This is a genomic window from Mycobacterium sp. Aquia_213 (assembly GCF_026625985.1).
Lineage (GTDB): Bacteria > Actinomycetota > Actinomycetes > Mycobacteriales > Mycobacteriaceae > Mycobacterium.
Window position 1 is genome coordinate 5,661,099 of record NZ_CP113116.1, and the last position, 113,819, is coordinate 5,774,917.

The window sequence follows — 113,819 nt, forward strand, 5'->3', positions numbered from 1 at the left end:
CTGCCGCCGCTGCCGCTCAAGGTCGGCGACACCTGGGAGGAGGCGGGCCCCGACGGTGATCGGATTTTCAGTTGGCAGCTGGCCGTCGCGGTGCGACCCCTCCAGTTCGTGTTCACCTCGATCGGGCGCCTGGGCCACGACCGCGGCGGCAAGGGTGGGCTGGAGGGCCGCATCACGGTGTCCTACCGGTTCTCCACGCCCGGCCAGGGCATCACGCTGTTTTCCCGCACCATGACTATTGAGGCGCCTAAGCACGCCCCGCTGCCCGATCGGCTGTTCGAGCAGGCCAATCCGGCCCGGATCGACGCCTACCACGAGGCCGTCGCGCGCGAGCTCGCCCTGGCAGCAGATTGACACCGGCGGCGCCATTGCATGACACTTTTGCGGTGTTTTGTAAAGGCGTGAGCCCATGATCCCCGAGCCGCTGGCCAACGGGTTCTGCTTCGGTGAAGGACCCCGGTGGTTCGAGGGTCTGTTGTGGTTCTCCGACATGCTGGGCGAAGCGGTCCACACCTCGACCCTGAGCGGGGCGCTGACCACGTTGCCGCTGCCCGGGCACTCGCCGTCGGGCCTGGGTTTCCGTCCCGACGGGTCGCTGCTGATCGCCTCGGCCGAAGACCGGCGGGTGCTGCGCTACGACGGCGAGACCGTCGTGGAGATCGCCGACCTCACCGACCTGGTACCGGCCAACCTCGGCGACATGGTCATCGACGACACCGGGCGCGCCTACATCGGATCCCAGGCCCCCCAAGCTCTCGGGGGCGGCGTCATCGTGCGCCTCGATCCCGACGACAGCACCACCGTCGTCGCCGAGGACCTGGACTTTCCCAACGGCATGGTCATCACGCCGGATCGGAAGACGTTGATCGTCGCCGAATCGATCGGCCGCCGGCTCACCGCGTTCACCATCGACGACGACGGCGCGCTGGGCGGCCGTCGGGTCTTCGCCGAAGGCCTGGACGGACCGCCCGACGGCATCACCCTGGACGCCGAGGGCGGCGTGTGGACGTCGATGACGCTGGCTCACCAATTCGAGCGGATCGTCGAGGGCGGCGCCGTGACCGACCGCATCGACATGGGCGAACGAGTCGCCATCGCCTGCACCCTCGGCGGCCCCGAACGCCGCATCCTGTTTCTGCTGTCGAGTACCGACGCCTATCCTCAGCGCCTGGTGGGCACTCGGCTCTCCCGGCTCGACGCCGTGCAGGTTGCCACGCCCGGCGCCGGGCTGCCCTGAGACACCCGAGGGGGAGACACGTGACCGACTGCTACTACGAGCTGATCGACGACGCCGGTGCGTTGGGCGAGAAGTTCCGCGCGACCGACCTGGCGCGCGGCACCTGGTCGGCAGCGATCCAGCACGGCGGCCCGGTATCCGCGCTGCTGGTCCGGGCGCTGGAACGCTGCGAGCGGCGCGACGACAACCGCCTGTCCCGGGTCGTGATCGACCTGCTGGGCGGGGTGCCGGCCGACGGCGACATCTGGGTTCACTCACAGGTGCAGCGCGGCGGCAGGCAGATCGAGCTGGTCACCGCCGAGATGCTGGCCCCGGGCCCCGACGGCCAGCCCCGCCCCGTGGCGCGCGCCAGCGGTTGGCGGCTGCAGCAGCAGGACACCCAGGCCGTCGCCCACGCAGCGGCCGAGCTGCCCCGACCGCGCGCCGAAGCCCGCAACCGCAACCTCAAGGCCAAGGAGTGGGACCGCAATTACGTGCACAGCCTGGAGTGGCTCTGGCTGACCGAGCCGCTGACGCCCGGCCCCGGCGAATCGTGGATCAAGCCGGACGTCGACCTGGTGCAGGGCGAGGCGATGACGCAGCTGGAGCGGCTGTTCGCGGTCGCCGACTGCGCCAACGGCATCGGCAGCAAGCTCGACATCACCAAGTGGACCTTCTTGAACACCGATCTGGCGGTGCACGTGTTTCGTGTTCCGGACGGGGACTGGGTCGGTATTCGGGCCGAGACCAGCTACGGGCCGGACGGTATCGGGACCACGATCGGCACGTTGTTCGACGAGCAGGGCGCGGTCGGCGCCATCCAGCAGTCCGTGCTGGTGCGCCGGCGCCCGGACAAAACCTGACGGCGGACGGAATAGATGTGGCTAGTTCGGCAATACTTCGTAAAGTTTCAGATATGACCCAGCCGGCCGCCGCACCGACCATGACCGAGGCTGACACCTCGACGCGTCAGCGGATCCTGTTGGCGACCGCCGAGGTGCTTGGGCGCAACGGCAAAACCAAACTCAGCCTGTCGGAGGTCGCCACCCAGGCCGGAGTCTCGCGGCCCACGCTCTACCGCTGGTTCGCGTCCAAAGAGGAGCTGTTGTCGGCGTTCTCGCAGTACGAGCGCCAGCTTTTCGAAAGCGGCCTGGTGCGAGCCACCGCGGGGCTCAAAGGCTACGAAAAGCTGGATGCCGTGCTGCGATTCATTGTCGAGTACCAGCATTCGTACTCGGGTGTGCGCATGGTCGATGTCGAACCCGAGCACACCATCGCCGAGTTCGCCCACGTCATCCCGCAGATGCGCGACGGTCTGCAACGACATCTGCCTGGCCCCAATGCCGCGGTGAAGGCGGCGACCGTGATCCGGATTGCGATCTCGCACTACATCGTTCGCAGCGACGACGCCGAGCAGTTCCTGGCCCAGCTGCGCCACGCCGTCGGGATCAAACCCGCAGCCGATTAGTCAAATAGCACCGCCGCGTTGAGGTATCCAGTCGGGTCCAGCGCGGCCTTGACCGACCGCATCGCAGCGATATCGGCTGCATCCCTTGACATTTCGAGATAATCGCGCTTGCGGCTGCCGACGCCGTGCTCGGAGCTGACGTTGCCGCCGCACCGCGCGATCAAGTCCATCATCGGCCCGTACAACGCCTTCTCCGCCTCCAGCGGCACGCGCAGCACGTTGAGGTGCAGGTTGCCCTCGCCGACATGGCCGAACAACAGGGGCACGGCGTCACTGACCCGCTCGTGAATCAGCGCGACCGCCTCCGCGGCGAACCCGGCGATCGCCGCCAGCGGCAGCGACACGTCGAACTTCAGCGGCGGCCCGTACACGCCGAGCACCTCGGCCAGTGCTTCGCGGACACGCCAGAGTCGTTGCTGTGCGGCAATATCCACACCCACCGCGGGCTCGGCGCACATCGGTGCGTCGGCGAGCAGGTCGGCCAGCCGCTCGGTCTGATCGTGATCGGCGGCCAGCTCCACTAACAGCAGCCAGTCCGCCTCGACCGGTGCACCGATCCCGAGGTGCTCGGCGGTCAGCGCGCCGGCGCGGCCGTCGATCAACTCGAGTGCGGCGATGCCGTCCACATCCCGGAACGTCCGGCCGGTGTCGATCAGCGCCTCGAGATCGTCGAAGCCGCACACCGCGGTCACCCGATGCGACGGGGTGGGGTGCAGCCGCAGATCCAGCGCCGTGATGACACCGAGCGTGCCCTCGGCGCCGACGAACAGTGCCGGGAGGTCGTATCCGGTGTTGTCGCTGCGCACCAGGCTGTGCCGGCGCAGCAGGGACCCGTCGGGCAGCGCCACGTCCAGGCCGACGACTTGCTCGCCCATGTTGCCGTAGCGGACCGTGCGCAGCCCGCCCGCATTGGTCGAGGCCATGCCGCCGACCGTCGCGGTGTCGCGCGCGGCGAGGTCCACGCCGAACAGCAGTCCCGCCGTCGTCGCGGCGTGTTGCACCGCGGCCAGCGTGGCCCCGGCACCGACCGCGATACGACGCTCTACGGTGTCGACATCGCCTAGCGCACAGAGCCTTTCAGTGGACAGCAGCACGTCGTCGTGTTCGGGAACCGTACCGGCCACCAGCGAGGTGCGACCGCCCTGGACGGTGACATGAGCCCCGGCATCACGGCACAGCCGCAACACCTCGGCGACCTCCTCGGCCGACCCCGGACGGACCAGCGCACTGGCGCGGCCCCGGTAGCGGCCGGTGTGGTCGACGCTGCGCCCGGACAGCACGTCGGGGTCGGTCACGACGTGCTTGGAGCCGACCGCGTCGTGCAAACTGCGCAGCATGTTCGCGGTTATAGCACCCGCCCACACCCGACGATCACACCGGCTTGGAAGACTGCGGGAATCACCCGACGCTGGGAGCACGGATGTACGACCTCGAAGACATGATCAGGCAACGCCGTTCGATCAGGATGTTCCTGCCGGATCGGCCGGTGCCCCGGGAATTGCTCCACGACGCGCTCGACCTGGCGATTCGCGCACCGTCGAACTCGAACGTGCAACCGTGGCACCTTTACTTCGCGTCGGGCGCGGCCAGGGGCCGCCTGGTGGCCGCGCTGCTCGAGGCCGCCGAAGCGGGACCGCCGAAAGTACCGCCGCTGCCGGATGCGTTCGCCCACTATCGAAGCGACACCGGGAAAGTGGTCTATGGGTCGATGGGCATCGCGCGCGACGACCAGGCAGGCCGGCGCACCGCGGTGTTGCGCAACTGGGAGTTCTTTCGCGCGCCGGTGGCCGGCGTCGTGTGCATGCATCACGAGCTGGGCCTGACCGACGCCCTCGGCGTCGGGATGTTCCTGCAGAACCTGATACTGGCGCTCACCGCACGCGGGCTGGGAACCTGCGTTCAGGTGGCGATCGCGGGCTATCCCGAAGTGCTCCGCGCGCAGCTCGACATCCCGGCCGAGTTGACCATCCTGTGTGGCCTGTCCGTCGGCTACCCGGACCCGGACTTTCCCGCCAACCACATCCGCCTCGGCCGTGACCCGGTCGATCAGAAGGTGGTGTTCGTCGACGACTAGTGGTTGTCGCTGTGCGCGTCCAGCACCCGGGCAGCACACAAAGTGCCCACCTCTGAGCGACAACCCGATCGCGCCCAACGAATTCCGCGGCGCTCCCGCGACATTGTCGCTCGGAGGCGGGCAAAAGCAGACTCGCCCCGGCGGCAAGACCGCCCCTAGAAGTCCTTGTGGTTCACGTCGGTGATCAGCCCGCCGTCCATGATGAACTCGCTGCCGGTGGAATAAGACGACTCGTCGCTGGCCAGGAACAGCACAAACGTCGCGACCTCGCGCACTTCGCCGGGCCGGCCCAGCGGGATGGTGACCATGTCCTCGGGCAGGTGCTTGGTCATCGGGGTGCGAATGAAGCCTGGGTGCACGGAGTTGACCCGGATGTTGTGCGGCGCCAGCTCCAGGGCGGCCGACTTGGCCAGGCCGCGCACGCCCCACTTGGACGCGACATACGGGTGCACCATAGGCGCTCCGCGCAGGCCTTCGATCGACGAAACGTTGATGATCGAGCCGCCGCCGGCCTCGATCATCGGGTCGACGGCGACCCGCATGCCCAGGAACGTCCCGGTCAGGTTGACGTCGATCACCTTCTGCCACTTCGCCAGGTCGAAGCTCCGCAGCGGGCCGAGCGCGACGGTGCCGGCGTTGTTGACCAGCACGTTGAGCTTCCCGAATTCGCCGATCGCGGTCGCGACCGCGGCTTCCCACTGGTCGAGCTGGGTGACGTCGAGGTGTACATAGCGCGCGGAGTCGCCGATCTCCTCGGCCAGCGCCTTGCCCTGGTCGTCCAGGATGTCGCCGATCACGACCTTGGCGCCCTCCTCGACGAGCAGGCGCGCGTCTTCGGCGCCCATGCCGCCGGCGGCGCCACTGATGAGTGCAACTTTGCCGTCTACTCGACCCACGTGCGGGTCTCCTTTCGATTTAAGTGGTCACCAAAGTGCTTGGTGCGTAAAGGCCTTTGCCGGTTACCAGCGGCAAATCGAGGGTGGTCCGGATGCCCGGCGGTGCCGCAATCACGGCCGGAATCGCGTTAACGACACGGCCCGCCGCGCCGGCAATTGCGGCGTGGTTGTGGTCACCCTTGCGGCTGCTCGGGATGATGTCGACGGCGTACGACGGCTCACCGGTGATCTCGACGCGATACGAGCCGTCGCCGGACGCGGGCTGGGGCAAGTCGGGGCGCAGGTCGGGCCGCAGTCGGGTGACGTGCTCGATCACGATGGCGGGGTGGCCCTTGACCATGCCGCGAATCTCGAACTGCAGCACCGCCACGGTGCCCTTGGCCACGTGGCCGATCGCGATGTCGAAATCCTCCGGCGCCGGCTCGCGCTGGTAGGACTCTTTGATCTCGTCGACCTCGATGCCGAGACCGGCCGCCAGCTGACGGATCGCGGTACCCCACGCGATGCTGAGGATGCCCGGTTGCAGCAGCATCGGGATTTCGTCCATCGGCCGGGCGAACCCCATGTAGGTCATGACTTCTTCACCGTCGTAGCTGGCGTAGTCGTGGATCTCCATGCAGCGCACCTGCTCGATGCGCTGACAGGTCCCGGCAAGCGCGAACGGGATCAGGTCGTTGGCGAACCCCGGGTCGACGCCGCTGATAAAGATGCTCGAATTACCTTGCCGGGCAGCATCTTCCACGCGAGCGATGTACTTGTCGGGCATCACGCCCCACGGGAACTGCAGCAGCCCGGGCGACGACCCGACGACGTTGATGCCGGCCGCCAGGATGCGCATGACGTCGGCCATCGCGTCGGGTAGCCGGGTATCGCCCATCGCGCAGTAGACGACGCACTCGGGCTTGGCGGCGATGATGGCGTCCAGGTCATTGACGGCTTTGATGCCGGTGACGGTCGGGGTATCCAGGCCGACGCCGCACAGTTCGCCGGCGTCGCGGCCCACCTTCTCCGGGGTGGACACGTTGACGCCGGTCAGTTCGAACTGCGGATTGGTGATCAGTTCGGCCAGGGCCAGGCCTCCGACATTTCCGGTACCGACGTGCCCGACGCGGATCGCCATGACAGTCTCCGTCCCTTGAAGCCTGGAAAGCTTTTCTAGACACTAGTCCATAACTTCCGGGGCGCCGACGGGGCCGGACTTAACCGCGGCCAGGCAGAATGGAATGGCGATGGCTCAGCGTGAAGACGTCCAATTCACCTCCGGTGCCGACCGGATCAGCGCGTGGCTCTATCGACCGTCCGACGTGGGCGATGCGCCGCTGTTGGTGATGGCGCACGGCCTGGGTGCGGTGCGCACCATGCGCCTCGATGCCTACGCCGAGCGGTTCAGCGCGGCCGGCTACGCCTGCCTGGTCTTCGACTACCGCAACTTCGGCGACAGCGAGGGTCAGCCGCGCCAGGTTCTCGACATCGACATGCAGCTCGCCGACTGGGCCGCCGCGGTGGCCTATGCCCGCACCCTCGACGGCGTCGATCACGATCGAATCGCGTTGTGGGGCACATCTTTTGCGGGCGGACATGTGATCAGCACGGCAGCCCGGCTACCGGGCATCGCCGCGGTCATCGCACAGTGTCCGTTCACCGACGGCATCGCATCGGCGCGCACGATCTCCTATCCGCTGGCCACCGCGCGCATCACCGCGCGGGCGATCCGCGACGTCATCGCCGCCCGCCGCGGCCGGCCCCCGGTGATGGTCGCGGCGGCGGGCAAACCGGGCGACGTCGCGCTGATGAACACCCCCGACTCCTACTCGGGGTACCTGCGGCTGGTTCCCGAGGGCGCCGAGCTGCGCAACGAGATCGCGGCACGCATCACGATGAAGATCTTCACCTACCGGCCCGGCCTGCTCACCCCGAAGATCGCCTGCCCCATCCTGTTCTGCGTCTGCGAGCACGATTCGCTGGCCCCCGCCGACGCGACCCTGCGCCATGCCGCCAATGCCCCCCGCGGCGAGGTGCGGACCTATCCCGAGGAGCATTTCGCGATCTACGTCGACGACGCTTTCGAGCGAGTGATCGCCGATCAGCTCGCCTTCCTCGACAAGCATCTGAAATCTGAGTAGTCCTACCCTGTCCGGCGATGCGGGTCCTTTCGCATGCTGGAGCACATGGAAATTCCCAATGGCACGTCGAAGAACACCGCCGCCTTTTTCATTCAGGCCGCCGTCGCGTTCGGGGTTAGCTTCGTCGCCGCACTCGGCGGGATCTTCTACCTCCCGCTTGATTCATGGCAGCGGCTGTTCCTCGGCATCACCGTGTTGTTCCTCGTCTCCAGCGCATTCACCTTGGCAAAGGTGATCCGCGATCAGCAGGAAGCCGCGACCATCCGGGTGCGTCTGGACGAAGCGCGCATGGAGAAGCTGTTCGCCGAACACAATCCATTCACCACCGCGACCTGATCCTCGGCGGGCCCGCGCCGGGCCGTCGCCGACTTATGCTGAGCGCGATGACGCGCCCCAATCCCGATCCGACGGCGCCGCTGTGGCGCGCGGCGCAGGTATTCCGGCTGCTGAGTTGCCTTTACGCGACGGGCTTCCAGATCGCCATCAACCCGGATCTGCGCCGGCCGATGCTGGGTTGGGTGCTGTTCGCGGTGCTGATCGGCTGGAGCGCGGCCTGCGCGATCGCCTACCTGCGCGGGTTCGGCCGAACGACGGTGTGGGTGATCGCCGAGATCGTGATCGTCGTCGCGCTGATGTGGTCCAACCGGGTGATCACGTTCGAGCACTGGGCGTCGGAAAACCAGACCTGGCCGACGACGTTGTGGGCCAGCAATCCCACGATCTCGGCCGCGATCCAGTTCGGCCCGGTCCGCGGGATGTTGACCGGTCTGGCGGTGATGGCCACCAATTTCGCCGTCAAGAACTACTTCGACCTCAACATGGGGCACAACGCCACGATCATCATCGAGCTGGCGATCGGCATGGCGATCGGCCTGGCCGCCCAAACCGCGCGACGCGCCCACGCCGACCTGCAACGCGCCGCCCAACTGTCCGCCGCGGTTCAAGAACGGGAGCGGCTATCGCGCGAGGTGCACGACGGCGCCATCCAGGTACTGGCGCTTGTGGCCAAGCGCGGCCACGAAATCGGCGGTGCCACAGCCGAATTGGCTGACCTTGCCAGCGAGCAGGAGCGCGCGCTGCGACGATGGGTCACGTCGGCCGGCGTCGACGAGCACGGGGACCGCACCACGCTCGATCTCGGCACGCTGCTGCGCCGCCGGGAGTCCGACCTGGTGTCGGTGAGCTTGCCGGGGACGCCGGTGGCCCTGCCGCGCCGGGTGGCCGCCGAGCTCGATGCCGCGGTGGGCAATGCCCTGGACAACGTGCGGGCGCACGCGGGTGCCGGCGCCCACGCGTTCGTGCTGCTGGAAGACCTGGGTGATTCGGTCACGGTCAGCGTGCGCGACGACGGCGTGGGCATCGCCGACGGCCGGCTCGAGGAAGCCGCCGGGCAGGGACGCCTGGGGATCTCGAAGTCGATCGTGGGACGGCTGGTGTCGCTGGGCGGCAGCGCGCAGCTGCACGGCGAACCGGGTGAAGGTGTCGAGTGGGAACTGTGCGTGCCGCGCGACGGGGGACGAGATGACTGACGACACCGCGACGACGGTGATGGTGGTGGACGACCATCCGATCTGGCGCGACGCAGTGGCCCGCGACCTCGCCGAGGACGGGTTCAACGTGGTCGCCACGGCCGACAGCGTGGCCGCCGCCCGGCGCCGGGCGGCCGTGGTCAAGCCCGACGTGGTGGTGATGGACATGCGCCTGTCCGACGGCGACGGCGCGCAGGCGACGGCCGAGGTGCTCGCGGTCTCACCCGAGACTCGGGTGCTGGTGCTGTCGGCCTCGGACGAACGCGACGACGTCCTGGAGGCCGTCAAGGCCGGGGCCACCGGCTACCTGGTCAAGAGCGCGTCGAAAGCCGAACTGGCCGAGGCCGTGCAGGCCACCGCGGCCGGGCGGGCCGTGTTCACCCCCAGCCTGGCCGGCCTGGTGCTGGGCGAATACCGCCGCATCGCCCAGAGTAAGGACTCGGGACCGGCCGGGCCCAGCCTGACCGAGCGCGAGACCGAGGTGTTGCGCCATGTGGCAAAGGGGCTGTCGGCCAAGCAAATTGCCGAACGGCTGTCGTTGAGCCACCGCACCGTCGAAAATCACATCCAAGCGACATTCCGAAAGCTGCAAGTCGCCAATCGCGTGGAGTTGACTCGCTACGCCATCGAGCACGGTCTGGACGGCGAACCCTAAGCCGGATACGGCTGCCGCGCCGGACGCGAAACCGCGAGCGCCACAGTCGATATCGTCGCGACGAGGGTGTAAGCGAAGATGGTCCACGCCACCGGCTGGCTGGGCAAGTGCGACCGCAATGGGGGCGGTGGACTGCTGCAGGGATTTCACAACCGCTCCCGACCGGCCGCGGCGAGCGCCCGAGCGCCCACCAGGGCGGTCACCATCGTCGCGACACAGATCAGCCCGTCGTCCTTGAGGCCGTATTTGATCGACGCCAGGGTCGCCACCCCCGCGACGCACAGCAGCAGCCCGGCGGCCACGCCCCGGCCGGTCGAGGTGATGGCCGGAGCGCCGTCCCAGCCGGCCAGCGGGTTGTTCTCCAGCGGCCGCAGCACCAGGAACAGCACCGCCACCGTGGCGACCATCAGGAGCAGCTGCAGGACGCTGATCGCGAGGTAATCCGGTTGGCCTGGGTAGCGAGCGTGACCGGTCAGGTCGAAGAGCAGGTGCATGCCGAGCAGTGCGGGCATGTGCCACAGGTACAGCGTCATCGCGCCGGAGTTGCCGAGCGCGGTCCACCACCACACGCGCGGTCGCTGCGCCCACCGGGTGATCGCGGGCATTGCCGCGATGGCCAGCGCGCTCAGGACGATCGCGTGCCCGGCCTGCAGCAGCGACGGCGGGCTGGTGTTGGACAGGTGGTGGTCCCCGGTGCCGACCAGGCTGATTTCATACGGCCCCCAGCACACCAGGGCGATGTTGACGGCGAATACGCCCGCCGCCGTGACCAGCGCGGCACGCCCGGTGAGCAGCTCACGACGGTACGCGACGCCGAACATCGCGGGGATCAGCCAGACCGCGAGGTTGAGATAACCCAGCCCCGACGCGGCGGGCCAGTGCAGCCGGGTGGCGTCGATGACAGCGATGGTCCCGTAGACGGCACCCACCCCCGCGACGAAACGGGTTCGGGTGGTAATTCGAGCCAAGGCCGGCATCGCGGCCAACACCAGCACGTAGGCGCCCAGGAACCACAGCAGCTGGATGCTGACGCCGGCGATGGGTTCGTAGATGTGTTGGGGCAGAACGGGATACAGCAAGGTGAGCGCAACCGCCCAGAATCCGAGGTAATAGAACACCGGCCGGAACAGCCGGGTGCAGCGTTTCATCAGCCAGCCGCCCCAGTTGGTGCCGGGCCGCCAGGACGACAGGCTCGCCGCGGCGCCGGCGAAGAAGAACAGCGGCATGATCTGGAGAATCCAGGTGAGGGCCTGAAACACCACCGAGGTGGTCAGCAGGTTGTCCCAGATGAGCACGTGGTTGCGGATGACGCTGATTGCCATCACGGTGTGACCGGCCACGACGCCGATCAGGGACACGATGCGGATGACGTCGAGGGCGCGGTCGCGATCGGCCGGCGTCTGGGCGGCCAGCTCGGCCGGGGTGGGAAGTGTTTGCACCCGAAAAGCATCGCCGAGCAGCAAACCCCAAGTCCCGCGCAGTTCTACCCGTCAAGCCTGAGTAGTTCTACTCAAACGACTACGGCCCGAGCGGAGCCTCGGTGCGGATCGCCTCGTCGCGGATCAGGCCCCGCAGCAGCGCGGTGCTGAACTCGGCGGCGATTTCCTTGGCGCTGCGCCGGCCACTGGGCCGCAGCCACCGGTAGCTGCCCAGCGTCATCCCGATGTAGCCCAGCGCCAGCACGTGAGAGTCGCACTGGTAGAACTCGCCGCTGGCGATGCCGCGGTCGATCAGGCCGTGTACGTGGTGGTAGACCTGGGCTTCCTTCTCGCGGACCTCGGCGACCTGTTCCTCGGTGAACCATTCGGTGATGTAGGGCTGCTCCTGGAAGTACACCGCGGCCCGCTCGGGATCGCTCGCGATCCCGGTGAGCAGCCGAATCGTGTATTGATAGAGCGCCTCGCGTGCCGTCCAGGAGGGATCGTCGTGGACGGCGGCCAGCGTGCCCTCGGCGGCCTGGCGGTAGATGTCGAACAGGATGAGCGACTTGCTGGCGTAGTAGTGGTAGACCGTCGCCTTGTTCAGGCCGATGACGTCGGCGACGTCGTCCATCCGGGTGCCGTGGTAACCGCGGGCCGCGAACAGCTTGGTGGCAACCGCCAGCAACTCCTCGCGGCGCGTTAACCCGTTGCGGGTGATGCTGTCGGATGACATCTTTACTCACTATCGTCGCTGCCAACGGGGCGGCATGGGCTTAGTGCCGGGCCCGGTTAAGGCAAAGTACCAATCAACTGGTTGGACAGTTTAGAGGTATCGGCGCCTGTCGCACCGGCACGGATGTGACTAGACTCCATTATTTGAACTAGTCGCGAGTACAGAGGTGGGGCGATGGATCCTAGTCCGGATTACGACGGCAGCGACGAAATCGAATTCTTCATGAAGTATTTCACCTGGGGCTTGCGCGGGGTTCAGGACGGAAACGGTTACCCGCCGCCCGCGTACCCGCCCGTCTAGACAGACTTTTTCGCGTCCCGAACAAATCGCGACTCGGCCCGCTCAGCGGCCGCTTAGTGTCACACATTCACGTTGAGCCGCAGGACAATTCAGCCCTAAGCCCGTTGTCCCGGCGGCGGTGGACGTCCGGCGGCCGCGGACATCTCCGGGACGCCGGTGGGCTTCGCCGAAACTAACGTGGGCCAAGTGGACCCGAGCCCGGACTATGACGCGAGTGACGAAATCGAGTTCTTCATGGGCTACCTGAGTTGGGGCTTGCGCGGGGTCGAGAGCGGCCAGGGATACCCGCCGCCGGCGTATCCGCCCGTCTAAAGCGCCTTCGCGAGGGCCAGTCCCACCAGTCACTGTTCCGCGGGCAGCATGCAAATTGCCCGCCTCTGAGCGACAAATCCAAGGCTCGCGCGATGCGCCAGGCGTTGTCGCTCAGAGGCGGGCAAAAAGCGTATTCCCGCTCCCAGAGGGAGCAGTGGCGGAAGTGACTCGGCGCCGGTCAGCCGCGGTAGGCGACGTCGAGGCGTTTGACGCCGTTGATCCAGCCCGATCGCAGTCGTTGCGGTTCCGCCAGCTTGGCGATGTCGGGTAATTGCTCGGCGAGCTCGTCGAAAATCAATTTGATCTCCATGCGGGCCAAGTTCGCACCGATGCAGTAGTGCGCCCCATTGCCACCGAAACTCAGGTGCGGGTTGGGGTTGCGCAGGATGTCGAATTGAAATGGGTTTTCGAAGACTTCTTCGTCGAAGTTGGCCGAGCTGTAGAACAGGCCCACCCGCTGACCTTCCCGGACGGTGACACCGCCCACTTCGACGTCGGCAAGGGCGGTGCGCTGGAAGCAATGCACGGGGCTGGCCCACCGGATGATCTCGTCGACCGCGGTGGCCGGCCGCTCCCGCTTGAACAGCTCCCATTGTTCGGGGTTGTCCAGGAACGCGTTCATCCCGTGCGTCATGGCGTTGCGCGTGGTCTCGTTGCCGGCCACGGCCAGCAGGATGACAAAGAACGCGAATTCGACGTCGCCCAGCGCATCGCCATCGATGTCGGCCTGGATCAGTCGCGTGACGATGTCGTCGGCCGGGCAGCGGCGCCGCTCGTCGGCCATGTTGTAGGCGTATGCCATCAGCTCGGCATTGGCAGTGGTGGGATCGCTGTCGAAGTCGGGATCGTCGGTGTTCATGATCGCGTTGGTCCAGTCGAACAATTTCGCGCGATCCGTCTCCGGCACGCCGATCAGGTCGGCGATCGCCAGCAGGGGCAGGTTCATCGCGATGTCGCCGACGAAGTCGCCGTCCGGCTTGAGCGCGGCGGTGCGCACGATTTCGGCCGCCGCCCCGGCCAGCTTCTCTTCGAGCCCGCCGATCGCACGCGGGGTGAAGAGCCGCGACACCAGCTTGCGCAGCCGGGTGTGTTCGGGCGCGTCGTGGTTGATCAGCAAGGCCTTGGTCAGCTCGAGCTGATCAGCGGTGACCCCTTCGGGCATCCGCATGACCGCGCCCTTGCGGTTGGTCGACCAGAGTTCGTTGTTGCGCGAGATGGCTCCGACGTCCTCGTGGCGGCTGATCACCCAATAGCCACCGTCGTCGAAGATCGACTCGGGCTGCGCGTTCCACCAGACCGGGGCCGTACGGCGCAGCTCGGCGAATTGGGTGACCGGAAGTCCGGCCAGCAATACGTCGGGGTCGGTGAAATCGAAGTTCTCTCCGAACGGACACGTTGTTGCAGTCATCTCGTCTCCTTTGACCCCACCGATCATACAGATGATTGCAAGACGTATGACCTGCTGGGTCGCGGGCGCGTCCGCTATCGTCGCGATGTGCGGACCCGTGGATGGGGCGGCAGCGTTCCGGCCAGCGATGAGGAGGCGGTAACCCGCATCCTGGCGGCCGCCCGCCACACCATCGACGAGCGCGGCGACCAGATCTCGTTGGCCGATGTCGCGCGCACCCTGAACGTGACGCGCCAGACGATCTATCACTACTTCGCATCGACCGACGAGCTGCTCCAGGCGACGGCCCTGGACGCGACCGCCGATTTCATGGACCACCTGGCGACGGCGCTGCACGGGATGACCGACCCGGCGGCGGCGCTGATCGAGGGCATTTGCCTGACCCTGGAGCGATTGCCGAAAGATCCCTACATCGGCCTGTTGCTGCGGACGTCGCGCACCGCGGCGTTCGCCGAACAGGTCACCGTCACCAACGACACCGCCCGCGTGCTGGGCCGCTCGATTTTGGACCGCCTCGACGTCGACTGGTCGGCGTTCGAACCCGCCGCGGTGGAAGACATCCTGCAGATCGTGCTGCGCACGCTGCAGTCGTTCATCATGTCCCCGCCGGCCGGCGGGGGACCCGACCTACGCCGGCTGCTCGGCGTGTGGGTCGGTCCCGTCGTCGCGGCGCTTCAGGCGGCCGGCCCGCCTACAGGGCCTTGAGCTCCTCGGCGACCGCGGTCACCGACTTCTTCGCGTCGCCGAACAGCATGCTGGTGCCCTCGCCGTAGAACAGCGGGTTGTCGATGCCGGCGAACCCGGAGTTCATCGACCGCTTGAGCACGATCACCGACCTGGCCTTGTCCACGTTGAGGATCGGCATGCCGTAGATCGGGCTGGAGGCATCGTTGCGGGCGGCCGGGTTGGTGACGTCGTTGGCGCCGATGACGATCGCGACGTCGGTGCGCGCGAACTCGTCGTTGATGTCGTCCATGTCCTTCATGGCGTCGTAGTCGACCTCGGCCTCGGCCAGCAACACGTTCATGTGGCCGGGCATGCGGCCGGCCACCGGGTGGATCGCGTACTTCACCGTCACACCCTTGTTCTCCAGCAGGGCCGCCATGTCCTTGACCGCGTGCTGGGCTTGCGCGACGGCCAGGCCGTAACCCGGCACCACGATCACCTGGTTGGCGTAGGCCATCTGAATCGCGGCGTCGGCGGCCGACGTGGACTTGACGGTCTTGTCGCCGCCGCCGTCGCCGCTGGGCGCCACGCCCCCGCCACCGAAACCGCCCGCGACGATCGCCGGGATGGAGCGGTTCATCGCCTTGGCCATCAGGTTGGTCAGGATCGAACCGGACGCGCCGACGATCATGCCCGCCACGATCATCGCGGTGTTGTTCAGCGCCAAACCGGCTGCGGCGGCTGACAGTCCGGTCATCGCGTTGAGCAGTGAGATGACCACCGGCATGTCGGCGCCGCCGATGGGCAGCACCACCATCAGTCCCAGCACCCCGGCGGCGGCCAGCAGGCCGATCATCCACCACAGCGGCGCTCCACCGCTGCCGGGATGGGCGTGCAGGCCGATGACCACGGCGGCGGCCACGGCCGCGATCAGCAGCAGCAAGTTGACCGGTTGCTGCAGCCTGCCGAAGCCGATCGGCGATCCGGAGATGATCTCCTGCAGCTTGCCGAACGCGATGATCGATCCCCAGAACGAGATCGAGCCGATGATCGCGGCGAACAACGACGCCACCACGATGTGCACGGTCGGGGATTCGCCGTGCTGGAAGGCCGAGAAGCCCTTGGTGTCAATGAATTCCGCGAGCGCGATCAGCGCGACCGTGCCACCGCCCACGCCGTTGAAGAACGCCACCAGCTGCGGCATGGCGGTCATCTTGGTCATGCGGGCCGGGGGAACACCCAGCGCAACGCCCACGACCAGACCGGCGATGATCAGCACCCACGACTCGGTGTGCCGGATCTTGACCAGCGTCGCCCCGACCGCCAGGGCCATGCCCACCGCGGCGATCAGGTTGCCGCGCACCGCGGTCTTGGGCCCGGTCAGGCCCATCAAGCCGTAGATGAAGAGCGCGAACGAGATGATGTAGAGGGTCGTGACCAGGTAGTTCATTTGGCCGCGGGCTCCTCGGTCTTAGCTTGCGGGGCAGCCCTTTTGCCCTTGAACATGCCCAACATCCGGTCGGTGACGATGAAGCCGCCGATCACGTTCAGCGTTCCGAACACCACCGCGACGAACAGGATGATCTGCACCGCCAGCGACGGGTGCTCGACCTCCCCGAACACCACCAGCGCGCCCAGCACCACGATGCCGTGGATCGCGTTGGTGCCCGACATCAGCGGCGTGTGCAGCGTGTTGGGCACCTTGGAGATCACCGCGAACCCGACGAATCCGGACAGCACCAGAATCGCGAGATTCTCTAATAACTCGTCGTACATCTAGGAGTCCTCTCGGTCGCGGGTCACACATGAGTCCGCGATAACTTCATCGTCGAAGTCGGGGGCCAGCTTGCCGTCGGTGATCAACAGCTCCAGGAGCGCGGTGATGTTCTTGCTGTAGAGCTCGCTGGCGTGCTCGGGCATTGTCGCCGGCAGGTTCAGCGGCGAGGCGATGGTGACATCGTGCTTCACGACCGTCTGCCCGGGCTCGGTGAGCTCGCAGTTGCCGCCGGTCTCCCCGGCCAGGTCGACCACCACGCTGCCGGGCTTCATCGCCTCCACCGCGACGGCGGTGACCAGGCGCGGCGCGGGCCGGCCCGGGACCAGCGCCGTGGTGATCACGACGTCGAATCCGCTGATCGCCTTTTCCAAGGCCTGCTGCTGCTGTTCGCGCTCCTCGTCGGTGAGCTCGCGGGCGTAGCCGCCCTCACCGGCCGCGTCGATGCCGACGTCGAGCCACTGCGCTCCGACCGAACGCACCTGGTCGGCCACCTCCGGGCGGACGTCGTAGCCGGTGGTGCGCCCACCGAGCCGCTTGGCCGTGGCCAGCGCCTGCAGCCCGGCCACGCCCACCCCGAGCACCAGCACCGTGGCCGGCTTCACCGTGCCCGCCGCCGTGGTCAGCATCGGGAAAAACCGCGTCGACTCCGACGCGGCCAGCAGCACGGCCTTATAACCGGAGACGTTGCCCTGCGACGACAACGCATCCATCGCCTGCGCGCGCGAGATCCGCGGAATGGCTTCCAGCGCGAACGCCTGCACACCGGCCGCCTTGAGGGCACCGATCGAGTTCTCGGCATTGCGGGGCGCCAGGAAGCCGATCAGCGTCTGGCCGCTGCGCAGTTTGCCCACCTCGTCGGCGGTCGGCGGCGCGACCTTGACCACGATGTCGGCGGACCACGCGTCCCCGATCGTGGCGCCGGCTTCGGTGTAGAGCTCGTCGGGCAACAATGCCCGCGCACCCGCGCCGGACTCGACCACGACCGCCACACCGGTGCTCACCAGGGATGCGACCGCCTTCGGGACCAGTGCAACACGGCGCTCATCGGTCCCGGATTCAGCAACGACCCCGACCTTGACGAGCTCTGACTGCGCATCTGTCATGGCGCGTACATCTACTTTCCTTAGCTCAGCTGCGTTGTTGCGAACCTCGTTGAGTTGAACACCCTAGCGGCCGCTACCAAAGCGGGATGTCTTGGCCGTGTTCCGATACGGGCCGGGGCCCGAAGTGGCGGCGCTGCGATTCGTCGATCCGGATGTCGTTGATGCTGGCCTCGCGGCGCGCCATCAATCCGGACGGCGAGAATTCCCACAATTCGTTGCCGTAGCTGCGATACCACTGGCCGGTGTCGTCGTGGCACTCGTACTGAAACCGCACGGCGATCCGGTTGTCGTGGAAGTCCCACAGCACCTTGCGCAACGAATAGTCGAGTTCGCGCTGCCACTTGCGGGTCAGGAACGCCACGATCTCGGCCCGGCCGACGACGTGTTCGCCACGGTTTCGCCATTGCGAGTCGGGCGTGTAGGCCAGGCTGACTTTTTCGGGGTCGCGGGTGTTCCAGGCGTCCTCGGCGGCCTGGACCTTCTGCAGCGCTGTTTCGAGGGTGAACGGGGGAAACGGGGGACGGGATTCGGCGGCGTCACTCATGAGTCCATCGTGCTCGATCGTGACCGCGAAAGATAAGCGGGGACCGGGTGACTCGGCGGGTATTCACCGAGGTTTTCCGGTCGCGCCGGCGACCTGAAACTGGACGCCGCGGGGCGTGTCCTATCGTGACGGTCATGGACTTCGCGATGTCGGCTAAGGCCACCGACTACCACAAGCGGTTGTCCGACTTCATGACTGAGTATGTCTTTCCGGCTGAGGCCGCCTACGACAACTACCGCCACGAGGCCGGCCAAGACGACCACACCGTTCCACCAGTCATCGAGGAACTCAAAACCAAGGCCAAAGAGCGCGGCCTGTGGAACCTGTTCCTGCCGGCCGAGTCCGGCTTGACCAACCTGGAATACGCCCCGCTGGCCGAGCTGACCGGCTGGAGCCTGGAGCTCGCACCCGAGGCGGTCAACTGCGCGGCGCCCGACACCGGGAACATGGAAACCCTGCACCTGTTCGCCACCGAGGAGCAGCGCAAGCAGTGGCTGGAACCGCTGCTGGCCGGCGAGATCCGCAGCGCCTTCTCGATGACCGAGCCGGCGGTCGCCAGCAGCGACGCCCGCAACATCCAAACGTCCATCGAGCGCGACGGCGGCGACTACGTCATCAACGGCCGCAAGTGGTGGACCTCGGGCGCGTCGGACCCGCGCTGCAAGATCCTGATCGTGATGGGCCGCACCAATCCCGACGCGGCCAGCCACCAGCAGCAGTCGATGGTGCTCGTCCCGATGGACACCCCGGGCGTGCAGGTGCTGCGCTCGACGCCCGTCTTCGGCTGGCAGGACCAGCACGGGCACTGCGAGATCGTCTACGACAACGTCCGTGTTCCGGCCACCAACCTGCTCGGCGAGGAGGGCGGCGGCTTCGCGATCGCCCAGGCCCGGCTCGGCCCGGGCCGCATCCACCACTGCATGCGCGCGCTCGGCGGGGCCGAACGCGCCCTGGCCCTGATGGTGCACCGCGCGAACAACCGGATTGCGTTCGGCCGTCCACTGGCCGACCAGGGTCTCGTCCAGCAAGCAATTGCCAAGTCCCGCAACGAAATCGACCAGGCCAGGCTGCTCTGCGAGAAGGCGGCATGGACGATCGACCAGCACGGCAACAAGGCCGCCCACCTGCTGGTGTCGCAGATCAAAGCGGTGGCACCGCAAATCGCCTGCGACGTCATCGACCGCGCGATCCAGGTGCATGGGGCCGCCGGCATCAGCGACGACACCGTGCTCGCCCGGCTCTACGGCTGGCATCGCGCCATGCGGATCTTCGACGGACCCGACGAGGTGCACATGCGGACGATCGCGCGTTCCGAAATCGGCCGGGAACAATCCACCTTCGCCGCGGCAGTGACCACCAATGACTGAGGCCTTGCGAGAACTGTCCGGCGCGTGGAACTTTCGTGACGTCGCCGACGGCACGCCCGCGCTGCGGCCGGGACGGCTCTTCCGGTCCGGCGAGCTGAGCAGGCTCGACGACAACGGCCGAGAGACGCTGCGCGAGTTGGGGATTACCGACGTCGCCGACCTGCGCGCGGCGCGCGAGGTGGCCCGGCGCGGGCCGGGACTGGTTCCCGACGGCATCGACATCCACCTGCTGCCGTTTCCCGACCTCGGTGACGAAGAGCCGACCGACGACGACGCGCCGCACGAAACCGCGTTTCGGCGGCTGTTCGAGGGCGAGGCCGACCAGTCCGACGAAGAAGTCAACGAGGCCGCCGTCCGTCACATGACCGACGAATACCGGCAATTCCCCACCCGCAACGGCGCGCAACGCGCTGTGCAGCATGTCTTTTCGTTGCTCGCAGCGGGGCGCCCGGTGCTCACGCACTGTTTTGCGGGCAAGGACCGCACCGGTTTCGTGATCGCCACCGTGCTGGAAACGATCGGTATCGATCGCGACACCATCGTCGCCGACTACCTGCGCAGCAACGCCGCAGTACCTCAACTGCGCGACCACATCTACGAAATGATCCAGCAGCGCTCCGACGTCGAACTGACCCCGGAGGTCGTCACGTTCACCAAGGCGCGGCTGGCCGACGGAGTCCTCGGCGTGCGCCCGGAGTACCTGGACGCCGCCCGCCAAACGGTCGACAGGGAGTTTGGCTCGCTGGACGCCTACCTGCGCGACGCGGGCGTCACGCAGGCGGATGTGGACCGGCTGCGCAACGAGCTGCTCGCCTAACCCGCTGGCGCCAAGACCACTACTTGTGCAAAGTGAATTGGTTGAGGTCGATGTAGCCCTTGCGGAAGAGATCGGCGCAGCCGGTGAGGTACTTCATGTACCGCTCGTATACCTCTTCGGACTGAATCGCGATGGCCTCGCTTTTGTGTGCCTCGAGGCCCGCCGCCCATACGTCGAGGGTCTTGGCGTAATGCCGCTGCAGCGACTGGCGACGCTTCAGTTTGAAGCCGGCCTTCGCCGAGAACTGCTTCACCATATGGATGGTCGGCAGGGCGCCACCGGGGAAGATTTCGGTCTGCATGAAGTCGCCGAATTCGACGATCTTCAACGTCAGCGGCAGGCCGGACTCGATGATCTCCTTTTCCGAGAGTTTCGTGATCGTGTGCAGCAGGAACGTGCCACCGGCCGGCAACAGCTCATATGCCCTCTCGAAGAAAGCGGCGTAGCGGTCGTAGCCGACGTGCTCGAGCGGGCCGATCGCCACGATTCGGTCCACCGGCTCGTAAAAGCGCTCCCAGCCCTCGAGCAGCACCCGCTTGGAACGCGGGCTATCCAGCTCGTCGAGCGTCTTTTGAGCGTGGATGGCTTGGTTCTTGGACAGCGTCAAGCCGACGACGTTGACGTCGTATTTCTCGATGGCTCGCAGCATCGCGGCGCCCCAGCCACAGCCGAGGTCCAGCAGTGTCATGCCCGGCTTCAGGTCCAGCTTGCCGAGCGAGAGGTCGATCTTGGCGATCTGCGCCTGTTCCAGTGTCATGTCCTCGCCGCCAAGCCAGTAGGCACAGGTGTACATCTGGGTGCGGTCGAGGAACAGGCGGAAGAAGTCGTCGGAGAGATCGTAGTGCGCCTGCACATCCTCGAAGTGCGGCGTCAGCTCCTCAGCCATGACTGTGTTGCCTTTCCCTGGACCCCGTCGGGCGATATGTGCCAGGTAGGCCGGTCAGGTGGTCCAGTCGCTATGCGGCTCGGGCTCCACTGTAAGGCGAATTCGGTTGGAGCGCCTCGCCGAAGCCCAGTGGGCTACTGGCGTTGTTAGTCGCGGCGCCCTCAGCCCAGTTTGAAGTTGGCCTGCTTGGCCGCGGACAGGTCGGTGATCTCGTCCCAGTGCTCGGCGACGTCGTCGACCGTCGGCGGCTTGTCGAAGGTGATGCCGTCGTTCTGGAACAGCGCGACGCGTTGCACTTTGCCGCCACCGACGACGAAAACCGAAGCGCTGTTGGGGTTTTCCTCGGTGCACAGGTAGGACACCACCGGCGCGACGTACTCCGGGGTGAGCTTCTCGAGCACTTCCTTGGGAAGGATGTCCTCGGTCATCCGGGTGGCCGCGATCGGGGCGACGGCGTTGGCGTGGATGTTGTACTTCGCGCCCTCCAGCGCCAGGCTGTTGATCAGGCCGACCAGGCCGAGCTTGGCGGCCCCGTAGTTGGTCTGGCCGAAGTTGCCGAACAGGCCACTGGTGGAGGTGGCGACGACCACCCGACCGTAGCTCTGCTCACGGAAGTGCGGCCACGCCGCGCGAATGACGTTGTATCCGCCGTACAGGTGCACCTTGAGCACGGAGTCCCAGTTCTCGAACGTCATCTTGTGGAAGGTGCCGTCGCGCAGGATGCCGGCGTTGCTCACTACACCGTGGATCGCGCCGAACTCGTCGAGCGCGGTCTTGACGATGTTCTCGGCGCCCTCGGGCTCGGCGACGCTGTCATAGCTGGCGGCCGCCCGGCCACCGGCGTCCTTGATCTCCTTGACCACCTCGTCGGCCATGTTGTGGCCGGCGCCGGTGCCGTCGCGGGCTCCACCGAGGTCATTGACGATGACGCTGGCGCCCTCTTTGGCGAGGGTAAGCGCATATTCGCGCCCCAGTCCTCCGCCGGCTCCGGTGACGACGATGACGCGATCCTGCACTCCGGGCATCAGTTTCCTCTCTGCAATTAACCAACGGTCGTGGGCGATCCCCGAGCTAGTGTGTCAAAACAGCTTGCGGGCCATCTTCAGGGCCCGGTCCGTATACGGCGGGTAGATAAAGCTGGACAGGTCGGGACGGGTCGGTTTGGTCATCACCGACTTGCGATGGCTGAACTCCTCGAAGCCCCACTTGCCGTGGTAGGCACCCATTCCCGAAGCGCCGACGCCGCCGAACGGCAGCTTGGCCGTCGACACCTGGAAGGCGAGATGGTTGACCACCATGCCGCCGGCCGGAACTTCCTGGATCACCTTCTCGCGCACCTCGCGCGACTTGGTGAACAGGTACGCGGACAGCGGCTTGGGCCGCGAGTTGACGAAACGTATTGCGTCGTCCAGGGATTGGACGGTGATCACCGGCAGCAGCGGCCCGAAGATCTCGTTTGCCATCAGCGGGCCGTCCACGTCGGGGTCGACAACGACGGTCGGCTCGATGCGCAGGGTCGACGGGTCACTGCCGCCACCGACCGTGACCTTGCCGCCCGCACTCTTGAGGTAACCGCTGAGCCGGTCGAACTGACGCTGATTGGCCATCCGCATTCCGCTCGGCCCCTGGGATCGGTACTTGGTAATGGCCGCGCCGATTTTGCTCACGAGTTCGTCGCGGATCTTCGCGTCGGCCAGCACGTAGTCGGGCGCGACGCACGTCTGTCCGCCGTTGAGCAGTTTGATCCAGGCGATCCGCTTGGCCGCGACGTCCACGTCGGCGTCGGCCGCGACGATCACCGGGCTCTTACCCCCGAGTTCGAGCGTGCACGGGGTCAGGTGCGGCGCCGCGCCTTCATAGACCTTGCGGCCGATCTCGGTGCCACCGGTGAACACCACGCGGTCCAAGCCCTGCGCAATCAGCTCCTGGCTCACCGCGCCGTCGCCTTCGATGACCGCGATCGCGTCGTTGTCGAGATAGCGCGGCACCAGCTCGGCCATCAGGTGCGACGAAGCGGCCGCGATTTCCGAGGGCTTGAGCACCACGGTGTTTCCGGCGGCGATCGCGCCGACCGCCGGGCCCAAGGTCAGGTAGAACGGGTAGTTCCAGGCGCCGATGACCAGCACGGTGCCGTAGGGCTCGTACTGGATCCAGCCCCGCCCGGGCAGCTGCGCCGCCTCGAGGAGCGCGTACTTGCGTCGCGTCCACTTGCGCACCTTCTTGGCGGCGTACTTCGCTTCGCCGATGGTGCCGGCGGTGTCGCCGATGAACGCCTCGAACGGGTGGCGGTCCAGGTCCTCGGCCAGCGCGGCGTTGATCGCGGCGTCGTTCTCTTCCACCATTCGCGCCAGCTGCAGCAGCTGGCGCTTGCGCCACTCCACGTCGCGGGTGCGCCCGGTGGCGAAAGTCTGGCGCAGCCGGGCCACCGTCGCCGGGATATCTGCGGGTCGAGCCGACTCCGACGCCGACGAAGCCCCGTTGGTGGACTCGGATGTCTTGGCTGCAACCGATTCGGTAGTCATCGCTGTCTTCCCCTTTCGCACCTTCCCGAAGGTGCCCACGACTGTGTGCGCGGACACAACGGGCGATAACCGCGATCCTAACCATCCGGTTGGGTGGGAAGTAAAGGAAGCTCGGGCAGGCGCCGCCGATCGACGGGGTGACAACCAGTCGTATCACCCTCTACTCGACGAACCGCCTGGTCAAGCTTTGGTTGCCGTCACAAAGCTGTTCGCGAACGGCCGGTCTTCGTTTTGCGGCTCGCGACCCAGGCGGGTCGCCTCCTCGCGGGCATTGACCGTTCGGACGGTCCAGCCGTGGGTGGCGAACCAGTCACCGCAGTCGGGCCGGCCCTCGTCTTCGAACCAGAGGTCGAACGGGTTGAAGGAGGTGTCTTGGCCGCGCGCCTCGCGCTTGGCCTTCAGCTCGGCCCACCGTTGTTCGGCTTCCCGGCGCTTGTCGGCGTCGACGCCGAAATTCTCGACCATCACCGCGGTCGCCCCGACGCTGGTGGCGATGTCCCAGGAGTCGTCCGCGGTGCGTGGCATCTACAAACGCTCCGCGATCACGAAGTCGGAGAACGCGTCCCTGTCGTCGTCCAGCTCGACGCTGGCAATCCTGCGGCCGACGCGATCCATCTCGTCGAGCGAGTTTTGCGCCGTGGCGCGCCAGCCGTTGTGGTTCAACCACTCCGCGACGTCCGCCCGATTGTCGTCGCGATACATCAGCTCGCCGACGTCGACACTTTGCTCGATGCCGATCTCGTCGGCCACCTTCTTGAACCGTTCCCGCATCTGCTCACGCCGCTCGTCGGAGTGCGTGGGGGCGGTTTCGGCCGAGACGCGGCTGCCTGCCGGGCTCAGCTCGCCGATCTGGGTGAACAACTTGTCCTGTGCCTCGGCCGGCAGGTACATCAGCAATCCCTCGGCCAGCCAGGCGGTGCGCTGAGTCGGGTCGAAGCCGGCGGCACGCAGCGCGGCGGGCCAGTCCTCACGCAGGTCGATGGCCACCTCGCGACGGTCGGCGGACGGGGTGGCGCCGCTTTCGGCCAGCGTGGTGGATTTGTACTCCAGCACCTGGGGCTGGTCGATTTCGTAGACGGTGGTGCCGGCCGGCCAGTCCAGCCGATAGGCCCGCGAGTCCAGTCCCGACGCGAGGATCACGATCTGGCGGACCCCGGCGGCGACCGCGTCGGCGAAGTACGCGTCGAAGAAATGCGTCCGCACCGCCTGGTAGCCACGCATGTGGTGGATGCGGGCGGCGGATTCTTCGTCGATGGCTTCGATCTTGGCCACGACGTCCGGGTCGAGCATGGCTTCCCAGATGATCTCGGCCCCGGCGTTGTCCACCAGCAGCCTGGCGTAGGGGTCGCGGATCAGCGCGTCGGGCTGGTCGGTTTCAATGGCGCGGGCGGCGGCCACCATGACCGCGGTGCTGCCGACACTCGTCTTGATGTCCCAGGTGTCGTCGTGCGTGCGCAGTGAGCTCATGTGTGCTGTCCGTCTGTTGTTGGGTCAGTGCGATGGTCCGGCGAAACGCGCGCGCAGCAGGGTGCTGCGGACGGCATCGTCGGCCAGGTCTTCGGGGACCGCGCGGCCCAGGCGGGCCATCTCCTCGCGGTTGTTCACGACTTTCACCTGCCAGCCGTGGTCGGTCAGCCACTCGGCGGCATCGGACCGGTCGGGCTCGTGGAAGGTCAGCGCCTGGACGTTGACGTCCAGGCCGAGCCGATCCCGCATCCGCTGCCAGCGGTTGGTGTTGCTGCTCGCGTTGACGCCGAACACCTCGATGGCGACCTGGCTGCCGGGCACGCTGAGCGACGTGAACATCTCGAAAAGCCGGTCCTGGGCATCGCTGGGCAGATACGGCAACAGCCCCTCGGCCAGCCACGCCGTCGGCTGGGTGCGGTCGAATCCGGCCGCGGTCAGCGCCGCCGGCCAATCGTCGCGCAGATCCACCGCGACCGTGCGCCGGCTGGCGGTGGGCGGGTGCGATTCCAGAATCTTGGCTTTGTACTCCAGCACCTGGGGCTGGTCGATCTCGTAGACCGCGGTCTCGGCCGGCCAATCCAGTCGGTAGGCCCGCGAGTCCAAGCCGGCGGCCAGGATCACCACCTGCCGGATTCCGTCGCCGGTGGCACCTGCGAAGTACTCGTCGAAGAAGTGCGTGCGGACGGCCTGATAGTCGATGCCGAGGCGATGCCCGCGCTGTCCCGGCTCGTCGCCGTCCAGCCAAGCCAGCTCGGGGTCGGTCAGCCGCGCCCACGCCGGTCCGGCGGCCGACACCAGTTTCCCGGCGAAATCGTCGCGAATCAGCGGGTTGGATCCGGCCGTCTCCGCGGCGCGCGCGGCCGCGACGCCCAAGGCGGTGGCGCCGACGAGTTCGGTGATGGCCCACGAATCCCCCGCGGTTCGTAGCGAGGGTGGTAACGGGGGCTGCAACGAGGAGTCGTCGAGATCAGTCATTTCGGGCTCATGTTACCCGAATAAGTTAGTTAGCCTATACGCTTTGTGCGCGATCTCACTCGGCCTCAGCGCGACCCTTTGAACAGCGCGCCCTCGAGTAGCCGGCCCAGCATGCCGGTGACGGCCTGCATCTCCTGGTAGCTCTGCACATAGCCGGCATAGAACCCGGCGCCGCACATCACCACCAGAAGAGTCTCGATCAGCGCCTTGGCATCAACTGCTGCAGCGAACTCCCCCCGCTCGATCGCCTCGTTGACGACACGGGTCAAGAATTCCCGACAAATCAGCACTGCGTCGTTTTCAGATCCGCTTAATTCGGGGTGGCGCTGGGATTCCAAAATCGAGCTGATCAGAAACGCCGACGCCGACGGATGCTCGGAATTCACCGCCACCGCCGCCGAGATGAACCCGGTCAGCCTCGCCATCAAGGTCGTCTCGCGGTCCGCCTGGGCGATGCCGGCACCGAATAGGAGTTCGGAGGTTTGGCTCAGCACTTCCCGATAGAGCACTCGCTTGCTGGAAAAGTAGTGGTTGATGGCCGGCCGGGTGAGGTCGGCGCGCACCGCGATGGCCTGGAAAGTGGCTCCCTCGTAGCCGCGTTCGCTGAACACCATGCGGCCGGCGCGCAAGATTCTCTTGCGCGTCTCATCAGCCTTCGCGGCGGGCGGACGGCCCGGCCGGCGCCTCGCCGTTGACGGCACCGTTAGAGTGTGCCACCCACGTGATGCGGCATTAAAGCATTTGGCGGAATGTTGCCGAACTTTCCCGCTTGGTAGTCCTCGAGTGCTTGCATCAATTCCGCTCGCGAGTTCATCACAAAAGGCCCGTAGTGAAAAACCGGCTCGCGAATCGGTTGTCCGCCCAGGAGAAGTACATCAATTCCTGGGGCCGATGACGATTGATTTGAGTCAGCAGCCACGGTGATCCGATCGCCGGGCCCGAGCACAACCAATTGGCCCTGGTGAATCGGATGACCGACCGGCCCGACAGACCCACTGCCGGACAACACATAAACCAGCGCGTTGAAATCGCGCCGCCACGGAATGTTGAGCCTCGCCCCATTTTGAATTGTGGCGTGCGCCAGCGTGATTGGCGTATGTGTGACGCCGGGGCCACCGTGACCGTCGATCTCACCGGCGATGATGCGGACCAATGCCCCGCCGTCGTCGGAGGCGAGCAGCCTGGCGTCGTTGCCCTCGATGGCCTGGTACCTCGGCGTTGCGAACTTGTCTTTCTTCGGCAGATTCACCCAGAGCTGGATGCCGTGGAAGAGACCGCCGCTTTCGACCAATTCGGCCGGTGGGGTCTCGATATGCAGGATGCCCGAGCCGGCCGTCATCCATTGCGTTGCACCGTCGGTGATCAGGCCCCCACCGCCGTGGGAATCCTGATGCGCGAACTTGCCGTCGAGCAGGTAGGTGACGGTTTCGAAGCCACGGTGCGGGTGCCAATCCGTACCCCGGGGCTCGCCCGGCTGGTAGTCCACCTCGCCCATCTGGTCCATGTGCACAAACGGATCCAGGGCGGCGGCGCTGACGCCGGCGAATGCCCGGACCACCGGGAACCCCTCACCCTCGTAGCCGCGCGGCCCGGTGGTGATCGACCGGACCGGGCGTTCGGTCTCCTGCGGGGTGGCCGCGCCGATCCGGGGCAATGTCAATGTGTCTGCGGTAATGGCAGGCATATCAACCTCCTTCATTGAGAACTACTCATATAACCGGACCAGAGTCCGTTTATTCCTGCTGTCATAGGATGGCTCGGTGGAGCCGACCGAGGATGAGCCCCAGCCCGCGATCGCTCCGCCCGCCGCCGCCGGGGGGCGATTCGGGGCATCGATCAGAAACGCCGGCTACCTACGCAAGTGGTTTTTACTGGGCATCACGATCGGGGTGATCTCGGGCCTGGGCGCGGTGGTCTTCTATCTGACGCTGAAGTACACCGGCGACTTCCTGCTCGGCTACCTGGCGGACTACCGCATCCCGACGCCGGTGGGCGAGGGCGGCAGCCACGGGTCGGCCGGCTTCACGCGCCCGTGGGCGATTCCGTTGGTGACGACGGGCGGGGCGTTGCTGTCGGCATTCCTGGTGGCCAAGCTCGCGCCCGAAGCCACCGGGCACGGCACCGACGAAGCCATCGAGGCGGTGCACACCGATCCCCGCGCGATCCGCTTCCGGGCCGTGCTGGTGAAGATGGTCGCCAGCGCATTGACGATCGGCTCGGGCGGTTCGGGTGGCCGCGAGGGCCCGACGGCGCAGATCTCGGCCGGCTTCTGCTCACTGCTGACGCGACGCCTCGGCCTGTCCGACGAGGACGGCCGGATCGCGGTCGCGCTGGGCATCGGCGCGGGGATCGGCGCGATCTTCGCCGCGCCGCTGGGCGGGGCCGTGCTGGCGGCATCGATCACCTATCGCGACGATTTCGACTATCGCTGCCTGCTGCCCGGGTTCATCACGTCGGGAACGGCGTACGCGGTGCTCGGCGCGTTCTTGGGCTTCGACCCGCTGTTCGGCTACATCGACGCCGAGTACCGCTTCGAGAAGGCCTGGCCGCTGCTGTGGTTCGTGGTGATCGGTCTGGTCGCGGCGGCCGTCGGCTACCTGTACGCCCGGACCTTTCACGCCGCGGTCCGGCTCACCCGGCGGCTGCCGGGCGGGCCGGTGCTGAAGCCCGCGATGGGCGGGCTGGTGGTCGGGCTGGTGGGTCTGCTGATCCCCGAAATCCTCAGCAGCGGCTACGGCTGGGCCCAGCTGGCGGCCGATCGCGGATCGCTGATGCAGATACCGCTGTGGATCGTCCTGCTGCTACCGCTGGCCAAGATCATCGCGACATCGCTGTCGATCGGGACCGGGGGCTCCGGCGGGTTGTTCGGGCCCGGCATCGTGATCGGCGGCTTCCTCGGGGCCGCCATCTGGCGACTGGGCGAGCTGTCCGGATTGCCCGGCATACCCGACGGGCCGGGCGTCTTCGTCGTGGTCGGCATGATGGCGTGTTTTGGCAGCGTCGCCCGCGCCCCGCTGGCCATCATGATCATGGTCGCGGAGATGACCGGCTCGTTCTCGGTGGTGCCCGGCGCGATCATCGCGGTGGGGATCGCGTCGTTGCTGATGTCGCGCACCAACGTCACGATCTACGAAGCACAACGGCTCAATCGGGAGACCGCCGAAGCCGAACGCGCGGGTCGCGCCGCCCCCTAGTAGCTACTTGGACTTGCCGCGCGCGGTTTTTGCGGCACCCTTTTCGGTCGTCGAGCCTCCATGGCTCAACTTGCCGCCCGTGCTCTCGAGATGCGCGCGCACAAACCATTGGAACTTCTCCAGCGGCCCGGCCTGACCGATCAACAGGTCCTGCGTCACCGGGTCGAGTTCGTCTGTCTCGTCGATGGCCGCGCGCAGGTCTTCGATCACGCCGTTGTAGACCAAGTCCAGCGCGGCGAGGTGCGCCGGCACGGTGTCGCGGCCGACGGAGTAGTCATCCCAGGATCGGTCCCTGATGATCGCACCGGGTGTGCCCTCGGGCGAAGCGCCAAGCGCCGCAATACGTTCGGCGATGTCGTCGGCGAACGCGCGCACCACCTCGACCTGAGGGTCGATCATCTCGTGCACGCCAATGAAGCTGGGCCCCACCACATTCCAGTGAATGTGCTTGAGCGTCAGGTGTAGATCGTTGTAAGTGCTCAATTGCTTTTGCAGCAGCTCGGCCAGCCGCGCACCCTGCTTATCGGTCAATCCGGGAATGGTGAATTGAGTCATGTCGCGTCGGGTACCCGAAGGCCCGGGTCGAAAACACGGGCTGGTCAGAGCGGGTGGATTTGCTGAACTGGCAGTCGCGCGCCCCGGCGCGGCTCGTACGCCAGTCCGCTGGCATAGAGCACGCAGACCACCCGGTGGCGGTGCGGTCGCATCGGTGCCAACAGTTCGAGCATCGTCTCGTCATCGACCGGGTGGCCCACCAGCGTCCAGCCGATCATCTTCGGGATGTGGTAGTCGCCGATTGAAATGGCGTCGGCATCGCCGAATGCCCGTTGCGCGGTCTCGGCGGCCGTCCACTCCCCAACTCCCGGCAGCGACGTCAGCGCCTCACGCACCTGCGCGGCCGGGCGTGACGCCAGCCGTTCCAGCGCGGCGGCCCGGCGCGCACACGTCACCACGGTCTGGGCCCGGCGCGGATCGACATTGGCGCGATGGAATTCCCACGACGGGATGTTTCGCCAGGCCTCGGCCGACGGCAGCACGCGCATGCCGGCGGGCGCCGGCCCGGGCGCCGGGGTGCCGTACTTGGACACCAGCACCCGCCACGACGAGAACGCGTCGGCGCCCGACACCCGCTGCTCGATGACGGCCGGGATCAGGGCTTCGAGCACCAGTCCGGTGCGGCCCAGCCGCAGATGCGGGACGCGCGCATGCGCCGCGACCACCGTCGGGTGTGTCGGGACGAATGCCGAGGCGTCGTCGTCGGCGCCCAGCAATGCGGGCAGTCGCTCCAGCAACTCCTCGGCGCCGCTGCCCCAGGCCTCGCAGTGCGCCGCATCGGCGGCCGCGCGGCTGATGCGAGCCGTGACGGGCCCGCTGGGCAGCAGGCTGGTTCGCCAGATGGTGCCGTCACCCGGGGTGCGAAAGCAGGGGTCGCGGGGTCCGCGGCGTAGCGGCGCCAGGGTGTGCCCGAAGCTGACTGCCCCGGGGAACGTCACCGTGCGCGTGCTCGTCACCAACGACTCCGGATTCCCACTTTGATTGACCGCCCACTACCTGCCAAGACACTATTGCGATGTGATGACGCCGTTCGACGCTCCCAATGCCGAGCTGGCCTGGATGTTCCTCCAGAGTCTGAGCGAAGGCGGCGACGTCGACGAGGGTTTCGAATTGCTCAGCGACGACTTCAGCTATTGGAGCCTGTTCACCCGCGAGTCCTACGACAAAGAAGCCCTGCGCCGCGCGACCGACCGCCGCAAACAGTCCGTCGAGCTCACCATCGATTTGCTGCGCTGCATCAACGAGGGCGACACGGTGGTCGTGGAGGCACACGCCACCGGCACCAACTCCAATGGTGAGCAGTACGACACCCCGTTCGTGTGCATCTTCGAGACCAGCGAGGGGCTGATCGTCTCGATGCGCGAGTACAGCGACACCAAGGCCTACAGCAAATTGCTGGGCGGGTGACCTAGTCGGCGGTGACGCTGATGTCGGCCTTGTCGGGGTAAAACGCGACGTGCCCGGCGATCTCGGCGACCGCGGGGTATGGCTGCTCGTAGGTCCAGATCACATCCTCGACGGTGTCACCGGCCGAGGTGGTCACGGCGTAGTAGCTGGCGTCGCCCTTGAACGGGCAGTAGCTGACGGTTTCGGTGCGGGTCAACCGGTCCTGCGCCACGTCTGCCAGCGGAATGTATTGCACCCCAGGGATAGTGGCTTCCCGCAATTCGAGTGCCGCAGTGGTGTCGGCGACCAGCTCGCCGTTGACGCGAACCTGGACACGTCCCTTCGTCGGGGCGATGGTGATCGGGTGCCCGGCGTTGGGCTCCAAGATTTCCTTGTGGGCCATGGTTGTTCCTCCTCAGACGTAGGAATGCAACACCGTCGGGCGCTCAAGACTTCCCGGTATCGACCGGCCCGAATGCGTAGCGATGGTATTGCGACATTGTCCGCAACGCCGGCACCGCCGCCATCACCCTGCCTACCCAGCGCGCAAACGGTGAAACCAGGTCGAACGTATCGCTGTCGAAGACCGATTCCCACACCAGCACGCGCACCCCGGGAACGGCGTCGACGATGTCGCTCGGCCAGTCGATGCCCCAGTGCAGCTTCGAGCCGGAGCGCCGGACCACGGCATTGACCACCTGCGTGCGAATGCCGAACGTGTTGAACGCGTCGAACTGCAGCTCGCCCGATCCGAACCGATCGACGACGCGACGCAGCAGCCCCAGCCCGTCGTCTTCGGTCAGGTACATGGTCAGGCCCTCGCCGAGGAACAGCACCGGACGATCGGTGAGTATCTCGTCCAGCCACGACGGATCTGTTACCGAGGCCGACAACATCCGGTAGTTGGCCCGCAGCGGGTAGACCCGTTCGCGCAGGCCGATCACGTCGGGGTAGTCGACGTCGTACCAGCGCACGGCCGGACCCGGATCCAGGCGGTACACCCGGGCGTCCAGGCCGCAGCCCACGTGCAGCACGACGGCTTCGTCGTGCACGGCCAGAAACTGGCGAGCCCAGTTATCGAAGTGGGCGCTGCGAATGGCGACCGACGGAGCGCGCCGCGCATCGATAGTCGTTGCCGCCCAATCGTATTCGATGCGGGACACGGCGGATTTGGCGTAGTGGTCGCTCAGGATCGAGTTGGGAGCGTCGGCGTCCAGCGCTTTGGCGTATAGCGTCGCCAGCATCGTCTGCGGCGGTCCGCTCAGATCGACGCGTATCCGGTCCATGGACCGAGCCTATTCGGGTTGTGCGGCCGTTCGGGGAGTGCGCATCGCAGCCCAGAACCGGGCGGCCTCGCGGATCGATTCCTCGATCGGGCGCGGCTCCCAGCCCAGCTCCCGCTTCGCCTTGCTGCAGTCCACCGGTGCTTCGGCGCGCATCATCCGCACCGACGCGAGACTGAGTTGAGCGTCCGTGCCGGTGAGCTTGGCTTTCAAGGTGCCCGCCGCGGCCATGGCGTAAAGCGTCGGCACCGAGATCGCGCGTTGCGGTGGCGGGACGCCCGCCTCGTCGGCCGCGATCCGGATCGAATCGTTGAGCGCCATCATCTTTTCGGAGATGAGGTACCGCTCACCGATGCGGCCGTGCTCGGCCGCCAGCATCATGGCCCGCGCGGCATCGTCGACGCCGACGACTTCCAGCGCAATGCCGTTCATCAGGAAGGGCAGCTTGCCGAATACCGCGCCGGCGATGAAGGCGCCGTGCGGAGTCCCACCCCAATCCCCGTCGCCGTATGTCGTGGACACGCACATCGCGACGGCGGGCAACCCGGCGTCGGCGACGTAGCGCATCACCAGGTTTTCGGCCTGCACCCGCGATAGCACGTAGGGAGTCAGCCCAGCCGACGCGATCACGTCGTCTTCGGTCGCCACGTGACCGTGTCGTCGGCCCACCGTCGCGTAGGTGCTGGTGAAGATGAACTTGCGCAAGGGTTGGTCGACGGCGACGTCGAGAACGTTGCGCACCCCCTCGACGTTGGTGCGAAACAGTGGCGCCGTATCACGCAGCCAGGCGCGGGTGTCGACGACGCAGTAGTACACGTCGTCGACACCGTCCATCGCCTCGCGCACCGTGGCGGTGTCGAAGACGTCGCCATAAAAACGAGTGCAGCGGGTGAGTTGGAGGTCATCGATGGAGCGGGTATTAGCGCCTTCGCGCACCATCACCCGCACCTGCGCGCCGTCGGAGACGAGCTGGCGGGTGACATGCGAGCCCAGAAAACCGTTGGCGCCGATGACAAGTTTGGGCTTGTCGCTCACTGAGCGCCGCCGTACTGCTCCAGGAAACGCGCGCCGTCCTCGTCGAGGGTGCCAAGTTCCTGCGCCTTGAGGCACCACTTCATCGTGGCTTGTATGAAGCGCAGCGGGTTGTAGATGTCTTCTTGCTGACGCCACAGGCCGTCGCCGGCGTAGGTGATGATGGAGATATTCGTCTGGCCGATGACGGTGCCGTCACCGGGATCGCGCATCGGGTTGTCGAGTTCCATGATGATGCGCCCGGTGGGCTCGTCGATCACCGACCACAACGACGGAAACGCGACCATGTGGCTGCCCGGAAAGCTGCCCATCGTCCGACTGATCCACTCGCGAACCTCGTCGCGGCCGTGCATGGTGCCCGCCGCGTGTTCGATGTACAAGACGTCGGGTGTGTAGTGCTGGACCCAGGCGTCCCAGTCGTGCGACTGCGCCGCCGCATCGACGGTCGCCTCGAATTTCGCGAACGCGTCGGCGAGTTCGCTACGGGAGAATTGCGGGCTGTTCACGCCAAAACTAGAACACGTTCTACCGCGGTTTGTCGAGGCCTTCGCCTCGCCGGTGTACCCCCGCGGCGAACATCAGGATAATCGGAGGGAGTTGCGACCATTCGGTCCGAGCGAAACGAGGCGATGACATGACCAACACGCAAAAGGCGATCCTTGCGGGCGGCTGCTTCTGGGGCGTGCAGGACCTGATCCGCAAGCAGCCGGGCGTGATCTCGAGCCGGGTCGGTTACAGCGGCGGCGACGTTCCCAACGCGACGTACCGCAACCACGGCACCCACGCCGAGGCGGTCGAGATCGTCTACGACCCTACGGTGACCGACTACCGCACACTGCTCGAGTTCTTCTTCCAGATCCACGACCCGACCACCAAGGACCGGCAGGGTAACGACCGCGGCAAGAGCTACCGGTCGGCGATCTTCTACGTCGACGACGAGCAGAAGCAGATCGCGCTGGACACCATCGCCGACGTCGAGGCCTCGGGGCTATGGCCCGGGAAGGTCGTGACCGAGGTCAATCCCGCCGGGGACTTCTGGGAGGCCGAGCCCGAACACCAGGACTACCTGGAGCGCTTCCCGAGCGGATACACCTGCCACTTCATCCGCCCCGGCTGGAAGCTGCCTGTCCGAGAAGGTAAGCGCGCGTCGGCCAGCCAGTAGCGTCGGCTCAGCGCCGGCGCACCACGACCTGGCCGCCGTCCTTCGGGATGAATGCGACCCCACGGCAGTGCCAGCGTTCGTCGGGGGCATCCGTGGTCTCAATGGTGAAGTGGCGCAACATTGTTCGAAGCACCACATCCATCTCCATGTTGGCGAATGCCGCCCCCACACACCGCCGAGTTCCCCCGCCGAACGGAATCCAGGACAGCGCCGACGGTTTCGTTCCGATGAAGCGCTGCGGGTCGAAGCGCTCGGGTTCGGCGAATACGTCCGGATTGTCGTGTATCTGCGCGATGCCGACGATGATCGAATAGCCGCGCGGAATCGCCCACTCGCCCAGCTGGTAAGTCTCCGGGTAGACGTGGCGACCGGCGAAATCGATTACCGTCCTGGATCGTTGGACCTCCAGGATCGTCGCCTGACGCAGCTCGCCGCCGCCGGCATCGGCCTCCTCGACGAGCTGAGCCAGTAGCTCGGGGTGCCGGCTGAGCCGCTCGAATGCCCACGCCAGTGTGGACGCGGTGGTTTCGTGCCCCGCGGCCAACAGGGCGAGGAGCTCATCGCCAATGTCCTTGTGCGACATGGTCGAACCGTCGTCATAGGTGCTGCGCAGCAGCAGCGCGAGCACGTCGGCCCGGTCGGCGAAGTTCGGGTCCGCCCGCTCGGCCGCGATCAGCTTCTCGATGACGTTGTCGTACTGGCGCCGCCACTCGTCCAGCCGGTACCACGGGCTGAACCGGCCATAGTTCCGCTTGGGTTTCGGCAGCGCCGCCAGGCGTGAGCCCAGGGTGACCCACGGCGGGATGAGCCGGCGCAGCTCGTCGAGCTCGGCGCCGTCGGCCCCAAAGACCGCCCGCAGGATGGCATTCAGCGTGATCCGCATCATCGGCGACAACGTCGCGATCGACTCGCCCACCGGCCAGTCGGCGGTCTCGCGCAGCGTCTCTTCCTCGATGATGCTCTCGTAGTTCTTCATGCTCTTGCCGTGAAACGGCGGCGCCAGCAGCCGGCGGCGGCGGCGGTGGTCGTCGCCCTCGAGCCCGAATACCGAGCCGGTGCCGAACAGCCTGCTCAGGTTGGGCTGGATGTTGCCGAGTTCGTCTGGGCTGGTCGTGAAGATCTGCTTGGCCAGCTGTGGGTCGCTGACCATCACGACGCGCCCCCACATCGGCAGCTTGAGCGCGAAGACGCTGCCGTAGCGGCGCGTCAGCCGTTGCATCATCGAGCGTCGTGACATCGCAAAGCCGAAGCCCTGCAATAGCTTTGGAACTCGGACCATCGGGGGCAACTGGATTGCGGAGGCCGGCGCTGCGGCGGTGACTACTTCGCTCATGACGTCGTTGCTCCCAACATCTGCCCCCGGTCCGGGGTTGGTACCGCGGTGTACCACAGACCTTTCCGTGTACGGTACTCTGTGGTACCGAAGCTGACAAGGGTGTATCCACCGAAAGGACGGCCGACCATGCCATCCGCGCCGACGGTGATAGACGTGGTTGTGCAAGATCCTTTTCGGCTCCGGCTGCTCGACGGCCTCGCCACCTCGATCGGCGAGCGTGGCTATCGCGCCAGCACCGTCGCCGACGTCGTGCGGCACGCGCGCACGTCCAAGCGCACCTTCTACGACCAATTCGCCAGCAAGGAAGAGTGCTTCCTCGAGCTATTGGCCGCCGACATCGAAAAGCTGGGCGAGAGCATCGCCGCAGCCGTCGATCCCGAGACCGACTGGCACCAGCAGATCCGCCAGGCCGTCGAGGCCTACGTCGCCTATATCGAAGCGCGGCCGGCCATTACGTTGAGCTGGATCCGTGAACTCCCCTCGCTGGGACCCGTCGGTCGCCCGGTCCAGCGCCGCGGCATCCAGCTTTTGTCCGACCTGCTGATCGACCTCAGCGCCGGCCCCGGGTTCCAGCGCGCCGACCTGCCGCCACTGACCGCACCGCTATCGGTGATCCTGCTGGGCGGGCTGCGCGAATTGACCGCGCTCGCCGTCGAAGACGGTCGTCCCGTCCGCGAGATCGTCGAACCGGCCGTCGATGCGAGCATGGCACTGCTCGGGCCTCGCCACTAGCAGCGGTTTAGGCTCGTCGCACCCCCTCGACACTTAAGGACTGCGATGCGGCTATCCACTCGAAACCAGCTCAAAGGGACCATCACCGAGGTTGACCTCGGCACCGTGATGGCGGTCGTGAAGATCAAGCTCGACGGTGGCGATCAAATCGTCACGTCCTCGGTCACCAAGGACGCGGCACTCGACCTGGGACTGGCGGCCGGTCAGCCCGCGACGGTGTTCATCAAGTCGACCGAAGTAACGATCGGCGTCGAGTAACTCAAAGTTTCAGGAACGCCCGCAGCCGATCCAGCACCAAGTCCGGTCGCTGCGCGACGATCCAGTGGCCGACGCCGTCGACCAGTTCGACCTCGAAATCGCTGATGTGGTCGGCATATCCGTCCAATAGCCGCGGCGTGATCACCGGGTCGTCGGTACCGCTGAGCCAGCGGACCGGTACCTCGACGCGATGATCGTTGTACTCGCCGCGCAGCCAGCGGCGCATCTCCGTGGTCTGGAAGCTGCGATACCAGCGCGAACCGGCCTCCGCGTGTCCGGGCTGGTTCATGCACTCGCTGTACAACCGGATGCTTTCCTCAGGCAGCGAGAACCCGCCGCCGACCCACGAACCCAGCATGCGGAAGAATCGCGAGTTGGGGTCGCTGATCACCCGAGGCCCGATGACAGGCAACAACATTGGCACCTGATACCAGAACCGCCAAAGGTCGCGTGCCGCCGCCAGATCGAATTTCGCCCAGGGTGCCACGGTGTTCAGTCCGAAAAAGCCGGACACCTTTTCCGGGTGGCGCAGCATCATGATGAACGCGGCGGGTCCGCCCCAGTCGTGGGCGACCAGCTTCACCTTGTCGATGCCCAACTTGTCCAGCACACCGGCGAGATCCTCGGCCAGCTCGGCCTTCAGATACCGCGAGGGAGGCGCCGAACTCCAGCCCGCACCGCGCAGATCCGGACACAACACCCGGTAGCCATCGGCGGCCAGCGGGCCGATCAGCTCGTGCCACTCCCACCAGTTCTCCGGGAATCCGTGTACCAGCATGACGGCCGGACCGTCGGCCGGACCGGCGTCGGCAACGTGGATCGTCACACCATCGCCGAGTTCTACGTACCGGTGTTCGACACCATCTAACGCGGGCATAGTGACCATGCTTGAAAAGCTAGCGCACTGAGCCTATTTCAGGAACCGCTCGACGTAGGGCTCGAACCGTTCGCGCAGGGCGCTCTCCTCGAGTCCGAACATCTCGAACGACGTCTCGACGTTTCCCAATCGGCCGCGCTGGTGGCCCGCCAGGTAGTCGGCGATGGGCTTGCGCGCCTCGTCGGTGAACGGTTCGCCGGCCAGGGCGTAGAGCCGCTCGGCAACGCCGAGTTCGTCGGCCATGAAGTCGGTGAACCGGATGTCGATCGAGCGGTCCGGGCCGATCGCGTCCCGATCCCGGACCAGCGCGGTGAGCATCTCGTCGAGGCGATCGATCCAGGAGTTCGCGATCCGTTCCACCGGCACGGGTGAGCGGTGCATGCGCGCGGAGTAGGTGATCATCGCGACCATCGACAGCGCCACCGGCACCGGATCACGGTGAGTGAACACCACGATGCTGTCGGGGAAGACCCGATCGAGCACCCGTACCTGCTCGAGATGCTGGGGCGACTTGAGCAGCCAGCGGCGGCCACCGCGCAGGAACTGCATGGCCTTGAGTTGCGTGGCGAGGTATTGGTAGTGCGGCGTCTGGTCGTGGGCCCGGTAGTAATCGCGCCAGCGGGGCACCTCGGCCAGCGTCTCGAACAGCATCGTGGAGATGTCGTTGGCCAGCAGCTGGATCTCTTCGTGCACGTGGTCGGTGGGCATCTCATGCATCAGCGGGAAATGCGGCATCACCATGTTGACCACCCCGACCGCGACGTCCATCCGCGCCCGGCGCGGATCCGGTTCGGCGCCAGCCTCATTCGGCAACGGGAACGGCTCGTTGCTTTCCCAGTACGGCATGGTGCGGAAGGTCGGCGGCGCGGCCAGCAGGTTGTGCAGGTGCGTGGTGCCGGTGCGGGGCAGCCCGGCGATCACCACCGGCGAGCGCAGGTCGATGTCGTCGATCTCGGGATGGCGCCTGCGCAGGTCGGTCAGCAGCAACCGGTTCTTGAGTAGCTGCAGCAGTTGGCCGTAGAAGTTCACGACTCCGGCGTCGTGCAGCCCGTCGATCTCGCGCAGCGCGGCGAGGTAGACGTCGAGCCGTTCCCGGTAGTCGTCGGGCCCAAAGTCCTGCAGGCCGGTGTCGGCGCTGGCCTGCGTGTGCAGCGCGTCGGCATCCAACGGGCACTGCGGGGCCATCATGGCCATCATGTCGAGGATCTGCTGGCCCTCGGCGCTGAATCGGGGCTGGTCAAGGTCGTCAAGGCGAACGGCGTCGGTCACGGCGACTTATGTTACTCTGAGTTTCGTAATGGTAGTGGATTTTGGCCGACCCCGTGACCCGCGTATCGACGGTGCAGTGCTGCGCGCCACCGTCGAGCTGCTCGCCGAGACGGGCTACCCGGGGCTATTGGTCTCGGCCATCGCCGAGCGCGCCGGCACCAGCAAGCCCGCGATCTACCGCCGCTGGCCCAGCAAGGCGCACCTGGTGCACGAGGCGGTGTTCCCGATCGGGGCCGCGACCGAGATTCCCGACTCCGGCTCACTGCCCGAGGATCTGCGCGAAATGGTCCGGCGCTCAATGGTTTTCCTGACGACCCCGGCCGCGCGCGCGGCATTGCCCGGGCTGGTCGGCGAGATGGCGGCCGATCCCACGCTGCATTCCGCGCTGCTGGAGCGCTTCGCCGGCATCATCGGCGGCGGTCTCGCCGAGTGCCTGGAGCGGGCCGCGGCCAGGGGCGAAATCTCGCCCGGTGTCACCGCCACCGAACTCACCGAGGCCATTGCCGGCATCACGCTGATCGGCCTGCTCACCCGCCCGGACGACCTCGATGACGCCTGGGTAGACCGCACCACGACGTTGCTCCTGAAAGGAATCAGCGCATGACGCACGAATCGACCACCGCGTGGAAAGAGCTGTTGGCCACCATCGGCGACCTCGACCGCTCCTTCCTGGAGGGCGACCGGGCGGTGACCGACGACCGCCACATCGCCGACGGCTACCGCATGCTGGCCGCCACGCTGGGCGTCGCCTTTGACACCTACCTGTTCCCCGAGCCGGGTCGGCCGCAGTTCGTCGCGGTCAATACCCCGTTCCGACGCGATCGCCGGTGGGGCGGCGACAACACCGACGCGTACTACTTCATCTGCCCGGTCGATCCGCAACGGCGCTACCGCATCAGCGGCAATAAGGGTGACAGCGTGTACTTCTCGGTGACCGCCTACAACGAACCCTCACCAGGCGCCTGGTCGGACCGCATCGTCGCGATCGTCCGCGACACCGATCTCGATATCGACGCCGACGGCAACTTCACCTTCGATTTCCCCGCGACGCCCGACGCGGCCGTGCTGATGACCCGCGACTACCAAGCCCACCCGCTCACCGGTCGCCCGGTGACGTGGCAGATCGAGGCGCTCGACGAGCCGGACCCGATCCGGCACGGCGACGCGGAGACCGCGGCCAGCCTGCGCGCGACGGCCGCCTGGATGCGCATGATGTTCGCGATCGTGCCGCTGGCAGTCGGGACGCGCGTCGACGAGGAGCACGGACTTGGACACGAAACTGTCCATGCTGCAAACCAATTCGCTGACCCGTATCAGGTGCCCGACGCCAACTTCGGCTGGTCGGCCCGCGACGCCTGTTACGCCTACGGCAGTTTCGTGCTCGACGACGACGAGGCTCTGGTCATCACGCACCGGCCGCCGTCCTGCCGGTTCTGGAACCTGGTGGTGTGGAACCAATTCATGGCTACCTACGGCGACGAGGGTGCCCGTTCGTCGCTCAATAACCACAGCGCCGTCCTCAACAGCGACGGCTCGGTGACGATCGTGTTGTCCCGCGATATCACCGCTCACCCGAACTCGCTGACGACACTGGGCTATCCGCTCGGCAACCTGGCGTTCCGGTGGTTCCTGTCCGACGAAGTGCCGGCACGCCCCGAGGTACAACTCGTCAAGGCCATCGACGCCCCGACGGCAGTGTCTTGAATCTCGCGAGAGCAAAATTGGTTCCTCCCGAAACCGCCTACTCCCGACACGTGGAGTTTGTGCATTCTTCGTGAATCGTTTGACCCTGCCAACGGCTCCTCGCGGAGGCCCTAATCGCCTATTCTGTGAGAACCGGGGTCGGGATTGGCGGAGGGTCGGGTGACGGCCGTAGCAGTGTGCCGGACGTGTGGAACCGAGCCTTTGGAGAACGCCCGGTTTTGTCACAGCTGTGGCTCACCAGTCGAAGACGGCAGTAGCCGGGCTGAGTACAAACAGGTCACCGTCTTATTCGCCGACGTGGTGCACTCGATGGACATCGCCGCACTGGTGGGTGCCGAGCGGCTACACGAGGTCATGGCCGAACTCGCGGACAGGTGTGCCGGGGTGGTAAAGCGTTTCGGGGGCACGGTCGGCAGTTTCACCGGCGACGGGATCATGGCGGTGTTCGGCGCGCCCGTGGCCTTGGAGGACCATGCTGTTCGTGCCTGTCTGGCCGCGCTGGCAATCCAGGAGGAGACGCGACCGCTTGCCGTCGAAGTTCAAGGCCGGGACGGTGTCGATCTCAAGCTACGAATCGGGTTGAACTCTGGTGAGGTGATCGCCGGTGAGATCGGTTCAGGCTCTTTCGGTTACACCGCCGTCGGTGAGCAGGTCGGGATGGCTCAGCGGATGGAGTCGGTCGCGCCCCCGGGCGGCGTGATGCTCAGCGGGTCGACCGCCAGTCTCGTTGAGTACGATTTTGCCTTGGGCACAAAGGAATACGTCCGCATTAAGGGTTCCGCGGACCCGGTGCCGGCGCGTCGGCTGTTGTCCGCGTCGACTGAACGCCGCGTGGGGCGTCGGCATTCTCGGCTCGTGGGCCGCGGGTCGGAGACGACAGCGATCTCGGCGATCCTGGACAAGGCACGCAACGGTGTCGGATCTGTGGTCACCGTGTCGGGGCCGCCGGGCATTGGTAAGACGCGGTTGGTCCGCGAATCCGTTTCGGTCGCGACAAGCCTTGGTTTTGAGGTGTTTTCCACCTACTGCGAATCGCATACCCGGGAAATCTCATTCCATGTGATCTCACGACTGTTGCGTGCAGTATTCGGAATCGGCGGTCTCCCACCAGAAGCCGCCCGGATGCGGGTGCGCGCAGCCGCGCCCCATGCCGATGCCGAGGACCTGCTGTTGCTCGATGAGCTGTTGGGCATCCGAGATACCGATATGGCGCTGCCCGACATCAGCCCGGACGCTAGGCGGCGGCGGCTCATCGAGCTCATCAAAACAGTTTCGGTGGGTCGGCCTAACCCTGCCGTATACGTCATCGAAGATGCACATTGGATAGATGGCGTCAGCGAATCGATGCTCACCGATTTCGCGGCCGCTGTCCTCCAAATGCGGGCAGCGCTGGTGATCACGTATCGCCCCGAGTATCGGGGGACCCTATCAGAATTCAGCGAAGCCGAGGCCATCGTCCTTGCACCACTGAGTGATTCGTACATCAGCGAATTACTAGGGGAGCTGCTGGGGGTGGATTCGTCGGTTGGCAGTTTGTCCATGGTGGTCGCCGACCGTGCGGCCGGCATACCGTTCTGCGCCGAAGAGATCGTCCGCGATCTGGCTGAACGGGGCGAGATAGAGGGCGAGCCGGGTGCCTATGTATGTCTGCGAGAAGTAGGCGACGTGCATGTACCCCCCACTTTGCAGGCCGCCATCGGTGACCGTATCGACCGGCTCACTCCCTCGGCAAAGCGGACGTTGAACGCCGCTGCGGTTATCGGTGCTCGATTTCGCGCCGAGCTATTGGATCGATTGCTCGAGCGAACGAACCTGACGCCCCTCATCGAGGCCGAGCTCGTCGATAAGGTCACTTACGGAGACGATGCCGAATACGCCTTCCGCCATCCGCTCACCCAGAAGGTCGCGTACGAGTCGCAGCTCAAGGCCGCGCGCTCGGACTTGCACCGGCGTGTTGCGGCGATGATGCAGCAGACGAACGCCGCAGCCACCGGTGAGGGCGCGGCCATGATCGCGACTCAATACGAGTCCGCGGGTGAGCTGTCCGAGGCATATGAATGGTTCATGCGTGCCGCGACCGGATACGGGCCGCGCGACATCCGGGCGGCACGTGCAAGCTGGGAACAGGCCGCACGTGTTGCAGACCAAATGCCCGGCGACCATCCCAACTGTTTGACGATGCGGATCTCTCCACGGGCTCTGTTGTGCGGCAGTGCCTTTCAAGTGGGCGGTGTTCCAGAGACCACTGGCTTCGAGGAGTTGCGCGACATCACGGCCGCAGCCGGCGACAAGAAATCACTGGCGGTGGGCATGGCAGGGCACCTCAACACGTTGACGTTCAATTCACGCCACCGGGAAGCCGTGCATACGGCGTCCGAGTTCGCCGGCCTGATCGAGTCGATAGGAGAGCCAGAGATGGTCGTAGGCCTTCTCTACGGGGCGGCCCAGGCGAATTGGGAAGCCGGCGAGGCGGTCGAAAGCCAGCGTTTGACCCAGCGCGTTATCGACCTCGCAGATGGAGACCCCGCCATGGGGAACCTCGTCATCGGATCTCCGCTTGCCTGGGCCATAAGTTTGCGGGGTGTATCGGCGATGTCCTTGGGCCACCCGGGGTGGCGAGCCGACATCGAACGAGGCATTGGGATGGCGCGGTCGTTTGACGCGACAACCCGAATTCTGGCGCAGGTGTACAAATTCGCGGGCGCCACGGGGAACGACGCCATATTGCCCGACGCGGAGGACATCTCGTTGACATCGGAGTCGTTGGAGGTCGCGCTGCAGGCGGGGGACAACACCGCCGTCACCTTCGCATACATGAATCGAGCGATGGCATTGCTGCACGGTCCCGAGGGTGACCAGGCGGCCGGCATCGAGGCATTGACCGCAGCGCGCGAGATGATCGTTCGCGAGAAACTTACGTTGACGTTGCGGAGGCTGACCGATATCGAGTTCGCTCGGGCAAAACTCAGGTCCGGCGAGCTAGACGGCGCCATCGCTTTGGCGCGCCAGGTTCTTGACGAGCAGTTCGCCACCGACGAGATGGTCTTTCGTGGTCCTGCCACCGCGGTGCTGGGCGAGGCATTACTCCATCGCGGCGCAGAATCCGACGTCGATGAAGCCCAGAAAACGCTGGACAGGCTGGCTGCCGTGCCGACCGAGCCGGGCTTCGTCCTGCACGAACTGCCGTTGCTGCGCTTGCGGGCCCTCCTTGCCGGGAACAGCGGAGACAAGCCGGCCTACCAGCAATTCTTGGCACGCTTCCGGGAGAAGGCGCTCGCAACGGACTTCGAGGGATACCAGGCACAGGCCGACGCAATGGCCTGACGGCAGTGTCCTAGGTCTGGCGGACCAGCTCGATCGCCCGGCCCAGCGTCGCGAGCTTGGCATCCAGCGTGTCGCCGGCGGGATAGAGCCGCACGGTGTCGACGCCGGCGTCGCGCCAGACCGCGAGGCGCGCGCGGACCATCTGCTCGGTGCCGATCAGCGTGGTGCCCAGCACCATTCCGTCGGTCACCAGCTGTGCGGCGCCGTCGCGGTCACCGGCCTGCCAGCGCTCGCGCACCGCAGCGGCGACGTCGGCCCAGCCCTGCCGGCTGTAGGCCTGGTTGTAGAAATTCGTGCTCGACGACCCCATACCACCGAGGCTGAACGCGAGTTCTTTTTTGCGGTTGGCGATCATGGCGTTCAGTTCGTCCTCGTCAGCCGCGAACGCGACTTCGGCGCCCTGACAGATGTCGATGTCCGCGCGGGTACGGCCGGATGCCGCCAGGCCCGCGTCGAGGTGGGCGAAGTACGCCTGCGCCGCACCCTCCGGAACGAAACTGGTGCCCAGCCAGCCGTCGGCGATCTCCCCGGTCAGCCGCAGCATCGCCGGGGACAGCGTGGCTAGGTAGATCGGAATCGCGTGCTGCGGAGCGTTCGACACCCGCATCGGTACCGCCTCACCGGGTCGGGGGATCCGAAATTCCCGGCCGGAATGTGAGATCTTGCCTCCGGCGAACACCTGCCGCACGATGTCGACGGTTTCTCTGACGCGGGCGAGCGGGCGGCTGAACGAGACGCCGTGCAGGCCCTCGATCACCTGCGGACCCGAAGCACCCAGCCCCAGCAGGAATCGGCCATTCGACAGGTTGGACAACGTGATCGCGGTCTGTGCGACCAGGACCGGGGACCGGGTGCCGACCTGCAGGATGCCCGAGCCGAGCAGCATCCTGTCGGTCCGCGCCGCGAGGTAGCCCAGCGCCGACGGCGCGTCCGCACCCCACGCCTCGGCGACCCAACACACATCGAGTCCCAGCATTTCGGCTTCGACGGCCAGCGTCACCACCTGGGCGACGTCGTCGCTGCCGCCGGACAACTCGACCGTCGTTGCGGTGCGCATCAGCGCACCCCGTGTTCGGCAAGCCTCTTGATTGCCGCCAGGGTCTTGCTGATCGACGTCTCGAATTCACGCATCCGGACGAACACGATCTTTTCTTCCTTGTCCGGCATAGCGTCGATCGCCGCCGACAGCCCCGAGCGGCCCGGACCCATCTGCATCCAGAAGCTGAGGCTGGTCCCGCCATCCCGGGGTGCCAGTCGGAACCGCCAGATCGCCGAGGGGCGGTCGGCATCACCGACCGCCCAGGCGAATTCCTTCGGCTGCTCGCAAGCGACGATGCACGAGGTGGTGCTCCATTCGCCGAACGCGTCGTGCTGGTTGTGTCCGACGAAGCGGGCGCCGACCTTGGGCCGATCGGCACCGCCGGCCCACTCCACGGACTGCAACTCGTTGCTGAACGTCGGCATCAGCTTGATATCCGAGATCAGGTTCCAGACCCGGGAGGGATCGGCGTCGACCCACGTCGACACTTCCACCGTCGGCTTATCCGCATAACGTGCACCGGTCCACTCCACGCAGCCCATTGTCCCCCACCCGGGGCGGGACTCAGGCCGCGACGGGCTCGCGATCGGCCGGCTTGTCGGCCTTGATCTTCGGCAGCAACGACGTCAGTTTGCCGGGGTCCGGCAAGGTCAGCTTGACAATCTTGCGCACCACGGTGCCGAACTGCTGCAGCAGCGGGCCCCTGTTGTAGGGGATCCCGTAACGCTCGCAGATCTCCTGCACCTCGGGCGCGACGTCGGAATACCGGCGGGCCGGCATGTCCGGGAACAGGTGGTGCTCGATCTGGTGTGACAGGTTGCCGGACAGCAGATGAAAGATCTTGCCTCCGGTCAGGTTCGCCGAACCCAGCACCTGGCGGAAGTACCACTGACCGCGGGACTCATCCTTGGTCTCCTCGATGGTGAATTCCTGGGTGCCGTCCGGGAAGTGGCCGCAGAAGATGATCATGTACGACCACACGTTGCGCATCAGGTTGGCCGTCATGTTGCCCGTGAAGACGAACGGCGCGAACGGGCCGGCCAACAGCGGGAAGGCGACGTAGTCCTTGAGCGTCTGGCGCTTGGTCTTTTTCCAAATGGCCTTGAGGACATCACGCTTGTCCCAGACCCGGATCTCCCCGGAGCGGATCTTCTCGGTCTCCAGTTCGTGCAGCGCGACGCCGTACTGGAACAGCACCATCAGCAGGAACGCGTAGACCGGGTTACCCAGGTAGTACGGGTGCCACTTCTGGTCCTCGCTCATCCGCAGGATGCCGTAGCCGATGTCGCGGTCCATCCCGACGATGTTGGTGTGGGTGTGGTGCATGTAGTTGTGCGAGTGCCGCCATTGGTCGGCCGGGCAGGCGGTGTCCCATTCGAAGGAGCGCCCGGAGATGGTCGGGTCACGCATCCAGTCGTACTGGCCGTGCATGATGTTGTGGCCGATCTCCATGTTGTCCAGGATTTTCGCGACGCCCAGCATCGCGGTGCCCAGCAGCCAGGCCGGCGGCAGGTACAGCAGAACGCGTCCGCCGACTTCCAGCGCCCGTTGGGTTTTGATGACGCGGCGGATGTAGTCGGCGTCTACTTCGCCGAGGTCTGCCATCACGCGATCTCTGATGGCGTCGAGTTCACGGCCGAATGCGTCGGCCTGCTCGGGGGTAAGGGTGATCTTGTCGTGCGACATAGCTCCTCCTCCTAAGGGTTGGTGGGCTTAAAGCGCGAGGTCGACGTCCCCGACGGGGACGGATACGCAGATCTGGATTTCTTCGTTCGGGGCGGTCGAGACCGCGCCGGTGGTGAGGCTGCGCACGGTGCCGGAGACCTTCCGGCGTGTGCAGGTGTGGCAGATGCCCATCCGGCATCCGTTCTCCGGGGTCAGCCCGGCCGATTCCGCCTGCTCCAGCAGCGAGCGGCCGTCGTCTTTCGTGTCAACGCCGCTGTCCGCGAACGTAATTCGACCGCCCGACGGGTTCGCCGGAGCCGTGATCGCCGGCGGCACGAAGCTCTCGGTGTACACGTTTTCGCAGTGCTCGCGCACGGCGTCAACCAAAGCGATTGGGCCGCAGACGAATACCGCATCCGGTGCGGGCATGGCCGCGGCCAGGTGCTGCGGTCCGAATCGGCCGGTCAGCTCACCCGAACCCGAACGGGTGTAGCCGTGCAGCACCCGCACGCCGGGCATCGCGCTCAGCTCGTCGCGGTAGCAGGCCTCGGCTTGTGTGCGGGCGTAGTGGACGAAGGCGATTTCCGCCCCCTGGTTTTGCAAGTGGCCCTCGGCGACCAGAGTGCGCAGCATCGCCATGACGGGCGTGATGCCGCTGCCGCCGGAGATCAGAAGGATCCGCCGCGGCCGCTGGGCCGGCAGGATGAAGTCGCCGCCGACACCGGTCAGCCCGACCACCATGCCGCGACGGGCCTGCTCGTACAGGTAGTTCGAGACCAACCCGCCTTCTGAACCGTCTCCGTGGCGGCCGACGGTCAGCTCGAGGGTCGAGCTGCCTTCAACGTTGGCCGGTGAGTAGCAGCGGGTGTGCCGGCGGCCGTCGATGTCCAGAGCGACGTTGACATACTGACCGGCCTTGAAGCTGTGGGTGGACGTGAAGCTCTCGTTCGGAGCGAGGGTGAGTGTGACGCTGCGCGGCGTGGTGCGGCGCACGTCGACGACCTTGGCGCGGGCTTCGCCCTGGGTCCAGGTTGGGTCTACCAGCTCGGTGTAGCGGTCCACGCCGTGCGGGCCGGTGAGTAGGTCAACCAGGTCGGAACCGAGGATGCGGTCCCGGAAAGTCTTGGCGAAGCTCCGACGCGAGGTCTGACTTCTTTCAGTGAACATATGTACACCGTCCTCTTGGACGTTGCAGCTAGTCAAGGGTTTCCGCGGCTCTGTGGTAGGCTTCACACAGTGAACGGTCGTACTCCTAGCTCACGGCCGCACCGTTCTAGCCGCGAGCGTTCCCGCGAAAGCCCCTCCCGCGAAGAGCGCAAAGAGGCCACTCGGCGCGCCATCATCGCCGCTGCTCTTAAACTGCTGCAGGACCGCAGCTTTTCTGCGCTGAGCCTGCGCGAGGTGACCCGCGAGGTCGGGATCGTTCCGGCGGCGTTCTATCGGCACTTCGAGTCGATGGAAGCCCTCGGTCTGGTGCTCATCGACGAGTCGTTTCGCGCCTTGCGCGACACTCTGCGCGACGCGCGGGCCGGCAAACTCGACCCGAACCGGGTGATCGAGTCGTCCGTCGAAATCCTGGTCGCCAGCGTCGCCGATCGACGCGAGCACTGGCGGCTGATCGGCCGCGAGCGCAACAGCGGGCTGAGCGTGCTGCGCTACGCAATCCGCACCGAGATCCGGCTGATCACTTCCGAGCTGGCGACCGACCTGGCGCGCTTCCCCGGGCTCAATGCCTGGAGCACCGAAGACCTCAACGTGCTGGCAACCCTGTTCGTCAACTCGATGATCGTGATCGCCGAGGCGATCGAAGACGCCCAGAGCGCCGAATCGTTGGAAGACATCCGGCGGACCGCGGTCAAACAGCTGCGCATGATCGCCATCGGTATCGCCGGGTGGCGAAGCAGCCCCTGACCTTTAGCGCGGGTCCCGCCACATCGCCCACAGCGGCGGGCCGCCGTTGGGCAGTGCGATCTCCTGGGTGACCTCAAAACCGAATCGCATGTAGTACGGCACATTGTCGGGCTTGCTCGACTCGAGATACGCCGGAGCATGCTCGGCATCGCAACGGTCCAACCGCGACCGCATCAACGCCTGGCCATAACCCTGGCCGCGGACCGTCGGGGCGCTGCCGATCGCGGCCAGATACCAGTGCGGCTCTTCGGGATGCTCGCGCTTCATCACTTCCTGGATGCCCCGCGCCATCCCGGTGCGCAGGCCGAACACCCGCAGAAAGGCCGGCGTCATCGCCAACTGGGCCCAGCGCGATTCCTGCCAGTGATTCGGCGGATCCCACAGCGCCGCCGCACCGATGACGGCTCCGTCGTGGGCCACCTCGACACCGCCAAGAGGCAAATGATGATGGCGGGTCATGGCCGAAAACATCCGGGCCAGATCCATGGTCCGCGTCATGCTGTTGGGAAATATCCAGGCCATCACCGGATCGTCGAAGAAGGCCCGGCTCAGGGTGGCAGACAACTCGCGGAGGTCGGCTTTGCGTGCCGGACGTGCCTGAGAAGCCATTACGTCAGGCTAGTGGCTACCATGCGGAATGAACACGAAACGGCTCGGCGTGACGATGTAGGTGGGGGGTACCCCGACGCGATGACAGGGCTTTCCCGGCGAGCATTCGCGCAGATCGCGACGGGCGCGGGCGTGCTCGGCGCCGGCGCCTGGGTTGCCGGGTGCTCCAGCGAACATCGTGGGTCGCCCAGCACTGCACCCCCGGTGACCAAGGGCGTGGGGATCACCCTGTCGCACGAGCAATTTCGCACCGATCAGTTGGTCGCGCAGGCCCAGGCGGCCGAAAAGGCCGGCTTTCAATACGTCTGGGCCAGCGACCACATCCAGCCGTGGCAGGACAACGAGGGCCACTCGATGTTTCCCTGGCTGACGCTGGCGCTGGTGGGCAGCAGCACCAGCCACATCTCCTTCGGCACCGGCGTCACCTGTCCGACCTATCGCTACCACCCGGCAACGGTGGCGCAGGCCTTTGCCTCGCTGGCGCTGCTGAGTCCGGGCCGGGTGTTCTTGGGGCTCGGGACCGGCGAGCGGCTCAACGAGCAGGCCACCACCAACATGTGGGGCAAATATCCCGAGCGTCACGACCGGCTGGTCGAGGCGATCCAGCTGATCCGCCAGTTGTGGAGCGGTCAGCGAATCTCGTTCGCGGGCCGCTATTTTCAGACCAATTCGCTGAAGCTCTACGACCTGCCACCGGCACCGCCGCCCATCTTCGTGGCCGCCAGTGGACCTAAAAGCGCAAGGCTGGCAGGGCAATACGGCGACGGCTGGATCACCCAATCCCGCGATCTCACGAACCCCAAACTGCTGGCCGCGCTGGGCGACGGCGCTCGCGCCGCCGGGCGCGATCCCGCAACTCTGGGCAAGCGCGCCGAACTGTTCGCCGTCGTCGGCGATAGCGAGGAGGCCGCCCGCACGGCGGCCTTGTGGCGCTTTACCGCCGGGGCCGCCGATCAGCCCAATCCGGTCGAGATTCAGCGTGCCGCCGAGTCGAACCCGATCGAGAAGGTGCTGGCCAACTGGACGGTCGGCACCGATCCCGCCACGCACGTCACGGCCGTGCAATGGGTCCTCGACGGCGGCGCCATCCCGTTTCTGCACTTTCCGCAGGGCGACCCCATTGCGGCCATCAACTTCTATCGCGATTACGTCCTGCCCAAGCTGCACTAAAGGGTCGCCGCTCAGCACCGATGCAGGCCCCACCTACGATGAGGTGGCTGCTTCTGCGTTTGTCCAAGATGCCGGTGCGACGGTGCGCCGGGGAACGGTTGGCCACGGTGTGGGACTTCGAAACGGACCCGGAATACCAGGCGAAGCTGGACTGGGTCGAAAAGTTCATGGTCGACGAGCTGGAACCGCTCGATCTGGTCGCCCTTGATCCGTACGACAAAAACAACGCCGAGATGATGACCATCCTGCGGCCGTTGCAGCAGCAGGTGAAGGACCAAGGCCTGTGGGCGGCCCATCTGGGGCCCGAACTCGGCGGCCAGGGCTACGGCCAGGTCAAGCTGGCGCTGCTCAACGAAATCCTCGGGCGCTCGCGCTGGGCGCCTTCGGTGTTCGGCTGCCAGGCACCGGACTCCGGCAACGCCGAGATCCTGGCGCTGTTCGGCACCGAGGAGCAGAAGTCCCGCTACCTGCAGCCGCTGCTCGACGGCGACATCACGTCGTGCTATTCGATGACCGAACCGCAGGGCGGTTCCGATCCCGGGATGTTCGTGACGAGCGCGACCCGCGACGGAGACGACTGGGTCATCAACGGGGAGAAGTGGTTTTCCAGCAACGCCAAGCACGCGTCGTTCTTCATCGTCATGGCGGTGACCAAGCCCGACGCGCGCACCTACGACAAGATGTCGCTGTTCATCGTCCCGGGCGAGACCCCGGGCATCGAGATCATTCGTAACGTCGCGGTGGGAGGCGAGTCAGGCAAGCACGGCTCGCACGGGTATGTCCGCTACAACGACGTGCGCGTGCCGGCCGACCATGTGCTGGGCGGTGAAGGTTCGGCATTCATGATCGCGCAGACGCGCCTCGGCGGTGGCCGCATCCATCACGCGATGCGCACGATTGCGCTGGCGCGCAAGGCTTTTGACATGATGTGTGAGCGTGCGGTGTCGCGTCAGACCAGGCACGGCAAACTCGCCGACTTCCAGATGACCCAGGAGAAGATCGCCGACAGCTGGATCCAGATCGAGCAGTTCCGGCTGCTGGTGCTGCGCACCGCGTGGCTGATCGACAAGCACCACGACTACCAGAAGGTGCGCCGCGACATCGCGGCGGTGAAAGTCGCGATGCCCCAGGTGCTGCACGACGTCGCCCAGCGGGCCCTGCACCTGCACGGCGCGCTCGGGGTCTCCGACGAGATGCCCTTTGTGAAAATGCTCGTCGCCGCCGAGTCGCTGGGCATCGCCGACGGCGCTACCGAACTGCACAAGATGACGGTGGCCCGCCGCACGCTGCGTGAATACCAGCCTGTGACAACGCCTTTCCCGTCGCAGCACATACCGACCCGGCGCGCGGAAGCCCAGGCCCGCCTAGCGGAACGACTGGAGCACTCGATCGCCGAGTACTAAGGGCGCTACGTGATGTAGCGAACGATGCTTTCGGCCACACAGGCCGGCTTCGCCGACCCGTCGATCTCAACGGTGCTCGACACGATCGCCTGCACGGCACCACCGCCGACGTCCTCGACCGAAACCAGCGAACTGGTCGCCCGCACCTTCGACCCCACCGGAACCGGGGCGGGGAACCGAACCTTGTTCAGGCCGTAGTTGATTGCGAGCTTGACCCCTTTGACCGTGTACATGTCGTGCTGTAGCCGCGGCAGCAGCGACAGCGTCATGTAACCGTGCGCGATGGTCTTGCCGAAGGGACCGGCGGCCGCCCGTTCCGGGTCGACGTGGATCCACTGGTGATCGCCGGTCGCATCGGCGAAGAGATTGACGTCTTCCTGACTGACGGTCACCCAGTCGCTTTGTCCGATGGTCTCGCCCGCGGCGGCGGCGAGGTCTGCGACTGACTCGAAGGTACGCATGCTTTCTCCTCTGCTCGCGGGTAAGCATAGAACTCGTGAGGCTGCTGTTGATTGCCGATACCCATGTCCCGGCGCGCGCCCGCGATCTGCCCGCGCGGGTGTGGGAGGAAGTCGCGCGGGCCGACGTCGTCATCCACGCCGGCGACTGGATCGCGCTCGAATTGCTCGACGAACTCCAATCCCGGGCGGCGCGGCTGGTCGGATGCTGGGGCAACAACGACGGCCCGGAATTGCGTGCGCGCCTGCCGGAGCGAGCCGACGTCACGTTGGCGGGCGTGCGTTTCACGGTCGTGCACGAAACCGGCGCCTCGTCCGGCCGCGACGCCCGGATGTCGCGGCTCTATCCGGACAGCGAGGTGCTGGTTTTCGGGCACAGCCACATCCCGTGGGATACCACCACCAAGACCGGGCTGCGCCTGCTCAATCCGGGCTCGCCGACGGACCGGCGCCGCCAGCCGTTCTGCAGCTACATGACGACCTGCGTCGATGACGGCGCAGTGACCGACGTCATGCTGCACCACCTCGAGAAGTAGCCCAGCTAAAGGCCCTACACAGCTTGCGCACATATATAGCTCGTAAACAGAGCTATATATGCAAGCACTGAGATCACACACCGACCTGGTCGCCGAGGTATTCGGCGTCGTCGGCCGATTCCGCCGCCAGCTGCGCAGGTCCGCCGGCCGGGGACTCGACTCGGCGCGGTTCACCGAATCACAGTCGGAACTGCTCTGGCTGGTCGGCCGTCGGCCGGGGATCTCGGTCCGCGCGGCGGCAGCCGAACTCGGGCTGGTGCCCAACACCGCGTCGACGATGGTCTCCAAGTTGGTGGCCAACGGCTCGCTGAGCCGGACGGTCGACGAGACCGACCGGCGCGCCTGCCAACTACGACTCGCCGAGCCCACTCAGCAGGTCGTCGACTCCTCGCGAGCCGCCCGCCGCGCGCTGCTGTCCGAGGTGCTGGACGAACTCAATGACGACCAAATCGATTCTCTGACAAAGGGGTTGGAGGTTCTCGACATGGTGGCCCGCAGATTACAGGAGAGATGATGATGACGAAATTGCCGATGGCGATCGACTGCCGGCACCTGACCTTCCACTACGGCCAGTTCACCGCCGTCGATGACCTGACGTTGCAGGTGCGGCCCGGCGAGACGATGGGCCTGCTCGGACCCAACGGCGCGGGCAAGACGACGCTGGTGCGGATGCTCACCACGCTGACCCCCGTGCAGCACGGCGAGTTGCGCATCTTCGGGCTGGACTCCAAGCGCCAGACCGTCGCCATCCGCAGCAATATCGGCTATGTGCCGCAACAACTTTCGATCGAACCCGCGCTGACCGGCCGGCAGAATGTGGAATGGTTCGCCCGGCTGTACGGCGTACCGCGGGCCGATCGCGCCGACCGCGTCGAGCAGGCGCTGGATGCCATGCAGCTACTCGATGTGGCCGACCGGCTGGCGGGGACCTACTCCGGCGGCATGGTGCGCCGCCTGGAAGTGGCGCAGGCGCTGGTCAACCGCCCGTCGCTGCTGGTGCTCGACGAGCCGACCGTCGGGCTGGACCCGATCGCACGCGACGGCGTGTGGACTCAGGTGCAGAGCATGCAAGCCCAGTTCGGCATGACCGTGTTGCTGACCACGCACTACATGGAGGAAGCCGACGCCTTATGCGACCGCGTCGCGCTGATGCATCGCGGCGTGCTGCGCGCCGTCGGCACTCCCACCGAGCTGAAGTCGAAGGTGTCGCCCGGCGCCACGCTCGAGGACGTTTTCCGTCATTACGCGTCCTCGGACCTGCGCAGCGACCCGGCGGTCGAATCGCCCGAAGTATCCACGTCCGACTTCCGTGAAATCCGTTCCAGCAGAAAGGTTGCCAGTCGTGCCAGTTGATCACACCTGCGAAACCCCGGCCGCCACGCTGGTCCGCGCACCGCGCGGCTGGCAGCGGATCGGCGCAACGTTCGGCCGCGTCGGCGCGTTCGCGATCGTCGAACTGCAGAAGCTGCAGCATGACCGCACCGAACTCGTCACCCGGATGGTGCAACCGGCCCTGTGGTTGCTGATCTTCGGGACGACATTCAGCAAGTTGCATGTAATCAACACCGGCTCGGTGTCGTATCTGGCCTTCCTGGCGCCGGGCATCATCGCGCAGTCGGCGCTATTCATCTCGATTTTCTATGGCATACAGATCATTTGGGATCGAGACGCCGGCGTGCTGGCCAAACTGATGGTGACGCCGGCCCCGGCGTCGGCGTTGATCACCGGCAAGGCCTTCGCGGCCGGGGTGCGCTCGGTCGCCCAGGTCGTCGGCGTGCTGGTGCTGGCTTATCTGATGGGCGTCGGCCTGACCGTCAACCCGCTGCGCATCCTGGCGGCGATGGCCACGGTGATGCTCGGTGCGGCGTTCTTCGCCTGCCTGTCGATGACGCTGGCCGGGCTGGTCCGCAATCGCGATCGCCTGATGGGTATCGGGCAAGCCATCACGATGCCGTTGTTCTTCGCGTCCAACGCGCTGTACCCGGTCGACGTGATGCCGTCGTGGCTGCGCGTGCTGAGCACCGTCAACCCGCTGAGCTACGAGGTTGACGCGCTGCGCGCACTGTTGATCGGCACGCCGCTGAACCCGCTGGACCTCGTCGTGTTGATCGTGGCGGCAGTTCTTGGAATTGCCACAGCCTCAACGCTTTTGCGGCGACTAGTCGCGTAGGTCGATAGCGCATGCGCGATCGCTTTGCAAGAGGACCGCATGGTTCCGAGAGCCGATCGTGACCGCAATGTGACGATTTCTGGCCGTCTCTCAATCGTTAGCCAACCGCGATCTCCCGCCCCGGCCGCGACAACCGAATTAGACCCTCCCGCTGTGTTTGACTCCCGGAGAACAGATTCCACCGCACAACGCGGCAGATGAAAGTTGGGATGGGTAAGAGCTATGACATTCGTTGAGAAGTTACGTGGCGCAGCGACAATCCTGCCGCGCCGGCTGGCTATCGCGGTCGTAGGCGCTGCCCTGTTGTCCGGTCTGGTCGCCGTTGTCGGCGGCTCGGCGACTGCGGGGGCGTTCTCGAAGCCGGGTCTTCCAGTGGAGACCCTGCAGATTCCATCACCGTCGATGGGCCGCAACATCAAAGTCCAATTCCAGGGCGGCGGACCGCACGCGGTCTACCTGCTCGACGGTCTGCGGGCGCAGGACGACTACAACGGCTGGGACATCAACACCCCGGCCTTCGAGGAGTTCTACCAGTCCGGAATCTCGGTAGTGATGCCGGTCGGCGGTCAGTCCAGCTTCTACAGCAACTGGTACCAGCCGTCGTCGAGCAACGGCCAGAACTACACCTACAAGTGGGAGACGTTCCTGACCCAGGAGATGCCGCTCTGGCTGCAGGCCAACAAGCAGGTGGACCCGCTCGGCAACGCCGCGGTGGGGCTGTCGATGTCCGGTGGCTCCGCGATGATCCTGGCCGCCTACTACCCGCAGCAGTTCCCGTACGCCGCGTCGCTTTCCGGCTTCCTGAACCCGTCCGATGGATGGTGGCCGACGCTGATCGGCTTGGCGATGAGCGACTCGGGCGGTTACAGCGCCAACAGCATGTGGGGTCCCTCCAGCGACCCGGCGTGGAAGCGCAACGACCCGATGCTGCAGATTCCGCGGCTGGTCGCCAACAACACCCGCCTCTGGGTGTACTGCGGTAACGGCACACCGAGTGACCTCGGCGGCGACAACATGCCGGCCAAGTTCCTCGAAGGCCTCACGCTGCGCACCAACGAGCAGTTCCAGAACACCTATGTGGCATCGGGTGGACGCAACGGTGTGTTCAACTTCCCCGCCAACGGGACGCACTCGTGGCCCTACTGGAACCAGCAACTGATGGCGATGAAGCCCGACATGGTGCAGGTGCTCAACGCGCCCACCGCCGCTCCCCCGGCCCCTCCCGCCGGCTGACACAACAACTAAAGAGCATCGGCAGCGCGCGAGCGCTGCCGATGCTTTTTTGGTTGACCGGACTAATCGAGGACGGCGCGCCGGTCCATGTGGAAGTAGGTGATGCCGGTCGTCAGCGCGCACACACCGGAGGCGACCACCAGCATCCAGGTGCCGTTGACGAGCAGGCTGATGCAGCCACCGACCGCCGCGCCCAGCATGAAACTCGCCAGCAGCAGGAAGTAGCCGAGCCATTCCGCCGCCGTCCCGCCGGCGATGTGTCGCTCGATGCCCTGGCCCATCTTGACCAGCGTGCCGGTGACATAGCTCAACGGCACCGACACCTCGCCGTCCTTGACGAACGAGGTGTTCAACGCGCCGACGCCGAAGACCACCAGCATGATCGGCGCGAAATCGAGCATGTTCTCCTGCCAGCCCTCGTCGACCACGTCGACCACAGTGGCGGCGATCAGACTGAAGGTGGTCAGCACGGTCGGGCCGTGCGGATGCGCCGACCAGAATCGGCGACGGCATGCCGAGGAGACCACCACGCCGGTGACGAAGCACAGCATCAACACCCCCGCCGATATCGACAGCAGCACGTCGTGCCGGAAATACCCCAGCACCGCGCGCTGGGCATTCCCGGTCATGAAGGTGACGAAGTACCCCTCGGAGTGCGTAAATGCGGTAGCCCCCAGGACACCGGCCAGCCCGGCCAGCACCCAGGACAATCGGGCTTCGCTGTCGAAAATCTCACTTGCCACTCGGACATGCTTTCAGAAGCCCGCCGCGGGCGCAGAGACTCACTCGGCCGCCGTCAGCCGGGCGATGGACCGTAGCGGGATCGGCAGCCACCCCGGCCGGTGCCGCGCCTCATATCCGGCCTCATAGACGGCCTTGTCGAGTTCGTATGCGGCCAGCAGCTGCGCCGAATCCCGCGGATCGGTTTCCGACGCGGCGGCATAGCCGTCGCAGAAGGCGGTGCGATTGCGCTCGACCCACTCCCGGGCGCGCGCGGCCAGCTGCTTGTCGCCCTCGTGATCCACCAGCGGCCCGTAGGCGGCGTACTCAAACGACCGCAGCACGCCGGCCACGTCGCGCAGCGGCGAATCCGGGGCTCGTCGCTCGTCCAGCGGCTGGCCGGGCTCGCCCTCGAAGTCGATCAGCAACCAGCTCTCCGGGGTGCGCAGCACCTGTCCCAGGTGCAGATCACCGTGCACTCGCTGGACGATGATCGTCTCGCCGGCCAACTTCTGGAAGCGCTCTTCGATTGTTGCCGCGTGCTCCTCTAGCTCGGGAACCAGCGCCGCGGTCGACGCCAGCCGGGCCAGCACGTTGTCCACCGGGAAGGTGGACTGTGCGGTTCCGAGGGATTCGGCCAGGGCGGCGTGCACCGAGGCGACGGCCTCCCCCAGCCGGTAGGACTCACCGGCGAAGTCGCCGCCGACCTCGTGGGCATACAGGTCGCCCTCGGCGAACAGGTCGCGAACACTGGCCGTGGCCATGGCCCAGCCCTCGGCGGCGTTGGCCTCGAACTCGGTGACCATGCCCAGCGGCCACGCCGTGTCCTCGGCGCCGTCGGCTCCGGCGATCTCGTAGGTGCCGAACAGCCGGGCCACGTTGGGGTTGCCGGCGCGGCCCAGCACCCGGTTCAGCTCGATGTCGGGGTTGATCCCGCTGCTGACCCGGCGGAACACCTTGAAGATCGCGGATCGGTCGAAGATCACGCTGGTGTTGGACTGCTCGGCGTCGGCCACTCGTGGCCAGGCGTCCAGCGGAAGCCTGACGTCCGGCTCCTTGCGGAACACCACTTGGGTGCCCGAGAAATCGCGGACGGCGGACGTGTCGATCAGCGACAGCAGAAACTGCGGCGCCTCGGTGCCGTACAGCGCGTCGTAGGCGGTCCGGTCGTCGGCCGAGCCAATGGTGGCCACGGTGTTGTACTCGGTGACCGGCTCGACGTCCCAGCCGACCAGCACCTGATAGCGCTCGGCGGGCCCGCTCGTGTAGGTGACGTCGACGAGCACCAGGTCGAGGCCGTCGCGCAGTGGAACGACGACCGCGGGTTCGGCGCTGGACAACTCACGATTGCGACCGGCGTACCAACGTTGCTGTGGCAGCCATTCGCTCCAAGGCAGCTTGGCTGACTGGGTCATGCCTTCTCCTCCGATGCGCACAGCTGGAACCAGTAGAACCCATGCCCAGGCAGTGTCAGCAAATAGGGCAGGTGCCCTATCCGTGGGAACTCCACTTGCCCCGAGAGCTCGATCGGGGTGTAGCCGCTCCAATGTTGCAGGTTCAACTCGATCGGCTGGGGAAACCGCGACAGGTTGTTCACGCATAGCACGACGTCGCCATCGTCGGGCGCTTGGCGCAGAAAGGCCAGCACCGACGGGTTCGTCCCGCCGAGTTCCTCGAAAGAACCGATCGCGAAGGCGTCGTGACGGCGGCGCACCGCCAGCATCATGCGGGTGAAGTTCAGCAGCGACGTCGAGGTGTCCCGCTGGGCTTCGACGTTGACGGCCTGGTACCCGTAGACCGAGTCCTGACTCGGCGGCAAATACAGCCGGCCCGGGTTGGCCTTGGAGAAGCCGGCGTTGCGGTCCGGCGTCCACTGCATCGGGGTGCGCACGCCGTCGCGGTCACCGAGCCAGATGACGTCGCCCATCCCGATCTCGTCGCCGTAGTACAGGACCGGCGATCCGGGCAGTGACAGCAGCAGCCCGGTGAACAGCTCGATCTGGTTGCGGTCGTTGTCCAGCAGCGGGGCCAGCCGGCGGCGGATGCCGACGTTGGCCTTCATCCGCGGGTCCTTGGCGTACTCGGAGTACATGTAGTCGCGCTCTTCGTCGCTGACCATCTCCAGCGTCAGCTCGTCGTGGTTACGCAGGAAAATCCCCCACTGCGCCATGTCCGGGATCTCCGGCGTCTGCCCCAGAATCTCCGAGATCGGGAACCGCGACTCGCGCCGCACCGCCATGAAGATGCGCGGCATCAGTGGGAAGTGGAACGCCATGTGACACTCGTCGCCGCCGGTGCTGGCATCGCCGAAATATTCGACGACATCGGCCGGCCACTGGTTGGCCTCGGCCAGCAGCACCCGCCCCGGGAACTCGTCGTCGACGACCTTGCGGACGCGTTTGAGGAAGGCGTGCGTCTCGGGCAGGTTCTCGCAGTTGGTGCCCTCCCGCTCGAATAGGTAGGGCACCGCGTCCAACCGGAACCCGTCGATCCCGAGATCGAGCCAAAAGCGCAGCACATCGATCATCGCCTCTTGCACGGCCGGGTTGTCGTAGTTCAGGTCCGGCTGATGGGAGAAGAACCGGTGCCAGTAGAACTGCTTGCGCACCGGGTCGAAGGTCCAGTTCGACTCCTCGGTGTCGATGAAGATGATCCGGGCATCGGTGTACTTCTCGCTGGTGTCGCTCCACACGTAGAAGTCGCCGTACGGGCCGTCGGGGTCGTGCCGTGACTCCTGAAACCACGGGTGCGAATCCGAGGTGTGGTTCATCACAAGATCGGTGATCACCCGGATGCCGCGCTCGTGCGCCGCGTTGAGCAAATCGACGAAGTCGTCGACGTCGCCGAACTCGGGCAGCACCTTGTAGAAGTCGCGGATGTCATAACCACCGTCGCGCAGCGGCGAGTCGTAGAAGGGCGGCAGCCAGATGCAGTCGATGCCGAGCCACTGCAGGTAGTCCAGGCGCTGCAGCAGCCCGCGCAGGTCACCGGACCCGTCCGCGTTGCCGTCCAGGAATGCTCGGACCAGCACCTCGTAGAAGACCGCGTGTTTGAACCAGGTCGGATCGGCCGGCAATGAGGCGGCGATCTCGAAGTCCTCCGCGTTGGGGTGTTCGACTACACCCCCCTCAACGTGACTACCTTCCGCGGGATCGTGCTCTGACTCCTTTTCCGAGGCGTCATTTGCGTCGTTCATCAATTCCACGATGCCACGTGTACCCGAGGCGGGCAGATCGAAATCACAACGCTAATCTGCCGTCCCGGCAACCGAATTGGCCGCCGGCCAGCAAGTATGCGGGTCAGGATCAGGCCGGAGGCCCATCGCCCAAGGTGACCGGGGCGCTGCGGTCGCCGCCTTGAGCGGCGCGCCAGTGCAGCGTGATGACGTCGCCGGGGTGGTGCGGGACGAGCACGTCCGTCATCGCGGTGGGCCCGTTGATCGGCACGTTGTCGACCGCGATGATGACGTCGCCGGGTGCGATGCCACTGCCCGCGGCGGGACCGCCGTCGACCAGGCGCTGCACCCGCGCGCCGTTGCCGCCGTTATCGCCAACGCCCATGCCGATGAAGGCCGTCGGGCCGATGTGCACGGTGTTGGAACCGGCGCCGGAACGGATCTGACCTGCCACGCCCATCGCGTGACCGATCGGGATGGCAAAGCCCTGGCCGCCGGACATCTTGTAGCTGTCGGTGGCGGCGGTGTCCACCCCGACCACCTGCCCGGCGCTGTTGACCAGCGGCCCACCCGAGTCGCCGGGCTTGATCGCGGTGTCGGCCTGGATCAACCCGCCCAGCGTCTCGTCGGCGCCGGTGAGGGTGTCGGTGGCCGAGACGGTCTGGTTGAGGGCGACGACCTTGCCGGGCACCACGCTGGGAGCGCCCCCCTGGCCGTGCGTGTTGCCGAGCGCGGTGACCGGCTCGCCGATCGCGACGCCGCCACCGATGGCGGCCGACGGCAGCCCGCCCGCGCCCCGCAACTGCAGCACCGCGATATCGGCGCTGCGGGAGTAGCCGATCACGTCGACGCCGTAGGTCTGACCGGTGCCGACGTCGAACGCGCTGATGTCGGTGGCGGCCGAGATCACGTGGTTGTTGGTCAGCACCACGCCGCCGGGATCGATGACGATGCCGGTTCCAGCCCCGATCGCGTTGTTGTAGCCGAACCGGGTGCTGATGTTGACGACCTGCGGTCCGACCTGCGAGGCGATGTCCAGCGGGAACATCGGGGCGTCGCGGAACCGGTCGGTCGCCAGCGTCGAGGGCGATGCGGCTGCCGGGACCGTGGTCAGGCCCAGGCCCAGTCCGACCACTGCCAGCACGCTGACCAGCCATGACCACCAGACTGAGCGGGGGTGCCCTTTGCTCATCCCGTACCTCCCTGCATCGGGGTGCGAACCAGAAGCGGCCCAGCCTCTGCGTCTGGACCGCACAATTTTGTGTACCTCACCGTAATGCAGGTAGCTAGTCCAAGCCGCACCAACGCCGATCGGCAATTGCGCCCCTAAGCTGGCACGGTGGGCGAATTCGACCCTAAGGCCAGCTTCACCCGGTCCCCGGTGGCGCGACTGGCAACCAGCTCGCCCGACGGAAAACCGCACCTGGTGCCGGTGGTTTTCGCGGTCCGCGAGGCCGCTACAGCCGACGCCCCCGACATGGTGTACACCGCGATCGACGCGAAACCGAAAACCACCCAGCGGCTGCGCCGGCTGGCGAACATCGCGGGCAACGCACAGGTCAGCCTGCTCGTCGACCACTACGCCGACGATTGGACGCAGTTGTGGTGGGTCCGCGTCGACGGGGCGGCTTCCATTCACTCCGACGGCGCGGCGATGCACACCGGCTACCGGCTGTTGCGCGCCAAATACCCTCAGTATCAATGGGTTTCGCTGAACGGCCCGGTCATCGCGGTGGCGGTACACCGCTGGTCGAGCTGGCACGCCTGAGCGGGCGCGTCGCGACGGGCAATTGTGGCTGGTCCGGGCCTTGAATTGGGCCGCAGTTGGGAGAAAGGTTGCCTAATACGTTCTGTGAGCTAGGACACACCGTGCCCGACCGAGCGAAGTGGAGGCAGGTCATGGCGGACAAGGCGAACGCTTCGGCGGGCACAGGGGCCGCTCCCACCGCGAACTGTCCTGGCGATGTCCGCAACATCGTCCTGGTGGGCGCCTCGGGAGGCGGCAAGACGACCCTGGTCGAGGCCCTGCTCGTCGCGGGCGGCGTGCTGACCAGGGCAGGATCGGTGACCGACGGCAGCACCATCTGCGATTACGACGACGCCGAGATCCGTCAGCAGCGTTCGGTGGGCGTCGCGGTGGCCTCGCTGTCGCACGGCGGCATCAAGATCAACCTGGTCGACACGCCCGGATACGCCGACTTCGTCGGTGAGCTGCGCGCCGGACTGCGGGCCGCCGATTGCGCGCTGTTCGTGATCGCGGCCAACGAAGGCGTCGACGAACCGACCAAGTCGCTCTGGCAGGAATGCAGCCAAGTCGGCATGCCCCGCGCCGTGGTGATTACCAAACTCGACCACGCCCGCGCGAACTATATGGAAGCGCTGCAGGCCGCGCAAAACGCGTTCGGCGACAAGGTTTTACCGCTCTACCTGCCGACCGGCTCGCCATCTTGCGAAGGCCTGATCGGCTTGCTGTCCCAGCAGCGCTACCAGTATTCCGGTGGCACCCGCACGGTCGGGCCGCCGGATCCCTCGGATGCCGACCGGATCAAGGAAGCGCGCGGCACGCTGATCGAGGGAATCATCGAGGAATCCGAGGACGAGTCCCTGATGGACCGTTATCTCGACGGTGAGGAGATCGACGAGGCGGTGCTCATCGAAGATCTGGAGCGCGCCGTTGCCCGCGGGTCGTTCTTCCCGGTGCTCCCCGTCTGCAGCGGCACCGGTGTCGGCACCCTGGAATTGCTCGAGGTCGCCACCCGCGGGTTCCCGTCTCCGATGGAACATCTGATGCCCGAGGTGTTTACGCCGCACGGCGCTCCGCATGCCAAGCTGGCCTGTGATGCCGAAGCACCATTGTTGGCTGAGGTGGTGAAGACGACGTCTGACCCGTACGTCGGCAGGGTCAGCCTGGTCCGGGTGTTCTCCGGGACCATCAGGCCCGACACGACGGTGCATGTGTCGGGCCATTTTTCGTCCTTTTTCGGGGAGGTCAACGGAAACGGAAATACTCACCCCGATCACGACGAGGACGAACGCATTGGGGTGCTGTCCTTTCCGCTGGGCAAGCAGCAACGACCCGCACCTGCGGTGGTGGCCGGCGACATCTGCGCGATCGGCAAGCTCAGCCGCGCCGAAACCGGCGACACCCTGTCCGACAAGGCCGAGCCCCTGGTGCTGAAACCGTGGGCCATGCCGGAACCGCTGCTCCCGATCGCCATTGCGGCCCATGCCAAGACCGACGAGGACAAGTTGTCGGTCGGGCTGGGCCGGTTGGCCGCCGAGGACCCCACACTGCGGATCGAGCAGAACTCCGAAACGCACCAGATCGTGCTGTGGTGCATGGGCGAGGCCCATGCCGGCGTCGTCCTCGAGGGGCTGGCCAGCCGATACGGCGTCACCGTGGACACGGTCGATCTGCGCGTCCCGCTTCGGGAAACCTTCGGCGGCAAGGCAAAAGGCCACGGTCGCCACGTCAAGCAGTCCGGCGGGCACGGCCAGTACGCGGTGTGCGACATCGATGTGGAGCCGTTGCCGGAGGGTTCCGGATTCGAGTTCGTCGACAAGGTGGTCGGTGGAGCGGTACCCCGGCAATTCATCCCGAGCGTGGAAAAGGGCGTCCGCGCCCAAATGGAAAAGGGTATCCACGCCGGTTACCCGGTGGTCGACATCCGGGTCACCCTACTCGACGGCAAGGCCCACAGCGTGGACTCGTCGGACTTCGCGTTCCAGATGGCGGGTTCGCTGGCGCTGCGCGAAGCGGCCGCCGCGACGAAGGTGACCCTGCTCGAACCGATCGACGAGATCTCGGTACTGGTGCCCGATGATTTCGTCGGCGCGGTGCTGGGCGACTTGTCGGGTCGGCGCGGCCGCGTGCTGGGCACCGATACCGCTGGACAGGAACGCACGGTGGTGCGGGCCGAGGTGCCTCAGGTCGAGCTGACGCGGTACGCGATCGATTTGCGTTCACTGGCGCATGGCGCCGCGTCCTTCACCCGAACGTTTGCCCGCTACGAGCCGATGCCGGAGTCCGCCGCGACCCGGCTGACGGCTAGTGTGTGAAAGCACCTGATAAACAGCCAGATTGGGAGCCCCGGATTCGAGCATGTCGACATTCAACGGACTGCCTGCCCATATCCTGCTCAATCATTTCGTCGTTGTCCTAGGTCCGCTGGCCGCGGTTCTGGCGATCCTGTGTGTGGTGTGGCCCGCGGCGCGGCGCCGGCTGATCTGGCTGGTTCTGCTGCTGGCGGTGGGCACGCTGGTCTTGACCCCGTTGACGACCACCGCGGGCGTCTGGTTATCGGCGCGCATCGGTGCGCCGTCGCCGGTGCTCACCAACCACGAGCAACTCGGCTCCACCCTGATCTACATCGTGGCGGCACTGGCGGCGACGGTCACGGCATTGGCCGTCCTGCACGTGCGTGAGGCGCGCGGCGTGGACATGAAACTCACACTGCACGCCGTCGTCGGGGTGCTGGTGGTCATCGCGGCCGTGGCCACCCTGGTACAGACCTACCGAGTCGGCGATTCCGGTGCCCGCGCCGCGTGGGGAAACGTGACGTCGTCGAGCCAGTGAGGCTGCCGCACAGTCCTTCTCAGCGTCAGGCGCCGCCGAACTGATTGGCCACGGCACGGCGGTCCAATGAACCCTTGGCGGTGTGCGGCAGTTCGCTCGCGTGCAGGAAGGTGCCGGGCATCTCGTACGGCGCCAGCCGATCCCGGCAGAACTCCGTGAGCTCCTCGGGGCTGGGCGGACTCGATCCCCGCGCGACGACCACCGCGGCCACCGTCTCGCCGTACATCTTGTCCGGCAGCCCGAACACGGCCACCTCCAGGACGTCGGGATGGCTGGCCAGCACGCCCTCGACGCGCTCCGGTGAAATCTTCTCGCCGCCACGGTTGATGAGTTCCTTGATCCGCCCGCGGATGCTCAGATCACCCGCTGGGGAAAGCGAACCGAGATCGCCGGTGCGCAGCCAGCCGTCGGTGAAGTTGGCGGCGGTGATCGCCGGGTCGCCGAGGTAGCCGCGCACTACCGTCGGGCCATGCAGCCAGACCTCGCCGACGGCTTCGGGCGGAAGGGATTGACCGTCGGGCGCGACGATCCGGATCTGCGGACTGGTCGACCGTCCGACGAGACCCGTTGTCTCGGCTGGGTTTTCGCTTTGTTCGAGGCCCGTGGTGGCGACCTGATGAGTGCCTTCGGTCATCCCGAACGCACACACCACGGTTGCTCCGAAGGTGTCCTGCAGGGCCTGCGCCGTTTCCGTGGTGAGCGGAGCGCTGCAGCTGCGGATGAAGTGCAGCGCGGGCCCTCCGCCGTCCGGCCGCCCAGTCTTGGCGCGCTCCAACAGAATCTGGTGAATGGTCGGAACCGCGGTGTACCAGGTGGCCCCGACGTCGCTGATGTCGTCCCAGAAGGTGTGGGCCGAGAACTTCCCGCGCGCGGGCAACAACACGGTCCCGCCGGATGCCAGCGTCGACAGCAGCGCGGCGATCAGGCCGTGACCGTGGTAGAGCGGCATCACCGCGACCGTCGCGTCCGCCGGGCCCAGCTGGTAGGCGGCGATGATGGCCCGCACCGAACTGGCGATGTTCGTGTGGGTCCACGGGACCATTTTCGGCATGCCCGTGGTCCCGCCGGTGAACATGATCATCGCGTCGTCGTCCTGGAGGCCGTCGGGCGTCGTCACGTCTGGATTCGGCGCCGCCGGCGCATCCAGCCGCACCGACGACGGAGCACCATCGCCGCCGACGGTCACCGCGATCGTCCACCACACCAGGTCGGGCTCCTGGCTGTCCCCCGGGCCCTCGCCGTCGACGAGCACCACGCCCGCGCCCGCGACTTCGCTGCGGGCGCGCTGGTCGCCGACGGGCAACGCCGGGTCCAGCGGAACCGCGATCAGCCCGGCGCGAGACGCCGCCAACAAGCCGACGACGAACTCGGCGTTGCTGCCGGACCGCAACGCGATCCGGTCCCCCGGCCGCAAACCGCCGTCCTTCAGCTGCTTAGCCAGGTCGTCGACCAGCCGGACCAGCTCGCCATAGCTGACGGGCGTGCGATCGGCGGTGGCGACGAGCGCCGTCGCCTCCGGGTCGCGGATTGCCGCCGCCGCGACCAAATCGGCGATGCTCGGGGATTCGTCGGTCAACTCCGCCTCCGGGGTGATCAAGTCAGACATCGCCGTGGTCCTTCCGCCTTCTCGCATGTGTAACAGCACCTGATTGCACGATGCCGAGAAACCTCACTCTTCGTCCAATACTGTTCAGCTCACGATTGATAATCGGTGACTATCGAACGGCTGGCCAGCGGTCGATAACCATCGTGAATCGCTGCATAGTGGCTTGGTCTTGGACAGCGGCGGGGCAGCCGGACCACAGTGAAGGACGACAGGCACAAAGACGCGAGGAGTCGGGACATGACCACACTTTCGACATCGTCGACCGGGGCACCGGCAGGTTCGGAAGACGCTGCCTTGACCGACGGGTTCCACCTCGTTGTCAATGCCCTCAAAGCCAACGACATCGACACCATCTACGGGATCGTCGGCATCCCGATCACCGACCTCGCCCGCGTCGCGCAGGCCTCCGGGATGCGGTACATCGGTTTCCGGCAGGAGACCTCCGCCGGCAATGCCGCCGCGGCCGCCGGGTTTCTCACCCGCCGCCCCGGGGTCTGCCTGACGACATCCGGACCCGGGTTTCTCAACGGCCTGCCCGCACTGGCCAACGCCACCACGAACTGCTTCCCGATGATCCAGATCTCGGGTTCGAGCAATCGGGCGCTGGTCGATTTGCAGCGCGGCGATTACCAGGACCTGGACCAGCTCAATGCCGCAAGGCCTTTCGTGAAGGCGGCCTACCGCGTCGAGCGGGTCGAGGACATCGGGCGCGCCATCGCACGCGCGATCCGCACCGCCGTCTCCGGCCGGCCGGGCGGTGTCTACCTCGACATCCCCGGCGCGGTGCTGGGCCAGGCGATGGATGCCGCGGCGGGAGCCGAGAGCGTCTGGCGGGTCATCGATCCCGCGCCCCACCAGCTGCCGGCGCCGGAGGCGGTCGATCGTGCGCTGGACGTGCTCGCGCGGGCGCGCCGGCCGCTGATCGTCCTCGGCAAGGGCGCCGCGTATGCGCAGGCCGACGCCGTGATCCGGGATTTCGTCGAGTCCACCGGAATTCCGTTTCTGCCGATGTCGATGGCCAAGGGGCTGTTGCCGGATTCGCATCGCCAGTCCGCGGCGGCCGCCCGCTCGCTGGCCATCGCCCGTGCCGACGCGGTGCTGCTGGTCGGTGCGCGGCTGAATTGGCTACTCGGCCATGGCGAGTCGCCGCAATGGGCCGCCGACGCCAAGTTCGTGCAGGTCGACATCGCGGCGTCGGAGTTCGACAGCAACCAGCCCATCGTGGCGCCGCTGGCCGGCGACATCGGGTCGGTGATGTTTGCGTTGCGCGACGGCCTGGCCACCCGTCCGATCGCAATGCCGACGGAATGGACCGACGAGCTGGCCGATCGCCGAGCACGCAACGACGCCAAGATGAGCGAGCGTCTCGCCGAAAATCCGCACCCGATGCGGTTTTACAACGCACTTGGCGCGATTCGTTCGGTGCTGCAAGCGAATCCGGATGTCTACGTGGTCAATGAGGGGGCCAATGCGCTGGACCTGGCCCGCAACGTGATCGATATGGAGCTACCGCGGCACCGCCTCGACACCGGAACCTGGGGGGTCATGGGTATCGGCATGGGCTACGCGATCGCCGCCGCGGTCGAGACGGGGCGACCGGTCGTCGCGATCGAGGGGGACAGCGCATTTGGCTTCAGCGGCATGGAGATCGAGACCATCTGCCGCTACCGACTACCGGTGACGGTCCTGATACTCAACAACGGCGGCGTGTACCGCGGCGACGAGGAGCCCACCGGGAACAGTCCCGCCCCCACCGTGCTCAACGCCGGTGCGCGGCACGAACTGCTCGCAGAAGCATTCGGCGGCAAGGGATATCACGTCACCACCCCGGCCGAGCTGCAGTCGGCGCTGACCGAGGCACTCGCGTCGAACGGGCCGTCGCTGATCGATTGCGAACTCGACCCGGCGGCCGGGGTGGAGAGCGGACATCTGGCAAGTCTCAACCCGACCAGCGCGGCCAACCGGAAGCCCGCGGTCAGCGCCGGCGCGTAACCCCCAGCAGCTGGGCGTCGAAGAACTCGTCGAGCGAGAGCTGCTGCGCGGACGCGACGAGCGCCCGGGCAACCGGTGATCCGGGCCCGGAGGCGTTGGTGGCCAACGTAATCTCGGCTTTCACGACCGGATCGACCATTTCGACCGCACGAATATCTCCACCCAACGGCGAGGTCCACAGCCAGGTGTGCGGAACAATGCATGCCCAGTTACCGGAGGAGACCTGCGCGAGTAGTGAAGCCACCGAGTCGGTTTCGACTTGCGGGGTGACGGTGATGCCGTGGCCGGCGAAGGCTTCGTCGATGATTTGGCGATCCCGCATGTCGGCGGTGAGCAATGCCAGCGGCAGCTGCGCGGCATCCGGCCACCGCAACGTCGGCGCGGCCGAGGGCAACATGTCCGCCGGCGACAGCAGCACATAGCGCTCCGCGTAAAGCGGCACCAGGTCCACATCGTGCGCGTCATCGGGCGAGGCGTGCACGATGGCGGCGTCGAGCTCGAATTCACGCAAGCGCCGGTACAGTTCGGTCGCGGCCAACCGGGAATTGATCTGCACCTTGACCAATGGATGCGCCGAGCAGAAGGCGGACAGCACCAGGGATGCCGTGGTCGATGCGGTGGGCACGGTGCCCAGCCGAAGCGTCCCGGTGATCCCCGACCGGACCGCGTCTACCTCGGCCTTGAACGCATCGTGCTCGGCCAGAATCCGCTTGGCCCACACGACCAGTCGCTCCCCTTCGGGGGTGAGGCCTTCGAAGCTGTGCCCGCGGTTGATCAGTGTGACGTTCAGTTCACGTTCCAGCTTGGCGATCGCGGCGGACAGCGCGGGTTGCGATACGTAGCACTTCTCGGCGGCCCGGGCGAAGTGGCGCTCCTGGGCGACCGCGACGAAGTACTCCAGCTGACGAAAGAGCACCCGCACCTCCTCGGCCTGGCGGCACCGATGCCGCTGAGGTTAACATTCTTGATTCCGGCAAGCGTCCGCGTTCGGCTGGCCCGCTGACCGTTGCCCACGAATAGTGTTTGCGTTCAACAGCATCGGCGCGCCGCTGCCCGGCAAGTCCAGCAAGTCGGGTTGTGCGGATCGAACTCAACCGGTGATCGGATCGTTACCGTGGAGACCGGGCGGGAGTGTCATTGTTTGCTAAAAGCCGTAATGGTCAGACTGCCAGTAGAATATCGTCGTGTTGATCGCACCGTATCGGAGGGTTGACGCCATGCGTCGTGGGGTTCGTTATCTATTTGTTATGGTCGCGATCACGGGCTTGGGCGTGATGGGCTCCGGCTCCCAGGCGGTCGCCTCCGTGCCGGTACCCGAACCAACCCCTGTGGTGGCCTCGATTTTGCCGGCCAATGGCGCCGTGGTGGGAGTTGCGCACCCGGTCGTCGTGAAATTCACCGCACCGGTGACCGACCGCGCCGCCGTCGAACGGTCCATCCACGTCGCTTCGCCCAGTAGCATCACCGGACACTTCGAGTGGCCCGAGAACAATGTCGTGCAATGGGTTCCGAACCAGTACTGGCCCGCCCACAGCCACGTTTCGGTGGGCGTGCAAGAGCTGACGACGGGCTTCGACACCGGCGACGCATTCCTGGGTGTTGCCAGCATCTCCGGCCACACCTTCACCGTGAGTCGGGACGGGGAAATTCTGCGCACGATGCCCGCCTCGATGGGTAAGCCCGCCCGCCCGACACCGGTCGGCAACTTCACCGCCCTCGAGAAGCAACGCAGCGTGGTGATGGACTCGCGGACCATCGGCATTCCGCTCAGTGCCCCGGATGGTTACAAGATCACCGCTCAGTATGCGGTTCGCGTCACCTGGAGCGGCGTGTACGTGCACTCGGCACCCTGGTCCGTCGACTCGCAGGGCCACGCCAACGTCAGCCACGGCTGCATCAACCTGAGCCCGGACAACGCCGCGTGGTACTTCAACAACGTCAACGTCGGCGACCCCATCCAGGTCGTCGCGTAGCAGTCCCGGTTACGCCGGCAAATCTCTGACGCGGCCGTGATGCCGCGCCGGCCGTGACACCCGGCACGGGTGTGGGGACGGTCACACTCACCCGGTGGAAGAGTCGTAGCGGGCGGGTCGTTGGCGCTAGGGAGCGGTCCGAACGAGAGGGTGGACATGACTACTGATGCGAAGCGCGAGAAAGACACCGTCACGGATCCGCAGGCCTCGGCACGAGAACGAGCCGCCGAGCGCATTCGCCAGGTGGAGGCCACCGACGAGCAATACCGGAACGCCAAGCCCGATCTCGCGCTCGAGGCAGCGGCTCGACAGCCCGGCCTTCGGCTGCCGCAGATCCTGGAGATGTTCGTCGAGGGCTACGGCGACCGCCCCGCACTGGGGTGGCGCGCCCGTGAGTTGACGACCGATCCCGCTACCGGCCGCACCGGCTCCCGGCTGCTGCACCGATTCGACACCATCAGCTACCGCGATCTGTGGGCGAACGTCCGCGCCGTCGCCACAGCATGGCGACGCGACGAGGCCAACCCGGTGACGCCGGGTGACGTGGTCGCCACCCTCGGTTTCGCCAGCCCCGAATACCTGACGCTGGATCTGGTGACCGGTTACCTCGGCCTGGTGGCGGTACCGCTACAACACAACGCCACGGCCTCTCGGTTGCAGCCCATCGTTGCCGAAATCGAACCCCAGGTGCTCGCCACCGGAGCCGGATATCTCGACCTCGCCGTCGAGGCGGCGCTGGGCAGCACGTCGTTGCGGCGCCTGGTGGTCTTCGACTACCAACCGGAGATTGACGACCAGCGGGAGAACTTGGAGCGCGCGCAGGCGAAGCTGGCCGACGCCGGATTGGCGGTGACCATCGAGACCTTCGGCGAATTGGTCGAGCGTGGCCGGGCATTGCCGCCGGAACCGATGTACACCGGCGAAACCGACGAGCGCCTGGCCCTGATCATGTACACCTCGGGGAGCACCGGGCTGCCCAAGGGCGCGATGTACACCGAGCGCATGGTGTTGAAGCTGTGGACCAACGAGCTCTACCCGGCGTTCGCCGACGTGCCGGTGATCAACGTCAACTTCATGCCGCTCAACCACGTCGGCGGACGGATACCGCTCGCCTCGTCGTTCCAGGCCGGCGGCACCAGTTACTTTGTGCCGGAGAGTGACCTGTCGACGTTGTTCGACGACTGGAATCTGGTGCGCCCCACCGAAATGGGCATGGTCCCGCGGGTGGTCGAGATGTTGTACCAGCGCTTCCAAAGCGCGGTGGAGCGGCTGATCGGGCAGGGCGCCGAACCCGAGGACGCCGACACGCAGGCGAAAGCCGAACTGCGCGAACAGCTTCTGGGTGGACGAGTGATCACCAGCTTCTCCACCACCGCGCCGCTGGCCGCCGAGATGAAGGACTTCATCGAGTCGTGCTTGGACGTGCACGTACTGGACGGCTACGGCCTGACCGAGGTCGGGATGGTGTTCAAGGACGGTGTGGTGACCCGGCCGCCGATTCTCGACTACAAACTGATCGACGTGCCCGAGCTGGGTTACTTCCACACCGACAAACCCCACCCGCGCGGCGAGCTGCTGGTGAAGTCGCTGACCGCATTCAGCGGATATTTCAAGCGACCCGATGTGACGGCGAACGCGTTCGACCCGGACGGGTACTACCGCACCGGTGACGTGATGGCCGAGATTGGACCGGATCGCCTTGTCTACGTCGACCGGCGTAACAACGTATTGAAGTTGGCGCAAGGCGAATTCGTCGCGGTGGCACAGCTGGAGGCAGTCTTCAGCGGCGCCGCCCTGGTGCGGCAGGCCTTCGTCTACGGCAACAGCGAACGACCCTACCTGCTGGCCGTCGTGGTCCCGACGCTCGAAGCCGAAGACCGATTCGCCGGTGATCCCGACGGCCTGAAGGCCGCGCTGAGCGAATCTCTGCGCCGCACAGCCAAACTCGCGGAGCTGCAGTCCTACGAAGTGCCCGCGGACTTTCTGGTCGAGACCGAGCCGTTCAGCGAGGACAACGGCCTGCTGTCGGGGGTCGGCAAGCTGCTGCGGCCAAAGCTCAAGGAACACTACGGTGAGCGGCTCGAAGACCTCTACGCCGAACTCGCCGCCACCCGGACAGCCGAGCTGCGCGCGCTGCGCGAAGGTGCCGCCGACCGGCCGGTGCTAGACACCCTGACGCGCGCCGCCGAGGCGTTACTGGGCTTGGCCGGCGGCCCGCCGCAACCGGATGCCCAGTTCCTCGAGTTGGGCGGCGACTCGCTGTCCGCGCTGACCTTCTCCAACCTGCTGCAGGACATCTTCGATGTGGAGGTGCCCGTCGGCCAGATCATCAACCCGGCATCCGATCTGCGCCAACTCGCGGAATATGTGGAATCCGAGCGTGAATCCGGCTCCAAGCGGCCCACGTTCTCGACCGTGCACGGCCGCGGCGTCACCGAGGTCCGCGCATCCGAGCTCACCCTGGACAAGTTCATCGACGCCGCAACCCTGGCCGAAGCCCCGAAGCTGCCCCACGCCACCGGAACACCGCACACGGTGCTTCTCACCGGCGCCAACGGCTACCTCGGCCGCTTCCTGACCCTGGAATGGCTTGAGCGGCTTGCCGAACGAGGCGGAAAGCTCATCACCATCATCCGCGGCACGGACACCGTAGCTGCCACCAAGCGGCTGGAGACGGTTTACGACAGTGGGGATCCGCAGTTGTTGGAGCGGTTCCGGAGGCTGGCCGCCGACCACCTCGAGGTCATCGTCGGCGACATCGGAGAGCCGAATCTTGGCCTGAATCAGGCGACTTGGGACCGTCTTGCACACGACGTGGACATGATCGTGCACCCGGCGGCACTGGTCAACCACGTGCTGCCCTACGACCAGTTGTTCGGCCCCAACGTGGTGGGCACCGCCGAATTGATTCGCCTGGCGATCACGGCCCGAATCACGCCGATCACCTACCTCTCGACCGTATCGGTGGCCATGTCGGTCGAGCCCGCCAAGTTCCTCGAAGATGGCGACATCCGCTCCGTCAGCGCGGTGCGGCCCATCGACGACAGCTACGCCAACGGGTACGGCAACAGCAAGTGGGGCGGTGAGGTTCTGCTTCGCGAGGCACATGATCTGTGCGGCCTGCCGGTCGCGGTCTTCCGATCCGACCTGATCCTTGCGCACAGCCAGTACGCCGGACAGTTGAACGTGCCAGATATGTTCACCCGGTTGATATTTAGTCTGCTGGTGACCGGCATCGCGCCGTTCTCCTTCTACCAGCCCGACGCGCAGGGAAACCGGCCCGTCGCGCACTTCGACGGCCTGCCCGCCGACTTCGTGGCGGAAGCCGTCACCACACTCGGTGAACAGACGGCAACGGCCACCGAGGATTCCGGCAATTATCGGTCCTTCGACGTGATGAACCCGCACGACGACGGCATCTCGCTGGATGTATTCGTCGACTGGCTGGTCGCCGCCGGTTACGACATCCGGCGTATCGACGACTACGACGAATGGCTGCACCGATTCGAGACCGCTATTCGGGCCCTGCCCGACAAGCAGCGTCAGCTGTCGGTGCTGCCATTGCTGGACGCTTACCGCAAGCCCGATCAACCGCTGCGCGGCGCACCGGCGCCGACGGACGTGTTCCGGGCGGCCGTGCAGGCGGCCAAAATTGGTGCGGACAAAGATATTCCGCACTTGTCGGCGCAGCTGATCGAGAAGTACGTCGCCGATCTGCGGCTGCTCGGGCTGGTCTAGCCCGAAAGGCTAACTGTGCAAACCGTTCTTGACGGCGGCGGCCTGCTTGCGGCCCACGTCGACGGCGGTCGCCGGATCGATCGGGTCATTCGGCGCGCTGTCGAATTCGAGAGCGATGAGCGCCCTGCCCTCGGTGAACAACAACACCGCGATGGACTGCGAATTGTCCGACGACGTGCCCGAGATCATCGTGCCGTTCGAGCCGATATCGACGGGCTGCCAGGTGCCGGTGACCTTCTTCGCGTAGTTCGCTTTGGTGTTCACCAGAGCGGCCGCGGCCGTCGACAGATCGGGGAGGACCAAGACGGTGTCCCCGATTCGCCGGCTGTTGTCGGCGCTGACGAACAGTTGCGAGACACCGGTCGTGTTGTTGGAATTCAGCACCGGCGGTTGCGGCGCGGTGTAGTCGCCGCCCACATCGCCGGGCTGGATCAGCAACGCGCTGTAATCCGGGGGAGGTCCGGTCGGGGTGCTTACCGCCGAAGTCGCGGCGCTGTTGGACGGCGGGGCCGAAGTCTTGCCGCTGTTGCCGCAGCCGGTGATCGCGATGCCGACCGCAATGGTGGCGACCGCCCAGCGGGTGACAGTCATTCGAGCACGTCCCATGGGCATCCTTTCCAGCGAGAACAGGGCCAGCGCATATGAACATACGCGCACGCGACGATCGACAGGCGCCGGTTCGCGCCTATCCTGGCCAATGGCCGGGGCACATGGTTTCGATTCACGCATTGAGGAGATCGAGATGACGGCTGCAGTGGCACGCGCGGTACGGTTCGACCGGTACGGGGGCCGTGACGTCTTGTACGTGGGCGGTATCGACATGCCGGCACCCGGCGAGGGTGAGGTTGTGGTCGAGGTTCGTGCCGCGGGAATCAACCCCGGTGAGGCCGCGATCCGGTCGGGGGCGATGCACGACATGTTCCCCGCCACATTTCCCTCCGGGGAAGGCAGCGACCTCGCCGGTGTCGTGACGGCCACCGGCCCCGGGGTTACCGAGTTCGCGGTCGGCGACGAGGTGCTGGGGTTCAGCTTCCGGCGATCGAGTCATGCTACCCACACCGCCGTCCCGGTAGACCAGTTGATTCACAAGCCTCCCCAATTGAGTTGGGAAGCAGCCGGTTCGCTCTATGTCGTCGGCGCGACCGCTTACGCGGCCGTCCGCTCGGTCGCACCTCAGCCGGGCGAGACCATCGCCGTCTCGGCGGCAGCGGGCGGTGTCGGCAGTCTCGTCGTCCAGCTGTTGGTCCTGCGCAAGGCGCGGGTGCTCGGCATCGCCGGCGAGGGCAACGCCGAATGGCTGCGGGCACACGGCGTCACCCCGGTCAGCTACGGCGAGGGGTTGGCCGAGCGCCTGCGCGAGGCGGCGCCCAACGGAATCGATGCGTTCATCGACCTGTTCGGCCCGGACTACGTCCAGCTCGCCGTGGACCTCGGCGTGGCACCGCAGCGCATCGACACGATCATCGCCTTCCAGAAGGCCGGCGAGGTCGGCGCCAAGACCGAGGGCAGCGTCGAAGCGTCCACCCCCGAAGTGCTGACCGAGATCGCCGACCTCATCGTCAGCGGTGCCATCGATTTCGACATCGCAGCGACCTTTCCACTGGATCGGGTTGCCGACGCCTTCGAAGAACTCGAACGCCGGCACACGCACGGCAAGATCGTTCTGCTGCCCAACGGTTCGCGCTAACCGTCAGCCGACGCCGACCTCGACGATCTTGATGACCACAAAGACGACGGCCAGCACCAAATAGCCGCGCAGGATCAACAGCCCTGTCCGGCGGATCGGCGAAAGAGCTGGGCGGGTAAGAGAACTCAGGTTTGGAGTCTGCCAGTCCTTCTGCTCCTGACGGCGCAGCGCACGACATTCGGCATGTCCGACTGGCGAGCCGAGTTTAGCCACGCGAGTGTCGCTGAACCCCTGGTCGCCGATGATCGCCACGGCACCGCAGATTACGCCGAGCGCCGCACCCGCCGCGAGCCCGACCTCGAGGCTGGCGGTCGACACGTCGGGGAAGAACGTGGTCGCCGTCAAAGCCAGCGACAGCAGCACCAGTGACCACACGATGGCCCACGCAACGATGTTCTGCCGCAACGTGTTTACCCACGGCCCCAGGACCGCCCGGTCATTGCAGAGCAAAACCAGGAACACGGTCGCCGAGGGCAACAGGATGCCGGCCAGCGCCTGCACGCCCTGGGTGACCAGACCGAGGATGTGATCGGGGCTGAACGCCACCGCAGCCGACGCCGCGAGCAGCAGCGCGTAGCCGCCGTAGAACCATGGCGCCTCGCTGATTTTCCAGTGCAGGGAGTGCCGCTTGCCCATCGCGTCACCGATGGCATAGGTGGTGGCCAGCCCAATTGCGTTGGCCCCGATCAGCGAACCGTCCAGCAGGATGATCGCGAACAGCACCCCCACCGGGTGGGGCAGGCCGTTGGCCACCGCACCGGCATCGGTGAAGCTGCCGGCGGTTCCGGTGAGGCCGAACGCAGTGACTGCCATCAGCACCGTCGCCCCGACGATGACCACGACGATGCCGATGATCAAATCGGCTCGCGCGTAAGGAATCCAGCGCGCGGTGATGCGCTTGTCCACCACGTTGGACTGTTGGAAGAACAACTGCCATGGCGCGACTGTGGTCCCCACGATCGCGATGATCAACAGCAGGACTTCTGCGTTCAGCCCGCCCGGGAACTGTGGAACCAGGCCGCCGACAATCGCTTTCGGACTCGGATGCACCATCAGCACCATCGGGATCATCACGACGTTCACCGCGATCAGCAGGAACATCAGCCCTTCCCAGCGCCGAAACGAGCCCCCGGCCACCACAGCGAACAGCAGTACGGCCGCCGCGGGGATCGCAACTACCTTCGGGCAGCCCAGGAATCCCAACGCCAATGCGACGCCGATGAATTCGGTGACGATCGTCAGGGCGTTCAGGACGAGCAGATCGCCGACGCTGAAGGCGCCCCAGAACTTCCCGAAGCGCTCGAAAATCAGGCGCGCGTGACCGACTCGGGTGACCGCACCCAAGCGCAGCACCATCTCCTGGTTCACATACAGCACCGGAATCAGCAAAGCCAGCGTCCACAACAGCTTCATCCCGTAGTTCTGACCGGCTTGCGCGTACGTCGCGACGCCGCCGGCGTCGTTGTCGCCCACCATGACGATCAATCCGGGACCGGTGATGACCATCAGGGTGCGCAGCCGCCGCCACCAACCGCGCAACGCGCCGTCGTCGTCTCGGCCGATCCGGCCGAACGCTCCGACGATGTCGCCGGTGTGCGCGGAATCCAGCACGGGCCAGTCACGCGACCGGGTGGAAATCAACGTCATGGGATTCTCGCTCTCTTTAGAAGAGTTCGGGCTAACAAGGTCGGATGTTCAACGCGCCCCAGCGGCGGGCCGTCAACCCCCCGCCCGCCGCTGGGGACCGCTGGCGGAACGAATCACCGGTGGTTGCCCACCCTGTCCGGTGACTCTCCGCCCGGCGCGGGCGAGAGCACGGCGATCGGCGTCAGCGACACATACAGGTTCGCCCGCTCTTCGGGCGTCGGGATGTGCATGGCGCACAGCCTGTTTGTCAGCAGCCGACCAGCACGCAGCATCGACCGTCCGCGCAACTTTCCAAGACCGCGAATGCGCTGCACAGCAATAAAAGTCATGATCTTCCCCCTGTCGGAAGTCCGACCGGTTCATCAGCGCGCCAAATGCACCCGGGCATTCGCCGGTACCCGCTGACCGTGAATACGGTTGCGGGACAGCACAAATTGAGCTGCGTCAGCAGAAGGAAATGCCGGAACCGGATCGGATCAAGATGGATTTCGGATAGGAACTATCGCCGGGACTCATCTCGCCCTCACCTCCTCACGGCCATGACACACGAGGGTGTCGTCACATCACACGCGAGAGGGGTACGAATGCCCGGGCATCAGCCCGCCGGCCGCACCCCTCTCGTCGGAGCTTCGGCACTGCACGGCGTATCTGGACCATGTCCAGAAGCCACTTGGGCTCAACCCTTGTGTCCGGGAAGAGCTGTCCTGACCCGGGGCGTCTCTCGACGTTCGGGGTCAGTGGCCTGTGTCCGTGCAGACGCCTCACCTACCGAGGTGCTTGCCTGTCCATGCTGGCACTGCCACCCGCTGCTCGTCAAACTCCTTTGCAATGTCTTTACGCCGGCGTGGCCCGCGTCACATTTGCCGATCGCCGGTCATCGTCCTTGTGAATACCGCCGAGGCCTACCCTCAAGGGCATGGCCACAACCTTGCAAGATCCTCGAGTCGAGACCGTGCTCGACCGGATGTACACCGAGACGAAGAACCAGATGTCGCTGCTGCGTGAGCGGCATGGGCAGTTCGACAAGCCGATGACCACCGCGGAGCGCACCGAGGCGATGAGCGAGTTCTACATCCCGGTGACGCCGGAGGCCGGTCGGCTGCTGTACGCGCTGGTGCGGGCGACCCGCCCGACGACGGTTGTCGAGTTCGGAATGTCGTTCGGTATCTCGGCCATTCATCTTGCGGCGGCGGTACGCGACAACGGCGTCGGGCGCGTGGTGACCACGGAGCTCAGCGCGAGCAAGATCGCCGCCGCGAAGAAGACGTTCGCCGAGACCGGTTTGGACGACGTGATCACGATTCTCGAAGGCGATGCGCTGACCACGCTGGAGAGCGAGGACGGGCCGGTCGAGTTCGTCTTGCTGGACGGCTGGAAGGACCTCTACCTTCCCGTCATCAAGCTGCTCGAACCCCGGCTTGCCACAGGCGCTTTGGTGGTCGCCGACAACGCCAGCGCGCCCGACATGGCGCCCTATCTCGATCGCGTGCGCGATACCGCCAACGGCTACACCAGCTTCAATTTCCTGGTCCGGGAAAGCGACAGCATGGAAGTCAGCTGCCGCACCGACGACTAGGCGCCTACCGCAGCGACTCTTCGAGCCAGGGCGTCAGCCATTTGACCCCTTCCGGGGTGAGGTGGACGCCATCGCTGCGTACCTTGATGCCATCGACCTTCGCGGTATAAACCCCGTCGGGGCAAAGCTTTTTGTTCAGATCCAGGAGCTGAACATTTGGGTGCTGGGCAACTGTCTTGCGCAGCATGGCATTCCATTGGTTGACCCGGTCCGGCTGGTCTTCCGGATATAAACGGCCATCCGGCTTTTCGCCGCCCCGGCTGTACGGCACGGTGGCGACCATCACTCGAACTCCGCTGGCGCTCACGATGTTCAGTGCTCGCTCCAGCTCGGCGTTGAGATACGCGTCGAACGTCGGATCTCCGATGTGGGTCCACTGCCCTTCGTTGACCCGGTCCACCGTCTCCCAGCGGCCGATGACCAGCAGCGCGACATCCGGCTGGTCCTGACTGATCTGCGTTGCCCATCTGCCCGGCCAGGTGTCGCATTCGGCTCGCTGATCCAGGGTTTGGCCGATGTACCGGTACGGCGTGCCGCGAACCAGGCTGCACCCGATGACCGTGTGGTCGAGGAACGCGAATCCGGGCGTCGGCGGCAGAAAGTGCATCCAGGTCCACCCGATCGAATCACCGAAAACTGAAACGGTGAACGGCCGGTTAGGGTTTCGCGGCCCGACCGGGCGACTACCGCCCGGCTGCGCCGCGGACACCGCGGCGACCGAGGAAACGTCCGGCGGCAGGCCGGGCTCGCGTAAACCGGGTCCGACCGGAATCAGCAGCAATGTGATCGCGGCGGCGCTGGCCACGGTGGCGGCGGCCAGCGGTAGCAACGCCACCCGGGCCGGCCGCCAGCGGCGGACGGGTTGTTCGATCAGCCAATACGACGCGCCGGCCACAGCCAGCGTGAGTCCGCACCGGGCGGCGAACAGCGGCAATCCCGCCCATCCGGTGCGTTCGCCGTTGAGCGCCAGAAAGATTGGCCAGTGCCATAGATAGACGCCGTAGGAGATGGTGCCCAGCCACACCAGTGGGGGCGCGGCCAAAATGCGGGCGATCAACCCGCGCTGCTCCAGTGCCACCGGGGCGACGATGAAGACGGCCGCGATCGCTACCCCGATCAGCAACCCGTGCCGAAAATCGCCGACGTTGCCGGTCGCGTAGTGAGCCGCCGCCGCCAGCCCTGCCACGCCGACAATCGGCAGCACGCGGGCGACGCGGCGCCCCCAGCGACTCCGGATCATGCACCAACCGCGGTTCAGCGACGGCCAATCCCGAACCAGCAGAGCCGCTGCCGCGGAGCCGACCAGCAAGGCCTGCGCGCGGGTATCGGTGCCGAAGTAGATGCGGTCACGCGTGGTGTCGGAGACGAAGACGATGGCGGCCGCCGCGGATGCCAGCGCCCCCAGCGTGGCGATCACGAAAATGGCGAACCGCACCCCGCCGACGGTGGCCCGCATGAAGTAGCGCTTGGCCCGTGCGGCCAGCAGCAGGGTGACCACGATCAGCAAGACCGGCCAGACGAAGTAGTACTGCTCCTCGACGCCGAGCGACCAGGCGTGCTGCAGCGGCGACGGCGGCGCGCCCTGGGTGAAGTAGTCGGTCTTCTGCGCGACGAAACGCCAGTTCGCCACCCATAGGAACGCCGCGATCGCGTCGTCGCGTAACCCGGTAAGGGCCTGGGCGGGAAGGAGTTCGCGGGCCGCGCCGACGGCGAGCACCATCAACACCAGCGCGGGTAGCAGCCGGCGGGCACGGCGGATCCAGAACCCGGTCAGGTCGATGCGTCCGGTTCGACCGAGCTCGTCGAGCAACAGCGAGGTGATCAGGAATCCGCTGAGCACGAAGAAGACGTCGACGCCGAGGAACCCACCGGTCATGCCGGGGATGCCGCCGTGGTCGGCGAGCACCAGGGCCACCGCTATCGCGCGCAGTCCGTCGAGTGCGGGAATGCCGGTGCGCCGCTCGGGTTTGTCCCAAATCGCCAGCCGGCCGACACGACGTACGGGGGCTACCCAACGATTCTGCCGAGCAGAAGACGCCGGCGCGGGGTACGTCCCGTCCGGCTCAGTGCTCGCTTTGAGAGCGCCCTGACCACTCTGTTGTCCGGCGCGGTAGTTGCTGCCGATACGTCGTCGCCCCTCCTCTTGATCTCAGCAAGCTTAGAGGCGACGCCGTCGGATGCGGTGGAGACACGCGCCGGTTTTCCGCTGTCGTACGTACGGATTTCGACTTAAATTGTTAGCCCTTGTCAGGGGCGTAGCCCAGGGTGCTTTTGACTTCCAGATACTCGTGGAAGCCGAACTCGCTCCATTCGCGACCGTTGCCGCTGCGCTTGTAGCCGCCGAATGGCGCGTTCATGTCGAATGCGTGATTGATCGTCACCCAACCGGCGCGAATCTTGCGTGCCACCTCGCGTGCCTTGTCGAGGTCGGCTCCCGAGACGAACCCGGCCAGGCCGTATTCGGTGTCGTTGGCGATCTCGACGGCGTGGTCGAGGTCGTCGTAGCCGAGGATGCACAGCACCGGCCCGAAGATCTCCTCGCGCGCGATCGTCATGTCATTGGTGACATGCGCGAAGACCGTCGGCTTGACGTAGTAGCCCTTGTCCAGCCCCGCCGGCCTGCCCGGACCTCCGGTAACCACGGTCGCGCCCTCGTCGACGCCCTTCTGGATCAGTCGCTGGACCTTGTCGAATTGTGTCTTCGACGCCACCGGCCCGATCGCTCTCTTATTGGCGGGATCGCCCACCGCGACCTGCTCGGCAGCCGCGCGCGCGATGGTAATGGCCTCCGCCATCCGGGAATTCGGCACCAGCATGCGCGTCGGCGCGTTACAGCTCTGCCCCGAGTTCGGCATCATGTTGGCCACGCCTGCGCTGACGCCCTCCGCAAAGCCACCGTCGTCAAGCACGATGTTGGGGCTCTTGCCGCCGAGCTCTTGGGTCACTCGCTTCACGGTCGGGGCGGCAAGCTTGGCCACCTCGATGCCGGCGCGGGTGGAGCCGGTGAACGACACCATGTCGATGTCGGGGTGGCTGGCCAATGCGACGCCCACGCCCGCGCCGTCGCCGTTGACCAGGTTGAACACCCCGGCCGGCACGCCGGCGGCAGCCAGGATCTCGGCGAAGATGTAGGGCGAATACGGGGCCACCTCAGAGGGTTTCAGGACAACGGTGCAGCCGGTGGCCAACGCCGGGTAGACCTTGACCGCGACCTGGTTGATCGGCCAGTTCCACGGAGTGATCAAACCGCAGACACCGATCGGCTCCTTGGCGATCAGCGTTGCCCCTTTGTGTTCCTCGAACGCAAAGTTCTTCAGGGCGTCGATGGCCGTGTTCAGGTGTCCGATCCCGAGAAAGACCTGCGGCCCGGCGGCCAAGGAGGGTGGTGCCCCCATCTCCTCGGTGACGGCCTCGGCGAGATCGCTGGCACGCTTCTGGTATTCGGCGAGGATGGCCTGCAACAGGTCCAGACGCTGTTCGCGGGTGCTCTGCGACCAGCCCGTGAAGGCTCGCCGTGCGGCTTTGACCGCCGCGTCGACATCGTCCGCCGACCCCAGCGAGATCGTCCCGGACACCTGCTCGGTTGCCGGGTTCTCCACGTCGAAAGCATTGGGCCGCACCGGGTCGACCCACTGTCCGTCTATGTAGAACTTCAGGTATTCGCGCATCGGATCGAACCCTTTCTTGCTGAGTGTGGGCCTTACTGTGTGCCTTCGGCGTACCAGGTCCGGAAGCGGTCGTACTTCGGCATCTCCTCGGAGTTGGCCTTCGGGTCAATGCACACGTGCACGACACCGACTTTGCCACTGGCGTAGGCGCGAGCGATAGCCGGGCCGATCTCCTCTTCCTTCTCGACGTACTCACCGTGGCAACCGAAGCCCTCGGCGACCTTGTCCATCCGGACGTCTTTGCTCCAGTGCACGCCGGGCTGCGGCGACGGTTGCTCGAAAGTGCGCTTGTACACGCCTACTTCCAAGCCCCACTGGTGGTCGACGCCCACCACGCACACCAGCGGCAGGTTCTGCCGCGCTGCGGTTTCCAACTCGGCGATGTGGAACAGGAAGGCCGAGTCACTGGTCAGCAGCATGACCGGGCGTTTGCCGCCCTCGGCGACCGAGGCGCCGACGGCGTACGGCAGACCCGTGCCCAGGTGACCGAAGTTCTGGTTCCAGATCACGTCGCGCGGCTTGGACTGCGAGTAGGTCCACTGGAAGATCACGGTCGCGCCGCCGTCGCGCACCATGATGCCGTCCTCGAGTTCGTTGAAGGCCTTGGTGGCCTCGACGACGTAGCGCGCCGGGTGGATCGGCGAGCGTCCCGACGGTGCCGATTCCGCCACGTCCGCAAGCTCTTTCGCATCCTTTTCGATCAGGACCTGCAACGCGGGTGCGGGTTTGCGCGGAGCATCCTTGAGCGCGTCGACCAGTTGCGGCACGACACCGCGCAGATCGCCGACCAGCGCCACGTCGACCGGGCGGTTGACGCCGATGGCGGTCGGGTCCTGCTCGACGTACACCCATTTGCGGTTCGCATTGTTGCCGGCCCAATGCTGGGTCCGGCCGTAATGCATCGGCTCACCGAGTTCGGTGCCCAGCGCGACGCACAGGTCGGATTCCTCGACTGCCTCGTTCGCGGCCGGGGAGAACAGGTAGGGGAACGTCCGCTCCTGCAGTCCCGGGATGAACGAGGTGCCGCCGGAGGTCTGGATCACCGGGCAGGCCATCAGCTCGGCCAGCTCCTTGACCGCCGCACCCGTGCGCGACGTGTGCACGCCGTGACCGACCAGCAGGATCGGGCTCTTGGCGTCCCGGATCAGCTTGACCGCCTCGGCCACCTCGCGCTCGCCCGCGCCCTGGTTGACGAGCCGATACCGGCTGGGCGGCAGCGCATCCGGCACGTCGAGCTCCTCGAGGATGACGTGCGAGGGAAACTCGACATACGACGGGCCCGGAGTGCCCGACATCGCGCGGCGGATCGCTTCGTGGATGATCTCGTCGGTCTGGTCGGCGTACTCGATCGAGCTGCTGTACTTCACCGACGCGGCGAAAAGGGGCTCCTGCTGCACGAATTGGATGCGGCCGCGCCGCACCCGGCGCTCGGTGACGCGGGCCCGCTGCCCACCGAGGAAGATCACCGGTGAGTTCTCGACGAGCGCGCACTGGATCGCGCCGGCGATGTTGGCCATACCCGGGCCGAGCGTTCCGATGCAGAGGCCGGGCTTACCGGTCATCCGCGACGCCGCCTCGGCCATGAATCCCGCGCTCAGTTCGTGATGCGGTGCGACCACCGACCACCCGCGGGCGTCGGCCTCGGCGAACATGTGCACGAAGTTCGGGTCCGGGATACCGAACAGCGTGTTCACGCCCTCGGCCTCGAACAGGTCGAGAATGCGCTTGTAGACGGGCACGGGCATGGTTGAAAACTCCTTAGCGATAGATATCTGTAAGCGACGTACACGTCGCAATGTATTGGGGCGCAAAATGTTTCATGATTGGACCTTCAGGTCCAGCGTGGCGAGTACCTCTGCGGTGTGGGCGCCGAGCTCGGGCGCCGGACCCGCAACGCGGCCCGGTGTCTGCGAGAACCAGGTGGGTACGCCCGGGAAGCGCACCGGTCCGTGCGGGGTGTCCACTGTCTCGAACATGCCGACGGCGGCCAGATGCGGATCGTCGAACAGTGCACCGGGCGTGTTCAATGGCGCGGCCGGTATCTCGAGGCGGCGCAACAGCGCCAACCACTCCGCGGTGGAACGCTCTTTCATCGTCTCGGCGACCAGCCCGTAGATGGTGTCGATCTCGCGCGCACGTTGTTCCAATGTCGAATACAGCTCGCTGGCCCACGGTGGCTGCACGGCTTCCATGAAGGCGTTCCAGTGTTTGTCGTTGTAAATCAACGCCGCGATGTAGCCGTCGCTGGTGCGGTAGGGGCGGCGGTTGGGCGCCACGGTGCGCGGATACACCGCCGGCCCCAGCGGAGGGTCGAACATCGCTCCGTTCGCGTGTTCGACGAGCATGAACGAGGCCATGGTTTCGAACATGGCGACCTCGACTTCTTGCGCCTCCCCGGTGCGTTCGCGGTGAAACAGCGCCATCATCGTCGCGTACAGCGCCGTCAGGCCGGCAATCTTGTCGGCCATGATGGTGCCGACGTAATCGGCCTCACCGGTCAATTGCTGCTGCACCGCCGGCAGGCCGCATTCCGCCTGGATCGTGTCGTCGTAGGCGGGGCGGTCGTGGTCGGGTCCACGTCGCCCGTACCCATAACAATTGGTGTAGACGATCGCGGGATTGATCGCGGCGACGTCGTCATAGCCGAAGCCGAGCTTGGCGATTGCTTTGGCGCGCATCGAGTGGATGAATACGTCGGCGGTCTCGACGAGAGCGCGTAACGCACGCGTTCCGGCGTCGGTTCGCAGGTCCAGCACAACGCTGCGTTTGCCCCGGTTCACGTTGACGAATACCCCACTCATGCCGGGCGCCGGCCCCACGGAGATATACCGGGTGTTGTCCCCTTGGGGTGGTTCGACTTTGATCACGTCGGCGCCCATGTCGGCCATAATCTGCGTGCAGTACGGTCCCATCACCATTGCGGTGAGATCGACGACGCGCACACCGGTCATCGGGCCCGTCGGGCTAGCCATGAAGCGCTCCTTGATCGTTTGAGCGGTGAGCCAGCTCGAAGCTGTAACGGATGTGCTGGTTATGCCCGTCCGGGACGACCGGAAAGATAAGTGGCGCTTCGACGTATCGGATCGCATCCAGATGGCTGCCGACGTCCTCGATCGTCCACGACGGCCGGCACACGCCTGGGGTCTCCGCGACGACTGCGCGGGCCACCCTACCCGCCAGCGCGATGAACATTTCACCCGTCACCGAGCACGACTCGTGGGCAAGCCAACCCACCACGGGCGCAACGAGTTCCGCGCCCATCGGCGGATAGGCCGAGGTGTCGATACCTTCGGCCATGCGCGTCACCGCGGCCGGCACGATCACGTTGCACAGCACGCCCTCGGCGGCGCCTTCGACCGCGGCGACGTTGGACAGCCCGATCACGCCGGCCTTGGCGGCGGCATAGTTGGCCACGTCGTGGTTTCCGTACAGGCCACCAATCGATGACGTCAGCACGATGCGGCCGTAGCCCGCCGCGCACATGCGCGGAAACGCCGGCCGCACCACGTTGAACGCGCCGCGCAAATGCACGTCGAGCACGGCGTCGAAGTCCTCGTAGCTCATCTCCTTCAGCGAGCCACGCCGGACGTTGCCCGCGTTGTGCACCAGGATGTCGATGCCGCCGAAATGCTCCAGCGCGGTCGCGACGATCGCCTGGCCGCCCTCGCGGGTCGCAACCGACGCGGTACACGCGACGGCTTCGCCGCCGGCCGCGACGATCTCGGCCACCACGTCCTCGGCGGTTGTGGCATCAATGCCGTCACCGGTGAGGCTGCCGCCGGGATCGTTGACGACGACCTTCGCGCCGCGTCCCGCGAGCAGCTGCGCGTAGGCACGGCCCAGCCCCCGCCCGGCTCCTGTGACGACGGCGACCCGGCCGTCGAACCGCAACTCGCTCACGAAAGCTCAAGGCCTTCCAGGTCACCCCTGGCGCGCCACTCGGCGATCAGGTCACCGAAGGCGTAGAAGCCCGGCGAGTAGAAATCACCGAGGAACGCACCATTGTCTTTGGCGCCACCCTGACCCTCATTGTTGTAATAGCCAGGGGTACAGGACATCTCGAAGGCCGAGTTGTCGATCGCCAGTTCGGCGACCGTTTTGACCCAGCCGTCCTGGCCCTCCTGACTGGGTTCGACGGTGGTCGCGCCGCGTTTCTGCGCCTCGGCGATGATGTAGGCGATGTGCTCGGCCTGTTGCTCGAACATCGCGGTGGTGTTGGCCGAAACGCCGCCCTGGATGAAGCCGGTGAAGAACTGGTTGGGGAATCCGCGGGTGGTCATGCCGTGCAGCGTCTGGTACCTGTCGTGCCAGTAGTCGAACAGCGACAGCCCGTCTCGGCCCTCGATGACGTCGACCGCGAAGCGCCGACTGATCTCCGTGGAGATCTCGAATCCGCTGGCGAATACAACGCAATCGACCTCGTACTCGACGCCGTTGGCGACGATGCCCTTTTTCGTCAGGCGTTCCACTCCCTTGGATTCCGACACGTCCACCAACGTCACGGCAGGCAGGTTGAACGCCGGCAGGTACGTCTCGCTCGAACATGGCCGCTTGCACATGAAGCGGTAGTACGGCTTGAGCGCCTCGGCGGTGTCGGGGTCGTCGACCAGGGCGGCCACGCGGCGGCGCAGCCGATCCATGATCTTGTAGTCCTCTTCCTCCCGGATCGCCATGATCTCCTCGATCCCCAGCGAGGCGGGATCCGGGCTGGCGGCAATCCGGGCGGTCATGTTGCGGCCCAATTCGGTCCAGAAGTCGCACACCAGATCTGGTTCGCCGAAGACCACCCCCACAAACGGTGACCAGTTGTGGAAGTTGCGCTTGCGCTCCTCCTGCCAACCGGGCTGCAGAGCCGCCGCCCAGGCCGGGTCGGTGGGCGTGTTGGCGCGCATGTCCACCGACGACGGGGTGCGTTGGAACACGAAGAGCTGCTTGGCATCCCGGCCGAGATGCGGCACCAGCTGGACGCCGGTAGCCCCGGTGCCGACGAGTGCGACCCGCTTGTCGGCCAGCCTATGCAGGCCGCCGTTGGCATCGCCGCCGGTGTAGTCGTAGTCCCAGCGTGCGGAATGGAACGCGTGGCCGCCGCTGTCCAGGTACTCCTTGATACCGGGGATACCGGGCAGCTTCGGCTTGTTGTACGAGCCCTGCGCCATCACCACGAACCGTGCGCGGATGTCGTCGCCGCGGTTGGTGACCAGTCGCCAGCGCTTGCTCTTCTCGTCCCAGCGCATGGTCTCGACCTGCGTTGAGAAGATCGCGCCGTCGTAGAGGTCGAAGTGTTTGCCCATGGCCTGGCAGTGCGCGAAGATCTCGGCGCCGTCGGCGAACTTCTTGCTCGGCAGGAAGTCGAGCTCCTCGAGCATCGGGATGTAGCAGTAGGCGTCGTTGTCGCATTGGATGCCCGGGAAGCGGTTCCAGTACCACACTCCGCCGAAGTCCCCGGCCATGTCGATGACCCGAACATCCTGCACGCCGGCCTTTTTCAGGTAGGCGCCCGACAACAACCCGGCGAACCCGCCGCCGAGGACGGCCACCTCGATGTCCTCGTCGATCGGGGCTCGGTCGGCCACCGGGGTGTACGGGTCCACCTCGTAGAGATCGGCCAGGTCACCGTCGAGTTCGAGGTACTGCGCGCCGCCCTCCTTGCGCAGGCGCTTCTCGCGCTCCTGGGCGTACTTGGCCCGCATCGCGTCGATGTCGACGTCCTGCGCCACGTCGGTGGGCCCGCAGGTCTCGGACGTTGTCATCTATCTCAAAGCTCCTGCGGTTCGCCGGTACCCATGTACTTCGACAGTTGGTAGTGGAGGTTGACGGTGCTGCGTTCGCGGTACGGGTTGGGCTTGGTGCCCGGGAAGCCGGCCGATTTCATGCCCTGCTGGACGGCGGCCATGTTGGAGAAATCCTGCGGCAATACCGAGCGCCATCGCGGGTCGCCGACCGGGGTGTACTCCCATTCCGTCTGGGGCTCTTGCCCTTTCGGGTACAGCTCGAACACTGATACCTCGAAGATGCACTTGTCGGGGTTGTAACTGGGGTGCGGCCGTGCGCCGTAGCACAGCGCGCTGGTCAGGCCCTGCCCGATCTGGAAGTTTGGGAAGATCTGCCACGCGGTCCCGGCCTGCCCCAGGATGTCGGCCGGGATCGTCGGCCAGAGCACGCCGCGGGCCTCGTCGTCGCGGCGCGCCGATGCCAGCCAGTGCTCGAGAACCTTGTCCGCCGGTGTCCCCTCGGGCAACTCGTCAACCAGCCGCTTGGCGGCGTTCACCAGCGTTTGCGTGGTGGTGGCGTTGGTTTCCTCCATCGTGTACACCTGCATCTCCGCGGTCGACACGCGCGGATCCGCACCAATGCCGAGGCGGATCTTGGACTTGGTGGTCTCCATGTCTTTTGGCGCGTCGTAGCCGATGTGGCTGTGCTTGCCTTGCGTTTTCGCCCATCCCTTGAATTCGCCGAACTTGTTGAACTCGGGATGCGTGGTGAAGACGTGGTAGGTCTCGTTGAAGGCCTCCAGGGCAACTTTCCAGTTGCAATCGAAGGACAGCCACTTGCGCCATTTGTAGCGCATGTTCTCCAGGCCGAACGGGTCGAGAATCTTCGCGGCGGGAAACAGGTAATCGGCCAGCGGCTCGCAGTCGGGGTCCATGTTGATCCACACCCAACCGCCCCAGGTATCGACCCGGACCGGGTGCAGGTGGGTGTTGTCCGGCGTGAGCGCTTCGTGCCAGTCCTGTTGTTCGCGAATATGAGTGCACGCGCCGTCGAGACCGTAGGTCCAGCCATGGAATCCGCAGACGAAAGATTTGCGGGCGCGGCCAACGGCGTTCTTGGCGCCTTCGGGCGTATCTATCAACCGGCGGCCTCGGTGCATGCAGACGTTGTGGTGCGCCTGAAACCCGCCGGATTCATCGGAGCCGGTGCGCACCACGATGATCGAGTCGTCGAGAATGTCGTAGGTCAGGTAACTACCCACCTCCGGCAACTCCTCGACGCGACCGACCTGCTGCCAGACCTTGCGCCACAACTTGTCGCGCTCGGCGCGGGCATAGTCCTCGGAGATATATGCCTCGACGCCGATGGTCATCGGTTTCGAGAGTTCCTCGGCCGCTTCGGAATTCACGCCTTTGGCCAGGTCGGTCATCACATCCTCCTAATCGCCGCACGGAAGGATTCGTCATGCAGGAAAAGCGACGTGTTGTCGGCGTCGAGATGGCTCCACTTGAGGTCCAGCCCACCGTCGACAAGCAGCGTCTGGCCGGTGATATAACTCGACATCTCGGAGAGCAGAAACAGGATCGCGCCGGCCTGCTCCTCGGGGCGCCCGCGCCGGCCCATCGCGATTGCCTGCCGGTCCCGCTCGGGGTCCTCGTCGACATAGGTGCGCGAGGCCGCCGTCTCGGTAACGCCGGGCGCCACCGCGTTCACCCGAATTCCCGCCAGCGCCAACTCGAGGGCCATCGTGCGGGTCATTGCCGTGATCGCGGCCTTGGCTGTCCCGTAGGCGATGTGAAACGGCGCGGTGTTCATGCCGCTGATTGATGAGATCGACACGATCGATCCCCGCTGTTGCTGCGCGACGAGTTCACTCGCGACGGCCTGGCTCATGAAGAATGCCGTTTCGAGATTGTCGGCAAAGATCTTGCGCCAGTCGCCGCGCGTCACCCGGGTCGACGGCATCCACGTCGCCGGCTGGGCGCCGCCGGCGACATTGACCAACCCGTACAGGCTGCCCTCGGCGCGGCGCGCGTGGTCGATCACCGCAGCGATGCCCTCGTCGGTCGACGCGTCGGCCGCGACGGGGATTACGGCCAGCCCCTGACTCGCCAGCGGAGCGATGTGCTCCTCCAGATTTTCCTTCGACCGGCTGACCGCGATCACCGTCGCTCCGGCCCGGGCGGTCATGGCCGTGACGGTCGTGCCGATGCCGCCCCCGCCAGCACCGGAAACCACCACGATGCGACCGTCGAGCCCTAGAAGGTCCGCGTGATCGTCCATGACCTGCTTTCGCCCGCCGCGCCCGCCGTCCGGCATCCGCAACGGGATCTATCACTTGTTTTGTCCGGACAAAATACGGCATTCTGTCCTTTGGAGAATACTATTCCGATCCGCTGACTTACCTGTCAAGGTCGAGCCCATGATGTTTTCGCGGCTATTGTCTGGACTAGGAGGAGTTGATAACGTCCAGCCCAAACGGCTGACGGAAGGACCTCGGCGAGTCATGGCCATCTCAACGCAGCCCTCGCGGTACGCGGCGCCACATCCAGTCGACGTCGCGCAGGGCTGGGAACTCGAACGGGTCACCGCGCCCAGTCGGCTGTTCGGCGCCAACGGTTTGCGCACCGGGCCGGACGGTCGCATCTACATCGCCCAGGTGACCGGCAGTCAGATCAGCGCGCTGGATCACCGCACCGGGGAAGTGGTGACCGCCAGCCCCAAGGGCGGCGACATCGTGGCGCCCGACGACGTCGCGTTCGACGCCAGCGGCAACTTGTACGCGACCGAGGTGATGGATGGCCGGGTCAGCGTGCGCGACACCAGCGGTCGAACTCGGGTGTTGCGTGACGATGTGCCATCGGCCAACGGCATCACTGTCCACCGGGACCGGTTGTTCATCGGCGAATGCCGGGAGGGTGGCCGGCTGCTCGAGTTCGATCTGGCGGGCGGGCCGCCCCGGGTGCTCCTAGAGAACGTGCCGTCACCGAATGCGATGGAGGTCGGCCCGGACGGCCTGCTGTACTTCCCGGTGATGGGCGCCAACGAAATCTGGCGTATCGACCCCGACGGCGGTGAGCCGCAGTGTGTCGCAAGCGATCTCGGTGTGCCCGACTCGGTCAAGTTTGATGCGCAGGGCTACCTCGTCTCGACACAGGTGGCGAGCGGACAGGTGCTGCGCATCGATCCCCGCAGCGGCGAACAGCGTCTGCTCGCCCAGCTGAACCCGGGGCTGGACAACTGCACCTTCGTCGGCGACCAGCTGTTCGTCTCCAACTTCACCGGCGAGATCACCGAGATATCACCAAACGGCACAACACGATCCGTGTTGGCAGGTGGACTCAACTGGCCGATGGACCTGGCGGTGGGCCACGACGGACAGCTCTACATCGCCGACGGCACGTACTTCTACGTCGCCCTGCCCGACGGGTCCTTACACACTGCGGGAATGCTCTTCAGCCCCGGCTATCCCGGATTCCTGCGCGGCGTTGTGGCAATCGGACCCGACGAGTTCGTCGTCACGACGTCCGGCGGTCAGGTCAGCCGCTACCGGCCCGAAGCCAGCGAAACCGAGGTGCTGGCAGACGGTTTCGACCAGCTCTACGGAGTCGCCCTGAGCCCCGGTGGTGTGGTATTCGCGGAATTGGGCACCGGGCGGGTGCTGTCGCTGCAGTCGGGGACTATCCAGGTGCTGGCGTCGGACCTACGCGAGCCGGTCGGCATCGCGATCGATACCGACGGGACCTGCCTGGTCGCGGAGGCCGGAGCGGGACGGGTGGTCCGGGTGAACGCGTCGAGGATCGACACCGTGGTCGCCGATCTGCAACGCCCACAGGGGATTCTGGTCCAGGGCGGTGTGCTCTACGTCGTCGATGCCGGCGCCAAGGAGCTGATCGCGTTCGAGCTGGCCGGCGGCGCGCGGCGCACGATCGCGTCCGGGCTGCCGGTCGGTCCCCCGCCCGGTGTGACACCCAAACCGCTGCGCGGCATGCCACCGTTCTCCGGACCGCAGGGCCCATTCGCCGGGATCACCGCGGCGGCTGACGGGACGCTCTACATCTCGGCCGACGGCGATGGCAGCGTGCTGGCACTGCGCCAAACGAGGGACGGCGGCTGATGCCCCAGGCCATCGCCGGCGATCACCGCTACCTACAGATCGCACGCACACTGCGTAAGGAGATCGTCGACGGCGTTTACCCGGTGGGCTCACAGCTGCCGACCGAGCACCAGTTGTGCGAGCGCTTCGCGGTGAGCCGCTACACCGTTCGCGAAGCGCTGCGCCGGCTGCGAGAGGACAACCTGGTCGCGTCTCGGCCGCGGGCGGGCACCCGGGTAGTTCCCCGGCCGGCATCGAGTTCCTATGCCCAGGACGCGATGTCGATCGATGACCTCCTTGCGTTCGCGGCCGGCGCACAGCTGACCATCGAATCCAATGCGATGGTCACGATCGACGACGAGCTCGCGGCTCGCACCGGACTCGAGGTCGGCACCCAGTGGCTCTCGGTACGCGGCTACCGGCAGGCCGACGGCGCGTCGGTGCCGATGTGCCGAACGGAGTACTACATCAGCCGAAGTTTCGCCGCGGTCGGCAGGCTGCTGCAACGTCATGTCGGCCCCATTTTTCCGTTGATCGAGGATCTGTTCGGCGTGAGTGTCGCGCAGTTGCACCAGGAGATCGCCGCCGTGCAGTTGTCGCCGGAACTGGCCGACGGCCTGGGCGTTGGAGCAGGGACGGCTGCCCTGCAGATGCGGCGCACCTACACAACCTCCGACGGCGAGGTGGCCCAAGTAACGATCAATACCCACCTGTCGTCCAGGTTTCGGTACGCGATGACGATGCGTCGCGTACCGGGTCAGGCCGGTTGAGGTGGTCGCCGGGGCCCCGCAGGACACCGCACTTGCCTCCGAGGCATACCGCCGCAAGCTGTGGGTGCACACCACGCTCGCGGATTCCCTGCGCACCGCCGCGGAAATGTCGCCTCGGCGGATAGTGCTGGTGGACAAGGATATTCGGCTGGGCTGTGCCACACTGTACGCACAGGCCAGCGCGCTGGCGGCCGCCCTGCTGGCGCGCGTGCCGACGGGCAGCGTCGTGTCGTTCATGCTGCCGAATTGGCACGAGGCCGCCGTCATTTATCTGGCCGCGACACTGGCCGGAATGGTGGTGAACCCGATCCTGCCGTCGCTGCGCGACCACGACCTGCGTTTCATCCTCGAAGACGCCAACACCGCAATGATTTTCGTCCCAGGCCAATATGGCGGACACGACTACGCGAGGATGCTTGAACGCGTGACTGCCGCGATGAGCCCGGCGCCGGCCGTGGTGGTGGTGCGGGGTGACGCCGGTCCGCACACGCCGTACCCGACCCTGCTGGAACCGCCGCGGGATGCGACACTTCCGGCCCTGGACCCCGATTCCGTGCGGATGATCCTGTACACATCCGGTACCACCAGCCGCCCGAAAGGCGTCCTGCACACTCATAATTCGATACATGCCCTGATCTGCCAGATTCGCGACCACTGGACCGTTGAACCGGGCGACACGTTCCTGGTCCCGTCACCGGTCGCCCATATCGGCGGCTCGATCTATGCGTTCGAATGCCCGGTATTGCTGGGCACGACCGCGGTGCTGATGGATAGGTGGGATCCATCAGAGGCGGTCGCATTGATGGACGCGCAGCGGTGTACCCACATGGCCGGGGCCACACCCTTCCTGCAGCAGCTGTTGGCTGCCGCCGAGCGCACCCAAACCCACCTGCCCGACTTGAAAGTGTTCATCTGCGGCGGCGCATCCGTATCGCCGTCGCTGATCCGGCGCGCCGCGCAGTATTTCGACCACGCGGTGGTCACCCGGGTGTACGGATGCACGGAAGTGCCGGTCGCGACGGTCGGCGCTCCGGGGCCCGACGAAGCCGATCGCGCGGCGGACACCGACGGCAGGCCCGGGATCGCGGAGATCAAGCTCGTGCCGCACGAGGCCGCGCCGGCCGGCGACGGGGAGATCTGTGTGCGCGGCCCGCAGATGCTGCTGGGCTACCGTCATCCCGAAGACGGCGCCGATTCTTTCGATCCCGCAGGCTTTTTCCGCACCGGGGACCTTGGGCGCTGGGTCTCAGCCGGTTCCGATGACCGGTACCTCGTCGTGACCGGCCGGGCCAAGGACATCATCATCCGCAGCGGTGAGAACATCTCGGCCAAGGAGGTCGAGGACCTGCTCGCCGACCATCCCGGCATCGCCGAAATCGCGGTCGTCGGGCTGCCCGACCCGCGCACCGGAGAGCGGGCATGTGCGGTGATCGTTCCCGCGGGCACGGCCAACCCGGACGTCGCGAGCCTGCTTGCGCTGCTGGTGAGCAAGGGCGTCGCCAAATTCAAGGCGCCGGAACAGGTCGTGATCGCCGATGCCCTGCCGAAGAACGACGCGGGCAAGGTTCTCAAGCATCAGATCCGGGCGTCTTTAACGCACGCGCAGACGAAGGATGGGTGAGATGCAGGTCGCAATCGTCACGGGAGCAAGCAGCGGGATCGGCTTGGGCTGCGCCACAAAACTCGCCGAGCTGGGGATGGCGGTCGTGGGCACGGCCCGCGACGCAGGTCGGCTCGCCGAACTGGAAAAGGCGATCAACGATCCGGATCGGGTCGCCACGCTTGCTGTCGACTTGACCGACGATGACGCGCCGCAACGCATCGTCGATCTCGCGGTCGAGAGATGGGGTCACATCGACTTCTTGATCAACAACGCCGGAGTGGGTAGCCCCAAACCATTGCACGAGACCGACGACGAAACCCTGGACTACTTCCTGGGTTTGATGCTGCGGGCGCCGTTTCGGCTGGCGCGCGACGTGTTGCCGCACATGTCACCTGGTTCGGCGATCATCAACGTGACATCGACTTTCGCGGTCGTCGGCGGCCTGCGCGGCGGCGCCTACTCTGCCGCCAAGGGCGGGTTGACCGCGCTGACCACGCACATCGCCTGCCAGTACGGCGCATCCGGCATCCGCTGCAATGCCGTCGCGCCCGGGGTGACGGTGACGCCGATGGTCGAAAAGCGCTTGGAGGACGAGCGATTCCGCAAGATCAACACCGAGATGACCCCCCATCAGCGGCTGGGCCGCATCGACGACATCGCCAGCACCGTCGCCTTCCTGTGCTCGCCGGGCGGAAGTTTCATCAACGGCCAGACGATCGTCGTGGACGGCGGATGGAGTTCGACGAAGTATCTGTCGGAGTTCGCGTTGACATCGCAGTGGATCGAGCGATGAATCTGTTCGCGATGCTCGAGCAGGCCGCGAGCCGGTTTCCCGATCGCGGCGCAGTGTATGAGGGTAATCGTTCGGTGTGCACGTGGGTTGAGTTGCGGGACCGGGTGTTACGTCTGGCCGCGTCGATCCGGCAACAGTACGGGGCGGGTGCTCGTATCGCGATCGCGACCCACAACCGCCCCGAGATCGTCGAGTTGATGTTTGCGATCTGGGCCGCCGAGTGCGTCGTCGTCCCGATCAACTACAAGCTGCATCCGCGCGAGATGGCGCAGATCCTCGAGGATGCGGACGCCTCGCAGGTATTCGCCTCCTCGACCATCGGCGCCGGACTCGCATCGATTACCGCGACAGCGACGGAATTCATTGAATCCGAGGACTATTCGCGGCGATTCGGCACCGCCCCAGCGACGCCGCCGCCCACCGATCCGGCGGCGCTGGCGTGGCTGTTCTACACCAGCGGGACCACCGGCCGATCCAAGGGCGCGATGCTGTCGCACCGCAACCTGACGGCGATGACCGTCGCGCACCTTGCCGACATCGACGCTCCGGACGAGGACTGCAGCCTCGTGCACGCGGCACCGATGTCGCACGGCTCCGGCCTATACGTCCTGCCGTACGTGCTGCGCGGCGCCCGTCAGGTAGTGCCCTCCTCGGGTGCGTTCGATCCCGACGAGTTCCTCGATCTCTGCGCGCACCACCCGGCCGCCAGCGCATTTCTGGCCCCGACGATGGTGCAACGGCTCGTCGATACGGGCCGCAGTCGTCCGGCCAATCTCAAGACGATCGTCTACGGCGGCGGGCCCATGTACGTCGAAAGCCTGCGGAAGGCGATTAAGGCCTTCGGACCGATCTTCGCCCAGATTTACGGGCAGGGCGAGTCCCCGATGACCATCACCGGGTTGCGCGGCGTCGATCACGAGTCGGACGACGACGCGATTCTGGGTTCGGTCGGTTATGCGCGCTCGGGGATGGAGGTCGCGGTGCTGCGCACCGATGGCCACCCGGCGCCGGTCGGTGAGATTGGCGAGATCGTATGCCGCGGCGACGCGGTCATGTCCGGATATTGGCACAATCCCGGCGCGACCGATGCCACGCTCAAAGATGGCTGGCTCTACACCGGCGACATGGGGTCGTTCGACGCGCGCGGTTTTCTCACCCTGCGTGATCGGTCGAAAGATGTTGTCATCAGCGGCGGGAGCAACATCTACCCCCGGGAGGTGGAGGAGGTCCTGCTCGAGCACCCCGGAGTGTCGGAGGCGTGCGTGGTGGGCACACCCGACGCCGAGTGGGGCGAGGTGGTGGTCGCGTTCATCGTCGGCGCGGTCGAACCCGCGGCATTGGACGCGCATCTGCTGCGGCGCATCGCCCGCTTCAAACGGCCCAAGCGCTACGAATTCGTCGACGAGCTACCAAAAAACAGCTACGGCAAGGTGCTCAAGCGGGAGCTGCGCGCCAGCCTGGCGCAGTGAGCACCCCGGTGCTGCGCCGCCAATGCCACGTGACATCAAGGAGGATGCAATGAAGTGTCGTGCCGCTGTGATTCGCGGGGTCGGCAGGGACTGGGAGATCGACGAAATCGTTCTTGATCCGCCCCGCGCCGGTGAGGTCCTGGTAAGGATGGCCGTCGCCGGCATCTGCCACTCCGATGACCATCTGTTCACCGGCGATGTGGTGCCGACCCCCGAGGTGGTGGCCGCGAGCGGTCACCCCGCGCCGGACTGGTTTCCGCTGCTCGGTGGTCACGAGGGTGCCGGTGTCGTCGCGGAAGTCGGGCCCGGCGTGACGTCCGTGCAACCGGGGGATCACGTTGCGCTCTCCTTCATTCCGGCGTGCGGCAGTTGCCGGTTCTGCGTGAACGGTCAGAGCTACATCTGCGATATCGGCGCGAGCCTGTTCGTCCGGGAGATGCCCACCGACGGAACCTGCCGCCGGCATCTCGGCGACGAAAACGTATTGGCCTATGGCCAACTCGGCACATTTGCCGAATATGCGGTGCTGTCGGAAAGGTCGGTCATCAAGATCGACGACGCGATCCCTTTCCATGCCGCATCCCTCGTCTCGTGCGGGGTCAGCACCGGCTGGGGTTCCGCGACGATCTCGGCAGACACCGAACCCGGCGATACCGTCGTCGTCATCGGCGCCGGTGGTGTCGGGATGAATGCCCTGCAAGGAGCGCGCGCCGTCGGCGCAAAATACGTCGTTGCGGTGGATCCGGTTGAGTCCAAGCGGGATTCGGCCAAGATCTTCGGTGCCACGCATAGCGCCGCCTCCGCGCAGGAAGCGATACCGCTGGTCAAAGAGATCACCGCGGGCCTGATGGCGGACCGCGTCATCGTCTGTCCCGGTGTTGTGCATGTGGACTTGCTCCCGCTGGCGATGACGCTGCTGCGCAAAGGCGGCGTCTGCGTGCTCACCGGTATCACTCCGTACACCGAGCCCCCGGTTGGGTTGGTCCTGCAAGACATGACGGTGTCGGCCAAACAGCTCAGGGGAGCGCTGTACGGCGGGATGAATCCGCGCACCAGCGTGCCGATGCTGTTGTCGTTGTATCAGGCGGGCGCTTTGAAACTCGACGAGTTGGTCACCCGCCACTACCAACTCGACCAGATCAACGAGGCGTTCGTGGACCTGCGCGAGGGCCGCAACATTCGCGGCATCATCGATTTCGCCGGCTTCTAATCCTCGACGGGCCGGGCGGATTCGAAGTGGCTTCGGATCCCGGCCAGCATGGCGGTGTGGGCCTTGATGCCTTTGCGCTTCGTCATCGGGGCCAGCAGCCGGGGCGCGGAAATCCGGATCCGCTCGGTGACGCGGGTACCGGCCTCGATCGGCTCGAAAATCACGGTTCCGCGCAGCTTCACCCCGGGGGACTGGTCGGCCTCGGTAAGCACGTAGCCGGCCCGCCGAACATGCAGGCACGCCTGGTAGGTGATCTGCATAGTGAAGGGCCCCAATGGAATTCGATCCACCACCCGGTAGCTTTGCCGGTAGCCGTCCGTGGTTTCGTTGCGGGACAACGACTCCACCGACACGATCAGCGGGTGCACCAGTTTGATGTTGTCCAGATCGACGTAGAAGTCGCGCACCGCGTCTGGCGGCGCGGGCACGTCTTCGGACAGCGCATGTTCGGAGTGGGCGGTCCACAAGCTCATAACAAGACAACCTAGCCTTGCGACGGCCTCGCGCTTACCGTGGACCCAGAAGCGAGCGGAGACGTCATGGGCAGCGCGACCGAAGTCGGCACCGGCATCGTTGAGCGGTACCTCAAATGCCTGACGGAACACGATTGGGATGGCCTGGCCACCACCGTCGCCGACGAGGGCCTGACTCGCGAGGGTCCGTTCTGCGATCTGATCGAGGGCAAGGCGCACTACCTCGCCTACCTACGCAGGATCCTCACCACCCTGCAGGGGCACCGGCTCGAGGTCCGACGGATCTCGCACGTGAACGAGCGGGTGTCCTACGTCGAGCTGACCGAGTCGTTCGAGATCGACGGCGCGGCGGTCTCGTGGCCGGAATGCATCCTGTTCGAGCAGGACGCCGACGGGCTGATCTCGCATGTCAGCGTGTTTTTCAAGCAGCGCGGCGCCGACAAGGCCTAACGGGGCCAAAGGCCTATTCCCTCACTCGCGGAATTGTCCTAACGTGTCATGGATGGAGGCAGATGCAACTCCGGAGTCGGTGCCGGTCGAGAAATTGCACTCGGGCGACCCGATCACCGATTGTGGCCAGCGGTACATTGTTCTCGAATCAAAAGCGCTCGGCGATAGCTGTGTCGTTCTCGAACTGGAGTCCAGGGTGAACCACCAGCTGCAGGTCATCGAGAAGTCATTCCCGGCCGGATACCAGGTCGACAGGGCGCATCACCGAATTCTGTAAAGCGAATTCACGCGTCGGAAAATAATGCGCGAGTAGCCGTTGGACGGCTACCGCGCATTCGTGTTATTCGGGCGTCAAATTTCCGATTCAGTCGACTTAGTCGCCGCGCGGCGGCCTTTGGTCGTTGGGATCGTTCGGGTCGGGTTCGCCGAACCACCGCGACGGCTCGTGCTGCCCGTATGCGTCGTGCCAGTCCCACCACTCGTACGGTGCGGACTGCGGGTATCCCGGCGGCGAATCCTCCCAGTTCTCCTGGCGCCCCAGCGCCGTCATGTCCAGGAAGCTCCACGTGTTGCCCAGCACCTCGTCGCCCCGGTTGTTGATGAAGTAGGTGCGGAAAACCCGGTCGCCGTCATGGATGAACACGTTCGTGCCGTGCCACTCGTCCACGCCGAAGTCGACGTCGAAACTGTCGGTGATCGTGTACCACGGCATCTTCCAGCCCATCCGCTCCTTCAGTCGCTCGATGCCCGGCTGCGGCGCGCGCGAGGCGAACACCAAGGTGGTGTCGCGGGCATTGAGATGGGCCAGGTTCCCGATGTGGTCGGCGATCATGGAGCAGCCGCGGCAGCCATGGTCGGGCCAGCCGTCGATGTCGGGCCCTACGAACGCGCGATAGATGATCAGCTGGCGCCGCCCTTCGAACAGCCCCAGCAGGTTCACCCTGCCGTCCGGCCCGTCGAATTCGTACTGCTTGTCCACGGGCAGCCACGGCATGCGCCGCCGCATGGCCGCCAGCGCATCGTGCGCCCGGAGCACCTCCTTCTCCTTGACCAGCAGTCGCTGATGTTCGGCCTCCCACTCCTGGGCCGACACGATCGGTGGTGTGTCCATTGCGTTGTCCGCCTTACGATTTGATGTCAGGTCAGCTTCAGTTCAACCAGGACAGGCCCGACGCGGTGAGCAGATACGCGCCGTGCTGCGCGGGCTCGCCGCCGGCGATCGCCACTACCGACGTGCCCACCTGCTGGGCAGTCAGCACCGGTCCGGTCGAGGCGACGAAGGTGTCGACGTCGATACCTTGGCGTTCGGCATAGGCCGCCGCGGCTTTGGCGCCCAGATCGGTGACCGCCGTCAACCGTGGCAGCAAGGAGGTGAAGGTGATCCCCAGGCCGGCCCGGTCCGACTCCCCGGCCGCATAGCTGCCGATGAACCGCACGGTTGCCTTGGCGCCCGCATAGCCACCGGACAGCGGCGACCCGTTGACCGCGGCGCCGCTGGACATCAGGATTACCGAGCTGCCAGGCGCCAGCGGGCGCGCCAGCGCGTGCCGCGTCCAGTGAAACGCTTGCGCGACATCCACATTCCAGTTGGCACTGAAGGTTTCCCAGCTCTGTTCCTGTAGCGGGCTCATCCGCGGGGCGGACCCGGCGCACAGCACCAGGGTGCGCGGGGCGTACTTGTCGATCAACTCACTCGCCGTGGCCGGATCGGCGGCGTCGGCGACCACCGGGATGAAGGAGTCGCCGAGCTGTCCGCGGACCTCGTCGAGCAGGGCGGCGGTGCGCGCGACACCGACGACCTCGGCGCCGGCTTCGGACAGCGCGGTCGCGATGGCGCGACCGAATCCGCGGCTCGCCCCGGTCACGATCGCGGTGGTGCCGGCAAGGTTGTCGGCGTGGCTCTGGTTGGGCCGGTTCATTTCCGTCCTCGCTTCCTTGGTGAACTCTGCCGATGCAACACCGGCGTGGCTAGACATCCACTAGTTCAGATACGGCGCAGCGACCGAATTCATCGCCGGCAGACCGATGAATTTCGCCGCGCGGGAGTCTCTGTACTGGAGTAGCGTCTCGGCCCACCCGGGGCCGAGTCGGAGATAGGAGAGCGACCGTGCCGGCTCAGCAGGATTTCATCGAGCAGGCCGCCCCGTATCGCGGCGAGTTGATCGCGCACTGTTACCGGATGCTCGGCTCGGTGCACGACGCCGAAGACCTCGTCCAGGAAACCTACCTGCGCGGCTGGCGTGGCTATCAGGCGTTCGAGGAGCGTGCCGCGCTGCGCACCTGGCTGTACCGGATCGCCACCACGGCATGCCTGCGCGCGCTCGAGAACCGCGCCCGGCGGGTGCTGCCGGCCGGCCTGGGCGACAGCTCGGTTGACCCGGATACCGATCTCGACGGCGGCGCCGGCGCCCATCAGTGGCTGGAGCCGATCCCCGACACACACGTGTTCGCGACGCCGGAAGACAGCGTGACGGCGCGGCACAGTGTGCGGCTGGCCGTGATGACGGCGCTGCAGGAACTTCCCGCGCGTCAGCGGGCCGTGCTGATTCTGCGTGACGTCGTGCAGTTCAGCGCCGCCGAAGTTGCCGAACTCCTCGAAACCACACCCGCCTCGGTCAACAGCGCGCTACAGCGCGCGCGGGCCCGCCTCGCCGAGGTCTCCCCCACCGAGGACGACGCGGCCGAGCCCGACGATGCCACGCTCCGCGACTTGCTCGACCGCTACTGTGCGGCATTCGAAAACGCCGATATGGCCGCGCTGACCGAGCTGCTGCAAGCGGGAGTCAAACTCGAAATGCCGCCGCTGCCTGTGTGGTTCACCGGCCGCGACACCGTGCTGGAATTCCTTGCCGCGCGCGCATTTACAACGGCCGGCGACATTGTCATGGTGCCGACGGCCGCGAATGCCCAGCCCGCCGTGGCCGAGTACCGCCGCGCCGCCGACGGTGTCATGCGGGCCCACTCGATACACGTCATCACACCGGGTGCCGACGGCGTCGCCGCCATCACCGTTTTCCTCGACCCGGCGTTGTTCGCGACGTTTGATTTGCCGTCCAGCCGGTAAACTGCCAGGGAACGCGATTACACCCGCTGGTAACGCAGCGAAGCCCCACCCACCAAAGCCGTTGGTGTCATCGCTCGGCCTGCCTTCGGCACACACATGTGGACAGGTCCCCAGCACCCCAGGATTATTAGCGCGACAGACGTATTTGAAGGATGACCGAATGAAGATTCCGGGTGTAACCAGCGTCGTCGCTGGTCTCACCGACGGAGCAGCCCAGCTAGTGAAAGCCGGCGTGTCCACTGCGGCCGGCGCCGCGGGTGCGGTGCAACTCCTGGCGAGCCCGGTAGTCGAGCTGGCCGGCCCCGTGGTGCAGTCGATGGCCGACTCCACCGGCCGCGCGCTCGGGATCAACCCCTCATCCAATGGATCTGCCGGCCCCGTCACGCCTCCGGTGCGCTGGCAAAGCGGCCGCCGGGTGCATCTCGACCTGGATCCGCTGCTGCCGTTCTCGCGCTGGTACGAATACTCGGCGGTCGTGGAGGAGCCGGTTCGCCGGATTCCGGGCGTGGCCGAGGCCCATGTCGAGGGTTCGCTGGGCCGGTTGGTGTTCGAACTCTCCGACGACGCCGAAGACTACGACGCCGTCGTGGACGAGGTGCGGTCGACGGTCGCCGCCATCGCCGCCGACCTGGCTTCGACGAAGTCGGACGTCCCGATTTCTGCGCCGTTCGCCGACCCGGGCAACCCGCTGGCGATTCTGGTGCCGCTCACCGCGGCGGCCATGGACATGGTCGCGATGACGGCCGCCGTCACCGGCTGGGTGACCCGCCTGCCCGCGGCACCGCAAACCACCCGGGCAGCGGCCGCCCTGATCAACCATCAACCGCGCATGGTGGCGATCCTGGAGTCGCGACTGGGGCGGGTGGGCACCGATGTCGTGCTCGCCGCCACGACAGCCGCGGCGCACGGACTGACCCAATCCTTCGGCACACCGCTGCTCGATATGACGCAACGGACCCTGCAGATCACCGAGGCGACGGCGCACCGTCGCGTGTGGCGAGAGCGTGAGCCGAATCTGGCGTCACCCGAGCGGCCGCAGGCTCCGGTGGTCCCGGTCATCTCCTCAGCCGGGGCCAAGTCGCACGTACCGCGGCACAGCTGGGCCGCCGCGGCGGCGGGCGAAGCCTCGCACGTCGTGGTGGGCGGGGCCATCGACGCCGCGATGGACACCGAGAAGGGTTCGATGGCCGGCCCGGTTGAGGCCTATGTCGAATCGGCGGCCAATGGCTCATTGATCGCCGCGGCCAGTGCGTTGGTGGCCGGCGGTGGCACCGAGGACGCGGCCGCCGCGATCGAGGCCGGCGTGCCCCGGGCCGCGCACATGGGCCGGCAGGCGTTCGCCTCGACGCTGGGTCGCGGGCTCGCCAACGGCGGACAACTGGTCCTCGACCCGGGCGCATTGCGCCGCCTGGATCGAGTGAAGGTCGTCGTCGTCGACGGCGCGGCGCTGCGCGGCGACCACCGGGCGGTATTGAAATCGATCGGCGAGGCACCCGGATGGGACGACGACCGGGTTTACGAGGTCGCCGACGCGCTGCTGCACGGTGAAGAGGCACCCGAGCCCGATCCCGACGAATTGCCCGCCACCGGCGCACATCTGAGATGGGTTCCGGTACAAGGCCCTTCGGCCACTCCGGCACAGGGCCTGGAAAGCGCCGACCTGGTGGTCGACGGCGAATGCGTCGGCACGGTCGAAGTCGGTTGGGAAGTCGACCCGTACGCGATCCCATTGCTGCAGACCGCGAATCGGACCGGGGCCCGAGTGGTGTTGCGTCATGTGGCCGGCACCGAGGATCTGACCGCCAGCGTCGCGGCGACACATCCGCCCGGCACACCGCTGCTGACCGTGGTGCGTGAGCTGCGGGCCGATCGCGGCCCGGTGTTGCTGATCACCGCGGTGCACCGTGACTTCGCGTCGACCGATACCCTGGCCGCGCTCGCAATCGCCGATGTTGGTGTGGCACTTGATGATCCACGCGCAGCCACGCCGTGGACCGCGGACATCATCACCGGCACCGACCTGGCCGACGCGGTCCGCATCCTGTCCGCGATTCCGGTAGCCCGCTCGGCCAGCGAATCGGCGATACACCTCGCCCAGGGCGGCACCACGCTGGCCGGCCTGCTGCTGGTCACCGGCAGCGAGCAAGAGCGGTCCAACAACCCGGTGAGCTTCCGCCGCTGGCTCAATCCGGTCAATGCCGCCGCGGTCACCGCGCTGGTGGCCGGAACCTTTTCGGCCAGCAGGGTGCTGCGCCTGCCCGACCCCACTCCCCAGCCGCTCACCGCCTGGCATGCGCTGGACCCGGAGATCGTGTACTCGCGGCTGGCCGGCGGTTCGCGACCGTTGGCCGTGGAGACCCTGACCCCGTCCTGGCGCCGCCGTCTCGACGACCTGTCCTACAGCCCACCGTTCGCGGGGCTGCGCGCACCGCTGCACAACCTGGCGCGGTTGGCTGCGGCGACCCGGGTCGAACTGTCCGACCCGTTGACCCCGATTCTGGCCGTGGGGGCCGCCGCGTCGGCCATCGTCGGCAGCAACATCGACGCACTGCTGGTCGGCGGCGTCATGACGGCCAACGCGATAACCGGTGGGGCACAACGGTTGCGGGCCGAAGCGGCAGCCGCCGAGCTGTTCGCCGAGCAGGATCAGCTGGTGCGCCGGGTCGTCGTGCCGGCGGTGGCCACCACCCGGCGCCGCCTGGAGGCGGCACAGAACGCCACCCGCACGGCGACGGTGTCCGCCAAGTCTTTGCGGCCCGGCGACGTGATCGACCTGGCCGCACCGGAGGTGGTCCCGGCTGACGCGCGCCTGCTGGTGGCCGAAGACCTCGAGGTCGACGAGTCGCTGCTTACCGGAGAGTCGCTGCCGGTGGACAAGCAGGTCGAGCCCGTCGCCGTCAACGATGCCGAGCGGGCGAGCATGCTGTTCGAGGGCAGCACGATCATCGCGGGTCACGCGCGCGCGATCGTCGTGGCCACCGGGGTCAATACCGCTGCGCACCGGGCGATTTCGGCGGTCGCCAACGTCGAGACCGCAGCCGGAGTCCAGGCTCGGCTACGCGAGCTCACCAGCAAGGTGCTGCCGCTGACCCTGACCGGCGGTGCCGCGGTGACCGCGCTGGCGTTACTGCGGCGCGCGTCATTGCGTCAGGCCGTCGCCGACGGCGTTGCGATCGCGGTGGCCGCCGTGCCGGAGGGCCTGCCGCTGGTGGCCACGCTGTCCCAACTGGCCGCCGCCCAGCGCCTGACGTCGCACGGGGTGCTGGTCCGCTCGCCGCGCACGATCGAAGCCCTGGGCCGGGTCGACACCGTATGTTTCGACAAGACCGGCACTCTCACCGAGAACCGGCTGCGCGTCCTGTGCGCGATAACGCACGATGCCCGGCCGGGTGATCCCTACCCCGAGGCCGAGGACCCGCGTTCGGCCGCGGTACTGCGGGCCGCCGCCTGGGCGTCCCCGCAGCCCCAGGACGGACAGGGCCACGCGCACGCCACCGACGAGGCGATCATTACCGCCGCGAGTTTCCTTATCACCAGAAACAATTCGGGATGGCAGCTGCTTGCCGAGGTGCCGTTCGAGTCCAGCCGTGGCTACGCCGCCGCGATCGGCACCCTGAGCGCCAGCGCGGACAAGCCGATACTGATGCTCAAGGGCGCACCCGAGGTGGTGCTGCCCCGTTGCCGGTTCGCCGACCCGGAGGCCGACCGTGCGCACGCGGAATCGTTGGTGCGCAGCCTCGCCGAGCGGGGCTTGCGGGTGTTGGCGGTGGCCCGGCGCCCGTGGCCCAACGGGACCACTCACGACGAGGACACCGATGTCGACGCCGTCGACACCCACGCGCAGGACCTCGAGTTGCTGGGCTACGTCGGCCTGGCCGACACCGCACGGGCATCGTCGCGCCCGCTGATCGAGGCGCTGGAGGCCGCCGGCCGCGAGGTGGTGCTGATCACCGGCGACCACCCGATCACCGCGCGGGCGATCGCGCGTCAACTGGGACTGCCGGCGGATGCCCGCGTCATCACCGGCGCCGACCTTGCCGGTCTCGACGAGGACGCCGCCGCCAAGGTCGTTTCCAACGTCCAGGTGTTCGCCCGCGTCAGCCCGGAGCAGAAGGTGCAGATCGTGGCGGCGTTGCAACGCTGCGGGCGGGTGACGGCGATGGTCGGCGACGGCGCCAACGATGCCGCCGCGATCCGGATGGCCGACGTGGGCATCGGCGTGAGCGGCCGTGGTTCGTCGGCCGCCCGCAGTGCCGCCGACATCGTGCTGACCGACCGCGATCTGAGCGTGCTGCTCGACGCGCTGGTGGAGGGCCGCAGCATGTGGGCCGGTGTTCGCGACGCCGTCACGATCCTGGTCGGCGGCAACGTGGGCGAGGTGTTGTTCACCATTATCGGGACCGCGTTCGGCCAGGGCCGCGCCCCGGTGGGAACCCGTCAGCTGCTGTTGGTGAACCTGCTGACCGACATGTTCCCGGCGCTCGCGGTTGCGGTCACGTCGCAGTACGTCGAACCCGACGAAGCCGAGTACGAAACCGAGGAGCAGGCCGAAAGGGCCCGCGCCGCACACCGTCTCGCGGTGCTGACCGGGCCCACGCCGTCTCTCGATGCCCCGCTGATGCGCCAGATCGTCACCCGCGGTGTCGTCACCGCCGCGGGTGCGACGGCTGCCTGGGGCATCGGGCGATACACGCCGGGCAGCGAACGCCGCACGTCGACAATGGGATTGACGGCGTTGGTGACCACGCAGCTCGCCCAGACGCTGCTGACGCGCCAGCACAGCCCGCTCGTCGTGGCGACCGCGCTGGGCAGCGCGGGCGTCTTGGTCGGCATCGTGCAAACCCCGGTGATCAGCCAATTCTTCGGATGCACACCGCTGGGACCGGTCGCGTGGTCGGGCGTGATGGGCGCGACGGCAGGCGCCACCGCGATCTCGTGGCTGGCGCCCAACTGGCTGAACAAGACCATCGGCGTCATCCAGCCCGACGGCGAGGCCGAAGACGAGCAGGACGCTAAGTCGCCAGTTCCTTTCGAATGACCTTGCCGGCGGGGTTACGCGGAATGCTGTCGACGACGTGAATGTCCCGGGGCTGTTCGAAGCGAGAAACCTTGCCCTTCAGGTATTCCCGTAGCGCGGCGACATCGATCTCACGCCGAGCCCGAGCAACCACGAACGCGGCCAGCCGGCGTCCGAACTGTTCGTCGGCAACCCCGACGACCGCGTTCTCGACGACGTCAGGATGCTCGGCGAGCGCGTTTTCCAGCGCCCGTGGATACACGTTTTCACCGCCCGACACGATCATGTCGTCCTCGCGGCCAACGATGTAGAGCCGGCCCGAGTTGTCCAGATAACCCATGTCCCCGGTGCTGGTCATCTCGTCGATGACGGTCTTGGCGCCGCCGCCGATGTAGCCTTCGGTCGTCAGCTCGCCGCCCACGAAAATACGCCCCGTCACCCGCGGCCCGACGGCCCTACCGGTCTTGTCGAAGATGCGAACCGGGCACCCCGCGACCGGTCGGCCCACCGTGTCCGGGGCCTGACGCAGCTCGAAAGGTGTTGCCAGGGAACCGATCCCGGTCTCCGTGGAACCGTATCCGTTGTAGAGAATGTCGCCATAGGAATCCATGAAGCGGCGCGCGAGGCTGGGATCGAGCCGATCGCCGCTGGATATCACGACCCGCAACGACAACGGGTTTCGCATCCGTACCCGTCGCGGCAACTCCATGATGCGCGCCAGCATGATCGGGACCACGCTGAGCGCGTCGGCACGCTGTAGCGATGCCTGGGCGAGAGTCGTCTCGGCATCGAAGCGCCGATGCGTCAGCACCGTGCCGCCCAGGCTGATGGTGAGCATCAGCATGCCCAGGCCAAGGCCGTGAAACATCGGTACCGCCACCGCGATTCGTGACCCGACGCGCAGCCCGGTGCGCTCGAGAATCGTCATGCCGACGCCCACTCCAGAACTCATGCGCGGCATCCGCGGAACACCCTTGGGCACACCGGTGGTACCCGAGGTCAGCAGAATGAGTCGACCGGACTCGACGACGCGCGGTCGCGGCGCGCCCGGCTGGATCTGCACGGTAGCCGGGTCGATCACGCCCACCGACGGTGCGGCATCGCCGACTCGCTCGGCAAATTCGTTGTCGCAGAACATGTTTCTGACCTGATGTGAGCTCAGCGCCTGCGCGAGAGCCGTGCTGCGAAACTCGGTGTTCACCAGCACCACGTCCGCGCCGACCAGGGCGGCGGCGAATACGGCTGCCGCGAAGTCGCGGCCGTTGCGGCACATGATCCCCACCGCCTCGCCCGGGCCGGCTCCGTCGCGGACGAGCTCGTGCGCCAGCGCCTCGGTCTTGCACTGCAACTCGCGGTAGCTCAGCGCCCCGTCGTCGTCGATGATCGCGGTGCGGTCCGGCCAGCGCGCCGCCGCGACAGCCAATAGCGTGGACAGGTTGGTGCCGCCGCGGTATATCTCCCGGATCAGTCGCAGCACCGCGATCGGGGTGGGCACACTGAGCAGCCGCGATGACACCAAGGCCCGGGCCGTCGTGCCGACCACACCGTCGGTCATCCGTGGTCCTTTCGCCCGTGGGAATCGGCGAAGAACCGGCGATGCCACAACCGGGCCGCCCAATCTGCCGGACCGGCCAGCAGCACCGAGGCCAGCTCGGCCGGAAACACCCAGGGTGGCTCGTTGCTGCGCGGGCGCTCGATGACCGCCTTGGCGATGGCGTCGGCAGCCTGCTCGGGGGACAGACCGGGAAGGCGGCCCAGGATCGGCGTCGGTGCGATCATCCGGGTTCGCACCAGGGCGAAGTAAACCGACGTGACGTCCACCCCGTCGGCGTGCAGCTCCGGCGCCACGCTGCGCAGCCAGCGATCGAAAGCGCCCTTGGACGCCTGATAAGCGCCCCATTGCGGACCGGGCACCACGCGCACGCCGACGCTCGACACGTTGACGATGTGGCCGCCGCCGTTTTCCCGCATGGCCGGCAGCAGTCCCAGCAACAGCCAGACCGGCCCCAGGTAGTTGATGTCGATGGTGCGCTGGAAATCGTGTGGGCGGTCGTACTGCTGATGCAGCGAACGGCGCAGCGATTTGCCGGCATTGCTGACCACGACGTCGAGCGGGCCGTGGTTCTCGGTGATCTGCTTGGTCAGCACGTGGACGGCGGCCTCGTCACTCAGATCCGTCGGATAGGCGACGGCGTGCCCGCCCCCGGCGTTGATCGCCGCGGCCAGGTCGTCGAGCCGCTCGGCTGATCGGGCGACGACCAACACCGTCGCTCCGGCCGCGGCGAGCCTGCGGGCCGTCGCCTCGCCGATTCCGTATGACGCACCGGTGACCAGCACCGTCTTGCCCGAAACCGCGGCGCGCAGCTTGTCGGGATTCGCTACCCGCGCCGGGTTGGCCAGTCGGTCCGTCACCGTCTTAATGGCCTGGCTTATCAAGTTCACCTTCACACCGCATTCACCGAGAGGGCGTGCCGAGTCCGGGTGCAGCGCTGCTTTCCCAACGCTTTGCGACTCGTAACCTACAGCTACCAGACCCCGCGCATAGGCCGAACGCCTGGTCCTCGCTGAACGGTGAGCTGCCGGACGCGGTGTTAGTTCACGATTCGCGGCGATCGGAGTCGGACGCGACTTCTTCGGCGGTGCCGGAGGTTTCGTCGCAGGGATCCTCGTGCCAGTCGCCGAACGGATCCGGGTAGCCGCCCCACTCGCGTGGCTCCGCCATTTCCGCGTCGGTGAGCAGCGCCCCGTACAGGGCGTCGAGAATGTCGGGGGGTTGTCCGCCGCAGACCAGCACCGTCATCGCCGTGTGCCGGTCGCCGAACTTGTACTCCCACTGCAGCTCGGCGAACAGGCGCCGCTCCGCGTCGACGTTGGCCGCCTGTTGCGCGGTCATGGCCGCCAGCCACTTCCCGGCGCCGGCGACCCGCAGACCGCCGCCGGCCGACTCCAGCCACATGACCTGGTCTGGCCGGCTGGCCAGCCACAGCCGCCCGCGGGCGCGCACCACGCCGGTCAGCAGCAGATCCACCGCGGCATGCAAGCGCTCGGGGTGAAACGGGCGCCGCGCATTGAACTCGACGATCCGCACCGCCCCGTCGGCGCCCAGCGGCGGCCGGCCGGCCAGCAGCCAGCCATGCGGATGATCGCTGCGGCCACGTCGCGAGTCGTCCTCCAGATTCGCCAGCGCCATGTCGACGCGCTCGAGGCCCACGGTGATCCGCGCCCGCGGAGCAAGCCTGCGCAGCACGGCCAGTGTCACGGGTTCGGGGCGGGTCAGCACCAGCAGGTCGGCGAACTCGGCCTGGCCGACGACGACCTGGGCCATCGTGCGTCCGTCCCGCAGCACCGCGTCGCCGAGTGCGCGAGTAAGCCAGCTGCGAGAGTCGATACACGTCACCACCCCGGCGATCGACACGTCCAGGGCGGCCGGGCCGTCCGGGTAACCGGGACCGATACGCACTCGGACGTGGTCGATCGCGACGCAGATGGGCTCGGGTTCGAGCCATTCGGACAGATGCACGACGATGCGCTCGACCCCGTGCCGGCGGGCCAATTTGCGCAGCAGTATCAGCAGGTCGTTGCGGACGGTGCAGGACACACACCCGTGCGCCAGCTCCAATGCGTCCTCGGCCGTGGTCAATTCGCCACGCAGCAGCATGGTCGTCGTGCGCCGCACCACGTGGCCGTCGAACCGATGCTCGACGACTACGGTCCCGGGCCCGCGCAGGAATGTGCCCGTCACCGCGTCGGTGTCGCCCTGACCCACTACCAGCACCACCGGCGTTCGCATCCCCAACTCCTTATTGCAAACCGTTTTCAATAACGCCTTCGCCACGGTACAGTGCCGGGCAGACCTTGTCGAAAATGATCTTCAATAACCATATGTCGCGCAGAGGAGGCGTCATGCCCATGCACTGTCAGGTCACCGGCCGCACAGTGGGTTTCGGTAACTCGGTGTCGCACTCGCATCGCCGAACCCGGCGGCGGTGGACGCCCAACATTCAGACCAAGACCTATTACCTGCCGTCGGAGGGTCGACGCATCACGTTGCGGGTGAGCGCCAAGGGAATCAAGGTCGTCGACCGCGACGGCATCGAGGCGGTGGTCGCGCGACTGCGCCGCGAGGGTCAGCGCATCTGATGGCGCGCAACGAGATTCGACCCATCGTCAAGCTGCGCTCGATGGCGGGTACCGGTTACACCTACATCACCCGCAAGAACCGGCGCAACGACCCCGACCGGCTCACGCCCAGGAAGTACGACCCGGTGGTCCGCCGCCACGTCGAGTTCCGGGAGGAACGCTGAATGGCCAAGAAATCCAAGATCGTCAAGAACGACCGGCGTCGCGCGATCGTCGCCCGCTACGCCGAGCGTCGAGCCATGCTCAAGGAGATCATCCGATCACCGGCAAGCACTGCCGAACAGCGGCTGGCCGCACAACAGGCGCTCGCCCGCCAGCCGCGCGACGCCAGTGCCGTGCGGGTACGCAACCGTGACGCGGTGGACGGCCGCCCCCGCGGACACCTGCGCAAGTTCGGGCTGTCCCGGGTGCGGGTGCGCGAGTTGGCGCATCAGGGTCAACTTCCCGGTATCCGTAAGGCGAGTTGGTAGATGGCCGGCAAATCGAAAGACAAAGCCCGGCCCAGCCGGACTCAGCCGTTGGAGAAGAAGCGGAACCTGCTGAGCAGCCTTGGCCTCAAGTACGTTGACTACAAGGACATTACGACGTTGCGGATGTTCATGTCCGAGCGCGGCCGAATCCGGTCTCGCCGCGTCACCGGCCTGACGGTGCAGCAGCAACGGCAGGTGGCCACCGCGATCAGGAATGCCCGCGAGATGGCGCTGTTGCCGTACATCAGCGCCCGCTAGTCCCGGACGAATCCCTTGTTGCGCATCAGCACGTCCGCGAGGAATCCGTCGTGCGGAATCTCGGGCGCGCTGTAGAACGTCGGGTGGTTTCCGCGGTAGACGTTGCTGACGGTGGGGTCGCCGAGCACACTATCGATCAGAGCGTCGTCCCCGGTGATCACATTGATTACCAACGAGTTTCGTAGCGGCGCCAGGCCTGCTTCGCGCGACCACGGCGACACCCACACACAGGGGAACGGCAGTTCGACGTTGAGCTTGTCGACATCGGGCTCGGCCAACAGATGCACGGCCGGACGCAGGGCGGCATATCCGTCGCCCACCGCGGCGACGACCTGATCGGCGCCGAGCAGCGCGGTGGTGCCCGCGGCCTTGGTCGCCAGATAGTCCGCCAGCGCCTGCGCTTTTTCGACGGGCTGAGTCGGCAGGATGGCCCGCTCGTCCTCGGTGGGCAGCGGTTCGATGGTCGCCAACTTCTCGGCGATCGCCGCGGCCAGCGGGGCCGGGTCACCCTCGTAGAGCACCGCGGTGGTGTTAACGCACGCCATACCACCGAGGTTGGCGATCGAGTCGACGATCAGATCGAGGTAGTCGCGCCAATCGCGATCGGCGGTGATCACGATCTTGGCCCGGCCGGGTCCGTTCACCATCACCGTCGGATCGACGGCGTATTTGTCGACGACGTCCTGACCGCCGTACACCATGGCGAGATCGGCGCAGCGGATGATCTCGTCGGCTCCACCATGATCGGTGGGCAGAAAGACGACGTCCTCTGGCCGAAATCCCGCTTGGCGCAAGGCGTTGACCAGTCGATGGCCGGTGAAGGGTTCGCGCCGCGACGGGCGCACCGCGACCCGGTAGCCCAGGGCCAGCGCTTGGGGCCACAGGCCGTGTACGCCTGGCCCGTTGCCGGCGGCGTGTACGGCGAACACCTCGCCGCGCCGCGTCCAGACCGCGCTGCCGGCGCGGGTGCGCTCCTCGCGCCAGTCGCGGGCCGCGCCGATCGGCTGGGCCGGGCGCACCGCATCGAATGCGTGGGCAACGGCGTCGGCCACATTGCGGGCCCCGGCGCGGGTGACCACGATCGGCACTCCCGAAATCCGGCTGGCGAGTTCGACATAGGCGTCGAAGCCCAGGCCGCCGACTTCCGCCGTCGCAAAGATCTCGGCCGCGGCGGCCAATGCCTTTTCCCGCTCCGCGACCGGCAGCGGCGCGACCTTGCGCTGCGCGCCGATGGTGCGCGATACATACAGCGGCGGCACCAGACTCAGCTCGGCGACCGGTACCCCGGCCGTGCTGGTGACAATCTCGCGGTTGCGGGTCCGGTACTCGCCGCTGGGCCCCAGTGCGTCAAGTAGTACCAGATCTGCTGTC

108 protein-coding genes, 1 pseudogene and 1 riboswitch (1 of these 110 only partly in view) are annotated in these 113,819 nt (G+C 66.4%); of the genes and pseudogenes, 52 read left to right on the top strand and 57 right to left on the bottom strand.

Annotation, left to right across the window (positions count from 1 at the left end; translation table 11 throughout):
* The 4 genes in view from LMQ14_RS26465 to LMQ14_RS26480 are tightly spaced (at most 55 nt apart) and all read left to right on the top strand, a layout consistent with a single transcriptional unit that may run on beyond the window.
* Positions 1-354 carry the 3' portion of an SRPBCC family protein gene (locus LMQ14_RS26465; RefSeq protein WP_267732552.1) on the top strand. 123 nt of this gene lie to the left of the window's left edge, so only the last 354 of its 477 coding nucleotides appear in the window; the start codon falls outside the window, past its left edge; its stop codon occupies positions 352-354.
* 55 nt (positions 355-409) lie between these two features.
* Positions 410-1,237 (top strand): SMP-30/gluconolactonase/LRE family protein, encoded by an 828-nt coding sequence (locus tag LMQ14_RS26470; RefSeq protein WP_267732553.1) that lies wholly within the window; start codon positions 410-412, stop codon positions 1,235-1,237.
* Positions 1,238-1,257: 20 nt separating this feature from the next.
* Complete coding sequence (locus LMQ14_RS26475) at positions 1,258-2,079, top strand: thioesterase family protein (RefSeq protein ID WP_267732554.1); 822 nt, start codon at positions 1,258-1,260, stop codon at positions 2,077-2,079.
* A gap of 53 nt (positions 2,080-2,132) precedes the next feature.
* Entirely contained in the window at positions 2,133-2,684 is a 552-nt protein-coding gene (locus LMQ14_RS26480; protein WP_267732555.1) for a TetR/AcrR family transcriptional regulator, read from the top strand.
* Here the strand turns inward: LMQ14_RS26480 and LMQ14_RS26485 are convergent.
* Complete coding sequence (locus LMQ14_RS26485) at positions 2,681-4,021, bottom strand: FAD-binding oxidoreductase (RefSeq protein WP_267732556.1); 1,341 nt, start codon at positions 4,019-4,021, stop codon at positions 2,681-2,683. The two genes, LMQ14_RS26480 and LMQ14_RS26485, sit on opposite strands and share 4 nt — an antisense overlap.
* Positions 4,022-4,104: 83 nt before the next feature.
* Between LMQ14_RS26485 and LMQ14_RS26490 the strand changes: the two genes are divergently transcribed.
* Positions 4,105-4,758 (top strand): nitroreductase, encoded by a 654-nt coding sequence (locus tag LMQ14_RS26490; protein WP_267732557.1) that lies wholly within the window; start codon positions 4,105-4,107, stop codon positions 4,756-4,758.
* 155 nt (positions 4,759-4,913) lie between these two features.
* Here LMQ14_RS26490 and LMQ14_RS26495 read toward each other — a convergent pair whose 3' ends face one another.
* Together LMQ14_RS26495 and LMQ14_RS26500 are read right to left on the bottom strand one after the other, a co-directional pair.
* Complete coding sequence (locus tag LMQ14_RS26495; protein ID WP_267732558.1) at positions 4,914-5,654, bottom strand: glucose 1-dehydrogenase; 741 nt, start codon at positions 5,652-5,654, stop codon at positions 4,914-4,916.
* A gap of 19 nt (positions 5,655-5,673) precedes the next feature.
* A complete protein-coding gene (locus LMQ14_RS26500) occupies positions 5,674-6,774 on the bottom strand; it encodes a diacylglycerol kinase (RefSeq protein ID WP_267732559.1) in 1,101 nt (366 codons plus the stop codon).
* A gap of 109 nt (positions 6,775-6,883) precedes the next feature.
* Here LMQ14_RS26500 and LMQ14_RS26505 point away from each other — a divergent pair, with 109 nt between their 5' ends.
* Genes LMQ14_RS26505 through LMQ14_RS26520 form a run of 4 tightly spaced genes read left to right on the top strand, consistent with a single transcriptional unit; the run spans position 6,884 to position 9,961 of the window.
* Positions 6,884-7,777 (top strand): alpha/beta hydrolase, encoded by an 894-nt coding sequence (locus LMQ14_RS26505; protein ID WP_267732560.1) that lies wholly within the window; start codon positions 6,884-6,886, stop codon positions 7,775-7,777.
* A 45-nt stretch (positions 7,778-7,822) separates the two neighbouring features.
* Entirely contained in the window at positions 7,823-8,113 is a 291-nt protein-coding gene (locus tag LMQ14_RS26510; RefSeq protein WP_267732561.1) for a YiaA/YiaB family inner membrane protein, read from the top strand.
* Positions 8,114-8,160: 47 nt separating this feature from the next.
* Positions 8,161-9,306, top strand: a complete 1,146-nt coding sequence (gene macS / locus LMQ14_RS26515) for a MacS family sensor histidine kinase (RefSeq protein WP_267732562.1) — start codon at positions 8,161-8,163, stop codon at positions 9,304-9,306.
* A complete protein-coding gene (locus tag LMQ14_RS26520; RefSeq protein WP_267732563.1) occupies positions 9,299-9,961 on the top strand; it encodes a response regulator in 663 nt (220 codons plus the stop codon). The genes macS and LMQ14_RS26520 overlap by 8 nt, the downstream gene beginning before the upstream one ends.
* Before the next feature lie 146 nt (positions 9,962-10,107).
* On the opposite strand, the gene LMQ14_RS26525 is transcribed toward LMQ14_RS26520, so the two are convergent.
* Positions 10,108-11,400, bottom strand: coding sequence for an acyltransferase family protein (locus LMQ14_RS26525; RefSeq protein WP_267732564.1), 1,293 nt, complete (start codon positions 11,398-11,400; stop codon positions 10,108-10,110).
* A 79-nt stretch (positions 11,401-11,479) separates the two neighbouring features.
* A complete protein-coding gene (locus LMQ14_RS26530; RefSeq protein ID WP_267732565.1) occupies positions 11,480-12,115 on the bottom strand; it encodes a TetR/AcrR family transcriptional regulator in 636 nt (211 codons plus the stop codon).
* Between the two features lie 174 nt (positions 12,116-12,289).
* Here LMQ14_RS26530 and LMQ14_RS26535 point away from each other — a divergent pair, with 174 nt between their 5' ends.
* Together LMQ14_RS26535 and LMQ14_RS26540 are read left to right on the top strand one after the other, a co-directional pair.
* Positions 12,290-12,415 carry a hypothetical protein gene (locus tag LMQ14_RS26535; protein WP_090598460.1) on the top strand — a complete coding sequence of 42 codons (126 nt, stop codon included), beginning with the start codon at positions 12,290-12,292 and terminating at the stop codon, positions 12,413-12,415.
* Positions 12,416-12,601: 186 nt separating this feature from the next.
* A complete protein-coding gene (locus tag LMQ14_RS26540) occupies positions 12,602-12,727 on the top strand; it encodes a hypothetical protein (RefSeq protein WP_267732566.1) in 126 nt (41 codons plus the stop codon).
* A 178-nt stretch (positions 12,728-12,905) separates the two neighbouring features.
* Here LMQ14_RS26540 and LMQ14_RS26545 read toward each other — a convergent pair whose 3' ends face one another.
* Positions 12,906-14,135, bottom strand: coding sequence for a cytochrome P450 (locus LMQ14_RS26545; RefSeq protein ID WP_267732567.1), 1,230 nt, complete (start codon positions 14,133-14,135; stop codon positions 12,906-12,908).
* An 87-nt stretch (positions 14,136-14,222) separates the two neighbouring features.
* On the opposite strand from LMQ14_RS26545, the gene LMQ14_RS26550 reads away from it, so the two are divergent.
* The gene (locus tag LMQ14_RS26550; RefSeq protein WP_267732568.1) at positions 14,223-14,840 is read left to right on the top strand and encodes a TetR/AcrR family transcriptional regulator; all 618 of its coding nucleotides are present in this window, start codon (positions 14,223-14,225) and stop codon (positions 14,838-14,840) included.
* Here LMQ14_RS26550 and LMQ14_RS26555 read toward each other — a convergent pair.
* From LMQ14_RS26555 to LMQ14_RS26570, 4 genes are all read right to left on the bottom strand, one after another.
* On the bottom strand, positions 14,827-16,251 hold the full coding sequence (locus LMQ14_RS26555; RefSeq protein ID WP_267732569.1) for an NAD(P)(+) transhydrogenase (Re/Si-specific) subunit beta: 1,425 nt from the start codon (positions 16,249-16,251) through the stop codon (positions 14,827-14,829). The genes LMQ14_RS26550 and LMQ14_RS26555 overlap by 14 nt on opposite strands.
* Positions 16,248-16,577: an NAD(P) transhydrogenase subunit alpha gene (locus LMQ14_RS26560; RefSeq protein WP_267732570.1), complete on the bottom strand. Its 330-nt coding sequence runs from the start codon at positions 16,575-16,577 to the stop codon at positions 16,248-16,250. Before LMQ14_RS26560 ends, LMQ14_RS26555 begins: the two co-directional genes overlap by 4 nt.
* The gene (locus tag LMQ14_RS26565) at positions 16,578-17,681 is read right to left on the bottom strand and encodes a Re/Si-specific NAD(P)(+) transhydrogenase subunit alpha (RefSeq protein WP_267732571.1); all 1,104 of its coding nucleotides are present in this window, start codon (positions 17,679-17,681) and stop codon (positions 16,578-16,580) included. It lies immediately after the preceding gene.
* A 73-nt stretch (positions 17,682-17,754) separates the two neighbouring features.
* Positions 17,755-18,225 (bottom strand): nuclear transport factor 2 family protein, encoded by a 471-nt coding sequence (locus LMQ14_RS26570; RefSeq protein WP_267732572.1) that lies wholly within the window; start codon positions 18,223-18,225, stop codon positions 17,755-17,757.
* A 146-nt stretch (positions 18,226-18,371) separates the two neighbouring features.
* Here LMQ14_RS26570 and LMQ14_RS26575 point away from each other — a divergent pair, with 146 nt between their 5' ends.
* Positions 18,372-19,592: an acyl-CoA dehydrogenase family protein gene (locus LMQ14_RS26575; protein ID WP_267735694.1), complete on the top strand. Its 1,221-nt coding sequence runs from the start codon at positions 18,372-18,374 to the stop codon at positions 19,590-19,592.
* On the top strand, positions 19,585-20,409 hold the full coding sequence (locus LMQ14_RS26580; RefSeq protein ID WP_267732573.1) for a tyrosine-protein phosphatase: 825 nt from the start codon (positions 19,585-19,587) through the stop codon (positions 20,407-20,409). Before LMQ14_RS26575 ends, LMQ14_RS26580 begins: the two co-directional genes overlap by 8 nt.
* A 19-nt stretch (positions 20,410-20,428) precedes the next feature.
* Here LMQ14_RS26580 and LMQ14_RS26585 read toward each other — a convergent pair whose 3' ends face one another.
* From LMQ14_RS26585 to LMQ14_RS26620, 8 genes and pseudogenes are all read right to left on the bottom strand, one after another.
* The gene (locus LMQ14_RS26585; protein WP_267732574.1) at positions 20,429-21,295 is read right to left on the bottom strand and encodes a cyclopropane mycolic acid synthase family methyltransferase; all 867 of its coding nucleotides are present in this window, start codon (positions 21,293-21,295) and stop codon (positions 20,429-20,431) included.
* A 161-nt stretch (positions 21,296-21,456) separates the two neighbouring features.
* On the bottom strand, positions 21,457-22,320 hold the full coding sequence (locus LMQ14_RS26590) for an SDR family oxidoreductase (protein WP_267732575.1): 864 nt from the start codon (positions 22,318-22,320) through the stop codon (positions 21,457-21,459).
* Between the two features lie 54 nt (positions 22,321-22,374).
* Positions 22,375-23,817 (bottom strand): aldehyde dehydrogenase family protein, encoded by a 1,443-nt coding sequence (locus LMQ14_RS26595; RefSeq protein WP_267732576.1) that lies wholly within the window; start codon positions 23,815-23,817, stop codon positions 22,375-22,377.
* 420 nt (positions 23,818-24,237) lie between these two features.
* Positions 24,238-24,342, bottom strand: a pseudogene (locus tag LMQ14_RS28345) (SAM-dependent methyltransferase); the annotation flags it as partial.
* Entirely contained in the window at positions 24,343-25,284 is a 942-nt protein-coding gene (locus tag LMQ14_RS26605) for a class I SAM-dependent methyltransferase (protein ID WP_267732578.1), read from the bottom strand.
* A 24-nt stretch (positions 25,285-25,308) separates the two neighbouring features.
* Entirely contained in the window at positions 25,309-26,259 is a 951-nt protein-coding gene (locus LMQ14_RS26610; RefSeq protein ID WP_267732579.1) for a class I SAM-dependent methyltransferase, read from the bottom strand.
* Between the two features lie 65 nt (positions 26,260-26,324).
* Positions 26,325-26,960, bottom strand: coding sequence for a TetR/AcrR family transcriptional regulator (locus LMQ14_RS26615; RefSeq protein ID WP_267732580.1), 636 nt, complete (start codon positions 26,958-26,960; stop codon positions 26,325-26,327).
* Between the two features lie 2 nt (positions 26,961-26,962).
* Positions 26,963-27,943: a pirin family protein gene (locus LMQ14_RS26620; RefSeq protein WP_267732581.1), complete on the bottom strand. Its 981-nt coding sequence runs from the start codon at positions 27,941-27,943 to the stop codon at positions 26,963-26,965.
* 76 nt (positions 27,944-28,019) lie between these two features.
* Between LMQ14_RS26620 and LMQ14_RS26625 the strand changes: the two genes are divergently transcribed.
* Complete coding sequence (locus LMQ14_RS26625; RefSeq protein ID WP_267732582.1) at positions 28,020-29,453, top strand: chloride channel protein; 1,434 nt, start codon at positions 28,020-28,022, stop codon at positions 29,451-29,453.
* A gap of 3 nt (positions 29,454-29,456) precedes the next feature.
* On the opposite strand, the gene LMQ14_RS26630 is transcribed toward LMQ14_RS26625, so the two are convergent.
* Positions 29,457-30,008, bottom strand: coding sequence for a Dps family protein (locus LMQ14_RS26630; protein WP_267732583.1), 552 nt, complete (start codon positions 30,006-30,008; stop codon positions 29,457-29,459).
* Between the two features lie 44 nt (positions 30,009-30,052).
* Complete coding sequence (locus LMQ14_RS26635) at positions 30,053-30,967, bottom strand: DNA-3-methyladenine glycosylase family protein (RefSeq protein ID WP_267732584.1); 915 nt, start codon at positions 30,965-30,967, stop codon at positions 30,053-30,055.
* Positions 30,968-31,025: 58 nt separating this feature from the next.
* Between LMQ14_RS26635 and LMQ14_RS26640 the strand changes: the two genes are divergently transcribed.
* Positions 31,026-31,415, top strand: coding sequence for a nuclear transport factor 2 family protein (locus LMQ14_RS26640; protein WP_267732585.1), 390 nt, complete (start codon positions 31,026-31,028; stop codon positions 31,413-31,415).
* A 1-nt stretch (position 31,416) separates the two neighbouring features.
* Here LMQ14_RS26640 and LMQ14_RS26645 read toward each other — a convergent pair whose 3' ends face one another.
* From LMQ14_RS26645 to LMQ14_RS26660, 4 genes are read right to left on the bottom strand one after another with little or no spacing between them, the layout of a single operon-like run.
* Positions 31,417-31,797 (bottom strand): DUF427 domain-containing protein, encoded by a 381-nt coding sequence (locus LMQ14_RS26645; RefSeq protein ID WP_267732586.1) that lies wholly within the window; start codon positions 31,795-31,797, stop codon positions 31,417-31,419.
* A gap of 43 nt (positions 31,798-31,840) precedes the next feature.
* Positions 31,841-32,680 (bottom strand): class I SAM-dependent methyltransferase, encoded by an 840-nt coding sequence (locus tag LMQ14_RS26650; RefSeq protein WP_267732587.1) that lies wholly within the window; start codon positions 32,678-32,680, stop codon positions 31,841-31,843.
* A gap of 9 nt (positions 32,681-32,689) precedes the next feature.
* Positions 32,690-33,712, bottom strand: a complete 1,023-nt coding sequence (locus tag LMQ14_RS26655) for an NAD-dependent epimerase/dehydratase family protein (RefSeq protein WP_267732588.1) — start codon at positions 33,710-33,712, stop codon at positions 32,690-32,692.
* Positions 33,709-34,215 carry a nuclear transport factor 2 family protein gene (locus LMQ14_RS26660; RefSeq protein ID WP_267732589.1) on the bottom strand — a complete coding sequence of 169 codons (507 nt, stop codon included), beginning with the start codon at positions 34,213-34,215 and terminating at the stop codon, positions 33,709-33,711. The genes LMQ14_RS26655 and LMQ14_RS26660 overlap by 4 nt, the downstream gene beginning before the upstream one ends.
* A gap of 128 nt (positions 34,216-34,343) precedes the next feature.
* Between LMQ14_RS26660 and msrA the strand changes: the two genes are divergently transcribed.
* Positions 34,344-34,871 (top strand): peptide-methionine (S)-S-oxide reductase MsrA, encoded by a 528-nt coding sequence (msrA, locus tag LMQ14_RS26665; RefSeq protein ID WP_267732590.1) that lies wholly within the window; start codon positions 34,344-34,346, stop codon positions 34,869-34,871.
* 7 nt (positions 34,872-34,878) lie between these two features.
* Here the strand turns inward: msrA and LMQ14_RS26670 are convergent, their stop codons facing one another.
* The gene (locus tag LMQ14_RS26670; protein ID WP_267732591.1) at positions 34,879-36,204 is read right to left on the bottom strand and encodes a cytochrome P450; all 1,326 of its coding nucleotides are present in this window, start codon (positions 36,202-36,204) and stop codon (positions 34,879-34,881) included.
* A gap of 129 nt (positions 36,205-36,333) precedes the next feature.
* Between LMQ14_RS26670 and LMQ14_RS26675 the strand changes: the two genes are divergently transcribed.
* Positions 36,334-36,939: a TetR/AcrR family transcriptional regulator gene (locus tag LMQ14_RS26675; protein WP_267732592.1), complete on the top strand. Its 606-nt coding sequence runs from the start codon at positions 36,334-36,336 to the stop codon at positions 36,937-36,939.
* A gap of 45 nt (positions 36,940-36,984) precedes the next feature.
* Positions 36,985-37,197, top strand: coding sequence for a TOBE domain-containing protein (locus LMQ14_RS26680; RefSeq protein ID WP_267732593.1), 213 nt, complete (start codon positions 36,985-36,987; stop codon positions 37,195-37,197).
* A gap of 1 nt (position 37,198) precedes the next feature.
* On the opposite strand, the gene LMQ14_RS26685 is transcribed toward LMQ14_RS26680, so the two are convergent.
* Together LMQ14_RS26685 and LMQ14_RS26690 are read right to left on the bottom strand one after the other, a co-directional pair.
* Positions 37,199-38,083, bottom strand: a complete 885-nt coding sequence (locus LMQ14_RS26685) for an alpha/beta fold hydrolase (protein WP_267732594.1) — start codon at positions 38,081-38,083, stop codon at positions 37,199-37,201.
* A 24-nt stretch (positions 38,084-38,107) separates the two neighbouring features.
* Positions 38,108-39,343: a sulfotransferase family protein gene (locus LMQ14_RS26690; RefSeq protein ID WP_267732595.1), complete on the bottom strand. Its 1,236-nt coding sequence runs from the start codon at positions 39,341-39,343 to the stop codon at positions 38,108-38,110.
* 28 nt (positions 39,344-39,371) lie between these two features.
* Here LMQ14_RS26690 and LMQ14_RS26695 point away from each other — a divergent pair, with 28 nt between their 5' ends.
* From LMQ14_RS26695 to LMQ14_RS26705, 3 genes are all read left to right on the top strand, one after another.
* The gene (locus LMQ14_RS26695) at positions 39,372-39,947 is read left to right on the top strand and encodes a TetR/AcrR family transcriptional regulator (RefSeq protein WP_267732596.1); all 576 of its coding nucleotides are present in this window, start codon (positions 39,372-39,374) and stop codon (positions 39,945-39,947) included.
* Positions 39,944-41,047, top strand: a complete 1,104-nt coding sequence (locus LMQ14_RS26700; protein WP_267732597.1) for a DUF1214 domain-containing protein — start codon at positions 39,944-39,946, stop codon at positions 41,045-41,047. Before LMQ14_RS26695 ends, LMQ14_RS26700 begins: the two co-directional genes overlap by 4 nt.
* A 159-nt stretch (positions 41,048-41,206) precedes the next feature.
* Entirely contained in the window at positions 41,207-44,371 is a 3,165-nt protein-coding gene (locus LMQ14_RS26705; protein WP_267732598.1) for an ATP-binding protein, read from the top strand.
* Positions 44,372-44,381: 10 nt separating this feature from the next.
* Here the strand turns inward: LMQ14_RS26705 and LMQ14_RS26710 are convergent, their stop codons facing one another.
* From LMQ14_RS26710 to LMQ14_RS26725, 4 genes are read right to left on the bottom strand one after another with little or no spacing between them, the layout of a single operon-like run.
* The gene (locus LMQ14_RS26710; RefSeq protein ID WP_267732599.1) at positions 44,382-45,428 is read right to left on the bottom strand and encodes an LLM class flavin-dependent oxidoreductase; all 1,047 of its coding nucleotides are present in this window, start codon (positions 45,426-45,428) and stop codon (positions 44,382-44,384) included.
* On the bottom strand, positions 45,428-45,952 hold the full coding sequence (locus LMQ14_RS26715) for an SRPBCC family protein (RefSeq protein WP_267732600.1): 525 nt from the start codon (positions 45,950-45,952) through the stop codon (positions 45,428-45,430). The genes LMQ14_RS26710 and LMQ14_RS26715 overlap by 1 nt, the downstream gene beginning before the upstream one ends.
* 22 nt (positions 45,953-45,974) lie before the next feature.
* Positions 45,975-47,096, bottom strand: coding sequence for a fatty acid desaturase family protein (locus tag LMQ14_RS26720; RefSeq protein ID WP_267732601.1), 1,122 nt, complete (start codon positions 47,094-47,096; stop codon positions 45,975-45,977).
* Positions 47,097-47,123: 27 nt separating this feature from the next.
* The gene (locus LMQ14_RS26725; RefSeq protein WP_267732602.1) at positions 47,124-48,242 is read right to left on the bottom strand and encodes a ferredoxin reductase; all 1,119 of its coding nucleotides are present in this window, start codon (positions 48,240-48,242) and stop codon (positions 47,124-47,126) included.
* 69 nt (positions 48,243-48,311) lie between these two features.
* Here LMQ14_RS26725 and LMQ14_RS26730 point away from each other — a divergent pair, with 69 nt between their 5' ends.
* Complete coding sequence (locus tag LMQ14_RS26730; RefSeq protein WP_267732603.1) at positions 48,312-48,986, top strand: TetR family transcriptional regulator; 675 nt, start codon at positions 48,312-48,314, stop codon at positions 48,984-48,986.
* A 3-nt stretch (positions 48,987-48,989) separates the two neighbouring features.
* Here LMQ14_RS26730 and LMQ14_RS26735 read toward each other — a convergent pair whose 3' ends face one another.
* The gene (locus LMQ14_RS26735; protein ID WP_267732604.1) at positions 48,990-49,595 is read right to left on the bottom strand and encodes a GNAT family N-acetyltransferase; all 606 of its coding nucleotides are present in this window, start codon (positions 49,593-49,595) and stop codon (positions 48,990-48,992) included.
* A gap of 81 nt (positions 49,596-49,676) precedes the next feature.
* On the opposite strand from LMQ14_RS26735, the gene LMQ14_RS26740 reads away from it, so the two are divergent.
* Positions 49,677-50,765: a F420-dependent hydroxymycolic acid dehydrogenase gene (locus tag LMQ14_RS26740; protein WP_267732605.1), complete on the top strand. Its 1,089-nt coding sequence runs from the start codon at positions 49,677-49,679 to the stop codon at positions 50,763-50,765.
* 68 nt (positions 50,766-50,833) lie between these two features.
* Entirely contained in the window at positions 50,834-52,168 is a 1,335-nt protein-coding gene (locus LMQ14_RS26745) for an acyl-CoA dehydrogenase family protein (RefSeq protein ID WP_267735695.1), read from the top strand.
* 5 nt (positions 52,169-52,173) lie between these two features.
* Here LMQ14_RS26745 and LMQ14_RS26750 read toward each other — a convergent pair whose 3' ends face one another.
* Positions 52,174-52,629 (bottom strand): MaoC family dehydratase, encoded by a 456-nt coding sequence (locus tag LMQ14_RS26750; RefSeq protein WP_267732606.1) that lies wholly within the window; start codon positions 52,627-52,629, stop codon positions 52,174-52,176.
* 35 nt (positions 52,630-52,664) lie between these two features.
* On the opposite strand from LMQ14_RS26750, the gene LMQ14_RS26755 reads away from it, so the two are divergent.
* The 5 genes from LMQ14_RS26755 (at position 52,665) to ag85C (ending at position 56,565) form a co-directional block, all read left to right on the top strand.
* The gene (locus tag LMQ14_RS26755) at positions 52,665-53,162 is read left to right on the top strand and encodes a metallophosphoesterase family protein (RefSeq protein ID WP_267732607.1); all 498 of its coding nucleotides are present in this window, start codon (positions 52,665-52,667) and stop codon (positions 53,160-53,162) included.
* A 58-nt stretch (positions 53,163-53,220) separates the two neighbouring features.
* Positions 53,221-53,676: a MarR family winged helix-turn-helix transcriptional regulator gene (locus LMQ14_RS26760; RefSeq protein WP_267732608.1), complete on the top strand. Its 456-nt coding sequence runs from the start codon at positions 53,221-53,223 to the stop codon at positions 53,674-53,676.
* The gene (locus tag LMQ14_RS26765; RefSeq protein ID WP_267732609.1) at positions 53,676-54,515 is read left to right on the top strand and encodes an ATP-binding cassette domain-containing protein; all 840 of its coding nucleotides are present in this window, start codon (positions 53,676-53,678) and stop codon (positions 54,513-54,515) included. The genes LMQ14_RS26760 and LMQ14_RS26765 overlap by 1 nt, the downstream gene beginning before the upstream one ends.
* A complete protein-coding gene (locus LMQ14_RS26770) occupies positions 54,505-55,332 on the top strand; it encodes an ABC transporter permease (RefSeq protein ID WP_267732610.1) in 828 nt (275 codons plus the stop codon). The genes LMQ14_RS26765 and LMQ14_RS26770 overlap by 11 nt, the downstream gene beginning before the upstream one ends.
* A gap of 222 nt (positions 55,333-55,554) precedes the next feature.
* Complete coding sequence (ag85C, locus tag LMQ14_RS26775; RefSeq protein WP_267732611.1) at positions 55,555-56,565, top strand: diacylglycerol acyltransferase/mycolyltransferase Ag85C; 1,011 nt, start codon at positions 55,555-55,557, stop codon at positions 56,563-56,565.
* Between the two features lie 62 nt (positions 56,566-56,627).
* Here ag85C and LMQ14_RS26780 read toward each other — a convergent pair whose 3' ends face one another.
* From LMQ14_RS26780 to LMQ14_RS26795, 4 genes are all read right to left on the bottom strand, one after another.
* Positions 56,628-57,308 (bottom strand): YoaK family protein, encoded by a 681-nt coding sequence (locus LMQ14_RS26780; RefSeq protein WP_267732612.1) that lies wholly within the window; start codon positions 57,306-57,308, stop codon positions 56,628-56,630.
* 39 nt (positions 57,309-57,347) lie between these two features.
* The gene (locus LMQ14_RS26785; RefSeq protein ID WP_267732613.1) at positions 57,348-58,700 is read right to left on the bottom strand and encodes a maltokinase N-terminal cap-like domain-containing protein; all 1,353 of its coding nucleotides are present in this window, start codon (positions 58,698-58,700) and stop codon (positions 57,348-57,350) included.
* A complete protein-coding gene (gene treS / locus LMQ14_RS26790; protein ID WP_267732614.1) occupies positions 58,697-60,481 on the bottom strand; it encodes a maltose alpha-D-glucosyltransferase in 1,785 nt (594 codons plus the stop codon). The genes LMQ14_RS26785 and treS overlap by 4 nt, the downstream gene beginning before the upstream one ends.
* A 109-nt stretch (positions 60,482-60,590) precedes the next feature.
* The gene (locus tag LMQ14_RS26795) at positions 60,591-61,652 is read right to left on the bottom strand and encodes a S1C family serine protease (protein WP_267732615.1); all 1,062 of its coding nucleotides are present in this window, start codon (positions 61,650-61,652) and stop codon (positions 60,591-60,593) included.
* Positions 61,653-61,799: 147 nt separating this feature from the next.
* On the opposite strand from LMQ14_RS26795, the gene LMQ14_RS26800 reads away from it, so the two are divergent.
* The 3 genes from LMQ14_RS26800 (at position 61,800) to LMQ14_RS26810 (ending at position 65,036) form a co-directional block, all read left to right on the top strand.
* Entirely contained in the window at positions 61,800-62,228 is a 429-nt protein-coding gene (locus LMQ14_RS26800; protein WP_267732616.1) for a TIGR03668 family PPOX class F420-dependent oxidoreductase, read from the top strand.
* A gap of 131 nt (positions 62,229-62,359) precedes the next feature.
* Positions 62,360-64,519, top strand: coding sequence for an elongation factor G-like protein EF-G2 (locus tag LMQ14_RS26805; protein WP_267732617.1), 2,160 nt, complete (start codon positions 62,360-62,362; stop codon positions 64,517-64,519).
* 43 nt (positions 64,520-64,562) lie between these two features.
* On the top strand, positions 64,563-65,036 hold the full coding sequence (locus LMQ14_RS26810; protein WP_267732618.1) for a DUF2231 domain-containing protein: 474 nt from the start codon (positions 64,563-64,565) through the stop codon (positions 65,034-65,036).
* A 25-nt stretch (positions 65,037-65,061) separates the two neighbouring features.
* Here the strand turns inward: LMQ14_RS26810 and LMQ14_RS26815 are convergent, their stop codons facing one another.
* Positions 65,062-66,642, bottom strand: coding sequence for a FadD7 family fatty acid--CoA ligase (locus tag LMQ14_RS26815; RefSeq protein WP_267732619.1), 1,581 nt, complete (start codon positions 66,640-66,642; stop codon positions 65,062-65,064).
* A gap of 237 nt (positions 66,643-66,879) precedes the next feature.
* On the opposite strand from LMQ14_RS26815, the gene oxc reads away from it, so the two are divergent.
* On the top strand, positions 66,880-68,634 hold the full coding sequence (oxc, locus tag LMQ14_RS26820) for an oxalyl-CoA decarboxylase (protein WP_267732620.1): 1,755 nt from the start codon (positions 66,880-66,882) through the stop codon (positions 68,632-68,634).
* On the opposite strand, the gene LMQ14_RS26825 is transcribed toward oxc, so the two are convergent.
* The gene (locus LMQ14_RS26825; protein WP_267732621.1) at positions 68,618-69,550 is read right to left on the bottom strand and encodes a LysR family transcriptional regulator; all 933 of its coding nucleotides are present in this window, start codon (positions 69,548-69,550) and stop codon (positions 68,618-68,620) included. The two genes, oxc and LMQ14_RS26825, sit on opposite strands and share 17 nt — an antisense overlap.
* Before the next feature lie 301 nt (positions 69,551-69,851).
* On the opposite strand from LMQ14_RS26825, the gene LMQ14_RS26830 reads away from it, so the two are divergent.
* Entirely contained in the window at positions 69,852-70,607 is a 756-nt protein-coding gene (locus LMQ14_RS26830; protein ID WP_267735696.1) for a L,D-transpeptidase, read from the top strand.
* A 156-nt stretch (positions 70,608-70,763) separates the two neighbouring features.
* The gene (gene car / locus LMQ14_RS26835) at positions 70,764-74,345 is read left to right on the top strand and encodes a carboxylic acid reductase (protein ID WP_267732622.1); all 3,582 of its coding nucleotides are present in this window, start codon (positions 70,764-70,766) and stop codon (positions 74,343-74,345) included.
* A 9-nt stretch (positions 74,346-74,354) separates the two neighbouring features.
* Here car and LMQ14_RS26840 read toward each other — a convergent pair whose 3' ends face one another.
* On the bottom strand, positions 74,355-74,936 hold the full coding sequence (locus tag LMQ14_RS26840; RefSeq protein ID WP_267732623.1) for a hypothetical protein: 582 nt from the start codon (positions 74,934-74,936) through the stop codon (positions 74,355-74,357).
* 151 nt (positions 74,937-75,087) lie between these two features.
* Here LMQ14_RS26840 and LMQ14_RS26845 point away from each other — a divergent pair, with 151 nt between their 5' ends.
* Entirely contained in the window at positions 75,088-76,032 is a 945-nt protein-coding gene (locus LMQ14_RS26845; RefSeq protein ID WP_267732624.1) for an NADP-dependent oxidoreductase, read from the top strand.
* A 3-nt stretch (positions 76,033-76,035) separates the two neighbouring features.
* On the opposite strand, the gene LMQ14_RS26850 is transcribed toward LMQ14_RS26845, so the two are convergent.
* Positions 76,036-77,679 (bottom strand): NRAMP family divalent metal transporter, encoded by a 1,644-nt coding sequence (locus tag LMQ14_RS26850; RefSeq protein WP_267732625.1) that lies wholly within the window; start codon positions 77,677-77,679, stop codon positions 76,036-76,038.
* 113 nt (positions 77,680-77,792) lie between these two features.
* Positions 77,793-78,008: a hypothetical protein gene (locus tag LMQ14_RS26855; protein WP_267732626.1), complete on the bottom strand. Its 216-nt coding sequence runs from the start codon at positions 78,006-78,008 to the stop codon at positions 77,793-77,795.
* 277 nt (positions 78,009-78,285) lie between these two features.
* Positions 78,286-78,459: riboswitch (M-box (ykoK) riboswitch) on the bottom strand.
* A gap of 136 nt (positions 78,460-78,595) precedes the next feature.
* Between LMQ14_RS26855 and LMQ14_RS26860 the strand changes: the two genes are divergently transcribed.
* Positions 78,596-79,255: a class I SAM-dependent methyltransferase gene (locus LMQ14_RS26860; RefSeq protein ID WP_267732627.1), complete on the top strand. Its 660-nt coding sequence runs from the start codon at positions 78,596-78,598 to the stop codon at positions 79,253-79,255.
* A 4-nt stretch (positions 79,256-79,259) separates the two neighbouring features.
* On the opposite strand, the gene LMQ14_RS26865 is transcribed toward LMQ14_RS26860, so the two are convergent.
* The 8 genes from LMQ14_RS26865 to LMQ14_RS26900 all read right to left on the bottom strand — a co-directional run bounded on the left by LMQ14_RS26865 (position 79,260) and on the right by LMQ14_RS26900 (position 90,918).
* Complete coding sequence (locus LMQ14_RS26865) at positions 79,260-81,239, bottom strand: acyltransferase family protein (protein WP_267735697.1); 1,980 nt, start codon at positions 81,237-81,239, stop codon at positions 79,260-79,262.
* 253 nt (positions 81,240-81,492) lie between these two features.
* A complete protein-coding gene (locus LMQ14_RS26870) occupies positions 81,493-82,923 on the bottom strand; it encodes an aldehyde dehydrogenase family protein (RefSeq protein ID WP_267732628.1) in 1,431 nt (476 codons plus the stop codon).
* A 32-nt stretch (positions 82,924-82,955) separates the two neighbouring features.
* Positions 82,956-84,668 carry a thiamine pyrophosphate-binding protein gene (locus LMQ14_RS26875; protein ID WP_267732629.1) on the bottom strand — a complete coding sequence of 571 codons (1,713 nt, stop codon included), beginning with the start codon at positions 84,666-84,668 and terminating at the stop codon, positions 82,956-82,958.
* Between the two features lie 72 nt (positions 84,669-84,740).
* Complete coding sequence (locus tag LMQ14_RS26880; RefSeq protein ID WP_267735698.1) at positions 84,741-85,874, bottom strand: CaiB/BaiF CoA transferase family protein; 1,134 nt, start codon at positions 85,872-85,874, stop codon at positions 84,741-84,743.
* Positions 85,875-85,887: 13 nt separating this feature from the next.
* Positions 85,888-86,823: an SDR family NAD(P)-dependent oxidoreductase gene (locus LMQ14_RS26885; RefSeq protein ID WP_267732630.1), complete on the bottom strand. Its 936-nt coding sequence runs from the start codon at positions 86,821-86,823 to the stop codon at positions 85,888-85,890.
* Positions 86,820-88,673, bottom strand: a complete 1,854-nt coding sequence (locus tag LMQ14_RS26890) for a flavin-containing monooxygenase (RefSeq protein WP_267732631.1) — start codon at positions 88,671-88,673, stop codon at positions 86,820-86,822. The genes LMQ14_RS26885 and LMQ14_RS26890 overlap by 4 nt, the downstream gene beginning before the upstream one ends.
* A gap of 5 nt (positions 88,674-88,678) precedes the next feature.
* Positions 88,679-90,064: an aromatic ring-hydroxylating oxygenase subunit alpha gene (locus LMQ14_RS26895; protein WP_267732632.1), complete on the bottom strand. Its 1,386-nt coding sequence runs from the start codon at positions 90,062-90,064 to the stop codon at positions 88,679-88,681.
* Positions 90,064-90,918 carry an SDR family NAD(P)-dependent oxidoreductase gene (locus LMQ14_RS26900; RefSeq protein WP_267732633.1) on the bottom strand — a complete coding sequence of 285 codons (855 nt, stop codon included), beginning with the start codon at positions 90,916-90,918 and terminating at the stop codon, positions 90,064-90,066. Before LMQ14_RS26900 ends, LMQ14_RS26895 begins: the two co-directional genes overlap by 1 nt.
* Positions 90,919-91,141: 223 nt before the next feature.
* On the opposite strand from LMQ14_RS26900, the gene LMQ14_RS26905 reads away from it, so the two are divergent.
* The 6 genes from LMQ14_RS26905 (at position 91,142) to LMQ14_RS26930 (ending at position 98,576) form a co-directional block, all read left to right on the top strand.
* On the top strand, positions 91,142-92,752 hold the full coding sequence (locus tag LMQ14_RS26905; RefSeq protein ID WP_267732634.1) for an SMP-30/gluconolactonase/LRE family protein: 1,611 nt from the start codon (positions 91,142-91,144) through the stop codon (positions 92,750-92,752).
* A complete protein-coding gene (locus LMQ14_RS26910) occupies positions 92,752-93,501 on the top strand; it encodes a GntR family transcriptional regulator (protein WP_267732635.1) in 750 nt (249 codons plus the stop codon). Before LMQ14_RS26905 ends, LMQ14_RS26910 begins: the two co-directional genes overlap by 1 nt.
* Before the next feature lie 64 nt (positions 93,502-93,565).
* Positions 93,566-95,122 carry an AMP-binding protein gene (locus tag LMQ14_RS26915; RefSeq protein WP_420714725.1) on the top strand — a complete coding sequence of 519 codons (1,557 nt, stop codon included), beginning with the start codon at positions 93,566-93,568 and terminating at the stop codon, positions 95,120-95,122.
* On the top strand, positions 95,115-95,897 hold the full coding sequence (locus LMQ14_RS26920; RefSeq protein WP_267732637.1) for an SDR family NAD(P)-dependent oxidoreductase: 783 nt from the start codon (positions 95,115-95,117) through the stop codon (positions 95,895-95,897). The genes LMQ14_RS26915 and LMQ14_RS26920 overlap by 8 nt, the downstream gene beginning before the upstream one ends.
* Positions 95,894-97,366 (top strand): acyl-CoA synthetase, encoded by a 1,473-nt coding sequence (locus tag LMQ14_RS26925; RefSeq protein WP_267732638.1) that lies wholly within the window; start codon positions 95,894-95,896, stop codon positions 97,364-97,366. Before LMQ14_RS26920 ends, LMQ14_RS26925 begins: the two co-directional genes overlap by 4 nt.
* A 67-nt stretch (positions 97,367-97,433) precedes the next feature.
* Positions 97,434-98,576 carry an NDMA-dependent alcohol dehydrogenase gene (locus LMQ14_RS26930; protein ID WP_267735699.1) on the top strand — a complete coding sequence of 381 codons (1,143 nt, stop codon included), beginning with the start codon at positions 97,434-97,436 and terminating at the stop codon, positions 98,574-98,576.
* Here LMQ14_RS26930 and LMQ14_RS26935 read toward each other — a convergent pair.
* Complete coding sequence (locus LMQ14_RS26935; protein ID WP_267732639.1) at positions 98,573-99,049, bottom strand: SRPBCC family protein; 477 nt, start codon at positions 99,047-99,049, stop codon at positions 98,573-98,575. The two genes, LMQ14_RS26930 and LMQ14_RS26935, sit on opposite strands and share 4 nt — an antisense overlap.
* Before the next feature lie 66 nt (positions 99,050-99,115).
* Here LMQ14_RS26935 and LMQ14_RS26940 point away from each other — a divergent pair, with 66 nt between their 5' ends.
* Positions 99,116-99,499 carry a nuclear transport factor 2 family protein gene (locus LMQ14_RS26940; RefSeq protein WP_267732640.1) on the top strand — a complete coding sequence of 128 codons (384 nt, stop codon included), beginning with the start codon at positions 99,116-99,118 and terminating at the stop codon, positions 99,497-99,499.
* 52 nt (positions 99,500-99,551) lie between these two features.
* Positions 99,552-99,776, top strand: a complete 225-nt coding sequence (locus LMQ14_RS26945; protein WP_267732641.1) for a hypothetical protein — start codon at positions 99,552-99,554, stop codon at positions 99,774-99,776.
* Between the two features lie 96 nt (positions 99,777-99,872).
* On the opposite strand, the gene LMQ14_RS26950 is transcribed toward LMQ14_RS26945, so the two are convergent.
* Positions 99,873-100,610: a DUF899 domain-containing protein gene (locus LMQ14_RS26950; protein ID WP_267732642.1), complete on the bottom strand. Its 738-nt coding sequence runs from the start codon at positions 100,608-100,610 to the stop codon at positions 99,873-99,875.
* Between the two features lie 37 nt (positions 100,611-100,647).
* Complete coding sequence (locus LMQ14_RS26955; RefSeq protein WP_267732643.1) at positions 100,648-101,418, bottom strand: SDR family oxidoreductase; 771 nt, start codon at positions 101,416-101,418, stop codon at positions 100,648-100,650.
* A 188-nt stretch (positions 101,419-101,606) separates the two neighbouring features.
* On the opposite strand from LMQ14_RS26955, the gene LMQ14_RS26960 reads away from it, so the two are divergent.
* Both LMQ14_RS26960 and LMQ14_RS26965 read left to right on the top strand, forming a co-directional pair.
* Entirely contained in the window at positions 101,607-102,563 is a 957-nt protein-coding gene (locus LMQ14_RS26960; protein ID WP_267732644.1) for a sigma-70 family RNA polymerase sigma factor, read from the top strand.
* 160 nt (positions 102,564-102,723) lie between these two features.
* Positions 102,724-107,601 carry a cation-translocating P-type ATPase gene (locus tag LMQ14_RS26965; RefSeq protein WP_267732645.1) on the top strand — a complete coding sequence of 1,626 codons (4,878 nt, stop codon included), beginning with the start codon at positions 102,724-102,726 and terminating at the stop codon, positions 107,599-107,601.
* On the opposite strand, the gene LMQ14_RS26970 is transcribed toward LMQ14_RS26965, so the two are convergent.
* The 3 genes from LMQ14_RS26970 to mrf all read right to left on the bottom strand — a co-directional run bounded on the left by LMQ14_RS26970 (position 107,576) and on the right by mrf (position 111,370).
* Complete coding sequence (locus LMQ14_RS26970; RefSeq protein WP_267732646.1) at positions 107,576-109,135, bottom strand: AMP-binding protein; 1,560 nt, start codon at positions 109,133-109,135, stop codon at positions 107,576-107,578. The genes LMQ14_RS26965 and LMQ14_RS26970 overlap by 26 nt on opposite strands.
* On the bottom strand, positions 109,132-110,022 hold the full coding sequence (locus tag LMQ14_RS26975) for an SDR family NAD(P)-dependent oxidoreductase (protein WP_267732647.1): 891 nt from the start codon (positions 110,020-110,022) through the stop codon (positions 109,132-109,134). Before LMQ14_RS26975 ends, LMQ14_RS26970 begins: the two co-directional genes overlap by 4 nt.
* A gap of 154 nt (positions 110,023-110,176) precedes the next feature.
* Positions 110,177-111,370: a ribosome hibernation factor-recruiting GTPase MRF gene (gene mrf, locus LMQ14_RS26980; protein ID WP_267732648.1), complete on the bottom strand. Its 1,194-nt coding sequence runs from the start codon at positions 111,368-111,370 to the stop codon at positions 110,177-110,179.
* A 113-nt stretch (positions 111,371-111,483) separates the two neighbouring features.
* On the opposite strand from mrf, the gene rpmB reads away from it, so the two are divergent.
* The 4 genes from rpmB to rpsR are packed head-to-tail and all read left to right on the top strand — an operon-like array spanning position 111,484 to position 112,448.
* Positions 111,484-111,720, top strand: coding sequence for a 50S ribosomal protein L28 (gene rpmB, locus LMQ14_RS26985; RefSeq protein WP_267732649.1), 237 nt, complete (start codon positions 111,484-111,486; stop codon positions 111,718-111,720).
* Positions 111,720-111,884, top strand: coding sequence for a 50S ribosomal protein L33 (gene rpmG, locus LMQ14_RS26990; protein WP_267732650.1), 165 nt, complete (start codon positions 111,720-111,722; stop codon positions 111,882-111,884). Before rpmB ends, rpmG begins: the two co-directional genes overlap by 1 nt.
* Positions 111,885-112,190: a 30S ribosomal protein S14 gene (rpsN, locus tag LMQ14_RS26995; protein ID WP_267732651.1), complete on the top strand. Its 306-nt coding sequence runs from the start codon at positions 111,885-111,887 to the stop codon at positions 112,188-112,190. It begins immediately after the preceding gene.
* On the top strand, positions 112,191-112,448 hold the full coding sequence (rpsR, locus tag LMQ14_RS27000; protein ID WP_267732652.1) for a 30S ribosomal protein S18: 258 nt from the start codon (positions 112,191-112,193) through the stop codon (positions 112,446-112,448).
* On the opposite strand, the gene LMQ14_RS27005 is transcribed toward rpsR, so the two are convergent.
* Positions 112,445-113,809: an aldehyde dehydrogenase family protein gene (locus LMQ14_RS27005; protein ID WP_267735700.1), complete on the bottom strand. Its 1,365-nt coding sequence runs from the start codon at positions 113,807-113,809 to the stop codon at positions 112,445-112,447. The two genes, rpsR and LMQ14_RS27005, sit on opposite strands and share 4 nt — an antisense overlap.
* Positions 113,810-113,819: the final 10 nt, after the last annotated feature.

Coding starts and splice junctions, on each gene's coding strand:
- LMQ14_RS26725 (WP_267732602.1), bottom strand. CDS start 48,242: ATGTTCACTGAAAGAAGTCAGACCTCGCGTCGGAGCTTCGCCAAGACT.
- LMQ14_RS26575 (WP_267735694.1), top strand. CDS start 18,372: ATGTCGGCTAAGGCCACCGACTACCACAAGCGGTTGTCCGACTTCATG.
- LMQ14_RS26785 (WP_267732613.1), bottom strand. CDS start 58,700: ATGACCCAGTCAGCCAAGCTGCCTTGGAGCGAATGGCTGCCACAGCAA.
- LMQ14_RS26870 (WP_267732628.1), bottom strand. CDS start 82,923: ATGCGCGAATACCTGAAGTTCTACATAGACGGACAGTGGGTCGACCCG.
- LMQ14_RS26750 (WP_267732606.1), bottom strand. CDS start 52,629: ATGCGTACCTTCGAGTCAGTCGCAGACCTCGCCGCCGCCGCGGGCGAG.
- LMQ14_RS26685 (WP_267732594.1), bottom strand. CDS start 38,083: ATGGTCACTATGCCCGCGTTAGATGGTGTCGAACACCGGTACGTAGAA.
- LMQ14_RS26695 (WP_267732596.1), top strand. CDS start 39,372: ATGGTAGTGGATTTTGGCCGACCCCGTGACCCGCGTATCGACGGTGCA.
- LMQ14_RS26645 (WP_267732586.1), bottom strand. CDS start 31,797: ATGGCCCACAAGGAAATCTTGGAGCCCAACGCCGGGCACCCGATCACC.
- LMQ14_RS26875 (WP_267732629.1), bottom strand. CDS start 84,668: ATGCCCGTGCCCGTCTACAAGCGCATTCTCGACCTGTTCGAGGCCGAG.
- oxc (WP_267732620.1), top strand. CDS start 66,880: ATGACCACACTTTCGACATCGTCGACCGGGGCACCGGCAGGTTCGGAA.
- LMQ14_RS26580 (WP_267732573.1), top strand. CDS start 19,585: ATGACTGAGGCCTTGCGAGAACTGTCCGGCGCGTGGAACTTTCGTGAC.
- LMQ14_RS26560 (WP_267732570.1), bottom strand. CDS start 16,577: ATGTACGACGAGTTATTAGAGAATCTCGCGATTCTGGTGCTGTCCGGA.
- LMQ14_RS26920 (WP_267732637.1), top strand. CDS start 95,115: ATGGGTGAGATGCAGGTCGCAATCGTCACGGGAGCAAGCAGCGGGATC.
- LMQ14_RS26680 (WP_267732593.1), top strand. CDS start 36,985: ATGCGGCTATCCACTCGAAACCAGCTCAAAGGGACCATCACCGAGGTT.
- LMQ14_RS26530 (WP_267732565.1), bottom strand. CDS start 12,115: ATGTCATCCGACAGCATCACCCGCAACGGGTTAACGCGCCGCGAGGAG.
- macS (WP_267732562.1), top strand. CDS start 8,161: ATGACGCGCCCCAATCCCGATCCGACGGCGCCGCTGTGGCGCGCGGCG.
- LMQ14_RS26945 (WP_267732641.1), top strand. CDS start 99,552: ATGGAGGCAGATGCAACTCCGGAGTCGGTGCCGGTCGAGAAATTGCAC.
- LMQ14_RS26935 (WP_267732639.1), bottom strand. CDS start 99,049: ATGAGCTTGTGGACCGCCCACTCCGAACATGCGCTGTCCGAAGACGTG.
- LMQ14_RS26670 (WP_267732591.1), bottom strand. CDS start 36,204: ATGAGCGAAGTAGTCACCGCCGCAGCGCCGGCCTCCGCAATCCAGTTG.
- treS (WP_267732614.1), bottom strand. CDS start 60,481: ATGAACGACGCAAATGACGCCTCGGAAAAGGAGTCAGAGCACGATCCC.
- LMQ14_RS26805 (WP_267732617.1), top strand. CDS start 62,360: ATGGCGGACAAGGCGAACGCTTCGGCGGGCACAGGGGCCGCTCCCACC.
- LMQ14_RS26470 (WP_267732553.1), top strand. CDS start 410: ATGATCCCCGAGCCGCTGGCCAACGGGTTCTGCTTCGGTGAAGGACCC.
- LMQ14_RS26925 (WP_267732638.1), top strand. CDS start 95,894: ATGAATCTGTTCGCGATGCTCGAGCAGGCCGCGAGCCGGTTTCCCGAT.
- LMQ14_RS26480 (WP_267732555.1), top strand. CDS start 2,133: ATGACCCAGCCGGCCGCCGCACCGACCATGACCGAGGCTGACACCTCG.
- LMQ14_RS26585 (WP_267732574.1), bottom strand. CDS start 21,295: ATGGCTGAGGAGCTGACGCCGCACTTCGAGGATGTGCAGGCGCACTAC.
- LMQ14_RS26720 (WP_267732601.1), bottom strand. CDS start 47,096: ATGTCGCACGACAAGATCACCCTTACCCCCGAGCAGGCCGACGCATTC.
- LMQ14_RS26900 (WP_267732633.1), bottom strand. CDS start 90,918: ATGGACGATCACGCGGACCTTCTAGGGCTCGACGGTCGCATCGTGGTG.
- LMQ14_RS26490 (WP_267732557.1), top strand. CDS start 4,105: ATGTACGACCTCGAAGACATGATCAGGCAACGCCGTTCGATCAGGATG.
- LMQ14_RS26940 (WP_267732640.1), top strand. CDS start 99,116: ATGGGCAGCGCGACCGAAGTCGGCACCGGCATCGTTGAGCGGTACCTC.
- LMQ14_RS26955 (WP_267732643.1), bottom strand. CDS start 101,418: ATGAACCGGCCCAACCAGAGCCACGCCGACAACCTTGCCGGCACCACC.
- rpsN (WP_267732651.1), top strand. CDS start 111,885: ATGGCCAAGAAATCCAAGATCGTCAAGAACGACCGGCGTCGCGCGATC.
- rpsR (WP_267732652.1), top strand. CDS start 112,191: ATGGCCGGCAAATCGAAAGACAAAGCCCGGCCCAGCCGGACTCAGCCG.
- ag85C (WP_267732611.1), top strand. CDS start 55,555: ATGACATTCGTTGAGAAGTTACGTGGCGCAGCGACAATCCTGCCGCGC.
- LMQ14_RS26740 (WP_267732605.1), top strand. CDS start 49,677: ATGACAGGGCTTTCCCGGCGAGCATTCGCGCAGATCGCGACGGGCGCG.
- LMQ14_RS26760 (WP_267732608.1), top strand. CDS start 53,221: ATGCAAGCACTGAGATCACACACCGACCTGGTCGCCGAGGTATTCGGC.
- LMQ14_RS26590 (WP_267732575.1), bottom strand. CDS start 22,320: ATGCCCGGAGTGCAGGATCGCGTCATCGTCGTCACCGGAGCCGGCGGA.
- LMQ14_RS26735 (WP_267732604.1), bottom strand. CDS start 49,595: ATGGCTTCTCAGGCACGTCCGGCACGCAAAGCCGACCTCCGCGAGTTG.
- LMQ14_RS26715 (WP_267732600.1), bottom strand. CDS start 45,952: ATGGGCTGCGTGGAGTGGACCGGTGCACGTTATGCGGATAAGCCGACG.
- LMQ14_RS26895 (WP_267732632.1), bottom strand. CDS start 90,064: ATGACCGACCTGGCCAAAGGCGTGAATTCCGAAGCGGCCGAGGAACTC.
- msrA (WP_267732590.1), top strand. CDS start 34,344: ATGACCAACACGCAAAAGGCGATCCTTGCGGGCGGCTGCTTCTGGGGC.
- LMQ14_RS26905 (WP_267732634.1), top strand. CDS start 91,142: ATGGCCATCTCAACGCAGCCCTCGCGGTACGCGGCGCCACATCCAGTC.
- LMQ14_RS26710 (WP_267732599.1), bottom strand. CDS start 45,428: ATGCGCACCGCAACGACGGTCGAGTTGTCCGGCGGCAGCGACGACGTC.
- LMQ14_RS26535 (WP_090598460.1), top strand. CDS start 12,290: ATGGATCCTAGTCCGGATTACGACGGCAGCGACGAAATCGAATTCTTC.
- mrf (WP_267732648.1), bottom strand. CDS start 111,370: ATGCGAACGCCGGTGGTGCTGGTAGTGGGTCAGGGCGACACCGACGCG.
- rpmG (WP_267732650.1), top strand. CDS start 111,720: ATGGCGCGCAACGAGATTCGACCCATCGTCAAGCTGCGCTCGATGGCG.
- LMQ14_RS26860 (WP_267732627.1), top strand. CDS start 78,596: ATGGCCACAACCTTGCAAGATCCTCGAGTCGAGACCGTGCTCGACCGG.
- LMQ14_RS26850 (WP_267732625.1), bottom strand. CDS start 77,679: ATGACGTTGATTTCCACCCGGTCGCGTGACTGGCCCGTGCTGGATTCC.
- LMQ14_RS26650 (WP_267732587.1), bottom strand. CDS start 32,680: ATGGACCGGATACGCGTCGATCTGAGCGGACCGCCGCAGACGATGCTG.
- LMQ14_RS26675 (WP_267732592.1), top strand. CDS start 36,334: ATGCCATCCGCGCCGACGGTGATAGACGTGGTTGTGCAAGATCCTTTT.
- LMQ14_RS26505 (WP_267732560.1), top strand. CDS start 6,884: ATGGCTCAGCGTGAAGACGTCCAATTCACCTCCGGTGCCGACCGGATC.
- LMQ14_RS26890 (WP_267732631.1), bottom strand. CDS start 88,673: ATGACAACGTCCGAGACCTGCGGGCCCACCGACGTGGCGCAGGACGTC.
- LMQ14_RS26630 (WP_267732583.1), bottom strand. CDS start 30,008: ATGACTCAATTCACCATTCCCGGATTGACCGATAAGCAGGGTGCGCGG.
- LMQ14_RS26745 (WP_267735695.1), top strand. CDS start 50,834: ATGCCGGTGCGACGGTGCGCCGGGGAACGGTTGGCCACGGTGTGGGAC.
- LMQ14_RS26545 (WP_267732567.1), bottom strand. CDS start 14,135: ATGACTGCAACAACGTGTCCGTTCGGAGAGAACTTCGATTTCACCGAC.
- LMQ14_RS26815 (WP_267732619.1), bottom strand. CDS start 66,642: ATGTCTGACTTGATCACCCCGGAGGCGGAGTTGACCGACGAATCCCCG.
- LMQ14_RS26855 (WP_267732626.1), bottom strand. CDS start 78,008: ATGACTTTTATTGCTGTGCAGCGCATTCGCGGTCTTGGAAAGTTGCGC.
- LMQ14_RS26880 (WP_267735698.1), bottom strand. CDS start 85,874: ATGACCGGTGTGCGCGTCGTCGATCTCACCGCAATGGTGATGGGACCG.
- LMQ14_RS26485 (WP_267732556.1), bottom strand. CDS start 4,021: ATGCTGCGCAGTTTGCACGACGCGGTCGGCTCCAAGCACGTCGTGACC.
- LMQ14_RS26510 (WP_267732561.1), top strand. CDS start 7,823: ATGGAAATTCCCAATGGCACGTCGAAGAACACCGCCGCCTTTTTCATT.
- car (WP_267732622.1), top strand. CDS start 70,764: ATGACTACTGATGCGAAGCGCGAGAAAGACACCGTCACGGATCCGCAG.
- LMQ14_RS26830 (WP_267735696.1), top strand. CDS start 69,852: ATGCGTCGTGGGGTTCGTTATCTATTTGTTATGGTCGCGATCACGGGC.
- LMQ14_RS26500 (WP_267732559.1), bottom strand. CDS start 6,774: ATGGCGATCCGCGTCGGGCACGTCGGTACCGGAAATGTCGGAGGCCTG.
- LMQ14_RS26950 (WP_267732642.1), bottom strand. CDS start 100,610: ATGGACACACCACCGATCGTGTCGGCCCAGGAGTGGGAGGCCGAACAT.
- LMQ14_RS26520 (WP_267732563.1), top strand. CDS start 9,299: ATGACTGACGACACCGCGACGACGGTGATGGTGGTGGACGACCATCCG.
- LMQ14_RS26795 (WP_267732615.1), bottom strand. CDS start 61,652: ATGAGCAAAGGGCACCCCCGCTCAGTCTGGTGGTCATGGCTGGTCAGC.
- LMQ14_RS26970 (WP_267732646.1), bottom strand. CDS start 109,135: ATGACCGACGGTGTGGTCGGCACGACGGCCCGGGCCTTGGTGTCATCG.
- LMQ14_RS26765 (WP_267732609.1), top strand. CDS start 53,676: ATGATGACGAAATTGCCGATGGCGATCGACTGCCGGCACCTGACCTTC.
- LMQ14_RS26605 (WP_267732578.1), bottom strand. CDS start 25,284: ATGAGCTCACTGCGCACGCACGACGACACCTGGGACATCAAGACGAGT.
- LMQ14_RS26700 (WP_267732597.1), top strand. CDS start 39,944: ATGACGCACGAATCGACCACCGCGTGGAAAGAGCTGTTGGCCACCATC.
- LMQ14_RS26610 (WP_267732579.1), bottom strand. CDS start 26,259: ATGACTGATCTCGACGACTCCTCGTTGCAGCCCCCGTTACCACCCTCG.
- LMQ14_RS26555 (WP_267732569.1), bottom strand. CDS start 16,251: ATGAACTACCTGGTCACGACCCTCTACATCATCTCGTTCGCGCTCTTC.
- LMQ14_RS26620 (WP_267732581.1), bottom strand. CDS start 27,943: ATGCCTGCCATTACCGCAGACACATTGACATTGCCCCGGATCGGCGCG.
- LMQ14_RS26565 (WP_267732571.1), bottom strand. CDS start 17,681: ATGACAGATGCGCAGTCAGAGCTCGTCAAGGTCGGGGTCGTTGCTGAA.
- LMQ14_RS26595 (WP_267732576.1), bottom strand. CDS start 23,817: ATGACTACCGAATCGGTTGCAGCCAAGACATCCGAGTCCACCAACGGG.
- LMQ14_RS26965 (WP_267732645.1), top strand. CDS start 102,724: ATGAAGATTCCGGGTGTAACCAGCGTCGTCGCTGGTCTCACCGACGGA.
- LMQ14_RS26910 (WP_267732635.1), top strand. CDS start 92,752: ATGCCCCAGGCCATCGCCGGCGATCACCGCTACCTACAGATCGCACGC.
- LMQ14_RS26570 (WP_267732572.1), bottom strand. CDS start 18,225: ATGAGTGACGCCGCCGAATCCCGTCCCCCGTTTCCCCCGTTCACCCTC.
- LMQ14_RS26840 (WP_267732623.1), bottom strand. CDS start 74,936: ATGACTGTCACCCGCTGGGCGGTCGCCACCATTGCGGTCGGCATCGCG.
- rpmB (WP_267732649.1), top strand. CDS start 111,484: ATGCCCATGCACTGTCAGGTCACCGGCCGCACAGTGGGTTTCGGTAAC.
- LMQ14_RS26810 (WP_267732618.1), top strand. CDS start 64,563: ATGTCGACATTCAACGGACTGCCTGCCCATATCCTGCTCAATCATTTC.
- LMQ14_RS26845 (WP_267732624.1), top strand. CDS start 75,088: ATGACGGCTGCAGTGGCACGCGCGGTACGGTTCGACCGGTACGGGGGC.